This window comes from Bradyrhizobium sp. USDA 3315, assembly GCF_054056795.1.
In genome coordinates this window covers 3,175,045-3,290,387 of the sequence record NZ_JBSRYP010000001.1, presented here as the reverse complement: position 1 = coordinate 3,290,387, position 115,343 = coordinate 3,175,045, and the positions used below count along the sequence as shown (strand labels likewise).

96 protein-coding genes, 1 tRNA gene and 5 pseudogenes (2 of these 102 only partly in view) are annotated in these 115,343 nt (G+C 60.6%); 33 read left to right on the top strand and 69 right to left on the bottom strand.

What is annotated here, in order from left to right:
* The 3 genes from ACVIYL_RS15060 to ACVIYL_RS15050 all read left to right on the top strand — a co-directional run.
* Positions 1–339, top strand: the 3' portion of a protein-coding gene (locus ACVIYL_RS15060; protein WP_456779004.1) for a GreA/GreB family elongation factor. 132 nt of this gene lie to the left of the window's left edge; 339 of the gene's 471 nt are visible here — the last part of the coding sequence; its start codon lies off the left edge, out of view; the stop codon is at positions 337–339.
* 32 nt (positions 340–371) lie between these two features.
* A complete protein-coding gene (locus ACVIYL_RS15055; protein WP_456779003.1) occupies positions 372–941 on the top strand; it encodes a DUF488 domain-containing protein in 570 nt (189 codons plus the stop codon).
* 592 nt (positions 942–1,533) lie between these two features.
* On the top strand, positions 1,534–2,247 hold the full coding sequence (locus tag ACVIYL_RS15050) for a hypothetical protein (RefSeq protein WP_456779002.1): 714 nt from the start codon (positions 1,534–1,536) through the stop codon (positions 2,245–2,247).
* A 72-nt stretch (positions 2,248–2,319) separates the two neighbouring features.
* Here the strand turns inward: ACVIYL_RS15050 and ACVIYL_RS15045 are convergent, their stop codons facing one another.
* Complete coding sequence (locus tag ACVIYL_RS15045; protein ID WP_456779001.1) at positions 2,320–3,168, bottom strand: LysR family transcriptional regulator; 849 nt, start codon at positions 3,166–3,168, stop codon at positions 2,320–2,322.
* A gap of 181 nt (positions 3,169–3,349) precedes the next feature.
* Here ACVIYL_RS15045 and ACVIYL_RS15040 point away from each other — a divergent pair, with 181 nt between their 5' ends.
* Positions 3,350–3,763 carry a c-type cytochrome gene (locus ACVIYL_RS15040; RefSeq protein WP_456779000.1) on the top strand — a complete coding sequence of 138 codons (414 nt, stop codon included), beginning with the start codon at positions 3,350–3,352 and terminating at the stop codon, positions 3,761–3,763.
* A 477-nt stretch (positions 3,764–4,240) separates the two neighbouring features.
* Positions 4,241–4,810 (top strand): hypothetical protein, encoded by a 570-nt coding sequence (locus ACVIYL_RS15035; protein WP_456778999.1) that lies wholly within the window; start codon positions 4,241–4,243, stop codon positions 4,808–4,810.
* A gap of 173 nt (positions 4,811–4,983) precedes the next feature.
* Here ACVIYL_RS15035 and ACVIYL_RS15030 read toward each other — a convergent pair whose 3' ends face one another.
* The 11 genes from ACVIYL_RS15030 to ACVIYL_RS14980 form a co-directional block, all read right to left on the bottom strand.
* On the bottom strand, positions 4,984–5,247 hold the full coding sequence (locus ACVIYL_RS15030) for an addiction module antidote protein (protein ID WP_456778998.1): 264 nt from the start codon (positions 5,245–5,247) through the stop codon (positions 4,984–4,986).
* A gap of 426 nt (positions 5,248–5,673) precedes the next feature.
* Entirely contained in the window at positions 5,674–6,189 is a 516-nt protein-coding gene (locus tag ACVIYL_RS15025; RefSeq protein WP_456778997.1) for a hypothetical protein, read from the bottom strand.
* A gap of 130 nt (positions 6,190–6,319) precedes the next feature.
* A complete protein-coding gene (locus ACVIYL_RS15020) occupies positions 6,320–7,333 on the bottom strand; it encodes a formate dehydrogenase subunit gamma (RefSeq protein WP_456778996.1) in 1,014 nt (337 codons plus the stop codon).
* A gap of 61 nt (positions 7,334–7,394) precedes the next feature.
* A complete protein-coding gene (gene fdh3B, locus ACVIYL_RS15015; protein WP_456778995.1) occupies positions 7,395–7,991 on the bottom strand; it encodes a formate dehydrogenase FDH3 subunit beta in 597 nt (198 codons plus the stop codon).
* A gap of 12 nt (positions 7,992–8,003) precedes the next feature.
* Complete coding sequence (locus ACVIYL_RS15010; protein WP_456778994.1) at positions 8,004–10,922, bottom strand: formate dehydrogenase subunit alpha; 2,919 nt, start codon at positions 10,920–10,922, stop codon at positions 8,004–8,006.
* An 11-nt stretch (positions 10,923–10,933) separates the two neighbouring features.
* The gene (locus tag ACVIYL_RS15005) at positions 10,934–11,134 is read right to left on the bottom strand and encodes a formate dehydrogenase (RefSeq protein ID WP_456778993.1); all 201 of its coding nucleotides are present in this window, start codon (positions 11,132–11,134) and stop codon (positions 10,934–10,936) included.
* 25 nt (positions 11,135–11,159) lie between these two features.
* Positions 11,160–11,972, bottom strand: coding sequence for a TorD/DmsD family molecular chaperone (locus tag ACVIYL_RS15000; protein WP_456778992.1), 813 nt, complete (start codon positions 11,970–11,972; stop codon positions 11,160–11,162).
* Positions 11,973–12,329: 357 nt separating this feature from the next.
* On the bottom strand, positions 12,330–13,088 hold the full coding sequence (locus ACVIYL_RS14995; protein WP_456778991.1) for a DUF3306 domain-containing protein: 759 nt from the start codon (positions 13,086–13,088) through the stop codon (positions 12,330–12,332).
* A complete protein-coding gene (locus tag ACVIYL_RS14990) occupies positions 13,081–13,704 on the bottom strand; it encodes a DUF3305 domain-containing protein (protein ID WP_456778990.1) in 624 nt (207 codons plus the stop codon). Before ACVIYL_RS14990 ends, ACVIYL_RS14995 begins: the two co-directional genes overlap by 8 nt.
* Before the next feature lie 284 nt (positions 13,705–13,988).
* Positions 13,989–14,327 (bottom strand): carboxymuconolactone decarboxylase family protein, encoded by a 339-nt coding sequence (locus tag ACVIYL_RS14985; protein ID WP_289653506.1) that lies wholly within the window; start codon positions 14,325–14,327, stop codon positions 13,989–13,991.
* Positions 14,328–14,455: 128 nt separating this feature from the next.
* Positions 14,456–14,842, bottom strand: coding sequence for a gamma-butyrobetaine hydroxylase-like domain-containing protein (locus ACVIYL_RS14980; protein ID WP_456778989.1), 387 nt, complete (start codon positions 14,840–14,842; stop codon positions 14,456–14,458).
* 147 nt (positions 14,843–14,989) lie between these two features.
* Between ACVIYL_RS14980 and ACVIYL_RS14975 the strand changes: the two genes are divergently transcribed.
* Positions 14,990–15,145, top strand: coding sequence for a hypothetical protein (locus ACVIYL_RS14975; RefSeq protein ID WP_456778988.1), 156 nt, complete (start codon positions 14,990–14,992; stop codon positions 15,143–15,145).
* A 154-nt stretch (positions 15,146–15,299) separates the two neighbouring features.
* Here ACVIYL_RS14975 and ACVIYL_RS14970 read toward each other — a convergent pair whose 3' ends face one another.
* Together ACVIYL_RS14970 and ACVIYL_RS14965 are read right to left on the bottom strand one after the other, a co-directional pair.
* The gene (locus ACVIYL_RS14970; protein ID WP_456778987.1) at positions 15,300–15,863 is read right to left on the bottom strand and encodes a DUF6505 family protein; all 564 of its coding nucleotides are present in this window, start codon (positions 15,861–15,863) and stop codon (positions 15,300–15,302) included.
* Between the two features lie 7 nt (positions 15,864–15,870).
* Positions 15,871–16,626, bottom strand: a complete 756-nt coding sequence (locus ACVIYL_RS14965) for a biotin/lipoate--protein ligase family protein (protein WP_456778986.1) — start codon at positions 16,624–16,626, stop codon at positions 15,871–15,873.
* Between the two features lie 194 nt (positions 16,627–16,820).
* Here ACVIYL_RS14965 and ACVIYL_RS14960 point away from each other — a divergent pair, with 194 nt between their 5' ends.
* Both ACVIYL_RS14960 and ACVIYL_RS14955 read left to right on the top strand, forming a co-directional pair.
* Positions 16,821–18,854, top strand: coding sequence for a 4Fe-4S binding protein (locus ACVIYL_RS14960; protein ID WP_456778985.1), 2,034 nt, complete (start codon positions 16,821–16,823; stop codon positions 18,852–18,854).
* Between the two features lie 102 nt (positions 18,855–18,956).
* Positions 18,957–19,754: pseudogene (locus tag ACVIYL_RS14955) on the top strand (Mrp/NBP35 family ATP-binding protein); the annotation flags it as partial.
* 242 nt (positions 19,755–19,996) lie between these two features.
* On the opposite strand, the gene ACVIYL_RS14950 reads toward ACVIYL_RS14955, so the two are convergent.
* The gene (locus tag ACVIYL_RS14950) at positions 19,997–21,004 is read right to left on the bottom strand and encodes a DUF6352 family protein (RefSeq protein WP_456778984.1); all 1,008 of its coding nucleotides are present in this window, start codon (positions 21,002–21,004) and stop codon (positions 19,997–19,999) included.
* 197 nt (positions 21,005–21,201) lie between these two features.
* Positions 21,202–21,786 carry a uracil-DNA glycosylase family protein gene (locus tag ACVIYL_RS14945; protein ID WP_456778983.1) on the bottom strand — a complete coding sequence of 195 codons (585 nt, stop codon included), beginning with the start codon at positions 21,784–21,786 and terminating at the stop codon, positions 21,202–21,204.
* Positions 21,787–22,473: 687 nt separating this feature from the next.
* Here ACVIYL_RS14945 and ACVIYL_RS14940 point away from each other — a divergent pair.
* The 3 genes from ACVIYL_RS14940 to ACVIYL_RS14930 all read left to right on the top strand — a co-directional run bounded on the left by ACVIYL_RS14940 (position 22,474) and on the right by ACVIYL_RS14930 (position 33,108).
* Positions 22,474–30,861 (top strand): GH36-type glycosyl hydrolase domain-containing protein, encoded by an 8,388-nt coding sequence (locus ACVIYL_RS14940; protein ID WP_456778982.1) that lies wholly within the window; start codon positions 22,474–22,476, stop codon positions 30,859–30,861.
* A gap of 154 nt (positions 30,862–31,015) precedes the next feature.
* On the top strand, positions 31,016–31,849 hold the full coding sequence (locus ACVIYL_RS14935) for a Cof-type HAD-IIB family hydrolase (protein WP_456778981.1): 834 nt from the start codon (positions 31,016–31,018) through the stop codon (positions 31,847–31,849).
* 2 nt (positions 31,850–31,851) lie between these two features.
* On the top strand, positions 31,852–33,108 hold the full coding sequence (locus ACVIYL_RS14930; RefSeq protein ID WP_456778980.1) for an OpgC domain-containing protein: 1,257 nt from the start codon (positions 31,852–31,854) through the stop codon (positions 33,106–33,108).
* 1,153 nt (positions 33,109–34,261) lie between these two features.
* On the opposite strand, the gene ACVIYL_RS14925 is transcribed toward ACVIYL_RS14930, so the two are convergent.
* The 5 genes from ACVIYL_RS14925 to ACVIYL_RS14905 form a co-directional block, all read right to left on the bottom strand.
* Positions 34,262–34,927 carry an SGNH/GDSL hydrolase family protein gene (locus ACVIYL_RS14925; RefSeq protein ID WP_456778979.1) on the bottom strand — a complete coding sequence of 222 codons (666 nt, stop codon included), beginning with the start codon at positions 34,925–34,927 and terminating at the stop codon, positions 34,262–34,264.
* A gap of 11 nt (positions 34,928–34,938) precedes the next feature.
* On the bottom strand, positions 34,939–35,883 hold the full coding sequence (locus ACVIYL_RS14920) for an ABC transporter permease (RefSeq protein ID WP_456778978.1): 945 nt from the start codon (positions 35,881–35,883) through the stop codon (positions 34,939–34,941).
* 2 nt (positions 35,884–35,885) lie between these two features.
* Positions 35,886–36,752: an ABC transporter permease gene (locus ACVIYL_RS14915; protein ID WP_456781829.1), complete on the bottom strand. Its 867-nt coding sequence runs from the start codon at positions 36,750–36,752 to the stop codon at positions 35,886–35,888.
* Positions 36,753–36,843: 91 nt separating this feature from the next.
* Positions 36,844–38,340, bottom strand: a complete 1,497-nt coding sequence (locus ACVIYL_RS14910) for a sugar ABC transporter ATP-binding protein (RefSeq protein ID WP_456778977.1) — start codon at positions 38,338–38,340, stop codon at positions 36,844–36,846.
* Positions 38,341–38,415: 75 nt separating this feature from the next.
* Positions 38,416–39,492, bottom strand: a complete 1,077-nt coding sequence (locus ACVIYL_RS14905; RefSeq protein WP_456778976.1) for a substrate-binding domain-containing protein — start codon at positions 39,490–39,492, stop codon at positions 38,416–38,418.
* 322 nt (positions 39,493–39,814) lie between these two features.
* Here ACVIYL_RS14905 and ACVIYL_RS14900 point away from each other — a divergent pair, with 322 nt between their 5' ends.
* The 3 genes from ACVIYL_RS14900 to ACVIYL_RS14890 are packed head-to-tail and all read left to right on the top strand — an operon-like array spanning position 39,815 to position 42,091.
* A complete protein-coding gene (locus ACVIYL_RS14900; protein WP_456778975.1) occupies positions 39,815–40,480 on the top strand; it encodes an SGNH/GDSL hydrolase family protein in 666 nt (221 codons plus the stop codon).
* Between the two features lie 51 nt (positions 40,481–40,531).
* Positions 40,532–41,617: an ROK family transcriptional regulator gene (locus ACVIYL_RS14895; RefSeq protein ID WP_456781828.1), complete on the top strand. Its 1,086-nt coding sequence runs from the start codon at positions 40,532–40,534 to the stop codon at positions 41,615–41,617.
* A gap of 9 nt (positions 41,618–41,626) precedes the next feature.
* Positions 41,627–42,091: a LysR substrate-binding domain-containing protein gene (locus ACVIYL_RS14890; protein WP_456781827.1), complete on the top strand. Its 465-nt coding sequence runs from the start codon at positions 41,627–41,629 to the stop codon at positions 42,089–42,091.
* A gap of 136 nt (positions 42,092–42,227) precedes the next feature.
* Here the strand turns inward: ACVIYL_RS14890 and ACVIYL_RS14885 are convergent, their stop codons facing one another.
* The 7 genes from ACVIYL_RS14885 to ACVIYL_RS14855 all read right to left on the bottom strand — a co-directional run bounded on the left by ACVIYL_RS14885 (position 42,228) and on the right by ACVIYL_RS14855 (position 47,703).
* The gene (locus ACVIYL_RS14885; RefSeq protein ID WP_456778974.1) at positions 42,228–42,899 is read right to left on the bottom strand and encodes an NrsF family protein; all 672 of its coding nucleotides are present in this window, start codon (positions 42,897–42,899) and stop codon (positions 42,228–42,230) included.
* 3 nt (positions 42,900–42,902) lie between these two features.
* On the bottom strand, positions 42,903–43,421 hold the full coding sequence (locus tag ACVIYL_RS14880) for a sigma-70 family RNA polymerase sigma factor (protein WP_456778973.1): 519 nt from the start codon (positions 43,419–43,421) through the stop codon (positions 42,903–42,905).
* A gap of 46 nt (positions 43,422–43,467) precedes the next feature.
* On the bottom strand, positions 43,468–44,196 hold the full coding sequence (locus ACVIYL_RS14875) for a cytochrome c biogenesis CcdA family protein (RefSeq protein ID WP_456778972.1): 729 nt from the start codon (positions 44,194–44,196) through the stop codon (positions 43,468–43,470).
* A gap of 17 nt (positions 44,197–44,213) precedes the next feature.
* Entirely contained in the window at positions 44,214–44,615 is a 402-nt protein-coding gene (locus tag ACVIYL_RS14870) for a thioredoxin family protein (RefSeq protein WP_456778971.1), read from the bottom strand.
* A 164-nt stretch (positions 44,616–44,779) separates the two neighbouring features.
* Entirely contained in the window at positions 44,780–45,661 is an 882-nt protein-coding gene (locus ACVIYL_RS14865; RefSeq protein ID WP_456778970.1) for an SDR family oxidoreductase, read from the bottom strand.
* Between the two features lie 215 nt (positions 45,662–45,876).
* The gene (locus ACVIYL_RS14860; RefSeq protein ID WP_456778969.1) at positions 45,877–46,338 is read right to left on the bottom strand and encodes a RidA family protein; all 462 of its coding nucleotides are present in this window, start codon (positions 46,336–46,338) and stop codon (positions 45,877–45,879) included.
* 198 nt (positions 46,339–46,536) lie between these two features.
* Entirely contained in the window at positions 46,537–47,703 is a 1,167-nt protein-coding gene (locus ACVIYL_RS14855; RefSeq protein WP_456778968.1) for a multidrug effflux MFS transporter, read from the bottom strand.
* A gap of 152 nt (positions 47,704–47,855) precedes the next feature.
* Between ACVIYL_RS14855 and ACVIYL_RS14850 the strand changes: the two genes are divergently transcribed.
* Positions 47,856–48,728, top strand: a complete 873-nt coding sequence (locus ACVIYL_RS14850) for a LysR family transcriptional regulator (protein WP_456778967.1) — start codon at positions 47,856–47,858, stop codon at positions 48,726–48,728.
* A 599-nt stretch (positions 48,729–49,327) separates the two neighbouring features.
* On the opposite strand, the gene ACVIYL_RS14845 is transcribed toward ACVIYL_RS14850, so the two are convergent.
* From ACVIYL_RS14845 to ACVIYL_RS14815, 7 genes are all read right to left on the bottom strand, one after another.
* Complete coding sequence (locus tag ACVIYL_RS14845; protein WP_456778966.1) at positions 49,328–51,010, bottom strand: recombinase family protein; 1,683 nt, start codon at positions 51,008–51,010, stop codon at positions 49,328–49,330.
* Positions 51,011–51,027: 17 nt separating this feature from the next.
* Entirely contained in the window at positions 51,028–51,270 is a 243-nt protein-coding gene (locus ACVIYL_RS14840; RefSeq protein WP_456778965.1) for a hypothetical protein, read from the bottom strand.
* A gap of 36 nt (positions 51,271–51,306) precedes the next feature.
* A complete protein-coding gene (locus ACVIYL_RS14835; RefSeq protein ID WP_456778964.1) occupies positions 51,307–51,567 on the bottom strand; it encodes a helix-turn-helix domain-containing protein in 261 nt (86 codons plus the stop codon).
* 182 nt (positions 51,568–51,749) lie between these two features.
* Positions 51,750–52,295: a hypothetical protein gene (locus ACVIYL_RS14830; RefSeq protein ID WP_456778963.1), complete on the bottom strand. Its 546-nt coding sequence runs from the start codon at positions 52,293–52,295 to the stop codon at positions 51,750–51,752.
* Positions 52,296–52,562: 267 nt separating this feature from the next.
* Positions 52,563–53,993, bottom strand: coding sequence for a DUF1254 domain-containing protein (locus tag ACVIYL_RS14825; protein ID WP_456778962.1), 1,431 nt, complete (start codon positions 53,991–53,993; stop codon positions 52,563–52,565).
* A gap of 68 nt (positions 53,994–54,061) precedes the next feature.
* A complete protein-coding gene (locus tag ACVIYL_RS14820) occupies positions 54,062–55,753 on the bottom strand; it encodes a hypothetical protein (protein ID WP_456778961.1) in 1,692 nt (563 codons plus the stop codon).
* Positions 55,754–55,870: 117 nt separating this feature from the next.
* Positions 55,871–57,403 (bottom strand): DUF1254 domain-containing protein, encoded by a 1,533-nt coding sequence (locus ACVIYL_RS14815; protein WP_456778960.1) that lies wholly within the window; start codon positions 57,401–57,403, stop codon positions 55,871–55,873.
* Positions 57,404–57,758: 355 nt separating this feature from the next.
* Between ACVIYL_RS14815 and ACVIYL_RS14810 the strand changes: the two genes are divergently transcribed.
* Positions 57,759–58,491 (top strand): IS5 family transposase gene (locus ACVIYL_RS14810; RefSeq protein ID WP_375166802.1). Its coding sequence is split into 2 segments (ribosomal slippage): positions 57,759–58,037 and positions 58,039–58,491, totalling 732 coding nucleotides; the frame shifts between segments, so codons are not numbered across the junction.
* Here ACVIYL_RS14810 and ACVIYL_RS14805 read toward each other — a convergent pair.
* From ACVIYL_RS14805 to traA, 3 genes are all read right to left on the bottom strand, one after another.
* Positions 58,488–58,712, bottom strand: coding sequence for a hypothetical protein (locus tag ACVIYL_RS14805; RefSeq protein WP_456778959.1), 225 nt, complete (start codon positions 58,710–58,712; stop codon positions 58,488–58,490). The two genes, ACVIYL_RS14810 and ACVIYL_RS14805, sit on opposite strands and share 4 nt — an antisense overlap.
* Position 58,713: 1 nt before the next feature.
* Entirely contained in the window at positions 58,714–58,938 is a 225-nt protein-coding gene (locus tag ACVIYL_RS14800; protein WP_310883506.1) for a helix-turn-helix transcriptional regulator, read from the bottom strand.
* Between the two features lie 116 nt (positions 58,939–59,054).
* A complete protein-coding gene (gene traA / locus ACVIYL_RS14795) occupies positions 59,055–62,066 on the bottom strand; it encodes a Ti-type conjugative transfer relaxase TraA (protein ID WP_456778958.1) in 3,012 nt (1,003 codons plus the stop codon).
* A gap of 171 nt (positions 62,067–62,237) precedes the next feature.
* On the opposite strand from traA, the gene ACVIYL_RS14790 reads away from it, so the two are divergent.
* Together ACVIYL_RS14790 and ACVIYL_RS14785 are read left to right on the top strand one after the other, a co-directional pair.
* Positions 62,238–62,564, top strand: a complete 327-nt coding sequence (locus ACVIYL_RS14790) for a conjugal transfer protein TraD (protein WP_310883509.1) — start codon at positions 62,238–62,240, stop codon at positions 62,562–62,564.
* A gap of 1 nt (position 62,565) precedes the next feature.
* Entirely contained in the window at positions 62,566–62,829 is a 264-nt protein-coding gene (locus tag ACVIYL_RS14785) for a conjugal transfer protein TraD (RefSeq protein WP_310883510.1), read from the top strand.
* A gap of 218 nt (positions 62,830–63,047) precedes the next feature.
* Here ACVIYL_RS14785 and ACVIYL_RS14780 read toward each other — a convergent pair whose 3' ends face one another.
* Positions 63,048–63,617, bottom strand: a complete 570-nt coding sequence (locus ACVIYL_RS14780) for an AAA family ATPase (protein WP_456778957.1) — start codon at positions 63,615–63,617, stop codon at positions 63,048–63,050.
* A gap of 35 nt (positions 63,618–63,652) precedes the next feature.
* Here ACVIYL_RS14780 and ACVIYL_RS14775 point away from each other — a divergent pair, with 35 nt between their 5' ends.
* Positions 63,653–63,853, top strand: coding sequence for a hypothetical protein (locus ACVIYL_RS14775; protein WP_310883511.1), 201 nt, complete (start codon positions 63,653–63,655; stop codon positions 63,851–63,853).
* 153 nt (positions 63,854–64,006) lie between these two features.
* Here the strand turns inward: ACVIYL_RS14775 and ACVIYL_RS14770 are convergent, their stop codons facing one another.
* The 5 genes and pseudogenes from ACVIYL_RS14770 to ACVIYL_RS14750 form a co-directional block, all read right to left on the bottom strand.
* Positions 64,007–73,537, bottom strand: coding sequence for a calcium-binding protein (locus ACVIYL_RS14770; RefSeq protein ID WP_456778956.1), 9,531 nt, complete (start codon positions 73,535–73,537; stop codon positions 64,007–64,009).
* Between the two features lie 20 nt (positions 73,538–73,557).
* Positions 73,558–74,001 (bottom strand): hypothetical protein, encoded by a 444-nt coding sequence (locus tag ACVIYL_RS14765; protein WP_310881063.1) that lies wholly within the window; start codon positions 73,999–74,001, stop codon positions 73,558–73,560.
* A gap of 1,386 nt (positions 74,002–75,387) precedes the next feature.
* Positions 75,388–75,732 (bottom strand): annotated as a pseudogene (locus ACVIYL_RS14760) (Y-family DNA polymerase); the annotation flags it as partial.
* Positions 75,733–75,922: 190 nt separating this feature from the next.
* Positions 75,923–76,242: pseudogene (locus tag ACVIYL_RS14755) on the bottom strand (SOS response-associated peptidase family protein); the annotation flags it as partial.
* Positions 76,243–77,049: 807 nt separating this feature from the next.
* Positions 77,050–77,385 (bottom strand): hypothetical protein, encoded by a 336-nt coding sequence (locus tag ACVIYL_RS14750; RefSeq protein ID WP_456778955.1) that lies wholly within the window; start codon positions 77,383–77,385, stop codon positions 77,050–77,052.
* A 356-nt stretch (positions 77,386–77,741) separates the two neighbouring features.
* Here ACVIYL_RS14750 and ACVIYL_RS14745 point away from each other — a divergent pair, with 356 nt between their 5' ends.
* The 3 genes from ACVIYL_RS14745 (at position 77,742) to ACVIYL_RS14735 (ending at position 79,233) form a co-directional block, all read left to right on the top strand.
* Positions 77,742–78,587, top strand: coding sequence for a hypothetical protein (locus tag ACVIYL_RS14745; protein ID WP_456778954.1), 846 nt, complete (start codon positions 77,742–77,744; stop codon positions 78,585–78,587).
* 194 nt (positions 78,588–78,781) lie between these two features.
* Entirely contained in the window at positions 78,782–78,955 is a 174-nt protein-coding gene (locus ACVIYL_RS14740) for a hypothetical protein (RefSeq protein ID WP_310881066.1), read from the top strand.
* Positions 78,919–79,233, top strand: coding sequence for a hypothetical protein (locus ACVIYL_RS14735; RefSeq protein ID WP_456778953.1), 315 nt, complete (start codon positions 78,919–78,921; stop codon positions 79,231–79,233). The genes ACVIYL_RS14740 and ACVIYL_RS14735 overlap by 37 nt, the downstream gene beginning before the upstream one ends.
* A 129-nt stretch (positions 79,234–79,362) precedes the next feature.
* Here ACVIYL_RS14735 and ACVIYL_RS14730 read toward each other — a convergent pair.
* The 12 genes and pseudogenes from ACVIYL_RS14730 to ACVIYL_RS14675 all read right to left on the bottom strand — a co-directional run.
* A pseudogene (locus ACVIYL_RS14730) lies at positions 79,363–80,114 on the bottom strand (SDR family oxidoreductase).
* Between the two features lie 26 nt (positions 80,115–80,140).
* Entirely contained in the window at positions 80,141–80,572 is a 432-nt protein-coding gene (locus ACVIYL_RS14725) for a hypothetical protein (RefSeq protein WP_456778952.1), read from the bottom strand.
* Between the two features lie 460 nt (positions 80,573–81,032).
* The gene (locus ACVIYL_RS14720; RefSeq protein WP_456778951.1) at positions 81,033–81,341 is read right to left on the bottom strand and encodes a UxaA family hydrolase; all 309 of its coding nucleotides are present in this window, start codon (positions 81,339–81,341) and stop codon (positions 81,033–81,035) included.
* On the bottom strand, positions 81,338–81,694 hold the full coding sequence (locus tag ACVIYL_RS14715; protein WP_456778950.1) for a UxaA family hydrolase: 357 nt from the start codon (positions 81,692–81,694) through the stop codon (positions 81,338–81,340). Before ACVIYL_RS14715 ends, ACVIYL_RS14720 begins: the two co-directional genes overlap by 4 nt.
* Before the next feature lie 47 nt (positions 81,695–81,741).
* Positions 81,742–83,064, bottom strand: coding sequence for an MFS transporter (locus tag ACVIYL_RS14710; RefSeq protein ID WP_456778949.1), 1,323 nt, complete (start codon positions 83,062–83,064; stop codon positions 81,742–81,744).
* Between the two features lie 58 nt (positions 83,065–83,122).
* Positions 83,123–84,199: an Ldh family oxidoreductase gene (locus tag ACVIYL_RS14705; RefSeq protein WP_456778948.1), complete on the bottom strand. Its 1,077-nt coding sequence runs from the start codon at positions 84,197–84,199 to the stop codon at positions 83,123–83,125.
* Positions 84,200–84,316: 117 nt separating this feature from the next.
* Positions 84,317–85,429 carry an enolase C-terminal domain-like protein gene (locus ACVIYL_RS14700; RefSeq protein WP_456778947.1) on the bottom strand — a complete coding sequence of 371 codons (1,113 nt, stop codon included), beginning with the start codon at positions 85,427–85,429 and terminating at the stop codon, positions 84,317–84,319.
* Between the two features lie 2 nt (positions 85,430–85,431).
* Entirely contained in the window at positions 85,432–86,022 is a 591-nt protein-coding gene (locus tag ACVIYL_RS14695; protein ID WP_456778946.1) for an RraA family protein, read from the bottom strand.
* Between the two features lie 53 nt (positions 86,023–86,075).
* Positions 86,076–86,405, bottom strand: coding sequence for an L-rhamnose mutarotase (locus ACVIYL_RS14690; RefSeq protein ID WP_456781826.1), 330 nt, complete (start codon positions 86,403–86,405; stop codon positions 86,076–86,078).
* Positions 86,402–86,539 (bottom strand): hypothetical protein, encoded by a 138-nt coding sequence (locus ACVIYL_RS14685; RefSeq protein WP_456781979.1) that lies wholly within the window; start codon positions 86,537–86,539, stop codon positions 86,402–86,404. The genes ACVIYL_RS14690 and ACVIYL_RS14685 overlap by 4 nt, the downstream gene beginning before the upstream one ends.
* Before the next feature lie 16 nt (positions 86,540–86,555).
* Positions 86,556–88,070 carry a porin gene (locus tag ACVIYL_RS14680; protein ID WP_456778945.1) on the bottom strand — a complete coding sequence of 505 codons (1,515 nt, stop codon included), beginning with the start codon at positions 88,068–88,070 and terminating at the stop codon, positions 86,556–86,558.
* 454 nt (positions 88,071–88,524) lie between these two features.
* Positions 88,525–89,187: pseudogene (locus tag ACVIYL_RS14675) on the bottom strand (chloride channel protein); the annotation flags it as partial.
* A 227-nt stretch (positions 89,188–89,414) separates the two neighbouring features.
* Here ACVIYL_RS14675 and ACVIYL_RS14670 point away from each other — a divergent pair.
* Positions 89,415–90,785: a tyrosine-type recombinase/integrase gene (locus ACVIYL_RS14670; RefSeq protein ID WP_456778944.1), complete on the top strand. Its 1,371-nt coding sequence runs from the start codon at positions 89,415–89,417 to the stop codon at positions 90,783–90,785.
* A 479-nt stretch (positions 90,786–91,264) separates the two neighbouring features.
* On the opposite strand, the gene ACVIYL_RS14665 is transcribed toward ACVIYL_RS14670, so the two are convergent.
* The 4 genes from ACVIYL_RS14665 to ACVIYL_RS14650 form a co-directional block, all read right to left on the bottom strand.
* The gene (locus tag ACVIYL_RS14665) at positions 91,265–92,242 is read right to left on the bottom strand and encodes a HEAT repeat domain-containing protein (RefSeq protein ID WP_456778943.1); all 978 of its coding nucleotides are present in this window, start codon (positions 92,240–92,242) and stop codon (positions 91,265–91,267) included.
* Between the two features lie 2 nt (positions 92,243–92,244).
* Positions 92,245–92,478 (bottom strand): 4Fe-4S dicluster domain-containing protein, encoded by a 234-nt coding sequence (locus ACVIYL_RS14660; RefSeq protein ID WP_456778942.1) that lies wholly within the window; start codon positions 92,476–92,478, stop codon positions 92,245–92,247.
* Between the two features lie 33 nt (positions 92,479–92,511).
* Positions 92,512–94,254 (bottom strand): fumarate reductase/succinate dehydrogenase flavoprotein subunit, encoded by a 1,743-nt coding sequence (locus ACVIYL_RS14655; RefSeq protein WP_456778941.1) that lies wholly within the window; start codon positions 94,252–94,254, stop codon positions 92,512–92,514.
* A 105-nt stretch (positions 94,255–94,359) separates the two neighbouring features.
* Positions 94,360–95,133, bottom strand: a complete 774-nt coding sequence (locus ACVIYL_RS14650) for a ferredoxin--NADP reductase (RefSeq protein ID WP_456778940.1) — start codon at positions 95,131–95,133, stop codon at positions 94,360–94,362.
* 220 nt (positions 95,134–95,353) lie between these two features.
* Here ACVIYL_RS14650 and ACVIYL_RS14645 point away from each other — a divergent pair, with 220 nt between their 5' ends.
* The 5 genes from ACVIYL_RS14645 to ACVIYL_RS14625 all read left to right on the top strand — a co-directional run bounded on the left by ACVIYL_RS14645 (position 95,354) and on the right by ACVIYL_RS14625 (position 100,016).
* Positions 95,354–95,659 (top strand): gamma-butyrobetaine hydroxylase-like domain-containing protein, encoded by a 306-nt coding sequence (locus ACVIYL_RS14645; RefSeq protein WP_456778939.1) that lies wholly within the window; start codon positions 95,354–95,356, stop codon positions 95,657–95,659.
* A 207-nt stretch (positions 95,660–95,866) separates the two neighbouring features.
* Positions 95,867–96,643, top strand: a complete 777-nt coding sequence (locus tag ACVIYL_RS14640) for a Crp/Fnr family transcriptional regulator (protein ID WP_456778938.1) — start codon at positions 95,867–95,869, stop codon at positions 96,641–96,643.
* A 180-nt stretch (positions 96,644–96,823) separates the two neighbouring features.
* Entirely contained in the window at positions 96,824–98,245 is a 1,422-nt protein-coding gene (locus tag ACVIYL_RS14635) for an ABC transporter substrate-binding protein (protein ID WP_456778937.1), read from the top strand.
* A 38-nt stretch (positions 98,246–98,283) separates the two neighbouring features.
* Positions 98,284–99,147: an ABC transporter permease gene (locus tag ACVIYL_RS14630; RefSeq protein ID WP_456778936.1), complete on the top strand. Its 864-nt coding sequence runs from the start codon at positions 98,284–98,286 to the stop codon at positions 99,145–99,147.
* Positions 99,144–100,016, top strand: a complete 873-nt coding sequence (locus tag ACVIYL_RS14625; RefSeq protein WP_456778935.1) for an ABC transporter ATP-binding protein — start codon at positions 99,144–99,146, stop codon at positions 100,014–100,016. Before ACVIYL_RS14630 ends, ACVIYL_RS14625 begins: the two co-directional genes overlap by 4 nt.
* Before the next feature lie 186 nt (positions 100,017–100,202).
* Here ACVIYL_RS14625 and ACVIYL_RS14620 read toward each other — a convergent pair whose 3' ends face one another.
* From ACVIYL_RS14620 to ACVIYL_RS14600, 5 genes are all read right to left on the bottom strand, one after another.
* Positions 100,203–101,123, bottom strand: coding sequence for a nucleotidyl transferase AbiEii/AbiGii toxin family protein (locus ACVIYL_RS14620; RefSeq protein ID WP_456778934.1), 921 nt, complete (start codon positions 101,121–101,123; stop codon positions 100,203–100,205).
* On the bottom strand, positions 101,110–101,907 hold the full coding sequence (locus ACVIYL_RS14615) for a type IV toxin-antitoxin system AbiEi family antitoxin domain-containing protein (RefSeq protein ID WP_456778933.1): 798 nt from the start codon (positions 101,905–101,907) through the stop codon (positions 101,110–101,112). Before ACVIYL_RS14615 ends, ACVIYL_RS14620 begins: the two co-directional genes overlap by 14 nt.
* Positions 101,908–102,130: 223 nt before the next feature.
* Positions 102,131–102,207 (bottom strand) — tRNA-His (locus ACVIYL_RS14610).
* Positions 102,208–102,397: 190 nt separating this feature from the next.
* Positions 102,398–102,832: a phasin gene (locus tag ACVIYL_RS14605; protein WP_028336028.1), complete on the bottom strand. Its 435-nt coding sequence runs from the start codon at positions 102,830–102,832 to the stop codon at positions 102,398–102,400.
* 271 nt (positions 102,833–103,103) lie between these two features.
* Positions 103,104–103,502 carry a phasin family protein gene (locus tag ACVIYL_RS14600; protein ID WP_456778932.1) on the bottom strand — a complete coding sequence of 133 codons (399 nt, stop codon included), beginning with the start codon at positions 103,500–103,502 and terminating at the stop codon, positions 103,104–103,106.
* 359 nt (positions 103,503–103,861) lie between these two features.
* On the opposite strand from ACVIYL_RS14600, the gene ACVIYL_RS14595 reads away from it, so the two are divergent.
* Positions 103,862–107,758: a PAS domain-containing protein gene (locus tag ACVIYL_RS14595; protein WP_456778931.1), complete on the top strand. Its 3,897-nt coding sequence runs from the start codon at positions 103,862–103,864 to the stop codon at positions 107,756–107,758.
* Between the two features lie 162 nt (positions 107,759–107,920).
* Positions 107,921–108,748 carry a metallophosphoesterase family protein gene (locus ACVIYL_RS14590; RefSeq protein ID WP_456778930.1) on the top strand — a complete coding sequence of 276 codons (828 nt, stop codon included), beginning with the start codon at positions 107,921–107,923 and terminating at the stop codon, positions 108,746–108,748.
* Here the strand turns inward: ACVIYL_RS14590 and ACVIYL_RS14585 are convergent.
* Positions 108,687–109,172, bottom strand: a complete 486-nt coding sequence (locus tag ACVIYL_RS14585) for a Crp/Fnr family transcriptional regulator (protein ID WP_456778929.1) — start codon at positions 109,170–109,172, stop codon at positions 108,687–108,689. The two genes, ACVIYL_RS14590 and ACVIYL_RS14585, sit on opposite strands and share 62 nt — an antisense overlap.
* Before the next feature lie 131 nt (positions 109,173–109,303).
* Complete coding sequence (locus tag ACVIYL_RS14580; RefSeq protein ID WP_456778928.1) at positions 109,304–110,098, bottom strand: alpha/beta fold hydrolase; 795 nt, start codon at positions 110,096–110,098, stop codon at positions 109,304–109,306.
* 155 nt (positions 110,099–110,253) lie between these two features.
* Between ACVIYL_RS14580 and ACVIYL_RS14575 the strand changes: the two genes are divergently transcribed.
* From ACVIYL_RS14575 to ACVIYL_RS14565, 3 genes are all read left to right on the top strand, one after another.
* Entirely contained in the window at positions 110,254–110,907 is a 654-nt protein-coding gene (locus ACVIYL_RS14575; RefSeq protein ID WP_456778927.1) for a GntR family transcriptional regulator, read from the top strand.
* Complete coding sequence (locus ACVIYL_RS14570; protein ID WP_456778926.1) at positions 110,904–112,433, top strand: aldehyde dehydrogenase; 1,530 nt, start codon at positions 110,904–110,906, stop codon at positions 112,431–112,433. The genes ACVIYL_RS14575 and ACVIYL_RS14570 overlap by 4 nt, the downstream gene beginning before the upstream one ends.
* Positions 112,434–112,511: 78 nt before the next feature.
* Positions 112,512–113,879: an MFS transporter gene (locus ACVIYL_RS14565; protein WP_456778925.1), complete on the top strand. Its 1,368-nt coding sequence runs from the start codon at positions 112,512–112,514 to the stop codon at positions 113,877–113,879.
* A gap of 57 nt (positions 113,880–113,936) precedes the next feature.
* On the opposite strand, the gene ACVIYL_RS14560 is transcribed toward ACVIYL_RS14565, so the two are convergent.
* Together ACVIYL_RS14560 and ACVIYL_RS14555 are read right to left on the bottom strand one after the other, a co-directional pair.
* Positions 113,937–114,917, bottom strand: coding sequence for a carbon-nitrogen hydrolase family protein (locus ACVIYL_RS14560; RefSeq protein ID WP_456778924.1), 981 nt, complete (start codon positions 114,915–114,917; stop codon positions 113,937–113,939).
* A 13-nt stretch (positions 114,918–114,930) separates the two neighbouring features.
* Positions 114,931–115,343 carry the 3' portion of a Tautomerase enzyme gene (locus tag ACVIYL_RS14555; RefSeq protein WP_456778923.1) on the bottom strand. Its footprint extends 115 nt past the window's final position, so 413 of the gene's 528 nt are visible here — the last part of the coding sequence; its start codon lies beyond the right edge, outside the window; the stop codon is at positions 114,931–114,933.

Here is a 115,343-nt window from a genome sequence, read left to right as displayed (position 1 = left end):
CGCGAGGAAATCGAACGCGCGGATATCATGTCAGATGATGTCGCTCCGAACTCGTCGGTTCGAGTCGGTTGTTACGTGAAATTCGTCGACCACGCGGATGCGCGCGTTCGACGAGTTCAACTCGTTTTCCCGGACGCGGCTTGGCGCAAACACTGTATTTCAGTCTTGAGTCCCGTCGGAAGTGCGCTGATCGGCCTCGGACCGGGGCAGTCGATCCGTTGGACGGAGCAAGGTAGAGAGCGAAGCCTCGCGGTTCTTGAAGTGCGCGCAGGCGGGCATGGATCTCAGACGACCCGAGGAGAAACGCGCGCTAAGCGGCAGCTCGCAAACAATTGCTGAGGAGCTCCTTGGTCCGATAACAGGTTTGGGACATGGAACATCGATTTTTTACAATTGGGCACTCGACCCGCTCCATCGGTGAATTCGTGGAGTTGTTAAGGCCGCAAGACGTCAAGCTGGTCGTCGACGTTCGCACCATTCCGCGATCGCGGACCAACCCACAGTACAACGCTGCGAAGCTCGCCAACGCTTTGTCCGATTTTGAGATTGGCTATGAGCACATCGCCGAGCTCGGGGGACTCCGCGGCAGGATGCGGGATGTGCCGGCGGACGTGAATTCTTTCTGGGAAAATCAGAGCTTTCACAATTATGCGGACTACGCCATGAGCGACGAGTTTCGGTCCGGCATGGCCAGGCTGCGCGAACTCGGGCACGGAGCGGTCTCTGCCATAATGTGTGCTGAAGCCGTCTGGTGGCGGTGCCATCGAAGAATAATTACTGACTATCTCATCGCGGCGGGCGAGACAGTATTCCATATTATGGCGACCAATCACCTCGCGCCAGCATCTCTCACTCCAGGGGCTGTACTGACAGCGCGCGGCACGTTGTCCTATCCCGATCGTCTTCCTTCCCAGAGCAAGACAGTTGTAGCAAAGCGATAATTGAATTCGTTTGTGTGGCCCGAAAGCCGAGTCTATCTCCCTTTTAACGGTTCTCTCTCGATCTGGAATTGTCGGTTCGAGAGCGGCAGGAGGCACCATGCCTACCCGACAGACGAACAGGCGTGGAGTTGCATCAGCTATGTGCGCCGAATTGCCGTATTTGGTCTCGGCGATGCTTTTATTTATTGGCCGTCACGCTCCCGTCTACCGGTTTTCTGCTTCCGGCGCGAACACCTCTCCATCGACGAGTTTGAATTGCACTCGCGATCTCGGCCATCGTCGTGCCGGTAGCGTGGTGCTTGTCGTCCGACCGACACGGCCTTGGGACTCAAAGCCAAGTCTCGCCAATGCATCGAGCGGCATCACAAAGGCAACAAACGCCACGTCGCCTGACCCGCAACTCGCACGACCCATTTTCGCGCAAGACGATTTCGCGCCCCTGTTGAGTAACGCATTTTCCAAGCATAAACACTGTACTCAAGCGATAATTTAATTCGTTTGCTAGGTGTTGCCGTTGATGAAATACCAAAATGACGTTGCGGCGCTCGTCACAGACGTGATCACGAAATCGGCGCCGATATAGGAGGACGTGATGTCACAAACCTCAACTTCAATGAAAGTCGCCAATCGTCGAAGCTTCCTTACGCTCGCGGTCGCCACCGCGGCGATCGTTCCGATTTCGGAAAGCGCTCTCGCGCGCGACAGGCAGCATCACAGCAAGACCGCCGCTTCGGAATCCGACACACAGAAGAATGCTGCTCGTGATCAGAAGACGTTTCAAACTGCAGTGGCTCTTCGAGATCTTTGGCTTGGTCACATTTTCTGGGTGCGGAACGTTTCGGTCGCAGCGATCGACAAAAACGATTCGGCGATCAAGGCCGCGGAAAAGCAAGCAGTCGCAAACGCGCAAGCTATCGCCGCCTCGATTGAACCTTTTTATGGCGCACCAGCAAAGGATAAGTTTTTCAAGCTTCTCGCCGGCCACTATGGCGCGGTGAAAGCCTATCTGGTAGCGGCTGTCGCCGGTGATGTTTCTGCCCAGGCAAAGGCAACTCAGTCCCTTACGTCAAACGCCGAAGAGATCTCGACCTTCTTGAGTCAAGCGAATCCCTATTTGCCGAAAGATGCAGTGCAAGGCCTTCTTCTGGCGCATGGCGGCCATCACATCCAGCAAATCCAGCAATTGAGGGATCGCAATTACGACGCCGAGGCCCAGACTTGGGAAGAAATGAAGAAGCATGTCTATCAAATAGCCGACGCGACAGCGGACGCCCTGGCTAAGCAATTCACTAAGAAGTTCTCCTGACGTTCTTGCCGGTTCGCATCCAGCGGCTCATCTTGGCTCGGCGAGCTGTGAGGTATCAAGCCGAGCCGTCGATTATTCGACTTCCGCCTTGGCGACCGCGCGCAACACGGTGAGCGCTGCGCCCAATGCGGCAGCCTCTACGTTCGTTGAGTGCGCGGCATAGACCGGGAACGAGAAGCGGGGCGCGTCGGGGACTAGATGTAGTTTTCCCGATGCTAGATGGCGCTGAACTGCATGCATTCGGAAGTAACCAGAACCACCCTCCAACAGAACATAGTTGAGGGCCAAGGGACCAAGATTGGCCGCCAGGCTGGGGGTCGTATCCGGAAAACTTACCGCATGATGAAGGGCAAAATCCGGTCCCCATTCGACGTGAACGTATCTGGGATCATTTGCGCGATACGTCTTGAGGTCAGTTGTTACCAGAACGAGCTCTTCCTCAATCAGCAGGTCTATCTCCAAACCAGGTCTATGCTGGGGCGCGTACATGATCGCGATATCCACGAGTCCGGCCGCTACGTGCGTAATTAGATCTTGAGGAACGTCGACATGAACGCGAAGCGCTATATCCGGATGCGAATGCCGCATCATCCTGACCCACTCGAGCAGAAGCGGTTGCCACAAGCTGACCTCGCTTCCAATCGTCAAAACTGCGCGGTGTCCTTCAGGTACCGCGACCTGCTGTTTTGCGCGCTGCCACAGTTGTACGAACGTCGGAGCGTAACGAAGGAATTGTTCACCCGCCGGGGTGAGGCTCGCGCCGGCCTTATTGCGAACGAAAAGCGGTCGTCCGAGCTGCTCCTCAAGGAGGCGAACGCGTGCGCTAACCGTCGTTTGCGCGACATGCAAACGGTCGGCGGCTTTGATGAAGCTTCCGGTAGAGACGATTTCTAAAAAAGTCCTGGCAAGCTCGATATCCATGCGTTGATAGCATAATTAATGAGGGCAAATGTCAATGAAATTCGTTTGTCTGCACTGTTGTTCGATGAGAGGCTAATCGCATCATCGGTGACAAGAGAAACTTGGTGCTCAACTCTAGTTCGTCACCGAGGGCGCAGCCAACGCAAAACGAGTTAGCTTCGATAGGTACAGAGAGAAGAAGTTGAATCCGATCTCGATGCTAGTGCTTGCTCTAACCTCGCTCACGGTCGGCCCAGCTCGAGGCCAGGATGCGATCCCTGCTGGGCGCCCTGACGCCGGTGCGACAGTGTTTAAGAAATGCATGGCCTGTCACCAGATAGGTCCTGATGCTCAGAATGGAATTGCGCCGGTGCTAAACGGCGTCGTTAACCGGCCAGCGGGTCAATATCCAAACTATAGCTACTCATCAGCGAACAAAAATTCAGGTTTGGTGTGGGACGAGCGGACATTGTTCGTCTACCTCCGCGCGCCAGCGAAAGTCGTGCCGGGCACAAAGATGATCTTCTCTGGTCTGAAGAGAGATCAGGAAATATCAGACGTGATCGCTTATCTGAAGCAATTCGCTGCGGACGGCACACAATCGAAGTCGAGGTGAGATGGACGGGTGTACGCCGGCCAATTCACCCAAAGGGACGGACGTCCCGAGAAGAGGATGAAAACTGGCTGTCAAACTTGGATAGGCTAAAGTCGGAACTCGCGGAGGTAAAGCGTATGGGTTCGCCGAACGATCGTCCGATGTGTCCGGTCTGCAAGCATAAGATGGCGCTGGCGCGGATTTCGGCTGGCCGGCGGGGGTTTGAGATACGTACGTTCGAATGCTCCACCTGCGATCGGACGGAAAATATCTCGCTCGTCGTGGATCCCATGAGGACGGACGCTGTGGGTTGGTTTGCCAGCGGACTTTCCTGACATAAAGATGATCTTCTCCGATCTGAAGAGATCAGGAAAAAGCGAACGATCGCTCACCTGAAGCAATTCGTTGCCGATGACAAGCGGGTTCGCCGATGAAAGACAGTGGTGAGCATGGACCGATGCGCCTCACCCGTACGGAACACTAACGGAAGAGCTTGCCATGGATGAGAAGCCAGACACTATTCACGAAGCAGTCGGCGTCTTTGGGAGCGCGAATGATCTTCAGGCGGCAATCGACGAACTCCTGAGTTCCGGCTTCCACCGGGCCGATTTGAGTCTGCTCGCCAGTGAAGAGGCGGTGGATGAAAAGCTCGGCGGCGGCTTTGCGAACGTGCGCGCCGTCGGAGACAATCCGGTTGTCCCGCGAACAGCATATGTCTCGCCTGAAGCCATCGGGGACGCTCAAGGCGGCATAGTGGGTGGCCTTGTGTATGCAGGCGCAACCGTTGCTGCAGGCGTAGTCGTCATTTCCGGCGGAACTATCGCTGTAGCCATCGTCGCGGCAACATTCGTCGGCGGGGCGGGAGCCATTGTCGGCGCGCTCCTGGCTAAGTGGCTGGGTGATAACAATGCGCAGTATCTGCAGACGCAAGTCGATCATGGAGGTCTGCTGCTATGGGTGCGAACCAGGAATACCAAAGCCGAAGAACGTGCAACAGACATCCTGAAGAGACATTCGTCACGAGATGTTCACGTGCACACGTTGCCGTCGCAAGCTGCGCGAGTTTAGTTGGAAGTGACGAAGAATTATTATTGTCGGAAGGGGTGTCGCTGGCTTTGTAGCAGCTGAACGCTGCGGCGTGAGAACGTTAGGCTATGCGGATTGTCGTGTTGAATTGTCCTTGGCTCTAAAGGGCCTGTCAGTGTGGATGCGGCTCGTGCACCGACCTCTGATGGCCTTAATCAGTCCGCTTTGGACGGCGCGCGTTTCAGTTTCAGACCCAGCGTCTTTGTCGCCTTGTGAACAGTTTCAATCGTCGGATTGCCGCCCGGGCGGAAGGATTTGTAAATCGCTTCGCGGCTCAGTCCGGTTTCCTTGGCGAACTGGCTGACTCCGCGCGCCTTGGCAATGCCGCCGATCGCGGTGGCTTCTTGTCGCCACCGCAAAGCAGGATGACGATGGTCTTCCCCGGCGCGTAAAGTACACGCGATAGCCTGGGCCGCCAATGCACCGTCGGCCCCTCGGGCTATCCACCCGGCCAGAGGGCACGACATCGGCCGAAATGCACAGAAAGACCTTTTCGAGCGCGGCACTCGTCGGACTGCAGCGAGAGTTCGAAGATCAGGCGTCGAAACTTTAGGTGGGACCGCTAGTACGTAAGCCTGAGCAACACGATAATCCGAAAAATTGCGTGCCGTGGATGGTCACGCTTCAACACGATAATCCGGAAGGCCGAACTTTACAGGCGCTATCGTGATGTTGAGTCGCAACGCTGCCACGCTCGTGGACTACAGGAGTCTGTCGAAGGATTAGCTCGCCGGCAACGCCTCATAACCCTCGCAGATACTCGATCAGATCCTTCTGGTTTGTATCGCTGAGCTTCAGCTTGCCATCCTGGATTGGATTCTTCGGCGGGCGTGCGAGGTTCACGATTAATTTTCGTAATCGATATTCCCAGTGCTGCGATCAACTTTCATCTGTTGGACAAGCGAGTTGTCAACGGTAACAACCTCGGCGGCGATGGTGCCGCCAACCGCATTGATGTTTCCAATTTTTAGCCGCTTGTTGCCGAGACGATCAAGTTGCGCAGTGAGATAGCCGCGCACGTCATTTACGGTTAAATTCATCGTCGGTACTACGTGCGATCCGAACAGCGCACTCATGCCGCCGGTGCTGCCACGCATCATATTGGGACCCATAATCCCAGAGGCCATCATGCTTTGGCCACCTTGCAACATACCGCTCATCATTGGGCACATCATGGCCCCGCCGCCTTGCGTCGTGCCCCGACCCAACATGACTTGATTGGTGTCGCGTTGCACCATGCCGGGGCCCATCATACCCTGATCGGTGCCGCCCATCGTTCCCTGCGCAATAGCCGAACCAGCGGATGCGATCCCAATGCCGAGCACCAGAGATACAGAAATAATTGTGCTTCCAGTGCTCATGGGCGTCACTCCTATCTCCCGTTAGATTGGGCTAACGCCGAACTCGACGAGCATTAGCCAGCTAGTCGAGTAACTCTATTCTGCACATACTTCACGCAAGCCGGCTCAGCGGAATTTCTCGAATTTTCAATCATTCCGCAGGAGTGGCAGCCGGCTGTCGCTGCGTCTCGTTCGGCCCGGCCCGCGCCTTTTCCTCTTCGAGCCATAGATTATGGTGTTCCTTGGCCCAATTGAGATCGACGATGCCGGTCCCCATGGCTTCAAACGCACCTTCCATGCCCATCGTACCGATATAGATGTGTGCGATCATGGCGGCGATGAATAGAACAGCGACGATAGCATGCGTGATTTGAGCGGCCTGCATACTGGCGATGTCTGTGCCATAGAAGGGAAACATCAACACATAGCCACTAACCGCGACGGCAGTGCCGCCGAGAACGACGATCCAATAGATCATCTTCTGCCCGGCGTTGAACCGGTAGGCCGGCGGGTGATCATGACCGACGATGCCGCCGCCCCGCTTCAGCCATTCCACATCGACCCGATTGGGGATATTTCCCGCGATCCACATGACAAATATCAAGAACACACCGATCGTGAACGGGAAGCTCAGATAGTTATGGGCATACTTTGCCAATTGCGACCAGGCTGTAAATGGCTCGTGACCGATGAGAGGCAACAGTAGAGGCTTGCCGAAGGTTATGTTGAGCCCCGAAAGGGCGAGAATGATGAAACAGGTTGCCGTCATCCAATGCACGAACCGTTCGAAGCCGCTGAACCGCACGACGGTGCGACCCGATCGTCCACTTTCGATTTTCACCATGCCGCGCCAGAGATAGAAGACAATGAGCATGGCCAGGATACCGATGATGACGAGGCCACCAATCCAACGGAGCGTCACCTCGTGGAAATGGCGCCAATCACGGCCGACAGGCTGCTCGATCGTGCAGGCCTTCTGATCGGGCACAGTACAGCGACCTGAGATGCGATTCAGCTCCTGGAAGAGCTGACCTTCCTTCACCGCGCTTGCCTGAGGGTTAACCGACGTGGGCTGCTGAGCGCTCGAGGGTTGCGCTCCAAGCGCCATTACGAGAAATGCCAGCGCACCGACGATCACGCGGAATTTGGCGGCAACAATCATCATATCACTTCCTCCTGTGAGGCTCGATTTGAAGCGCAGTCGAGCCTTGACCGCCGCGCTCGGATCAAGATGCGATGGTCTCGTGATACGCGGTCTTCCAGCCCCAGGCGCCGGAGCCGTAGCCGCGTTTCATCACGCGTTCCTTGTAGATCTGCGCGATGATCTCGCCGTCACCAGCGAGCAGCGATTTGGTTGAGCACATCTCCGCGCATAACGGCAGCTTGCCTTCTGCCAGCCGGTTGGCGCCGTATTTCGCATACTCTTCCTTCGAGCCGTCCGCCTCAGGGCCTCCGGCGCAGTAGGTGCACTTGTCCATCTTTCCGCGCGAGCCGAAGTTGCCGACACGGGGATATTGGGGCGCGCCGAACGGACAGGCGTAGAAGCAATAGCCACAGCCGATGCAAAGGTCCTTGGAGTGCAGGACGACGCCATCGGCAGTGGTGATAAAGCAGTTCACCGGGCACACCGCTTGGCAAGGTGCATCCGTACAATGCATGCATGCCATCGAGACCGACCTCTCGCCCGGCTTACCGTCATTGATGGTTACGACGCGTCGGCGGTTGATCCCCCATGGGACATCGTGCTCGTTCTTGCAGGCGGTAACGCAAGCGTTGCACTCGATGCAACGGTCCGCGTCGCAGAGGAATTTCATACGAGCCATGGTATCGCCTCCTTATGCCGCACTGATCTGACACAAACTGACCTTGGGCTCCTGCATGCCGGTTGCGGGGTCGTAGCCGTAAGTCATGATCGTGTTGGCGCTTTCGCCGAGCACTATCGGATCGGAGCCCTGTGGATATTTTGACCGCAGATCCTCGCCGGCGAACCAGCCACCAAAATGGAAGGGCATCCAAGTCACGCCTTTGCCGACACGTTCGGTCACCAGCGCTCTCATCTTCGCCTTGGCGCTGTTCTCAGCTCCTGTGACCCAGACCCAACCGCCATCCTTGATTCCGCGCTCGGCCGCATCCGTCGGGCTGATCTCGATGAACATGTCCTGCTGCAACTCGGCGAGCCACTTGTTGGAGCGGGTCTCCTCGCCGCCGCCTTCGTACTCGACAAGCCGACCCGACGAAACGATCAGCGGGAACGCCCTGGCGATGCCTCTGTCGACCGCACTCTTCTGTACCGAGAAGCCGATATTAGGCAGTCTGAACTGCTTCGCGTCGGGCAACGTCGGATATTGTGCGATCAGATCGACGCGCGGCGAATAAATCGGCTCGCGGTGCACCGGGACTGGATCGGGCAAATTCCAGGCGACCGTCCGCGCCTTGGCGTTGCCGTAGGGCGAACAACCGTGCTTGATCGCGACGCGCTGGATGCCGCCAGAAAGATCCGTCGACCATGACACCGTGTCAATATTACCGGGATTGCCGGCGACTTTTTCAATGGTCGCCATTTCTGCCGCCGTAAGATCCTTGTCCCAGCCCAGTTTCTTGAAAACACCCATCGTGAATTCAGGATAGCCGTCCTTAATCTCCGAACCCGGCAGATATGAACCTTCGGCCAGCAACGTCTGGCCGTTGCGCTCCACTCCAAAGCGCGCACGGAATCCATTTCCGCCGTCCATGACAGCAGCGTCGCTGTTGTAGAGGATGGGGGAGCCAGGATGCCTGAGCTCCGGCGTGCCCCAACATGGCCAGGGCAGACCGTAGAAGTCGCCGCCAACCTCCGGATCGTCCTTGGGCGCGCGCAGCGTCACCAGATCGAACTTGTGCTGGTTCCTCATGTGTGCCTTCAGCCGCTCCGGCGACTGGCCGGTGTAGCCCGTGCTCCAGCTTCCCCGATTCATTTCGCGCAGGACGTCCTCGGGGACCGGACGGTCGCCTTCAACCTTGATGTTCTTGAACATTTGGTCGGCGAAGCCGAGCTTCTTCGCGATTAAGTACAGAACCTGATAATCGTCCTTGGACTCGAAGCTTGGTTTAACGATTGGCTCGCCCCACTGCAGCGAGCGATTGGACGCAACGCGCGAACCGGAGGTTTCGAACTGGGTGCAAATCGGGAGCAGGTACATGTTGTCCTTGCGCCCGGCCGCCACGGCAAGCGAGGCCCAGGTGGTGGGATGCGGATCGGCGACGACCAGCAGATCAAGCTGTGGCAATGCTTTCATTGATTCTGGGATACGCGTGATGCTGTTGCTTGCGTGTCCTTGTACGAACATGCCTCGCACGTTGTCCTTCTGATCGACCTGGTCCCTAGGCAGAAGAACGGCATCAAACCAGCGCGTCAGGGGAATGCCTGCTGTTTCCATCATCTTTTTGGAATCGAAGCGGGAGACCAGATATTCGTAATCGACCTCCCAGACACGACTCCAATGCTTCCATGCACCTTCGCTGAGACCGTAGTAAAACGGGGTCGTGACGGTATCGACACCAATGTCGGTCGCGCCCTGCACATTGTCATGCCCGCGGATGATGTTGGCGCCGGTTCCCGGCTTGCCGACGTTACCCGTCGCCAACAATAACATGCAGCTGGCGCGAACGTTGGCGGTGCCGACCGTGTGATGGGTCTGGCCCATGGACCAAAGCAGGGTTGACGGCTTCTCGGTCGCGAATAATTTGGCGACGCGCTCGAGCTGTGCGCCGGGAACCCCACTGACGCGTTCGACCTCTTCGGGATTCCACTTGTCGATTTCCTTGCGCGCCTCTTCGAAACCGTGAACGCGCTGCTTGATGAACTCCTTGTCCTCCCAGCCATTCTTGAAGATGTGCCACATCATCCCCATCAGCACGGGAATGTCGGTGCCGGGACGAATGCGGACATACTCGTTCGCATGAGCGGCGGTGCGTGTCATTCGCGGATCGATGACGATGAAGTTCGCCTTGTTGAGCTCCTTGCCTTCAAGCATGTGCTGCAGCGAGACAGGGTGCGCCTCCGCCGGGTTGCAGCCCATGAAGACCATGGTCTTGGAGTTGCGGACGTCATTGAAGCTGTTGGTCATCGCACCGTAGCCCCAGGTGTTGGCTACGCCCGTGACGGTGGTCGAATGACAGATACGCGCCTGATGGTCGTTGTTGTTGGTCCCCCAGAACGCTGCAATCTTTCGGAAAAGATAAGCGCCTTCGTTGGAGAACTTCGCCGATCCCATCCAATAGAGTGATTCCGGTCCGGATTTTTGACGGATCTCCAGCATCTTGTTGCCGATCTCATCAATGGCCTGATCCCATTTGATGCGAGTCCACTCACCGTTGACGAGTTTCATCGGATACTTTAGCCGGCGCTCGCTGTGCACCAGCTCACGCACCGAGGCCCCCTTGGCGCAATGCGAGCCCCTATTGATCGGGCTGTCCCAACTTGGCTCCTGGCCGATCCATACGCCATTGGATACTTCCGCAGTAACCGTGCAGCCAACGGCGCAATGCGTACAGATGTTCTTGTGGATGGTGACCGCAGCGCCCTGCGCGGCAGGTGGGCCGGCCTTCGCTTTGCGCACACTCGTGAGCGGCAAGCTTCCGAGGGCGACAAGGCCGCTTGCGGCAAGCCCCGAGCGGCGCAAGAATGCACGACGATCGAGATGCTTGCTTGATTCACCGGCAAAGGCGGCGAGCGAGCCACGGGGCTTTTCGCGTTCGGTCCTCTTGATCAGCACGGTTGCCTCCCTTAACTCGGATAACGATTGACGCGGTAATAGGCCTTCACGTGGTCGCTTTCTTTGTAGCGAGACTTGCGTTTTTCATCGTTGCTCTCGCTGTCCGCTTTCGCCTCCAGAGCAACGGGCGAAGCGGCGGCGACCGCGATTCCCCAGCCAAGCGCGTGAAGGAATCGGCGACGTCCGAGTAAGGTCTTGTCGAATGCTCGCATCACCACGTCCTCCTTCTTCTTCCGATCACGCGGGCAACGTGAACGCTTCCGTCTCGGTCTGCAGGAAGAGCCGACCGAGCGCCCCTACATGACGATAAAACTCAGCCGCCTCGGCCCGTTCCAGATCGGCGAAGAAACGACCGATCCAGGAGGCAAGATGTTTCTCGAAGAACTGTCGCTGGATTCTATCGGTTACAGGGAACTGACCACTGACGATCCCGGCCATGATCTCGCAAAGCGTGGCGGCGTGGTCCTCCGGCTCCGCTTGTCCTTCGACACGTTCGATGCCGTGCGCGCCAAGATCCTCGCGCAATCGAGCCAACGGCCGTTCGTTAAGAAAACCGGTGAGATAGTAGGATCCGTAGGGAAGCAGTTCGCCGCGCCCGACTCCGATGAAAAGGGTGAAGTACTCGCGTGCGATCCGCTCTGCGTCCGCGTTGCCGGCTGCCTGCGCAAGAGCCACATGCGCGAGGCCAAGTGAGGTCGTATCACCACCGAGCTTGGCAATCCGACCGAGCGTCGCTGCATCCGGTGAACGGCTCAACAACATTGCGAGGAGAAAATATTCTTGAGCGCGACTCGTATCGATGTCGTCAATCTCGACGGGATGCTCGCGACGGTGCTCCGGCCACAGGATCTCGCTTTCGAGATCCATCACGGCTTCAACCGACAACGCACGCTTCGGAACATGAGACAAACTCGACACGCGAAGCTGAGATGCTGCAGTCAGATCTGTAAGTCCTGGAACTCCGCCAATTGCGCGAACAGGACCCCGAGATCTCCGGCCGCTTACTTCATTTTCCGCTTTTGCTGCGCCCTTGTGGATATTCACGGCCATCCCGTAGCCTCTCATCAAATCCGCAGGTCCTGCGCCCGTCCGCTGTCGCCTGTGCAGAGTTGCTCGCGTGATGCGCATGCGTAGCAACTCAACGCGTGCGAAGCTCTCACCAAAGGGATGCATGAGACAATTGAATTATATTGGGAATTGACTGCAGTTTCCTTGTTAGACGCAGGATGCAGACCGAAGTCGAATGCCGAGGATGCGATACGAAGCAGCCGGCGCCCGCGCCCACTGCCTCAACCGCGGGGGTGGAGCAATGGCTGTCGAATGCGCTGTAAATGCTTGTGAAGTCTTCGATCCCGGCCCGCTGAGAGCCTCAGATGGCGGGCCTGCCTGCCGCCCTAGACTAGTCGGCTATTTCCACTCGTTTACTCGAGGGAGTGAAGACTCACTCGTTGCCATCTCTCTGATATTTCGTAGCTGCGGCAAAGCGCCGCCATGACCGCGGCGCAAGGTTGGCGAAACGTCTACTGATGTGGTGAATTCAGATTGCGGAGCAACGGGTCTGCCATATTGCGTTACGTCGCCGGCGACGTCGACCTCTTTAAAGTCCGACTGCTGAGCTTTAGCCGAAAGCAGCGCCGCCGATTCCGCGCTGGTTGTTTGATGCTCGACCGGATCGGATACGCCCGCCCCCTTCTGAGAATCATCTGTTGGAGGCGATGTGACGGGCGGATGCAACGCTGCAGCTCTGGTGTCCGGCTCCCCCAAGAGACGGGTCAAAAGTCGCCCGCCTTCCTCCCCGTCGATTGGTCCAAAGCCAGCCATCGCGCCAGGCGCGTTAAAGTCCCACGAGTTCTCCGATAGGCCGACAAAGTCTCGGATAACAGGATCTAACGACCACACGCGACGAAGCGCCGCACGCGCCAAGTCGACAGGCACCCCGGTTTCTAGAAAAGCGCGGATATTGGATTCGGCACCAACCGATTCGATTGCAGGCAGACTCGCAGGATCGAATGGCAATACATTTCCGCTCGGCTCAAGAGGAGCAGGACCGGTTTCAGACGCCGTGCTATTTGAGGTCTCGATCTGCTCCGCTTGCTTGATCTTGTCCGTAGCCGCGTCGTGCTTGCGACGAGACCATCGCACAAGAAAATCCGCGTCGTTACTCATCCCCGCTCCTATGTTGCGGGCCACGCCGTGCCAGCGCTTCCGGATCCGCACGATTGCGCTTGCGCTTCTCGAAGGTCCGCTCGACGTGATGTTCGGCGATAAACGAGGCAACGGCATCTCGGATCGAGACGGGCATCGGTACGGCTTCCACGATACCTTGGCCTGGCTCAGTCAAAGCCTCGCCTTCCGCTGGGTCTGCCGTGACGGCGGCAATTTGATACGGCGGGTCGCCTGCGGTTGAGAGCAAAGCAACCCATACAGAAGGCGCGGCCGAGACGAGATTATCGCGGTAATTTTCAGTTTCTGTGCGGTACAGCTCGATCTCAGCCGCACCAACGTAGAATGTCACGGTCTCTTCTTCGCTCGCCAGCTGCGTCCACGGATCCACGTCCGGGATCCCGCCAAGCACGGCGGTCGGACGCCAGATAAATTCACACCACGGCGAATTTGCCGTGGATCGTTCGACAACGACGCCGATGGGAATCCGTAGGAGCGGCGCCATCATGTTCACACGGCTGTCTCCAGATTTTGGATCGAGCGTTTGATAAACATATTTTGCAATTTCCTGCGTCGCACTTTCAAAGCGTGACCACCGAGATGGGAAAGACCGCTTCATCGCTGTGTTGTCGACTACTACCCTCGCCGCCTTGAATGTCAATCAGTGGAGTCGGCTGGGCTCTTTCCTGAGAGCGAAAGGGCGGGCCATCGGAAGCATTTCGTAACACAGAGTTCGGACGACGGTCTCAGTCCACCATTGTTTTCGCAATCGCAAGGAACCATCCTCTCACCAGAGACGGGTCCTCGGCGCCGCTCGTAGCCATTCAAATTGTCATACCGAAGACTACCCAATCCGCCACGGCGCGTTCATCAGCGCACCAAGTGAGCCGGCTGATCACGCACTCATGCCCGTCCCAGCTTTTTCATTTCCTCAATGGCGAGAACCGAATGGGCGTAGGCCGCTCCAGCTCGCATTTCCGCGGCGACCCAGATTGCCTCCATCAGCTCTTGTTCCGACGCGCCGTGCCGTAGTGCGGCCTTCGTGTGCCCCTTAATGCAATATGGACATTGGGTGACATGGGCCACTGCGACCGCGATGATTTGCTTAACCTTGGCAGGCAGCGCGCCGTCCGCGAAAACTGTCTGGCTGAAGTTTTGAAAAGCCGCCTCGGCGTCGGGTGACAGGTCCTTGCGCTTCTGTGCAAGCTCTCGTGTGCTCGACTGAGATACGATGTCGGGCATGTGTGTCTCCTGTTCTGGAGCTGCGCCGAGACCGACACTCCGGCCCCACCGCTTTGCGCTCTTGTTTATCGGCATATGGGGCGAGACAGCCAATATACCAAGGCGGTGGGAGAACCGCATCCGAACTGTTAACGGACGCCCGGCTTGTCACGATCGAGACCCTTGGCGGCAAGATCATCCAGATACGACTGGAACAGCTGCCCAGCATCGCGCCCGACCTCATGTAAGAATGCCCAGGAAAATATGCCGGTCGTGTGCATGTCATCGAAACCGAGGCGTACCGCATAGTTGCCAACAGGATCAACTGAAAGGATCTCAACATTTCGCTTGCCACCGATCGTCTTGCGCTCGGATTCGGAATGACCTTGGACTTCGGCAGAGGGACTTGTCACGCGGAGCAATTCTGCGGAAAGATCGAAGGATGCTCCATCGTCGAACACAACATTCAGCGTACGACGATCCTTCGCAAGGCGGATTTCGACGGGCCAAGGTGGGTCAGCGTTCGTCTGGCTCATTTCGCGCCTCCAGTAAGGACGGGCGAGGTTTCGCAATCAAAAGGTTCACCAATGCGATGGAAGCAGCCGAGTATGACAATTAGCCTCTCTTGCGTTGCATCCTGCTTACACTACCTTGTTGAAGTATCATCCTCTGGAGGTGGCGTCATGAAGGCTTTTATTGCGGCAGTGATTTGCGCGGCAGCGATCGGAGTTGGCGCGTTCTATGTCCTCCATACCCAACAGGAGACGGTCGACGTCGCATTTTCGACAAGCGGCGCGCGCGTCGGCGACCCAGGACACAATCTCGTCGGGATAAACTAGAAGAAACATCATTCGAGACAAGCTATGGCGCCGACGCTCGATCGGCCGGACGATTTATATTGCTCGCTTGGAATATTCACCGCAGGGCCCTCTTGAGCGGGTTTCGTAGTGAAAACATTGAGATGCGTCAGACCAATGCCATCGACGGTGCTTCTCACGTGCGATCGGCATTAATCAACCCAACAAGGTCGACTTGGTCCGCAGACACGTCTTCGTCTTCGATCTCAAGGAAGGTGAATACACGCGTATGCGCGTGCAGCCGATCGGCTCCCGGCGCCGATTCCCGTGGCTTTAATGTGCGGAACCGCTCGCGCATCTCGCCATTCTCGATGCAGCGTTGCACGGCGAGCAGCGTCTGCGGCGAATGATCGCAGAGCGAAGCCGCAAAGGCGACCTCTTCTTCCGCTGCAACGCGAGCGGTCTGAGGATCGGGCGCGCCGAATTGCGACAGCAAGCGCGCGGCGAGACGCTCAACAGCACCTTGCATGTCCGCTTCGGTCGCCTCGGCTACGATGGCCAGCGTCGACCAACCGAGACTTTCGATACCAAGGAAGCCCGAGCGCAGGGCTACTCGCTGTTTCTGGCCGAGAGCGGTTGGATCGTCGCAATCCCCGAACACGAAAGCTCCCGAGACGGCCCATTCGCCCGGTTCAGCAGCGCGTTCAAACACAAACGTGTCTGACGGATCTAGCCTGATGGTCCGCGGAAGCTTCAGCATCTTCGCCTCAAGCGAGCTTGGGCCCACGAAGGCCCGGATCATACCACGCCGCGCGATCGAGGCCATCGAGAAGGCTGGTCCGATCCGCCGCGCCCACTTCGAACGGTGCGCTAATGAGAAGGTCGCCGTTACGATCGATCCTGCGCAGCTGGCCGGCTTTGCTCTCGGGTAGCCGCGTCAGATAGTTGGAGGCGACAGGATCGAACCCAGATTCGCTCCATTGGTCGAAGCCAATCATCAAATGCCGCGCGAAGCTTCCTACGATTGCATCAGTTTGAACCATTTCGAAGCCTTCCCCCATCAGCGATACGGTACCCAGCATCGCGCCAGGCTCGATGCTGACTAAATCAACTGCGCGCAGCATGACGCCCAGCACAAGCCAGGCCGGCGCGTCGGTCTCGGCGCAGTCTTTGGGCCAGCCGAGACGCACGCCGCCCAGCAGTCCGCCATTGAAGAAAATTGAATCGGGCCACGCAAAGTTGACTTCCCGCTCGGGTGGACAATGCGCCGCGATGGCATCGGCGGTCGCATTCATTCCGACGAATAGCGCACGCCGCGCTGATACCAGTGGCTCGGCGGGTTCCAGTACGACGGCAAGTTCGACGAGGTCGTAGCGCCCGACTGAGACCAGCGTTCCGGCACCAGCTTGCATTGCAATTGCGAGGCCATGAGCAAACGCATCGCCGCTCTCGCGCAACACGACCGGAGTATAACCGGGCGGCAGGTCGAGCGCCCGCTCGGCCTCATTGACTCGCGATATCATGCGACCCATCCTCCTCGGTACCTATTGATCGAAAGTCGCAAACGCTCGCGGCTCCATTGCAAAATGTGAAGTGGGCGTTATCTGGGCAGGTATGATACCGAGGTCAAGCAGACGGCGTCTCGAAATTCCGGTCGCATCGAAGCATGGAAGTCTAGCCATGCCGATTGTAAGGACCGACGGCGCGGGAGGAAACGATGGGTGATACCGCACCTCATCTGATGATCTGCACCTGCGAGAAAACCATGCCGCTGGACGCGCTGGCGATTGGCCGCGCCTGTACGGGGCGGATCACCCAGGCGAACCAGCTCTGCAGGCTCGAAATCGACCGGTTCAAGGCGGCACTCGCTGAGAGCACACCAATTACCGTTGCCTGTACCCAGGAAGCACCCTTGTTTCGGCGGCTTGCGGAAGATCTCGTCCCCTCCTCAGCGCTCACCTTCGTCAACATTCGAGAGGCCGCGGGATGGTCGAAGGATGCAGCCGCGGCTGGTCCGAAAACTGCGGCGTTGATCGCAGCGGCGGCCGAGGATTCGCCGCCCGTCGCGATGGCGACGCTCGAAAGCAACGGCGTCGCCTTGATCTATGGCCGCGACGACGCGGCGATCGAAGTCGGTCGCCGACTTGCCGACCGTCTCAACGTTACGGTGCTTCTGACCGAGCCCGGCGACGTGACCCCTTGCTACTCAAACGAGTTTCCAATCCGGAAGGGCAGCGTACGCTATGGGCGTGGGCATCTCGGCCAGTTCGAACTCACGATCGACGATTATGCATTTCCCGCGCCTTCGTCGCGCCGCCGGCTGGAGTTTGGAGTTCCGCATAATGGCGCGGTCTCGACCTGCGACATCGTACTGGATCTCAGCGGCGGCTCGCCAATGTTTGCCGCCCACGAATTGCGGCCCGGTTATCTGCGAGCCAATCCCCGTGACCGCGCCGCAGTCGAAAAACTGATCGCGGACGCCGGCCATCTGGTCGGCACGTTCGACAAGCCGCGCTTTATCGAGTTGGACGAATCGCTCTGTGCCCATTCGCGCTCCGGAATCACCGGCTGTACGCGTTGTCTTGGCCTCTGTCCGACTGGCGCGATTACGCCAAACGGCAACGCGGTGGAAATCGACCCCGCCATCTGCGCAGGCTGTGGCTCCTGCGCCGCGACCTGCCCGACCGGAGCGGCATCTTATGCGCTGCCGGCCGCAGATGTTCTGATGCGACGGTTGCGCACGCTCGTGCAGACTTACCGCAATTCTGGCGGCATCAATGCCGTCGTGCTCCTACACGATGGCGACCATGGCGCGCCGCTCATCGAAGCACTGGCGCGGTTTGGCGACGGCCTGCCGGCAAATGTACTCCCGGTCCAGGTTAACGAAGTCACGCAGGTCGGGCTCGAGGCAATCGCCGCGTTGTTCGCTTACGGCGCAGCTGGCGTCGCGTTGCTGATCCGTGCAAAGCCCCGTCACGATCCTCTCGGCCTGCGGCAGGTTGTTGAGACCTCGGAAACCGTCATCGCGGCGCTCGGCTTCGGTAGTGGATTGGTTCGAATCATCCAGACCGACGACCCCGATCAACTCCGTGCAACGTTGGATGCAGCGCCAGTTGGCGTTGCAACCCAAAAACCCGCCACCTTCATCCCGCGTGGCGCCAAGCGTGGCCTGCTCGAGACAGTTTTTCGCGAACTGCATCTCGCGGCGCCTGCGCCCGTCGACATCGTGGCACTTGCGCCCGCCGCGCCGTTCGGAGGTGTTTTGCTGAACATCGACAGCTGCACGCTCTGTCACTCCTGTGTGACAGCTTGCCCCTCCGGCGCACTGTTGGATAATCCGGACCGCGCGATGCTGCGTTTCACGGAAAGCATCTGTGTCCAATGCGGGTTGTGTGAAGCGACCTGTCCCGAGGACGCCATCACATTACAACCGCGGCTCGATTTCCAGGCGTGGAAGGCGCCGCAGCGGGTATTGAAGGAAGAGGATCCGTTCCATTGCATCGGATGTGGCAAGCCGTTCGGTACGAAAAGCACAATCGAACGCGTGGTCGCGAAGCTTGAGGAAAAGCACTGGATGTTTACCGGTGCCAATGCACGGCGCATCGACGTGGTGAAGATGTGCGACGACTGCCGCGTAGAGGCCGTCGTCAACGAAAGCTTCGACCCGCATGCGGTGCCGCGCCCGCCGACCGTGAGCACCGAGGATTACTTGCGCCCTCGCGAAGCGGGTAAGGCCGGTCCGATCAAGTAGCCACGAACGCCATCCACCGCGCTCCAGCATGGTAATCAGGAGATTTGTGTGCCCGTTACCCAGACTGAAACGAGGGCGCGCGCGACGTCGAAGAATGCCGGCATTTCGGGTATCAGGCACATCATCGCGGTCGCCTCCGGCAAGGGCGGTGTTGGAAAGTCTACGACGTCGTGCAATCTCGCGCTGGGATTTGCCGCGCTCGGGCTGAAGGTTGGCATTCTCGATGCCGATATTTACGGTCCTTCGCAGCCAAAACTGTTCGGGCTGCGCGGCAAGCCACGGCTGATTGGCGCGCGCACACTGGAGCCGATGGAGCGGTTCGGCGTGAAAGTCATGTCAATCGGCTTTCTGGTCGAGGAAGACCTCGCAATGATCTGGCGCGGGCCGATGGTGATATCAGCCATCACCCAGATGCTGTGCGAAGTCGCATGGGGCGATCTCGACGTGCTCGTCGTCGATCTACCACCGGGCACCGGCGATGCGTCGCTCACCATGGCGCAACAGACACCTCTCGCGGGCGCCGTAATAGTCTCGACGCCGCAGGACATTGCGCTGATCGACACGGCGCGCGGCATCGCCATGTTTCGGAAAGTCAATGTGCCATTGCTCGGCGTGATCGAGAATATGTCGAGTTTTTGCTGCCCCGATTGCGGCCACGTATCGCCGATCTTCGGCCATGGCGGCGCACGGAATGAGGCCGAAAGGATCGGTGCACCGTTCCTCGGCGAGATACCCTTGGACATTCAGATTCGCATGACGTCGGATGACGGGCGCCCGATCGTTGCGACCGAACCGGAGAGCGTCCATGCCAAACTCTATGTCGGTATCGCCCGTCAGGTCTGGTTGGCGCTGTCGACGGGACGAGCAAACAAACCCGCGCCACGTGTCGTCATCGAATGAACTGGCGAGAATTCGACGGCAGTTCTGACCTGAGTGAGGTCCGCGGCACTTTGCAAATCAAATACCCTACCACCTTGCTGCTGCTCAGATGTCGATTTTAGGCAAGGTGGCGTTCGCCGTGGTGGACGGTGTGGTGTGAGGGCACCCGAACATCCTGATTGCAGCGGCCACGCTTCGACGTCCCCGCTTCCACACCGTCCAAGAACGCAATCCGCGCGGTATCCTTCGGCGGGGCGGTTACCTCAACCTACCGGTTTCGAATGTCGGATCGGTAAGCCGATCAACAAATTCTGCGGCTTCATATGAAGCATCTTGTCAGATGTCATCGCCAGGATCAGGTAGACAGGCTCCGATCCGATCTTTTCGACAACCACCGTGGGATCGTTAAACTTCAACTGGTAGAGACCGACGATACCGGCCTCACTTCTCGCGTCAAGGGAGCCGGCATTCCATAAAGTATCGCCAATTTTCGTACCGACTGCATCAAGACCCAAATACCAGTCAAACTTGACGTCGCGCATTTCGGTCAGCGGCTGAATCTCGACGTCGACCGCAAGCATATGTTTGATCCAGCGCGTCATTACTTCACCCAGCTTTGCTAATCCGGGCTGTCCCACAGAAAGGTCGAGAGCCATGTCAAACGCATCGCTACGCTCCCAGTAGATATGCGCTGTATCCTCACCCATGACATCTAACTCTGCTTCGGTTGGCGACTCGAGCATGGCGATCAAGGGGGATACCGGGGCGTTATCGATGCCGGCGATGGTCTCGTCGTCGGCAGCAATCAACGAACCTTCATGCACGGTCAGCCGTTGCGGACGGAATAGCAATTCAGCGGCTCGAAGCACAAACGGATCATCGCAACCGTCAAGCGCGTTGCGTAGGATCAGATGAACCAGCTGGTTTAAAAATATAGGTGGCGTCTTGCCGACGTCACGGCGGACAAGGTCCAGATAAGCATCCTCCAGCGTTCTCCGCTGCACAAGACGATCGCGAAAGGTTATCATGAGACTCCAGTTCTCCCGCGCGTCGGCGTCGATCAGTGCCGCAATTTCTTCGTCTGTGACGCTACGGCGCGGATCTTCGAGCAGTGAAGCATGTAGTGCATGCTCAGCAGGACACGCCTCAACCGGCGGAATCAATTCCGGTCGGGCCAGATAGACCTTCAGAAACTCATCGGTTACTAACAAGCCGCCACCGGCGTCTCTGTCCGTCAAGTGGTGACCGCAAGAAAGCCAAAAATCTTTCATTCAGTCCACCGCCACGAGCGTCGCCATTATATCGACAAGTACGCCTTTGCGCTTAGCAACAAGCCTCACGAATTCAACGATCTTGGCTTGCTGCCACGAAATGCGAAACCCGCTATGAACGCATAGTATTCGCAACTTCCCCTATTACAACGACGTTGGGTGGCACGCACCCGTGTTCCAATCTGAGCGCATGATCGTCAATCCTTGATCGCACGCTGCACAACCCGTCGTAGCCAAGGTATTGTCTCCTCTTCAAACCAGGGTTGTCTTTGCATCCAAATTCCGCTTCGCCAACTCGGATGTGGAAGTGGGAACAACTTCGGACCATATTCGGTAAATGCCTTTACCGTCTCCGTCATCGAACTCTTTCGAGCCGCTCCCAAATAGAGCTTTTGAGCGTATTGACCGACTAGCAGCGTCAATTGAAGATTTGGCAGATGTTCAAGGATGCGTTCGTGCCAGAGAGGTGCGCACTCTGGACGAGGTGGTTTATCACCGCCGGCCGCCGCGGCACCGGGGTAACAAAAGCCAATAGGAACGGTCGCGACTTTTGCCCGGTCATAAAATATCGAACGGTCGACATCCATCCATTCCCTCAGGCGATTGCCGCTGGCATCGTTCCACGGGATACCAGTCTGATGGACCCTGCTGCCTGGTGCCTGACTGATAATCAACAGGCGCGCGCTTTTTGATGCGCGCAGAATCGGCCGCGGGCCGTACGGAAGCTCGGCTTCGCATATCCGACAAGCGCTAATTTCGCGCAAAAGGCGTGACAAGGACATTCGACGAGTACGCGGTTTTGCCATTGGATATGGTGAGACTAAGCTTACCCTGCAAGTACAAATAGCGGACGCCGGCATACAGTCGAACGCAAGATCGGAGCATCGGCATTGTGCTCTGACGAGGCTAGACGTTGCGCCACGAGATTAGGATTACACGCATTCGGCCAAAAGCTGTCCGCTGAACTGTGATCAAGAATGCTAATTTGCGCGCCGGCCGCTGCTCGGTCAAACGATCAGTACTCCGTCCGCAGGACTGACGCGCAATCTCATACATCGGCAAAACTGCATTTAAACGACAATAGAATTCGTTTGTCTAACGTCCCGGCAGGTCGGATCGTCAGGCACGGAAGTTAGGGATGATCAGTCGAGCAATGATCGTTGCCGCTATGTTTAACACGCAGATGCACAGCAGTGTGCCATTGTTTGAGGTTTGGCCAGAGCCGTTGAAGCAATCGTCGGCAACGATCAAGGAATGATCCTGCTCAACTCACGTGCTTGTACCGGCTGTGAAGGGTATCGATGAGACGTTCTACAAGTTTTCTCGGACGCGTGATGCCGAAATCACCTTGGGACGATTCGAACGTTATTAGGGAGGTGATCTTCAGCTCCGAACGATTAGAGAGCCACGCGCGGAGTTTGGCGACAGCCCAAGCCGTCCGGCCACACCGGCAAAAAGGGCGTCCGCTCTTGGATCGACTAGCCGATAACGAAGCCAGTCTATTAGTCTCTTATCAATCCATCTGCGGCGCAGTCGCGGTTGGAGCCGCGATCACCCCAGCAGCGGAATGGTTGATCGACAATTTTCACCAAGTGGAGCGTCAAGTCCGTGAAATTCGTACAGATTTGCCGACCGGTTATTATCGGCAATTGCCCAAACTTGCTGAGGGACCCTTCGCGCGTTACCCGCGGGTGTTCGAAATCGCATGGGCGTATGTGGCTCACACTGACAGCCGTTTCGACGTCGATTCCTGGTGCGGTTTCCTTCGGGCCTACCAAGAAGTTCAATATCTGACGATCGGCGAGCTTTGGGCATCCGCGATCACACTCCGACTTGTTCTGATTGAAAACCTCAGGCGCATCGCCGAGCGCGTCGTTTATAGTAGGAACGAGCGCAGCAAAGCTGACGGATTGGCTGACCGCTTGTTGGGCGTCGATGGGCGCAGCGCCAAGCCGTCGGCGACGATTGAAAAGGAGTTGGAGCGTACGGAGCTGCCCGACGCATTTCTGGTCCAACTCATCCACCGGCTGCGGGATCGAGGTGCGGCCGCTGACTCCCTCCTGACCCACGTAGACAAGTTGTTGGCCCCATGCGGAAGAACCGTGGAAGATGCAATTCGCTATGAGCAAGAGCGACAGGTCGCAGCCAACGCCACCGTCCGCAACATCATCACAAGTATGCGTCACATGTCCGACGTGGATTGGACAGTCATTTTCGAGCGTGTCAACCTCGTGGATAGCGTATTGGCTGACGGCTGCGGCTTTCGGGAAATGGATTTCCCCACCCGCAACATGTATCGGACGGCAATCGAAGAACTTGCCCGCGGTTCTAACCTCAGCGAATTGATGGTTGCGCGCCGTGTGGTTCAGATTGGAATCCAGGCGCTTTCCGAAGTTCCGCAAATCGACGGGCGGCGAGCAGATCCGGGCTATTATCTTTGCGGCGGCGGGCGCGTCGAGTTCGAGGCCGCAATTGGCTTTCGAGCAAGGCCTCAACTCATCTTGGGCCGATTCTACCGCGCGCTCGGCATCGGCGGTTATGTTGGTGCTGGAGCAGCTGTTGCCGTGCTTCTCCTCGCGCTTCCGATCATGGCCCACGCCGAAGCCAACGCTGATTGGATTTTGCTGGGCTTGCTCGGCACGTTGGGTGCCGTTCCAGCATTGGACGCCGCGGTGGCGCTGGTTAATCAGGGTGTCACGCAGCGCTTCGGTGCCACACAGCTGCCTGGCATGGAGCTTCGCGGCGGAGTCCCTGAATCCTTGCGGACTCTCGTGGTCGTGCCCGCGCTATTGACTACGCGCGAAGCGCTCGATCAATTGATTGGACGATTGGAGATTCACTATCTCGCCAGCCAAGTTGGCGATGTCCAATTCGCTTTGTTGTCGGACTGGACCGACGCTCCGAGCGAAACCGCCGAAAGCGATGAGGAGTTGCGCCGGGCAGCCGCGGACGGCATTGCGCGTCTCAATCGTCGGCACGGGCCCGCGCCTGCAGGCGAACGTTTCCTGTTGTTACACCGCCGACGCGTATGGAATGCGAGCCAACGTCGATGGATCGGATGGGAACGCAAGCGCGGCAAGTTGCACGAACTGAATCGACTGCTGCGAGGTGCTTCCGACACAACGTTTCTAACGACCGACGGTCGCCCGCTGCACGTTCCGCAGAACGTTCGCTACGTCATCACGCTTGATGCCGACACCATGCTTCCGCGCGACACCGTCATACGGCTTATCGGCAAGATGGCGCATCCTCTCAACCAGCCGCGCCTCGATATTGCCACCAAACGGGTCGTCGAAGGGCATGCTGTGTTACAACCTCGGGTTACGGCAGCGCTTCCAATAGGCGCGGAGGGGTCTCTGTATCAGCGCACGTTTGCGAGCCTGGGCGGCATTGATCCCTACGCAGCCGCCATTTCCGACGTCTATCAAGATCTGTTCGAGGAGGGTTCTTATACGGGAAAAGGCATCTATGCCGTGGACGCGTTTGAAGCTGCCTTGGCTGACCGAACGCCAGATTCAACGCTGCTGAGTCACGACCTCTTCGAGGGCGTGTTTGCCCGTGCCGGGCTCGCCTCAGACGTCGAAGTCGTTGAGGCGTACCCGGCTCGGTACGACGTTGCTGCTCTTCGCTATCACCGCTGGGCGCGTGGAGACTGGCAATTGTTGCCGTGGATTCTCGGGTGGAGTGTCCTTCTGGGCGAAGGACGGAAGCGATCCGCAATGATGCCTGCCAGCGGCAGATGGAAAATGGTCGACAATCTTCGGCGCACATCTTCCCCAATAACTAGTCTACTCGCCCTTTTTGCTGGTTGGCTTCTACCGTTTGACGCCGCCGTCATCTGGACTCTTTTTATCCTGGGTACGATTGCATTACCCAGCTTTGTGCCGGTTTTGGCCGCAGCAATTGTTCCGCGCCATGCGAGCTTAAGTCTAAGCCATCATTTTCGAAGTGTAATGGCGGATTTTCGCGTCGCTTTTCTGCAATTCATGTTGGTTGTCGCGTTCTTGGCTCATCAGGCGTGGCTGATGAGCGACGCAATTATCCGCACGGTGTGGAGATTGTTCATTTCCCACCATGATCTTCTCGAATGGACGCCGGCCAGCCAAGCCAGCATCGGTCGGAAGCCGACCGTGCTTGCCTACTATCGATGGATGGCAGGCGCGGTCTTTATCGGCGTGGTGACCCCCGTGGCGGCTTGGATCTCCGGTGACCAGACGTGGCTCATCGCGGCGCCGTTTGGCGTTTTGTGGTTCGCTTCTCCGGCAATTGCCTACTGGGTTAGTCTTCCATCGTCGGGTATCGCGAAGCGTTTACCCGGTCCTGAGGACGTCCGTGCTTTGCGGCTAATCGCTCGTCGAACCTGGCGGTTCTTCGAGACCTTTGTTACGACTCATGACCACATGCTTCCGCCCGACAATTTCCAGGAAGATCCATCACCTGTCCTCGCCCATCGCACATCTCCGACCAATCTCGGCCTCTATCTACTGTCGACCGCCAGCGCGCACGACTTCGGGTGGCTCGGTATCGTAGACGCCATCGAGCGACTAGAGGCGACGCTGTCGACGATGGGCACTCTCGCCCGTTTTCGCGGCCATTTCTATAATTGGTACGATACGACTGATCTGCGGCCGCTCGATCCGCAATACGTTTCCACGGTAGATAGTGGCAATCTGGCGGGGCACCTGATCGCGCTCGCCAACGCGTGTGATAGTTGGAGTGTCCTGCCACTGAGCGCGGAAAAGAGACTTGAGGGCGTACGCGACGCGCTCGACCTCGTGCGCGAAGAGGTTGACAAGCTCCGGGACAGCCGACGCACCGAAACTGTCACTTGGCGTCAGTTCGACGAAACATTAGCCTTGGCACTTTCTCAGGTGCGCTCCTCTTTGCTCACGCCGAAGACATTCGCCGAACGGCTCGCAAGACTATCGACGGTCACCGAAACTTTGGCGGACATTACCCGGGCACTTGCTATCGAACGAGAGCATGCGTCCCATTCGGATCTTCTGTTCTGGGTTGAGGCCACCCGCAAGTCAATCGCTAGTCATCATCGGGACATTACGTCCTCGGTGGCAACCGAAACAAGATCGCGTCTCACCGCGATCGGCAACATTTCCAGGAAAATGGCGTTGTCGATGGAGTTCGGCTTCCTGCTCAATACGGAACGAATGCTGCTTTCTATAGGATTCGTGGGTCCGCAGGGAGCGCTAGACGAGAATTGTTACGACCTATTGGCCTCTGAAGCCCGGCTTGCGAGCTACGTGGGCATCGCCAAGGGTGATCTGCCAGCCAGGCATTGGTTTCGCCTCGCTCATGATGTAACTCCGGTGGGCGCCGCCGCTGCGCTTATCTCCTGGTCGGGCTCGATGTTTGAGTATTTGATGCCCTCGCTGGTCATGCGTGCGCCGACGATGAGCGTCCTTGAACAGACGAACCGCGTGATTGTGCGACGTCAGATCGAATACGGCGAGTCACTCGGCACCCCATGGGGAATTTCGGAGTCCGCCTACAACGCCCGTGATCCGGAGTTTACCTATCAATATTCGAACTTCGGAGTTCCAGGGCTCGGCCTGAAACGCGGTTTAGGTCAGAGCGTCGTGGTCACTCCCTATGCGACAGCGCTTGCAGCCATCGTAGATCCAAAAGCAGCTGTGCGAAATTTTGAGCGGTTGGCGTCGGAAGGCGGTCGGGGCCGATTCGGCTGGTTCGAAGCGCTTGATTATACGCCCAGTCGGCTGCCACAAGGACAGTCCGTTGCTGTCATCCGCGCTTTTATGGCGCATCACCAAGGCATGACCATTGTCGCGATCGCCGACGCCTTGATGGAGGGCGCCACGCAATCGCGATTTCACACCGAGCCGATGATCCGCGCCACGGAACTTCTCCTTCAAGAGCCAATGCCCAAGGAAGTTGCGGTGCGCTCGCCCTGGGCCAGCGACGCCACATCGTCAGAAGGAATCCGCAGGCTCGATTCCTCAGCCACTTATCGCCGCGCCTATCCTCATGCGCCGATGCCGGCCACGCAACTGCTATCGAATGGCCGCTACAGCGTTATGCTGACGTCCGCAGGTTCTGGTTACAGCCGCTGGCGGAATTTGGCGGTAACAAGATGGCGAGAGGACAGCGTCTGCGACGACTGGGGATCGTACATTTATATAAGGGACGTCGAGAGTGATCGGGTGTGGTCGGCTGGTCTGCAACCAGTGTGCATCGAGCCAGACCATTACGAGGTAGGATTCAGTGAGGATCGAGCTTCTTTCTCGCGACAAGACGGCGAATTGCACACCACCCTGGATGTCGTCGTTTCTGCGGAAGACGACGCGGAAGTGCGTCGGGTAACCATCTCAAATTCTGGCTCACGAATTTGCGAGCTTGAGGTCACCTCCTACGCGGAAGTCGTCATCGCGCCTCAGGCCGCTGACGCTTCCCATCCGGCGTTTTCCAAGTTGTTTGTGCAGACCGAATACCTTGCAGGTCCAGGCGCCATCTTGGCTACGCGGCGCCGTCGCTCACCCACCGAGCCCGAGGCGTGGGTTGCACACCATTCTGTGGCCGAGGGTGACGGCGTAGGCAGGGCCGAGTTTGAGACCAGCAGGAGCCGATTCCTCGGTCGCGGTCGCGACGTCCGCGGCCCTGCTGCTGTGTTCGACGGACGTCTGCTTTCGGGATCCACCGGAGCGGTTCTCGACCCCATCTTCGCTCTGCGACGCCGTGTGCGCCTCTCGCCCGGTGCTACCGTTCGGATTGCGTTTTGGACCATGGTAGCCGAGTCGCGTGCGAAGGTTCTCGATGTCGTCGACAAGACGAACGACATAAGCGCATTCGATCGCGCCTCCACGCTCGCTTGGACCAAGGCGCAGGTGCAGCTTCATCACCTCGGGATCGACCGGGCCGAGGCGAGCCTGTTTCAGCAGCTGGCCGGGCATCTTGTGTACGCTGCACCGTCCCTTCGTCCGTCATCTGAGACCATTTTGCGTGGTGCTGGAAGTCAGTCAGCGCTCTGGTCGCTGGGCATTTCTGGCGATTTGCCGATCATTCTGTTTCGAATTTCGAACGTCGAAGACATCCGAGTCGCGCGCCAAATGCTTCGAGCTACGGAATATTGGCGCAACCAGCGCCTGGAGGTCGACCTTGTTATCATCAATGAGCGCGCTCCCTCTTACGTTCAGGACTTGCAGACCGAGCTGGAGAACCTCGCGCGGGCCAATCAGGCGAAGCCACGGATTCTAAGGGACGTTGGCCGTGGCCAGATCTTCATCCTGCGCGCGGACATCGTACCAACACATGCAATTGGACTTCTTCAGTCTGTTGCGAGGGTGGTCCTGCGCGCTGAGCGCGGCGGTCTCGCCGAACAACTCAAACACATCGCAGCAGCCGATGGTCCGCTACGTGTCGTCCGGAAGCCCCGCTTTTTTGCTCATCCGCAGCCTGTCGCTATGCCAAGTCGACAACTCGAATACTTTAACGGCCTAGGCGGCTTCGCGAACGACGGTAAGGAGTATGTGACGATATTAGGGCCGGGACAGACAACTCCAGCACCTTGGATCAATGTCATCTCCAATCCTGTCTTTGGATTTCAAATGTCCGCCGAAGGCGCCGGCTTCACCTGGTCGGTCAATAGCCGCGAGCATCAGTTGACATCTTGGTCCAACGATCCTGTGGCCGATCGGCCAAGCGAAGCACTCTACTTGAGGGATGAGGACACTGATGAACTATGGTGTCCCACCGCATCTCCGATCCGAGATGACACGGCCGCTTACGTGGCAACACATGGCTGGGGCTACAACCGCTTCGAGCATGAAGCACATGGCATCGCCTCAGACCTAATGGCTTACGTGCCATGTGCTGATTCCATAAAGATCTCTCGCCTCAAACTCCGCAATACCACCAGTCGCCTACGGCGGCTGTCTGTCACGGCCTATGTGGAATGGACACTCGGCGCTTCCCGCGCCGAATCGGCTCCGTTCATTTCAACCGAGATCGATTCCACTTCTGGTGCGATGTTTGCCCGAAACCGATGGAATGTCGCCTTCGAATCACGCGTCTCGTTTTTCGACATGGGCGGGCGTCAGATGAGTTGGACAGCAGACCGCCGGGAGTTCATCGGACGCAACGGTTGCCTCGCTGACCCAGCAGCTTTGGCTCATGATATGAAGCTCTCGGGCGCCGTTGGCGCGGGTCGCGATCCCTGTGGCGCGCTCCAGACGGCCATCGAGATGGCCCCCGGCGAAGATGTCGAGATTCTCGTACTTCTCGGTGATGCCGCCGACGCCGGCGAGGCAGTGAGGCTAATAGCGCACTATCGGCAAGCCGATCTCGACGCGGTGTTGAACGATGTTCGCGATCACTGGGAGGATGTGCTCGAGACCGTACAGGTCAAGACGCCCGATCGGTCGATGGATATCATGTTGAACGGCTGGCTTCTTTATCAGACGATTGCTTGTCGTATCTGGGCCCGCTCCGGCTTTTATCAGTCGAGTGGAGCATACGGGTTCCGCGACCAACTCCAGGACGGTATGGCGCTTGCTGCGGCCCACCCGACATTATCCAGGGAACATTTAATCCGTGCCGCCGGCCGCCAGTTCGTCGAAGGCGATGTGCAGCACTGGTGGTTGCCGCACTCGGGCCAGGGAGTGCGCACGCGTATCTCTGATGACAAGGCATGGCTCGCCTATGCGGCCGCTCACTATGTCCGGGTTACCGGCGACGTGGAGATACTGGACGAGACCGTCCCCTACCTCGAAGGAACTACGCTGACCGAAAGTGAAGACGATCGCTTCTTCGTGCCTGCGACCTCGGACCGGATCGCTACCCTCTTCGACCATTGCGCCCTTGCGCTTGATAGCAGCCTTGCGTTCGGCCCCCACGGCTTGCCGCTGATGGGCACTGGTGACTGGAACGACGGAATGAATCGCGTTGGTCGCGGAGGCGTGGGGGAGAGCGTCTGGCTGGCCTGGCTGCTCCACGCCACGCTCACAGACTTTGTCGTGCTCGCGGACGCTCGCGGCGATAAGATCCACGCCGGCACCTGGCGCGAACACGCCGCTGCGCTGAAGCAGGCTCTTGAACGGGAGGCATGGGACGGCAATTGGTACCGACGCGCATGGTTCGACGATGGCACCGTCCTCGGCTCGGCCTCGAACGACGAATGCCGGATCGATTCCATCGCCCAGTCCTGGGCGATAATTTCGGGCGTCGCGGATGCCCAGCGCGGGGCTCAGGCAATGGCGGCCGTCGGACACGAGTTAATCGATAATGACGATGGTTTGGCATTGTTGTTCACGCCACCGTTCGACGGCGTCGCCCACGATCCAGGTTATATCAAGGCATATCCGCCCGGTATCCGTGAGAACGGCGGTCAATACACTCATGCCGCCGCCTGGTCGGTAATAGCGCTCGCGCGCCTTGGCGAGGGCGCCAAGGCTGCGGATCTGTTCTGGCAGCTCAATCCGATCAATCACGCGCGAACCCGGGCCGAGTTGCGGCGTTACAAGGTGGAGCCCTACGTAATCGCTGCCGACGTCTACGCCGCCCCCCATCACGTCGGCCATGGGGGTTGGACCTGGTACACAGGCTCTGCCGGCTGGATGCAGCGTGCGGGGCTCGAAAGCATCTTGGGCTTACAGTGTGAAGGATCGTCTCTGCTTATTGATCCTTGTATCCCTAATAGCTGGCCAGGCTTCGAGATAAGGCTTCGACGTCGTTCCGCAAAGCTACACATTAAGGTCGAGAATCCGAAAGGCGTCACACGTGGCATCGCGACAGCCCGGATGGATGGGACTTTGCTAGCCCAGCGTCCTCTACGTCTTGAAATCGCCGATGACCGCCTTACACATGAACTAACAATCACGTTAGGCTGAGGTCCGATCTCGAACGGTCAAGGCGAATTGGAGGACAACGCGAACAACCTCATAATGGAGCCCGCTGCAATATGTTGTTCAAGCAGACCAAACGATTTCTTCTGAGCCAATACGAGCGTTTCGAACTTCACCCTAGGACATCGGAGCAGATGTCGTGAACGGGCGGAGCGACATCCGCCTGCTATTGGCCGACGTAGACGGGACACTGGTTACCCGGGACAAGATGCTCACCGAAGCGACAAAGGCAGCGGCAGCAGAGCTGCATGACAGCGGCATTGCGCTTGCCATCACCAGCGGACGCCCCCCACGCGGCATGAGCATGCTTATCGAACCGCTCAATCTGCAGGGGCCGATTGCTGGCTTCAACGGTGGCGTGTTCGTTAACCCCGACCTCTCCGTCATCGAGAGTCACACAATCGATCGCGCGACTGCGAGGGAGACCCTCGAATTGATGCTCGACCATCATCTTGATGCTTGGATCTACACAGCTGACGACTGGTTCATCCGCGACAAGAACGCTCCGCATGTTGCGCGTGAGACATCGACAGTACAATTCGAGGCGAAAGTCGTGACATTCTTTGGCGACGAACATTTGGCTCGAGCCGTCAAGATAGTTGGTGTCTCCGATGATCTTAAACTGGTCGCCGATTGCGAGGAGGTGGCTCGACGGGCTCTGAGCAAGACGGCAAGCGCGGCCCGCTCTCAGCCCTACTATCTTGATGTGACTCACCCGAAGGCCAACAAGGGATCGGTCGTGACCAGCTTATCAAAGTTTTTTGATATTCGACCTGACCAGATTGCGACGATTGGGGACATGCCGAATGATGTGTTCATGTTTCGCAAGAGTGGCTTTTCGATTGCTATGGGAAATTCCAGCGACGAGGTGAAATCTCAGGCCAGCGCGGTTACGGACAGCAATGAGAGTGAGGGTTTCGCCAACGCTGTGCGGAAGTTCGTTTTGCGGCCAGCCGGCGGCCTCTTGACTTAGCAATGGGCATTCCAGCACGATTACCGCCCCTTGAGGCGACAAGTCGCGCAGGCGAACGCGGTCTTGGTGACGCAGCTGGGACGTCAGCGCGATTCGTCGCCATTTCGCTCCAACCCGCGCAGCGGGATTTGCGCCTAGATTTATTTCGCGGGCTCGCAAACTGGGCGATGTTTCTGGGCCACATTTCGAGCGGCGTGCTCGGTTGGCTGACGCTACGAAAATACGGCTTCAGCGACGGCGCGGACTTATTCGTTTTCATTTCCGGCTATACGTCGGGTATCGTCTATGCCAGGCGAACACGTGAGCGCGGCTTCGTATTCGGAGCGACCCGGGTGATGCGACGCGTATGGCAAATCTATGTCGCCCACGTTTTGTTATTGATGTTCTATCTGGCTTCAATTCATTTCCTATCGCAGACGTTCAATGCTCCGGATTTCATCGACCGATATAACGTTGCCCCCCTGACTAGCGCTCCGGTCGAAGCGTTAGTTCACGGATTGATACTGAAATACAAGCCGGTAAATCTGGACGTGCTGCCGCTTTACGTGATTCTGATGGCCTGCTTTCCACCCGTTCTCTGGCTGATGCTAAGACACCGGAATGCAGTCATGCTCGCCTCCGTGCTGCTTTATCTCGCAACCAGGCAATCTGGATGGAATTTGCCCTCCTACCCCTCCGGAGTATGGTATTTCAACCCACTCGCCTGGCAACTTCTGTTTGTGCTTGGCGCCTGGCTGGCGTTGGGCGGGGTCGATACGCTGCATTTCCTGGTCCGATCCCCGCTGGTAGGTCTGGTCGGCATCCTCTATCTTCTCTTTGCAGCAGTACTGACATTGGCGGCGCTAGTACCGGAACTTCAAGCAATAATTCCACGCGTTCTGTTCGAAGCCTTCAACCCCAACGACAAAACCAACCTGGCTCCCTATCGCGTCTTGCATCTACTGATTCTGATCATCGTCGTGGTGCGATTCGTACCGATCGATGCGCCGAGACTGAAGGCCGCCATCTGGCAGCCGTTGGTGAAATGCGGCCAACAGTCTCTCGAGGTGTTTTGCGTCGGAATCTACCTTTCATTTATCGCCGCCTTTATCCTTGAACGAACCTCCGACGGCGTCGTTGCTCAATTCCTTCTTGGTGCTGGTGGGCTGTCAATCATGACGGCGGTGGCCTATTACAGATCGTGGTCCAAGCGCAGTGACAAGGCGATCCAAGCCGGCTTGCATCACCTCATCGATGGTAAGCGCCCTCCCACCGCCTGACTCGTAGTTTCTACAAGTCACAGATCTCGCGCGAACAATCAGCTACCTTAACGAAGGTTTTGGACCACTTCATGTTCGCGAAGCCGACCGGTGTCCTTGTCGGGAACCCGTAAGGAGGAAGCGACGGTCACTCCTTCCTGGTGCGCAAACATACGCTCCAAGATGGCGACGAGGTTGTGGATCGCTGACCAGGTCGTTCAAGAGAGACGGTTTGTTTCACGGCGCAGATCCTATCCCCAGCGTGTCAGCTTTGCACCTCAAACAGGACGGCACGCCTTTGCGATCTTGAAAAGAAGGGCGTTAGAGGGTTATGGAGTAGACATAGGCGAGGTCGTCGCGAATCTCTCGTTCGACGTTGTCGCGGTTTGAGCTTCGCCCGCCAAGTTCTTCATCGCGAAACCCGTCCTCCGAGCTCACGCTCAGAAGCTACAAGTTTTGTGGTGACGAAGCGTAACGTCGGGTAACTTGCCGGAATAGCCTTTGTCGCGACACTCATTGGCGTTGCTGTCGGTCCGAACGATCGGAAACGAAGGCGAGCACTGCAGCGGCGGAGAGAATGTCAGTCAACTCCCCTGAAAGATAAAGCATTTTCGACCTTCCTGGACCAAAACTACCATTTGAGCTACGGCAGAAAGCCCTGTTTTCTTATTGGAGAGCAGCTTAGCTCGGAGTATGCCATCCCGATAGCGCGCAGAACCCGCCGTTTGCGCGTCCGTCCACTCGCCAGCTAAGGAGTCAAACTGCGTCCCTGCGTTTATCAGAACTTGCGGACGCAAAGGCCGCTCTAGACGGGCGGCCCATTTCCGCGATCTGGGCGTCGCAGTTAGAGATGTTCTGATGGCCTGCAACTATCTTAACTTGCGCTTCCGAGCGGCCGCTTAGGTGTTCTTGGTTACAATGTGTGGCACGCGTACCACGGAAGCACGCGCCGGATAATCTACGGGGCTGCGATTGGACTAATCAGGGCGCGCTGAACTGATACAACGTCAATGGTGCGCGGAAGCATCTCGTCAATTGCCCCCAAACCTTGGTCTTGAGCGTATTGACATCGTCGTCAGCACGCCAAAATCGCGTAAGCGGCAAACTGTTGTTGGGCGAGCCAGGCAGTCGCTGAGCCCGCGAGAAACTCGCCCGACCAGTACGACCCGACGCTCTATCTTGCTGTTGATCCCAATATATCCAGCACCTTTGCGGCGAGTTCATTTCCTAGGTCCAGGTTGTTCGTCGCTGTGAAGTGAATCCCATCGACGCCATCCGTCGATGTCACGCTTCCCGCATCAAGGAATTCCACCTTCATAAAACTGGCGAGCGCCTCGTACTGCGACGCGAGCTGGACCGTTTTTTCATGTGCGCCATTGAACATTCCCTGGAACCAGGGATCAGGCAGGGCTGCAAGCGGAGGCGGTGCCACCACTAGGACTTTCGGCGCGGGATAGACCGTGCCCACCCCGCCGGCCGACATCAGCACCTGGGCCACCAGCTTCGACATGCCGACGGCGATCTCGTACGGCGTGCGATGGTAGTAGCTCTTGGTGTCGTTGGTCCCGAGCATGATGATGACAAGGTCGAGCGGAAGGTGGCTTGCCAGCGCCGATGGAAGATAAGCAGCGCCGTTCAATCTTGGATCGACGGGATCGTCGATCGATGTTGTGCGCGCGCTCAGGCCCTCCTCGACAATCTCGTAGTCGGCGCCCAGCTTGGCCGCCATGACGCCTGTCCAGCGCTGGTGGTAGGGAAAGCGGGTCGTGGGAGACCCTTCCGGGACAGCGACCCATCCCCAGGTCAGGGAATCGCCAAAGCACAAAATACGTCGCGTCATCGCTACCTCACTCAGTTGGATTTAGAACGTATGCCGTAGAAGATCGCGGCGAGCAGGATGATCAGCCCCTGCACGATGAGCTTGCCGGGCTCCTGCACCCCCATCGTAGTCATGACCGCGAACAGAAGCGTGAAGCAGAGGACACCGGCGAACGGTCCCCACACTTCCGCAGGCCGGCCGAACACGACGCCGCCAAGGATCGTCGCAGCGATCGAATTCATGACCAGTTCGGGTCCGAACCTGACACTGCCGACAGCGATCGACGATGTCTGAACGAGCGCGGCCACCGCCGACATCAGCCCGAAGATCGTGTGCGCAACGATCACGGTGCGCTCGACCGGAACGCCGGAGAAATGCGCCGAGACCGGGTTGCTACCGATCGATCTCACGAAGCGTCCGAAGATCGAGGCGCCGAGGAAGCTGCTCATGATTCCGGCCAGCACGACCCAGAAGATCACCGGCGCGGGGATCGTCCAGAGGCGCGCATTGTAGAGATCGCGGAACGAGGTCGGGACGTCGCCCGGCGGCTTGCCGTTGGCGAGATATTCAACCAGCCCGATCAGGACGATGTTGACCGCAAGCGTGACGATGACGGCCGATGCACGCCGCTTGCCGATGAGAAGCCCGTTCAAGAGACCCACGGCCAATCCTACGCCGAGGCAGAGAAAGACGACGGACGCGAACGGCCATCGGTAAAGCAGCCCGGACGACATCAGATAGTTGATGAGCAGGATGATTCCACCGGCCGACAGATCGATCGACCGCGAGGAGATGACGAGCAGCTGGCCCAGCACCACGATTCCGAGCGGCACGACCTGTCGGGCGAAGGTGCCGAGGATCGCGACATTCATCAGGTTCGGCCGCAAAACCCAGAGCGTGGCGAGCAGCGCCACAAAGACCACGTAGGACGGAGGTATCCGCAGCGCGGCGCGGACGAGATGCGAGCGCGGGGACATGTCTACAGGCCGATGTTCTTGCGGGGCTGAAGCGAGATCACGACAAGAAGGATCAGGCCTTTGATGATGGTCTGGATGAATGCCGACACGTTGAGGAGATTCATGCCGTTCGCGATCAGGGCGAGCAGGGCGCAGCCGATGACCGTGCCATGCAGGCTTCCGATGCCGCCGGCGAGCTGCGTTCCGCCCAGCGCCACGGCTGTGATCGAGTCCACCGCATATTGCGTACCGATGTTGGGATCACCGGAGCCGATCCTGCCGGCGAGGAAGATGCCAGCGGCGGCGGCGAAGCAGGCGCTGAGCACATAGGCCGCAAGGATGTTGCGCTGCTCGGAGATTCCGAATGTCCCCGCCGTCTCGCCGCCGCCGATCGCGAACAGGTGCAATCCGAAGCGGGAGCCGTGCACGATCTTCCAGGCGATCGCGCATGCAACGATCGTCCAGATCACCGGCATATAGATGCCGAACAACTGTCCGCTGACCAGGGAGACGATCTCGGGAGCAACGGTGCCCCCGGCAGACGGCCGCACGAACATGGTCACGCCCTGCGTGATCCCCATGATCGAGAGGGTGGCAATGATCGGATGGACCTTAAAACGGGTTACGGAGATGCCGTTGACCAGCCCGACTAGCACGGCCGCCAGCATGGCAGCCGGCATCGTCAGGTAGACGGGCGCATTCAGGGACAGGATTCCCGTCGTCAGGCTGACGACCGAGCCGACGGACAGATCGAGCCCCCTGACCAGGATCACGATCATCTGGCCGATGCTGACCAGGATGAGTGGCGTTGCCTGTGCGACCAGGTTGAGGATGTTCTGCCAGCTCGCGAAGTCGGCTGTCGAGACCGCGAGGGCCGAGCAGCAGGCCATCGCCACGAGCAGCGGAACAGTCCACGACCCGTAGCGCGAGTTCGGGCGAAGCAGAATGAGACCAACCTTTGTCATTTCGACCATCTTCCGCTTAGCGATGAAGTGCAGCTTCGAGGATGGCGTGCTCGGTGGCGTCTTCCGCCGCCATTTCCGCCACCACATGCCGGTCGTGAATGACATAGAGCCGGTCACACAGACCGATCAGCTCAAGCGTTTCCCGCGAGAGGACGATGACCGCGCCACCTGCGTTGGCATAGTGACGGAGCAGCTTGTAGATCTCGGCCTTGGCGCCGACATCGACGCCGCGCGTCGGCTCCTCGATCAGGAGGATGTCTGCCTCGAGCGCCAGATAGCGGCCGAGCAGCACTTTCTGCTGATTGCCGCCCGAGAGCGTGCCGACCGGCATGGTCGGCCTGGCCTTGATCGACATGCTCTTGATCGAGTTCGCGATCACGTCGCGATGGCTACTCGCGGTCTTCAGTTCGAAGTGCCGGCTGTGCAGGCCGATGGTCAGGTTGTGCGCGAGCGACAGGTCAAGGAACAGACCTTCGAGCTTCCTGTCCTCCGGCACGAAGCTCACACCGAGCGCCTGCAGCACGCGGATTCCGTCGTCCTCCGAGAGCGGCAGCGCAAGCTGCGTTCCCCTCACCCGGACGCTGCCCTCATGCGCCGCGTATTGTCCGACCAGCGACCTCACGAGCTCGCGCTGCCCCTGCCCCTCGAGGCCGGCCAGAGCGATGATCTCGCCGCGGTGAAGAACGACCGAGCAAGGCGGCGCGCCCGGCGTCAGGCGAAGCCCGTCGATCGACAGCACGACCTCGGTGTTCCGCTGCGCGGGTCTCGGCGGAAACAGTTCGGCCAGCTCACGGCCGACCATCATCGCGATCAACTGCCGCGGCGTGATCGCCGAGACGGCGACGGTGTCGACGTTCCGTCCGTCCTTCAGGACCGTGATCGTGTCGCAAACCTTGAAGATCTCCTCCATCCGGTGGGATATGTAGACGACGGCCTTCTGCGCCTTCTTGAGCGCGAGGATCTGAGCGTTAAGGACATCGACGTCGGCCGCATTGAGCGCGGCCGTGGGTTCATCGAGGATGACGATATCGGCGCGCGCCGAGATGCCGCGGGCGATCTCGACGAACTGTCGCTCGGAGATCGACAGATTTCCGACCAGCGTGGCGGGATCGAGATTGAGGCCGAGGCCGCGCAGCGTGTCGCGCGCGTTCTGCTCCATCAGCACCTGATCAACTCGTCCGAACCTGGTGAGCGGCTCCTTGCCGAGATACATGTTCTCTGCAATCGAGAGATTGGACAGCAGCGAATGCTCCTGGAATACCGTCGAGACGCCGGCATCAAGCGCCTCGCGCGGCGACGAGAAGCGCACGACCTTGCCGTTCTTCCTGATCACGCCGCTGTCCGGCTGAGCGACGCCAGCCAGGATCTTCATCAGCGTGGATTTGCCCGCTCCGTTCTCGCCCATCAGGGCATGGACGGAGCCGGGCTTAAGTTGGAAGTCGACATTCTCGAGCGCGGCAATGCCGCCGAACGCCTTCGAGACCGACGTCATCTGGACAAGCGTCACCGTCATGGGCGTGAACCGTTGCTCTGGTGAGGGAAGCGCAGCGGCGGCGCACGCATGTCCATGCGCCGGCGCGGCCGTGGCTCAGTGCTTGCCGTAATACTTCTGCAGATCCTGCTCGGTCAGGCTGGTCGGAAACCAGACGTTGGCGGTCAGATCCTTGCGATAGTGCTTCTTGGCCGTTTCGAGGTCCCAGCCCGCTGGCTCATAAATGTAGCGCTTGTGAAGCGACTTGCCTTCCAGCAGCGCGACGGCGGCGCGCAAGCCGGCGGCGCCCTGTTCGGGACCGTATTCCGGTGAGATCGAGGGGAAGCCGAGTTCGATCCACCGCGCGAAGAAGCCGTTGTTGCCTTCGCCGGTGATCGGCGGAATCTTTGCGCCATATTGCTGGAAGACGTCGACGCAGGCGCGCGTCATGTCGGCCCCCGATGACCAGATGCCGTCGACCTGCGGATTGTTCAGATAGAACGTCTCGCACACCTGCTTGCCGACGTCGTACTGCCACTTGCCGGCATCTTCCGCGACGATCTTGATGTCGGTGCCCTTGATCGCTTCCAATAGCCCCTTGTAGCGGTTGATGTCTTCCGGATGCGCGGGAAGTCCTCTCAGGACCCAGATCTTGCCCTTTCCGCCAAGCTGTTTGACGAGAAAGTCCCCCATCACCTTTCCGAAGTGGACACCACCGCCCTGGATGTCGACGGTGTATTTGTCGGTTTCAGTCAGGCCGGTATGCACGATGACCGGAATGCCTGCCGCTACCGCCTTTTCGATGCCGGCATCGGCCGAGGTCGGCGTCAGCGGCGTCACGATGATCGCATCGACCTTCTGCGCGATCAGGTCTTCGATATCAGCGACCTGCTTGGCCTGGCTAATATTGGCATCGAGCAGGATGAATTGGCCGACCCGCTTGTCGAGTTTCGCGGCGGCTTCGGCATCGTGCGCCATCTGGACGGTCCAGGTATTGGCGTTGACGCCGAAATGGCTCATGCCGATCTTCCACGGAGCGTTCTTCTTGAACTGGTTCGCCGCCGTCGCCCGCTCATCGCCGGGGCGCGGCGTAACGCCCTGCATGAGATTGACCTCTTCGGCGTTTGCCGCGCCGGCGCCGAGCCAGATCGCGGCCATCAACCCGAGGCCGAGCGTCCTCAATCCCTGTTGCATCAAATCCTCCCTTCACCGCACGTGATGTGCCGAGTTGTTTTGCTTCCGAGAGGGAGAGCGCGCAGGCCGCCGCGCGCCCGCCGCAGCTCTGCGGCGTACGTGGTTGCAGCACGTAAATGGATGGATCGGCTCTTCTGACGAAGAGCTCGCGCCAACGGCGTCCTTACCTCCCCAAGGCTGGCGATACCGCCAGCGATGCCAAGATGCGCACGCTCGTGCTACCGTGTCAATAATTATTCAGATTGAATGATCAATTACGAACTTGCAGTCTCGGCGCCAGGTGACCAATGATGCGCACGAAAAAGCGCGAGGATTCAGAACGATGCCGGTGCGTTCGGTTCTATGTTTTGGCGACTCCAACACGCACGGCCAGATTCCGGGCCGCGGTCCCCTTGAGCGCTATGACCGGCTCACTAGGTGGCCGGGCGTGCTTCAGGCCGAGCTCGGGCCCGCTTGGTACGTGATCGAAGAAGGGCTGAGCGGACGAACGACCGTTCACGACGATCCGATCGAGGGCGCGCACAAGAACGGGCGGACCTATTTGCGCCCCTGCGTGCAAAGCCACACGGTGCTCGATCTCGTAATCATCATGCTCGGCACCAACGACCTCAAGGTCCGCTTTAACAAGCCGGCCTCGGAGGTCGCGATGGGGATCGGCTGCCTGATCTACGATCTCAGGGAGCTGGCGCCGGGCCCCGGCGGCAGCGTGCCTGAAATCATGATCGTGACCCCTCCTCCGATCCTCGACGATGTGAAGGAATGGAAATCGATCTTCGCCGGCGCCGCGGAGAAGTCGCGGCAGCTGGCACTGGAATTCGAAATCATGGCAGATTCCCTCGGGGTGCATTTCTTCAATGCTGGCGCCGTGTGTCAGTGCGATGAGGCCGACGGCTTTCATCTGAACGCGGATGCGCATCGCGCGCTTGGCACGGCATTGGCGCAGGAGATCGAGGCAATCGGCTGGCCAGCTCTGGAGCGTAAGGGGTGAAGAACCCGCTCGGCGGTTCTTCGGACATGAGGAGCACTCCCTTTGCCTGACATGCGATTTGCGCCCCCGAACCCGCTGCGGATCGCAGACCGGGCGAGCGGCCTCAATGCGCCGACGGTGCGCAGCTATAATGAGCGCCTGGTGCTGTCGCTATTGCTGCAGAACATGGGAATCTCGCGGCTCGAGATCGGCGAGAAGACGGGGCTCTCGGCGCAGACGGTGTCCGTCATCGTGCGCTCGCTCGAACAGGAAGGCCTGGTCTCGAAGGGCGAAGCCCAGCGCGGCCGCGTCGGACCGCCCACGATTCCTTTGTCGCTCAATCCAAAGGGAGCATTCTCGGTCGGCGTCAGCTTCGGCGAGAACGCTGTGAACGTTGCGCTCATCGACTTCGTCGGATCGGTTCAGTATCACGCGGCGCACCCCTACCCGGCCTTGCAGGAGTCGTCCGGCGAACTTGCCGCCAGCATCGAGCAGGGACTTCTGACCCTTTCACCGGCGAACCGCGCCCGCGTTGCCGGAATTGGACTGGCAGTGCCGGACGATGCACATGCAAGCCAGCATGTCAGGCAGCTGCTCGGACGAGATCTTGCGGATGTGCAGGCCGGCATCGAAGCCAAGCTCGGCCTGTCGGTCTACATCCAGAACGACATCACCGCGGCCGCCGGCGGCGAGAGCCTGTTTGGCAGCGCGCGCTCGCTGTCGGATTTCCTGTTCTTCTATCTCGGATCGCACCTGCACAGCCGGCTGATCCTGAACTACCAGATTCACAGCGGAAAGGCCGGCCTCGGCCACGACGTGGGATTGTCGCGGCTGCGGGATGAATTGAAGGTACACCAGCTTTCGCTGGACGACATCGGGGCGGGCGTCTTGTCCGGAGCCGCCGAGGCGCTTTATGCGCGATGGCGGCGCGACTGCTGCCGGCAGATCGCGAGATCGGTGCAGTCGCTGTTGAGCTTCGTGAGCTTCAAATCCGTCGTCATCTTGAGCTACGCGCCGACGGGGGTCGGACAAGACCTGATCGCGGACCTCCGCGATGAATTGCCCGAGGTGGATTTCCTTCTGGGCTCCAATTCGGTCGCACCAAAAGCCGTGGGTGCAGCCAGCCTGCCATATCACTCCCGCTTCATGGTTCAGTAGTCAATGTAGCTGCTCCGTCCGCTGGCCGTAGTTCGGTTCTGCCGTGATCCAGCCCACCCATCTGAGCTCGGACTCACGCCAGTCGGCCATCCCCTAACGGAAAGCGCCGCGGTCGATTTCAGCCGCGTCCTCGACTTTCCATTCGTCGCTGGTCCCAGCCATGGCCTCTTCACCGCGAAGGCCCAACGCCTCGGGCGCCAGATCAAGACCAGGATCAAGATGCGCGACGACGCTCAGGTCTGCCAGCTCGTCTCAGAAGGCGTCGGCATCGGCATCGTGTCACTGTCGAACGCCCGCCGCGCCGCGGGGTCGTGGTCGATCAGGCAGGTGGCGCTGACCGACACCTGGACCGAGCGGCGCATGTTTGCCTGTATTCGCGCAAAGGACTCGCTGTCGCGCCCAGCGAAGCTTTTGTTCGAGCACCTCACAAAAGTCGACGCAGTCGTGGCTCAGGCGTTATCGGATGCTCAGTGAGCAGCGGCATGATTCCGGCTTGCAGGCGAGGTCGTCGACCTGGCCATTGCCATCGTTTGCACCCTGCTTCGCAGGGCGCCGGCACAAAGACAATTCGCGGTGTTACCGCCCGGCCAGCTTCGGAGGTGGACGCATTTCACCGGTCGGACCGGGGGCCGGCCGAGACCGCCATCCTCGTCAGGACACGCCGACCAACGATAGCCTCAATGATGACAATCAGCACTGCCGTTCCAAGATTCCACATCAGGTTCATGATGGTGGCATCGAGGCGATAAAGCAACGACATGGCCGTCGAAGTCATGCCCGCAACGGCCAGTCCGGCTGCCAACGTCACCAGGGCCGGGCGCAGGCGGACGGCGTGACGTAACATCACAAAAATCGATGCCGACAGTGGTAGGCTGACGAGAAGCACCGTGGCGAAGCACTGAAAAGCCGCGCCCATCCGCAGGCTGCCCGCGTCGTAACTGACCCAGTCTGTCAAGCAACCATAGCCAAGGGTCGCCATCCACACCGCAAGCGGCGGCAGCGGAAGCATCAGCCAGGACCGCGAACGGTCGGGCAGGCTTGCCATCAGGCAACTCAAGGCGGCCAGCGCGCCCGTCAGAAAGGAGGCCGTAGTCCCAACGACGAAAGACGGGTTGCGCAGCTGGATTGCGATGTCCGACCGAAAACCATGTTCGACGGCGAGCAGGACCACGACGACAAGTGCGATCAGGAGCCAACAGCCGGCCCGGAAGAGCGGAGGACGAATGACGCGCACTGGCCGCACGGCGTTCGCCAGGCTCTGGATGAGGTCGGTGGTATCCATCTTTTAGTTGCCTCCCTCGCCCAGGAGGCGCCTGAGCGCCTTGATGCCCCGATGGGCAGAAACCTTCAAAGACGCAATCGACATTCCGCTCTGTTCGGCGGCCTCCTTCAATGACCTCTCCTGCAACTTCAAAAGCGTGATGGCCTGGCGCTGGCCCTGCGGAAGTGCCAGTAGGGCGGCGTCCATAGCTCGACCATCCAGTGCCAGCTCACTATGCTGGTCGGGGGCGGCAAAGGCTTCGTGCTCGGTTTCCAACATCACTTCTCCTGCCGCCACGCGCCCCAGAGCGCGCAAGCGATCCGCAACACGATGCCGCGCGATACCAGCCAGCCAGGGCTTGAACGGGCGTGACGGGTCGTATGTGTGCCGAACCTCATGCAGTGTCAGCAGGATATCCTGGACGGTATCTTCGGCATCGCTCGCGTTGCGATGCGCTCGGTTCGCAATCGTTCGCAGATAGGGCGTGATGCCGAGCAACAGGCGGTGATAGGCATTTGTGTCTCCACGTTGCCCCAGCACCATGAGTGCCGTCCACTCCTGCGGGTCCGCCGCACGCAAACCGGACACCTCAAAACCGCGTGGTGAGGTCGGTCAGCCAGGCCGGTGACGCGGCGACAAGCGCGGCTTCCAGTGCGTGATCCGCGCCGGTCAGGATAAGAACTGCAACGGTCACCGCGCTTCCGCCTAGCAAGAGCTTGCCCGCCTTTCCAGCATTCATCATTTTGCCCCGCCAGCGCATCATCGCCGTTCGGGAAAGCGATCCAACGATGAGCAAGGGGACACTCGTTCCCAACCCGAATGCGACCATGACGGCTGCCACGCTTACGAGATCGTGGCCCTGGGCCGCAAGCACCGACGCAGCGCCGAGCGTCGGTCCCACGCAGGGGCTCCAGACGGCGCCCAGCAGAACGCCCACCGCGAACTGCCCCTTGACACCGGTCGGGGTCACGCGGGCGATGAGCCGGCTTCCGGCATTGCTGACGCCGCCGGTTGCTATCGCGAAGCGCTGCTGCAATGCGCCGCTCAGCAGGAGGGCCCCCAGTCCGGCCAAAAGGACGGCGGAAATGTCGCGAAACACATCGCCGTCGAGGCCGATCGCGAAGCCCATCGTGGCAACGAACAACCCGATGCTGGCGAAAGACAGCACAAGACCCGCGACCAATGCGGGGACACCTAAGCGATGCACGGCCAGCGCAGGCCCGAGCACGAGCGGCAGCAGTGGCAGGACGCACGGGGACAGGGTCGAGAGTATGCCCGCGACGAATCCGAACCCGATGCTGGCGAATGGCAAGGTCACGACGATATTCCCTGGGTCTAGTCGTTCGCCTTTTCGAGGAGCGTCTTGATCGAATTGGCATCGGTATCACCGGTTGAGCGCCCCTTTTCGGCGGCACCGTGGAACACGATCAGTGTGCTTTGCTTCTGGGCGTCCATGGCCCGGACAATGTCCTTTTGAGTGTCGAAATCGACGTTGTACACGACCAGATCCTTGAACGCGGCTTCGTTCTCGAGGCTGCTCAGGATCGGCCTCTGCCTGGCGCAATACGGGCACCAGGGGGCGGTGATGTGGACCAGGATCGGCTTGCCCTGATGCTGGGCGGCATCGAACGCCTGCTGCGTGAACGGCACCTCTGTCGCAGCGAAAACGGCGGAGCCGAAACCCGCAGAAAGACCCAGAGCCAACACGGCCACAGCCATCATCCTCGTGAAATGCATCGCAATCTCCTGGCAGCTTATGAAGGTCCCGGCAAATGCTGCCAGACTCGTGATCTAAGGTTCCGATCTATCTGCCAAAAGGTTACAGCGTCGGTGGCCAAATTTCGTGTTGGCACGTAGCCCTCGGCCGCGCAGATGATCTCACGAGACAGCCTCGGCATTTGCTAGCGGCCACCACCGACCGGAACGATCGCACCGGTCACATAAGAAGCGGCGGGCGACATGAGCCAAATGATGGCCGAAGCGACCTCTTCTGCGGTCCCAGCTCTCCCGATCGGAATGCCTTTTGCGAGGCGATCGAGGCGATCAGGCGCTCCAGCCGCCGCATGTAGCCCTGTCTCGATCAGTCCGGCCGCGACCGCATTGACACGAATCCCCTCACCCGCGACTTCCAGCGCCAACCCCACGGTGAGAGTATCGAGTCCGCCCTTACTCGCGGCGTAGTGGATCCACTCGCCCGCTCCGCCGAGTTTCGCCGCGATGGAAGAGACGTTGACAATATTCCCCCCTCTGCCGCCGCGCCGTGTCGAAAGGCGTCGGACGGCTTCCCTTGCGCAAAGGAATGGGCCGGCGACATTGACCGCCAAAACATGGCGCAAGACGTCGTCCCGAAGGTCCTCAAGGCGCGCAAAGCCGCCTGTGACCCCAGCATTGTTGACCAAGCCGGCTAGTGGCACCTCGAGCCTGTCAGCAGCCCCGAACATCCTCAGAACGCCGTCTTCATTGGCGAGATCAGCCTGGATCGAATGCAAGGTGAGGCCCTCGTGCCGCTGCTCTTGCACAAAGGCGTCTGCGGCCTGCGAATCTGTTGAGAAATTGATCAGGACCGGGTGACCAGCTTGCGCGAAAGAGCGCGCCACGACCGCGCCGATGCCGCGCGAACCGCCCGTGACGATAATCAAGCCCTTGCGTGAATCCTCTCTGCTCATTGGGGGAGTGTGGACCAAGGCTCGACGGATTGGCCAATACGACTTGCGTTTTTTTTCAGACGCAGCGCATATGGTCCCGACATGAGACGCAAGCTTCTTCCGTTCGGCGTCGGTCACGACGAGGAACTCGCGAAGCGCTGGCGAGATGTCCTCCTCACGCCAAACAACTGTGAGAGGCGCCATCGGAACAGGCGGCGAGAGCGGAGCGAACGTCACGCCGCGCCGCCGTTGGCCGTAAGCGGCAGCCTGGGGCACAAGCGAGACGCCCACGCCCGTAGTCAGATCGCATTCCAAGTTAAGGGTTACGTGGAGAACTAGTTGAGGACGAGTTGCTACTTGAGTGCCACAACAACCTCAACCTCAACCGCGGCACTTCGGGGCAACTGAGCAACCCCAACACTGGTCCGCGCGTGGGCGCCGCGATCTTTGCCGAACAATTCGAAGATTAGCTGTGACGCACCGTCGGCCACGAAGCTCTGCTGGTTGAAATCGGCAGCGCTATGCACAAAGACTGTCAACTTGAGTATTTGGTCGACTCGATCCAGCGTCCCCAACTCTCCACGGAGGGCAGCCAAGGCGCGAATGAACGCGATCCGAGCTCCTCGCTTGCCCTCCTCTAAAGTTACATCCCGCCCGACTAGGCCCACGACATGGACAAAGTCTCCATCCCGTGGAAGCTGTCCGCTGACATAGGCTACCCGATCGTGGACAACGACCGGCGTGTATGCCGCGCCTGCAGGTGCCGATATTGGCAACTCGATACCGAGATCCTTAAGACGATTCTCAACACTCATCGTATCTCTCGACGTTTGGGCCGAAGCCTTGATAAAGTAGCCAGCGACGTCAGCGCAGCACACAAATGCTGCGCTCGCGCTATCGTGATGGGCGCCCACACAGCCGAGCGCGGAACAACTATCAAGACCGCATACGGATTTTCCCGGCGAGTGCGACCGTTGATTGGCCGCGACCTCGCCTGGCACACAGTTGTTGGACTAGAGTCTTCTGCGCGCCTCGATCCAGTGAGGGATGGTCGCGGTCGCGGCGATGATCGAGAAAAAAAGGACGGCTATTGCCAATACCGCCCTCCCGGTTCCGAAACAGGCGCTCACCCCCAGCGCGGCGAGCGACGCGCTTCCGATCTGGAAAAACCCCACCAGCCCGGACGCGGTGGCGGCATGTTTTGGTTCGCTGGCAATAGCGCCCGAGACAGCCAATGACAGTGACGAGCCGTTCGACAGGCTAACCAGAAACATCGGTGCGACAATGGTGGCGGCGCTCATGACTGGCGAGGCCAAAGTCAACACGAAGGTCAGACCACCGAGACAGAAAAAGCATACACCACCGGTAACAATGCCATCGTAGGACAGGTGCTCGATCAGCCGCTTCGAGACAAAGTTGGCCAGAATAATCCCGCAAGTGAGCGGCAGATAAAGCCACCCGCTGACTGTTTCCGGCAAGCCGAGGCGCTCGAAAAGAAAGGGGGACTGGGTCAAGTACACGAACCAGGCGCAGTAGATCGCGCAGACCACGAGGGCGTAGCGAATAAACGCGCCGTTGCGCAACACGACGGTAAATCCGGCCAAAAAAGCGCCGTCGTGACGCTTCTTCGGACCCGTTTCGTTGAGCAGCATCAAAGTCAGACATAGCGCGATGGCACCAAACACAGCGACAAAGATAAAATCGGTCCGCCAGCCGAATGCGGCCGCAAGGTAGCCACCAATGGCAGGAGCGAGCGCGGGCGACAGCGATACCAGCGGATAGACCACGCTATATACTTTTGCGGAGGCCTTCTTGTCGCATGTGTCGGCGATGACGGCACGACCAATGACCAGCCCCGAAGCCGCGCCAATAGCCTCGACCATGCGCCAGCCTAGGAAACCCGTGAAGCCAACGGCCAAGGCGCAACCGATCGATCCAGCGATGTAAAGAAGGATGCCCGCGACGAGAACGGGCTTGCGGCCCCACCGGTCCGACAGCGGACCATAAGAGAGCTGCGCCGCCGCGAGCGCCATCAGGTAGATCGACACCGTCTGTGGCATTTGCCAACCCGCAATCCCAAGTTGCTGCGCCATCACGGGCATTGCGGGCAAATAGACGTCCGAGGCAATGAGGCCGAAAGCGCTCAGCGCTGCGACGACAAGAACCAGTGTGGGTCGCATGAATAGCTCCTGCGCTCGGACGCGGTTGAATTGCGCCGAAATTGACGAACGGCGTCCGCCGCCGGCAGAGCGGATTGCTAAAGAGGATTGCGACGTGCGAAAATGCATAGAAATGCAGGCAATGGCTGCAAAATCGCATTCTGTCGGTGGACATGAACTGGGACGATGTTCGAATCTTTCTCGCGATTTATCGCGCTGGCACGCTGGTTGGGGCCGGGCTGGCGCTGGGTGTCGACCAAACCACGGTAGGACGACGCCTCGCTGCGCTCGAGAAGTGCCTGGGCTCAACACTCTTCCTGCGCACCAATGCGGGGTACGTGCTGACGGCAAGTGGCGAGGAAGCTTTGCAAGCGGGCGAGGCAATGGAGCGCCTTGCGGTCTCCTTCGAACACCGTAGCGCGGGATCGGATGCGCGCGTGGCGGGCGATGTCCGGGTCACAACCACGGACTCTCTCGCGATCGACTTCGTCATTCCTGCGATCGATCGGGTCCGCATCGACCACCCGGACATCAGAGTCATTCTCACCACGACGACGAAGCTGCTCGATCTCGGTCGAAGGGAAGCGGATATCGCTGTCCGCACCCTGCGCCCGGCACAATCGGATCTGATCGTGCGCAGACTGGCCGAGTGGGAGGTTGGCCTCTACGCATCCCGGAAATATCTCGACGCACGCGGTAGACCTCGACCGGGCTCGGCGTTCGCCGGCCACGACCTGGCGATCTATCAACCCGGCGTCACGAACAGGCAGGGCGCGACGCTCGCAGGCGAGTCCGTCGCGCAAGGGAGGATCGTCGCAGAATTGGATTCTAGCCTGATGCTAGCGAGCGTTATCCGGGCGGGGCTGGCCTTAGGGGAATTACCAACCTATCACGCCAAGCGCGATCCCGATCTTGTTCGGATCTGGTCGATGCGCAAGCGAGCGGCATCCTACGATGTGTGGCTTGTGCTGCATGCTGATCTCGCACGCACGGCTCGCGTGCGCGTCGTCGTCGACGCGATTGCCGCGATGTTCGAGCAAGGCTAAGCAGAAAGTAGCGGTGGTCTCGCAGCTTGGCTTGTGACGGTCGATATTGCCATGCCAACAAACGCGTATGGCGTTCGCGCCGCTGCTCCGCGGCTTACCGGACAGGAGGAACTCAAGCACCGCCCATTCAGCGAACGCGATCGCGGAGGCTCGGAGTTTGGCGTAGAAAATCGTAGGATTGGTAGCGGGGGATCGCTACATTGCTAGACCCACTATTTCGCAGGCCCTGTTTTCTTATTGGCGGGTAGCGTAACTGGGCTGGCGGCGTTTCTATAGCCGGCCAAAAAGCCGTCTTCAGTTCAGGTTGCGATCTAACTGAGGGCTGTTCGTCCCTTTTCGCGTCCGACGTCGAGCGGCTTGAGCTTCGCGCGCCATGTCCTTTGTGCGGAAACCGTCCTCCGACCCCACGTTCTAATGCTACGCTTTGCTTGGCGACTAGGGGAACATCACGGAACTAGCTGCAACAGCCGCTGTTGGTTCGTTCTCACAGCGAACAGCCGGATACAGTGGAGAGGCAGTGCGGCGGAGAGAGTGTCAGTCAATCCCCATTGAAAAACAAAGCATTTTCGACCTTCCGGGGCCCAAACCCACCATTTGAGCTACGGCCATACATGGGGGGGTTTTCGCCAGCCGCAAGGCTCAAATTCAGGACGTGCTGCCACTGCCGGCATAAGACGATTAGTCCGTTGATTTTCTTGGGTATTCGAGAATTCAAGGATACCCATCAATTCGCCGCGTAGCTCGGCGAGGACCTCGCCACGCTTCTTGCCAGGATTGAGCACGATTTCGCCGATGAGCGAGCGCAGCGCCTCGACTGCCTCGCGCCCGCCATCCGGTTCGGCGAGCGCCTCGGTGAACCGGGCCACGTTCCTGCGATAGACGTTGGCAATGTTGGGATGCACATCGGTAATGTTGGCGGGAGCCTGTGACTGGCGCGCTGTGATCTCCGCCTTCTGCCGTTCAAGCTCGTCCATCCGCGCCCTCATCGACGGCTGGTAGAGGCCGTCCTCGATCGCCGCCATTATGCCGGCAACCGCCCGCTCGATCTTCTGGAGCGCACGGTGATCTGTTTCCGCCTGTGCCCGCCGGTCGTGGTTCAAGCGGTTCATCTCCGCGGCATAGGCGCGCACGGCTTCTGCGACCGCCTGAGAAGAGACGAGGCAATCCTTCAAACCCGCCAGCACCCGCGCCTCGATCTTGTCGCGCGTGATGGTGCGGTTATTCGCACAAGTCGCGCGACGATGGTGGTTGAGGCAGCCGTAGCGGTTCGGCGTCAGGATGCCGATCTTGCCGCCGCAGCAGCCGCAGGTGAGAAGGCCGGAAAGGAGGGAAACGGGCCGATTGGCGAGGTGCAGCCGCTTGGCCCTGCCCTCCCGCGTATTGGCCGGGCTGGGACCGAAGAGGGCCGAGATTTGCTGTTGCCGCGCCCGCGCGGCCTGCCACAGTTCATCGTCGACGATCTTGAGATGCGGCACTTCCTTCCTGATCCACTGGCTTTCCGGGTTCGGCCGTGACACGCGCTTGCCGGTCGCCGGGTCCTTGACGAAACGCTGCCTATTCCAGACCAGGACCCCAGCATAGAGTTCGTTGTTGAGGATGCCGGTGCCGCGCGAGACGTGGCCTCGGATACTGGTGTCGCCCCAGGCCCGGCCGAGCGGACCGCGAATGCCGTCCTTGTTTAGTTCGACCGCGATGGCCTTCGGGCTCTTGCCGGCGGCAAAGGCGCGGAAAATGCGCCGAACGATCCTGGCCTCCTCCACGATGATTTCGCGATCGCCCCGGATCGGCTCACCGTTGGCGTCGAGCTTCTTCACGACGTTATAGCCGTAGCAGAGGCCGCCGCCGGCTTTGCCCTTCTCCACCCGGCCGCGCAAACCGCGATGGGTCTTCAGGGCAAGATCCTTGAGGAACAGGGCATTCATGGTGCCCTTGAGGCCAACGTGAAGCTCCGTGATCTCGCCTTCGGCGAGGGTGACGATGGAGACGCCCGCGAAGCGCAGATGCTTGAACAGAGTGGCGACATCCGCCTGGTCTCGAGAAATCCGGTCCAGCGCCTCGCCCAACACGACATCGAACAGACCGCGCTGCGCATCCTGCAACAACAACTGGATGCCGGGCCGCAGGATCATGCTCGCGCCCGAAATGGCGGCGTCGTGATAGGTGCTCGTGACCTTCCATCGCTCGCGCTTTGCGTGCTCTCGGCAGAGTCGGAACTGATCCTCGATCGAGCTTTCGCTCTGATTGTCGGACGAGTAGCGGGCGTAAAGCGCAACGCGGGGCATGGCGGTCTCCGTTCTGTCTAATCCTTGCCGGCCTCGTCCTCCGCATCGTTCGTGGCTTGAGGCCTGTTATCATTGGCGGCGCTGAGCGCCGCGAACTGTTTCCGTGCAATCCGGCATCCGATCAGCCGGGCAATGGTCAGGGTCACCTGCTCCAACTGTTGCCGCGTCTTGTGATCCGCCTCATTCCGTCCGCCATCCGGACCTTGATTGTCGTTAGCCGGTCTGATGTCGTCCGGCTTCGGTTCTGTGTCCTCTGCCATACCGTCGCTCGCTCGATTTGCGGAGTCAAACGGGCATCAAGCAGCCTCAGGATCAGGAAGAGAAGACCAAAAATCCTGCCATCGTACGGGAGCGCGCAAATACTTGCGAACAGCGGTTTTGTCGTAGATGTCGAACGCATCACACGGCCTGCAAAGCCTTCCGCACTGCCTTCGGGCGCGCTCGATCGCGAGAAGATAAGCGCGTGTCGGCCCTTCCGGCTGTCGCGAGCCTTGTTCCCAATGGCACAGCGTATTGACGCTGAATCCGAAGCGACCTGCGAACTCTTCCTGCGTCATGTCTAGGCCCACCCCGGATCGCCTTCACGTCGATCTTGTTCTTCGGCCCTTTGTGGAGCCGAGATGTGGAACGATGGTCGTAGGTCGGAGATATCCGTTCCCACCGCTTTCGTCTGGCGGTGCCTTAGTGGTTCGACCAGGACTTCGTTTCCACATCCCGCTCGTAAGAAGGCGCGCAATCGTTATCGAGGATCAACACCGCGATGCGGAATAGCGAGACCAACGGCCGCACAAATCGCGCGTTCAGTCGAGAGCAGCAGCAGCCGGTAGCCATCCTCATCGTAAAGGGGGTACTGGCCAACTTCGTAACACTCGCGCACATACTTTAACGCCGCGGCCGCTCCTTTGAGGCCTCCCGGCACGATGCCGGCGAGCTGACGCGAGGCCTTCATCTCAGCCCGACCGAGTGCGCCTTCAGCCTCGCAGAGGCCACTTAACTTGGCCTCCAGCTCGGCCCGCCTGCCGCAGGGCGCACGGCGCAGCTCGCGCTCGGCAGCATCCTGCTCGGCGAGCAGGCGCCCCAGTTCCTCAAAGACTCGGCGGTGGCCCTCGATGGCATCAAGGACCGGGTCGGGCGCGGTCGAAACGCCAACACTTTCAGCCCATGAGGGAGTGATGACCCCGGCCAGGATGGCGGCGCTGCCGGTGACGAACTGCCGGCGCCGAATGGCCGGGCCGGCAGGAAAGATTGAACGACTCGTGGTATAGGCAGAATCAGCCTGAGACATGGCTTGCTCCATGTTGAGGGTTAGGCTCGCGCAGGTGTTGCTGCATCTGTGCGGGCCGCTTGCCTGGCCTGTCGCGGCCAGTGCCGCGAATCGAATCACGGCCGATTCGTTACGTCAACGGATATCCGGTTTTCACCCACGGCCAGGCCGTGTACCCATAAACCCGGCGGCGTGATGCGACTAAAGCAATGTCTGCTTTGCCCCTATAGCGACCGACTTCGTGCGGCAGCGCAATATGTCGCGATGGGCAATAACGGAAATCGCATATCAGCTCGCTCTCGTCAGAGGTGGGGCCTTCCATCGGCCATCCAACGCTTCCGGCTTTGGCCAATAGAGACGCATCGCCATGAAGAACGGACCCTTTGGCGCGGGCAGCCAGTTTGATTCCTTGTCTTTGCCCGGCGGTTCCTGTTGGACGTAGATCGTGAGGCCGCCGTCGCTATCGCGCTTCAGGTCGGGCAACATCGGCGAGTTGATCAGATAGCGGTTGAGCGGATTCGCGACCAGGAGGCTCGCCGGCATCTCGTACATCGTGACCGACCAGAAGGAGTTGACCGGCGGCAATTGATCCTTCGCAAAACGAAGGGTGTAGTGCTTCGCGCCGTTCGGCGTGTTGCCCTCCGCATCGACAAAATAGAGCGGATAAATCGCTTCTTCTTTGGAGTTGCCGTAGATGCCGACCACAGTTCCGCCCATGCGACGGAGGTAGTTGTTTCCCAGGGCTTCGCGCGATCCGGTCAGGTCGCCACTGGTCAGTTTGCCGGTATCGATCTCGTTCATTTTGAAGCTGTTGAACGTCTGCCAGGCGTCCACTATCCCGTCTTCGAATGCTTTCCTCTGCTCGGGTGACATCGCGTTCGGTTCGAACGGTTTGCCGGCCTCGATGCCAATCTTTGCAAACCGGGCCATCAACTCTTGTTCGGTCGGATGGATCGCACAGAACTGCAGAACGAAGTTGAGAACTCTAAAAAACTCCAATGAAGTTCGCTGCTGATCTGGCGTCAATGGTTTCACGAAGTCCACATTCGGCGCAGACGCAGCCGGTCGGCCGAGGAAGCTGGAGAGCGGCTGCACCCGGTAGCCAGCTTGGATCTTCTTCACGTTCTCGATGTCGGCCGGATTGAAAAGCTGCGTCCGGTAGAGAATGAACGCAAACTCGGTTTCGGAGCGCAGAACGTCCTTCACGCCCGCCGGCTTCTCTCCCTTCCAACTCGGCCCCGCCAGCAAGTACGATCCTGCATCGTTACCGGTCGCGCGGCTGCCGACATAGGCGAAGTTGAAGGTGTACATGTCGATGAATTGAAGCGAATAGTAGCGGCCCTTTTCGACAGCCGGCACCGTGAACACCAGCGGCTCGGCTCTGAGGTCAGCGCCAACATAGGAATACGGCGTGTCCGAATTGGGGGTCTGAATGGCCTTGTCTTCCGGCGTGTAGACTCGGGCATTGTTGAACAGTTGATTCCACGGCGCCTTGTATTCATGCCCGCTGCGATCCACGAAGTAGGAATGCTGGATGCGGTAGTTGTCGACGAGCGGAAAGCCGAAGATATAGGCGTCTTTTGCGATGGCTTGCGTTTCGGCCGGGCTTGGCGACTGTGCGTGTGCCGGCGCAGTCCCGACGATGCCGGCGCCCATTGCTGCGAGCGTCGTGGCGCCAAGCAGGGCGTCGCGTCGGGTAATCCCCGTATGATCGATCATGACGTCCTCATGGTTCGCGGGAGCGCTGAACAGCCCCGCATACGGGGTTAAGGAGCCACCATGCACGCTTATCCCACCGTGACCCGCTTCAAGGCGAAGAGCCCTCCGATCAGAAGATCGCCGTTTTCGAGTATGGTTGTGATGCCGCCATAGGCGTTCCATTGTCGGCTGTCGTCCGGGAACGGCCAGCGTGCTTTGATTTCGCCCGTATCCCAGTCGAGACCCACGTATTCGTAGCGGCCGTTCGTTTTTGTTGCGGCGTAGACCATGTTAGTGGCCGCGGAGACGACCGGCACCATGACGTCCGAGTTGTCGACCTCCCCGTTGATCCAGGCCTTCTCGAACGACTTCGTTCGCGTGTTCCAGGTGAACTTCTGGGCGCCCATCGGGGCTGGGCGCGTCAGACCGGCAGTCATGGCGTTTTCGTAGATTGTGCCGGGGACGGGCTGCGGGTAGCGGCAGTTGAGCACCATGGTCCCGTAGCCGAGCACGTTAGGCGAAGGCTCGATGGTGACCTTCGAAATGTCGGTGCGAATCTGATCCGCTATGCGCCGCGACTTCGTGCCGGGCTTCTGCTGGAAGCCATCCGGAATCTTGTCGCGCCAGAAGGCGACGACGTGGGTGCCGTCGCGATCTCCGTCGGCAATGATCACGAGCTTGTCGGGGTCGTCACCGAAGCCCATTAGCGTCGGCGTCGTCCCGGAGCCACCGGATTGGGTCAAGGCGCCTGCCGCGACCGCCTCTTCGTGCGTCATAGTGTTGTACTCGGACTGCCATCCTCCGTCGGCTTCGTCGTAAGACAGCTTGGAGCCGGTCCACACGATCTTGAGCATGCGCCTGGAGGTGACGACATAGACACCGGTCTCATCGACGCAGATCCCGTTCTCCACCGCCTCTCCGGCAAACGGGATAATCCCTTTGGTGTTCAGGTCACGGTCAACCAGCAGCATGCCGCCTCGCGCTGCGGCGGCGATGTAGCCGTCGTACGTCATATTCAGAGCCGTGAACGACGTGATGCTCTGTTTCAGCTCCGCCGGAATATCCGCCGTAAAGTCCTTCACCTTCGCGACGCGCAGCGGTGCCTTCGGATCGTTGTCGTCTGTCGTCTTGACAATCTTGAGATCGTAAGCCGCGTAGTTGAAACCGTCCCTGTCGATCAGGTTGTAAACGCCGTAGGGGATCGTTTCGTAGCTGAATCCCAACCCGGCCATCGTTTTGGCCAAGGCGACAATCTTCGACTCGTCCTTGGCACGCGCTGCGGCGTCGGCTTCGGCCAGCACCGCGGCGATGGCCGCCGGCGTGCCCTTTGCGGCCACCGCTTCGAGACCCGGGACCGGAATAGACGACACCAACTGCAGTGAGGTGCCGGTCGCGTTGATCTTTTTGATCTCGGTATCGGTTGCGGCGATGATGATCGTCTCATTGCCCACCTTTTTCACCGTCGGATTGGAGACAAAGACGAGCGGAATCGTCTTCACGTCGGCAGCCGCCAACGGGCGCCCCCTGGCTGGGCCGGCATGCAGAACGGAATCGGTTGCGCCAGGATTAAAGTGGGATTGCGGGTAAACGCTATCGGCGAGCCAGGGATTGCGTTTCGGCATGTTTGGAAGTGCGCTTGCCGACGGTGCGATGCCGACACCGACAGTCGGTGCCTGTGCGCGTGCCGGGGCGCTCCTGACGATGCTCGTGAGGCCGAGAGCTACGAGTGTTGTTGCGCCGAGCAGGGTATCGCGTCGGGTGATTGCATCATGATTGATCATAACGTCCTCCGTTCGGTTGACCCAGCGATCGGGCTTGCCATCATGTCGCTTGCAAGCGCCGCCATCAAAATCGGGCGGATCAGTCAACTCCGTTTTCGCGAATAGGCTTATCCGAGTTCACTGACGGCCAACGGTACCGCTGCCACTGCTAACTTGCGCCTCTTCGAAATCCCCCGGCTTCCAACTGCCGTCGAACGCAGGTCCTTGTGGGCCGTAGATGCGGAAATACGCGAACCAGCCTTTGCCGGGCGTCGTCTGTATCCATCGCCCCTCCTGACCGGCGGGCGCTTGCGGGCCGAAGTACAGATCAACGGATTTCGCGTTGCCGGTTTCCTTCAGTTCGAACAGTGATCTTAGTGCGGCTTTCTTTTGTGCGGTTTGAACTTCGGAGCGGGTGGTTGCGTCGTAAATCGTGACTGACCAAAAAAGATTGCCGGGCACCGGAAGTGGCACCGTCAGCTTGTATGTCTTGCCGCCCTCTACAAAGGCACCGCTCGCGTCGCGATTACCAAGCCAGTAAAGCGAGCCTGCTCCAACCGTACGGCGGAACATCGCGGGCGAAGTCACAATCGCCTGCGCGAACCAGCGGTCACGTGCTTCTAGATCTACTCCGCTCTTGGTCTCGAACTGCGCGCTCCCCGGTACAAGTCCTGCCCATTCCCACTTGCGGTCTGGCCAAGCCAGCCGATCTGGACGGTCACTGTCGAACGCAGACACCAGCAACTGGTCGCGACCCGCTTTCGCAGCGTTTTCGAGGATCACCTTCATTCGGGCGTCCGGTGCGAACGGCTTTCCCTTTTCGATGCCGAGCGCGGCAAGCTCGCCGTACATCGGAAGAAAGATCGGCACCAGAGGTTCGGCATCGATCACTTCATGCAGCTTCTGCCAGTATTGGATGTTGTCCTCCCATCGGAGACAGGTGCCATCAACCGCCTTGTCGGTGACATCGACAATCCTGAGCGGCTTCGGATCGGCGGCGGTCGAGAGCGGGTAAATCTTCAAGCGTCGCAGACCGTCCGTCGCTGCTCTAACGTCGCCTCCTATCGGCAGAGATCGAAAAGCCGCTATGACCTTGAACGAGGTCGAGGTGCCGGTGAAATACCCGGCAGGCACCTGTCCTTTGTAGTCTGGCGGAACGATGAGATGTTTGCCGCCTTTGTCGCCCGCAGGGCCAGGCAACCCCATATCGAGTATCCAGCCCTGATGGTGATTGTCGGCCAATCCTATGAACGGGCCGGGCGGCACTTCGATGACGTAAGGCTCTTCCTTTACGTCGATGACGGCAAGACCGTAAGGTGTGTCGGAGTTGGGAGTGAACATCACATGATGCGGTTCAGTTACTTGTATTATCATGTCCTCATTGTCTTTTATGCCCACCTCTCGAATACCGTTGAAAATGCCCTCCGCTGAAACTGTGGGGTACCAGAAGCGGTAGGCTGTCATGGCGCGCTGGAAGTCCGCGTCGTCACGGGCGCGTTGCGCAGCGTTCTTGGTAGGGAAGCCATGTTCGAATGTGTAAGAAGCTCCGCCAGTTGATGGCGTCGCTTGTTGGGCATTTGCCGGTGGTTCGGATACCAGCGTTGATAAAGCCGCGAGTGCGGTGGCTGCGAGCAATGTATCGCGGCGCGTCAGAGTGGCTTGATTATTCATGCCATCCTCCTTGGTTCGCGAGGAGCGCGCGGACAGCGGCACAGATGACAGTCAATGCCGCGCGGCGCATAAGGCGAACGACCGGGCTGCAAAATTAGCTGGCGCTTGCGAGTGGGCTCAGAGTGATCTGGCTCATTCGCGCGCAAGCGACATCCGATAAAAAATCCACCCCCACTACGTACCGTTGATTTAGATCAATAGACTTCCGGTTAGGGTCATTTTCGACGCATTTGGCAGAGATTGAGGGCTGGTTGATGTCCGCTCCTGTCCGTAAGCGCCGTACCAGGAGCGGGCCAGGAGCGTTGCGTTTGGCCGGACTGCCGTGATTCAAACTCCCGAACTGGGGGCTCGATTCATGCGCTACGAACTCGCCGACCATGAACGGATCGCCATCAAGCCGATGCTGCCGAACAAGCCGCGTGGCCCTCGGGTCAACGACAGACGGGTCCTGAATGGCATCTTCTGGGTCCTCCGATCAGGAGCACCCTGGCGTGATCTGCCGACGGCGTTTGACCCATACACCACTTGCTACAACCGCTTCGTCAGGTGGCGGCGGGCCGGTGTTTGGGTCCGCATCATAGAAGCGCTTGCGACTGCCCATGATGCCGCTGTCCAGATGATCGACACCTCCATTGGTTCGCGTGCATCAGCATGGAGCCTGCATCACAAGGAATCAGCGCCAATCGATGGGACGGTCCCGCGGCGGCTTGACGAGCAAAATCCATGCGGTGGTCGATGGCAATGGTCTGCCGGTACGGCTGGCGCTGAGCCCCGGTGAGGCTCATGACGTTCGGCTCGCCGGAAAACTGCTGTCTCTTCTGAAATCCGGGTCAATGCTGCTTGCCGACCGTGGCTATGACGCGGATTGGATCAGGGAGCTTGCCATGAAGACGGGCGCGTGGGCCAACATCCCGCCGAAAAGCAATCGCAGCGATCCAATCTGCTTTAGCCCCTATCGTGCTCGCAACCAGGTCAAGCGGTTCTTCAACAAGATCAAACAATGCCGTCGGGTGGCGACGCGCTACGAGAGGCTCGCCGCGAACTACCTCGCATTTGTTCGCGTCAATCAGGCTATGGCTGCGCCTTAATAAGTCCGCGTCCTAGTCTTGCCGTTGGCGAGATCGACGATGCAGCCATTGGCTAGACGCACGCCGATAATTACGTCGTCCAATCGGTAGTTATTGTTGTTGCCTCTAAGGCGGTAGCCTGTGTCCTCTACGACACGTACAGCGAACCATTGATTAGGTGCAGTCTGGCCCCAGTATTTGCTGCGTCGCTTGATGCGCGCAACGAGTTGCTGGTCCATCATGTCAGTCTCCGTTTGGGTGAGAGCCGGACAGGCATGTCGGACGCCACGCCGCGGGATCGGCGATCCATCGGTTGATGTCGGATTCCCGCCAGCCTGCGCCGTTGACGCTGATCCTGAGTTGGGCCGGGAATGTGCCTTCGCCGATCTTGCGGTAGATGGTGGATCGGGACAGGCCGGTACGGGCAAGAACGGTTTTCAGGCGGACGATCCGGTCTGGTTCGCGCATGGCTGCGCTGCCTCCTGCTGACTGCTCCTGATCTACACAGAGCAAGCAGTTGCGCGCGCAACAGCGTTTTTCACGGCGTCGTACTGTGGCGTAGAGCCGGCGGAAAATAGGATGGATCAGATTCCGATGCCGCGGCCTCTACCAAGGTCGATGCCGTGGACGAAGGCGAGTTCGAGGCCGAGCCGGCGGCCTGACTCGAACGCGATGCCGAGCTCCCGCTTGCGATTGTCGAGGAGCGATTCCAGTTGCGGATCGCGTTCGAGGCTTCTTGCCATGTCGCCCATCGCCGCACGCGTGGCCCTGTAGCCGGAGAAATCGCCCGCCTGATACTGGCGCAGGCTGGCTTGGTCAAGCCTCTGCCAGTCCTCCACGAAGCGGTCGGCGCGGCGGCTAGGGGCGATGCGCAGTTCGGTCTCGAGCTGGAGCGCGCGGATGGCGCGGTTGACCCGACCGCCAGCCGCCTCGCGGGCAAGCTCCGGGTTCTTCTTGTAGGCGGCTTCAGCATCGTGTGAGCCGTGAGGCCGCACCTCCTCGAAGACCCGGCGGGCCTTTTGTAGTTCTTTCACTTGCTCGGGACTGGCCTCGCCGCCCATCTCCTGCGCCTCGAAGATCGCATCCACGGCGCCGGCATGACGCACGAGCGCGCGGGTACGCACGCGACGCAATTCCTTTTCTGCCTCTTCCGCCACCTTCCTGTCCGGCGCTTCGGTCTCGCGCCGCGCGGCTCCCGTACCGCTCCTGTCCCTTTCCGGCGTTTCCCGCTCTGGCCTCTGCCCACCATCCGGGTGGGGCATATCTGAAGGAGAGCGAAGGCCGTCGAACATGTTGCGTACCTTCTCGGGTACGACGCTGCGCACGATCTCGGCCACGCGCTCGCGGAAGGTGATTCCGCGCAGCTCGGCATAGCTCTGGACCGGATCGGCACGGTCGTAGTCCGAGGCCATGTCCTTGGACCGGTCGCGCGACAGGGTGCGGACAAGCCGGTCCCGACCCGTAAAGTCATCGCGGCCATAATGCAGGTCCACGCCGTCGCGGTGCCGTGACAAGGCGACATAGCTGCCATGGGCGTCCATGCCGGGCGTCGCCAGCACGTGGGCGCGGTCTACCGTCATGCCCTGCGCCTTGTGGATGGTCGCGGCATAGCCGTGGTCGATCTTGTTGTAGTCTTTCAGGTCGAACTTCACGGATCGGCCATCGTCTGTCTGCACGGATATCGATTGCCTGCCGACCTGTTCGATAGTTCCGAGCGTGCCGTTCTTCACGCCAAGACCACGCTCATTCTGCAGGAACATGACGCGATCCCCGCTGGCGAAATTTCTCGCGCCGCGTTCGACGGTCAGGCGGACGTCATCTCCTAGATCGCCGGCGGTCCGCATCCGCTCGCGGGCTGCCTCATTGAGTGCGCGGACTTCATCGTTGGTGTGGGTGAGGATGATCCGGCTCCTATCGGGCGACGCCTGCCGGTCGTGGTTCCAGCGCTCGATCAGATCGCCGCGCGCCTGCCCGCGGGTCTGGGCCTCATGCACCATGCCATGGGAGCGATAGACCTCAAGCGCATGACCGGTTTTGCCACTGGCGAGATCGCGCGTGGCGTCGCGCTGCCAGTCCTCTCGCTGACGGCGCACTTCGCCGATTTCCGCCCCGCCGTGACGCTCATGGATCGAGCGGAACGCCGCGCCGGCCTCGATGGCCTGCAGTTGTTGCGGATCGCCGACCAGCACGACCTTTGCGCCAGCCTCGGCAGCATGGGACAGCACGCGCTCCAACTGGCGCGTCCCGACCATACCCGCCTCGTCGATCACCAGCACATCGCGCGACGTGAGCAGGTCGCGGCCCTGTGCCCAGCCATGCTCCATGCTGGCGATGGTGCGTGACACAATGCCCGATCCGCTTTCGAGATTTTCCGCCGCAATGCCGGACAGCGCCACGCCCCGGACCTCATAGCCCACCGCTTCCCAGGCCTCCCGCGCCACGCCCAGCATCGCGCTCTTGCCGGTGCCGGCGTGGCCGACGACAACGCCGAGATCGCGCCCATCGGTGATATGCGCCAGCGCCTCGGCTTGTTCGCCGGAAAGGACAAGGCCGCGCGCTTCCGCGCGTGCCAAAACGGCCTCGCGGTCCGCGTCCCGCGTCGCATGGCATTCCCGTTCCGCCATGAGTTCGGCCGCGCGGTGCAGGCGCTGTTCGGCCTCAATCATCTCGCGGGTGGTGAAGCGATCCTCGCCGCGACCGTCGTTGCCGAGTTCGACCAGACCAGGTGCGCTACGCATCGCACTCATGACCTCGTTGAACTGGTCGATCCCGTCGCTGTGCCGGTGCGCGAATTTCGCAATGTCGCGGCGTGTGAAGGTCGATTGTTGCCGGGTGATAGCGCCCAACCCAATGGAGGGATCGGCGATGATCTGCGCGCCATTGCTGCGCGCGATCTCGCGGTGCATCTCGGCGCGATCGGCCTCGCTGCCTTCGCCCTCGATGCCGCGGTTCTCAATGCGTTTGGCGGGTGCGCCGATCTGGCTTTGCGGCTCCAGTGCGATACCCTGCGCTTCCAGACTGCGATGGTCGATCCGCGCGTCGATGTCGAGTTCGGCGAGACGCTCATTGGCGATCTCCGCCCAGCGTTCGCGCCAGCGCTCGACCATCTCCGTGCAGTTCCAATCCCGCACCTTTTGGCCAAAGCCGTTCTCGTCCACCGCGCGCATGGTGAGCATGACATGGGCGTGCGGTTTGGGCATGCCGTCCTCGGTCACGTCCCAATGCACGTTGAGATCGGCGATCATGCCCCGCTCGACGAATTCGGCCCGAGCGAAGTCGCGGGCAAGCTCGATCCCCTGAGCCTGTGTCATCTCGCGCGGGATGGCGAACTCCACCTCGCGGGCAAGCTGAGCGTCCTTGCGGATTTCGAAGGCCTCGACATCGTTCCAGAGCCGTTCGCGGTCGCTCCATGCCTCTGGCGCGTTCTCCGGCAGCATCACCTCGGAATGGACGACGCCGCGCTTGCCGGAAAAGTCGTGGCTGCGGTCCAAGCGCTCGTCGCGCAGCCGCGAGCCCGAACGGTAGGCGGCTGACGCCACCGCGCTTGAGCCGGATTTGCGGCCAATGACCTTGACGTGAAGATGATAGATCGCCATCGCGACCAGATCATCTACACGGCGAAGCGTACGTCGGCACGACGTATAAGCGCGCCCTCCCTCGAAAAAATCTCGGAAGGGACCAGCCCGTCCCGGCCAGTCCCGGTGATCCTACAGCATTACGCGGGATGTTGAACTATCATTTCTTCATCAACGCTCCGGGAGATGATGATGCGCAAGCCACGGGACTTCGATGCCGAACTAAAGGCGCTTGGGGACAAGGCGCGCGACCTCAAGAGCCGCAAGGTGCAGCAGCTTGGCGAACTGGTAATCGCCACCGGCGCCGATGCGTTAAGCGTCGCGGAGCTGGCGGGCGCACTGATCGTGCTGGCCGAGACAAAAGAAACCGGAAAGAGGGAGGCATGGGCCAAACGCGGGGCCGCTTTCTTTCAAGGAAGGTCGCGTCGACCTACTCCGGCACCTGACCGTGACGCTAGCGGCGCTCCGGCGCAACCGGGCGGCCCACGACCGTCATCAGGCGGCAAGGGCGCGGGATGATATGCGCGCGTGGCAAGCCGAGCGTCGCAAGCGTACGCGGCACCTCATCGAACTGGGCGGCCTGGTCGTCAAGGCCGGTATCGTGGACCTGACTGGCGACGACCGGGCTACCTTTTTCGGCGCACTACTGTGGATGGCCGACAGGCTCAAAAGCGATCAGGGCGAACATGCGCGAGCGCTGTGGGCCGCAAAAGGGAAGCAGGCATTCGAGGCGGACACCGCAACACACGAGATAAGATCGTTAACGCACGACAATGGCGCGTAACCGCGCGCTTACCGCTTGATGTCTCGCCATCGGGCCTGATAGTCGCAAGCGAAACGCCATTTCTCGCTGTAGCTCAAATGGTGGGTTCGGGCCGTGCTCGTGCGGCGCCCTCCGCGACAAGAGCGCGCCCAGTTCCGCAAGCCCCGTCAACACGAAGTGGCAGTTCAACTTCTACGTCTTCTTTCGCGATCTACGCCACCCTGCAGAACGAACTCTGTTCACTGCCGGCAGCATCCTATACGAGATTTGGCGGCGCAGGATGCAGGCGGCTCAACGCTTCTTGCAGGAATGACTCGGGGCGCTGCGCTTGGCTTGTTCGAACGCCTGCCGCATCGCGACCGCCGTCTGATGGTTGAAGGGCTTCCGACCTCTCCGAGATCCAGCCTGAACGTCGGTCGCCTGAGCGCGGCGACAAGCGTGTCGACCGCATGGGTCTTGCCCGACCCCGGCGATCCATAGAGCAGGATTCCGTTTGGCAGTTGCCCCCTTAGTGCTTGGTACCTGTCAGGGTCTGCGCTCGGCTCTATGACATATTCGCGAAAGAAGGCTTCGAGAGCCGGACGACCAGGCAGCGCGAAGGCTTCGGGCGCGACCGGTTCCGCGAACTCGGAGACTCCGAACGCCTTCAGGAAGAAGGAGATGTCAGCGGGGGAAACCCAAGGATTCGCACCGCGCAGCGATCCGATAACCTTCCATGATTCGGAATGGATGATCCGATTGAAAGCATTTGCCAACCATGCGGGCCTTCGGCTCTGGCTGCTAACCAATCGCAAATCGTTCTGCCACACCTTCGCGCCCGGGAATGGAATTGGGAGATACAAACATGACCGGCTTGGCCGTTATGGAAAATGTGCGCCGCTACCGAGCTATAGCATCACTGTGCCGCCAGACAGCAGCATTCCGACCGGTTCAAAAGTTCTCGTTGCTGACTCAAGCGGAGGATTGGGAGCGACAAGCGGTGGCCGAGCTCGAAGGCTATTTCGATAACCACGTTCATTCGATTTCAAGGCTACCGTCGCAATGAAAGCGATTTTCGGCAGGGCGAACTAGGTCAACATTAGCCATAACGGCAGTCCAGGTACTTCTCCCTACTCACATGACCTTACGTCAAATTCACTATTCCGTTCGGGGCGCCCCCCTCGCCCCTTGACATCGGTTACGGCGCACAAGCCATTGGCTAGACGATGTGGAAATCACCTTGGCTCAGGCTTGCGACGTTCACATTCTTGAGGAGTACGCTGTCGTCGGGATCGATCGTGATCAAGGTGTCACTACCCGACGCGGTCGCGGAAGCCAGAGCCGACGCAGCATCGGCGAAGAGACCGTCGCGAAACTGCAACGCATCCTGACCCGGCGTGAAATCGGTCACGGTGTCCTGTCCCAACCCTGCGCGGAACACGAACGTGTCGTTTCCGGCTCCGCCGGACATCACGTCGTTGCCAGCACCGCCGGCAATGGTGTCGTTCCACGACGAGCCGGAGATCTCGTCATCGCCGGCTGTGCCGCGATACCAAGCGTTCGCATTGATGGTCTGCAAGTCCCACGAACTGCCGTTTGCAAACTCGAACTTCTCGATGCCCCAATTCGCGCTTTGAGAATAGAACTGCTCATCGATGGTGATCGTCTGACCATTTGAATTCGCGGTCGCAACCAGATTGACGCCAACACGGCTCAATGTCAGGTCGTCCGGATTGATGTCCGTGAAGCGAAGAACGTCGACATCGGCGGTTGAGCCGGACTCATCGTTGATATAGTCGTTTCCGTCGCCTCGCGCGTACGCATAGGTGTCGCTTCCGGCACCACTGTTGAAGGTGTCATCACCGAGCCCACCCTGGAACGTATCGTTCCAGCCAGTACCGTTCAGCGTTTCGTTGCCGGCCGTGCCGCGGATCCACCCGGCGGAGTTGATTGCCGCCAGGCCCCAGGTCTCGCCATTTGCGAACTCGATCTTCTCGATGCCCCAGTTCGCGGAGGTCGAGTAATACTGCTCATCGATCGTGACTGTCTGACCATTCGAATTGACGGTCATGACTAGATTCACGCCAACGCGGCTGAACGTTAGATCCGAGGCGTTGAGGTCAGAGAAGTGGACGACGTCGACGTCGGTCGTTGAGCCCGACTCGTCGTTGATGTAATCGTTGCCATCTCCGAGGCGATAGATGTAGGTGTCGCTGCCCGGACCGCTGCTGAAATTGTCGTTGCCTAGGTCACCGAAGAAGATGTCGTTCCCGCTCGATCCGGTCAATTGATCGTTTCCGGCCGTCCCTCGGATCCAGGCATTGGCGATGATTGCCGCGAGGTCCCAGACCGTGCCGTCGGCGAACTCAACCCTTTCAATCCCCCAGTTCGCGGTTTGCGAATAAAACTGGTACTGAACCGTGATGGCCTGTCCCGTTCCATTGATGGCCATGATCAGGCTCGTACCGGAGCGGTTCAGCGTCAGATCCGAGGCGTTGAGATCGGTCAATCGGAGTACATCAATATCCACCGTCGAACCGGAGTCATCGTTGATGGTGTCGCTCCCGTCTCCGCGCCGGTAGATGTAGGTGTCGCTGCCGGCGGTGCCCTTGAGGGTATCGTTGCCGAGGCCGCCGACGAAGGTATCGTTGCCACTCGTTCCATTCAAGGTGTCGCCGGACGACGTGCCGCGGAACCAGGCATTGGCGGTGATCGCCGCGAAATCCCACGACGTGCCGTCCGCAAATTCAATGCGCTCGACGCCGCCACTTGCGTTGAACTCATCCTGAACCGTCACGGTCTGGCCGTTGGCATTGACCGTGGCGATCAGGTACGTACCTGAACGCGAGAAGCTGAGATCCGACGCTTTGAGGTCGGCGAAGCGAAGCACATCGACATCCGGCGTTGACCACGATCCATCGTAGATGGTGTCGTTGCCGTCGCCGAGCCGATAGAGGTAGGTGTCGCTGCCGGCGGCGCCATTCAGATAGTCGTTGCCCAGAAGACCGAAGAAGATTTCGTTGCCCCCGGTCCCGCGCAGCGTGTCATCGCCGGATGTGCCTCGGAACCAGGCATTGGCGGTGATCGCAGCGAAATCCCAGGCTGTGCCATCGGCAAATTCGATACGCTCGACACCGCCACCTGAGTTGAACTCATCCTGAACCGTCACGGTCTGGCCGTTGGCATTGACCGTGACAATCAGGTACGTGCCAGAATGTGTAAAGCTGAGATCCGACGCGTTCAGATCGGTGAAGCGAAGCACATCGATATCCGGCGTCGACCACGATCCGTCGTAGATGGTGTCGTTGCCGTCGCCGAGCCGATAGATGTACGTGTCGCTGCCGGCGATGCCGTTGAGATAGTCGTTACCAAATCCGCCGAGAAAGATTTCGTTGCCGGTGGTGCCACGCAATGTGTCATCGCCGTTGGTGCCGGGAACGAACGAGGCCGCCTCCAGAATCTGGTTGCGGTCCCAGCTCGCTCCGTTCGCGAACACGACCTGCTCAACGCCGCCAGTTCCGTTGAACTGGTCGACGATCTTGAGCACTTCGCTGGTTGCAACGACGGTGATCAACAGGTCACCGCCGCTGCGCCGGAAAGTCACGTCCGTGGACGTCAATCCAATCAGATTGACGACGTCGATCCCGCTATCGGTCGACGTTTCGTAAATCGTGTCGTTGCCCGACCCGGCGCGGTAGAGATAGGTGTCGCCGCCATTGCCGCCACGCAAATCGTCGTTGCCGGCGAGGCCATCGATGACGTCAGCTGCGTCCGTGCCTCTGACGGTCTCACCGAAGGCCGTGCCGGTGATCACCGCCGCCGCGACGATCGCCGCCTTGTCCCAGATGATGCCGTTCGCGAACTGGATGCGGCCGATCCCCCAATCGTCGGTTGCGGTCGTAAACTGCTGCTTGGCGGTGATCGTCTCGCCCGAGCTCCGAACCTTGATCACAAGGTCGTTGTCTCTGCGCATGAACGACAGGTCATCGACATTGAGATCGGTGAAGCGCAGAACGTCGATTTGATCCGGCGCATTGGCGCCTGTGTTGATCGTGTCGTTGCCATCGCCGCGCGAATAGATGATCGTGTCGTTGCCGGCGCTGGCGTTGATCACGTCGTCGCCACCGCCGGGCTGCAGGACATCGTCGCCCGGCGTGCCCACCACCGTGTCGTTGCCAGCCGATCCGAACGTCACGGCGTTATGGATGATCTGCGTCCGGTCCCACACGGTCCCGTCGGCGAAGGCGATCTGCTCCACGCCCGCGGATGACACCCCAAACTGGCCGCACACGGTCGTGGTGTGGCCGGTTGCAAGGATCCTGATGACGAGGTCCGTGCCGCTGCGCAGGACTTGGACATCGTCGATGTCGAGGCCGACAAGTTCGATCCTGTCGGTGCCTTCCTCGCTGCCCTCGACGATGACGTCGTCACCGATGCCCTGACCGATGCGATAGGTATCGCTGCCGCCATAGCCGCTCAACGTCTCGTTGCCGGCACCGGCGATGAAGATATCGGCGCCCTGGCCTCCGGTGAGCGCTTCGACGCCGACGCTGCCGACGATCAGATGATTGTCCAACCGACCCAAAATGTCCGCGCGGGTCCATGTCGTATTGTCGGCGAACTTGATCTCCTCAAGCCCGGCGCCGGGCGCGCTCGACAGTTGATCCTGGAGAACGATGGTCGCGCCGCTCGCGAGCAGCAGCACCACATCGGAATTGCCGAGCGACGAGCGCGCGACGACCACCTGCGACGGAGTGATCCCGGCACCGAGCACGAGCCGGTCGGTGTCGGCCGCCCCGCCAGTGTCGATGATGCGGTCGCGTCCATCGCCGCTGCTATAATGGTATTCGTCGGAGCCGCCGGCGCCAACGAGCCGGTCATTGCCCGCCCCGCCGATCAGGATATCCGCCCCCGAACCGCCGGACAGCACGTCGTCCCCGGCGGTGCCGGTGTAGACCTTGACCTCGTCGAGGATGTTGACTGCGATTGTCGTGGTCAGCGACAGCCCGTCATCGTCCGTGACCTTGATGGCGAGCTGATGCTGGGCACCCCGCTCGTAGTCGATGACAGCGCCGCTCTTGACGCGGATTTCGTTGCCGACGATCTCGAAGAAGTCGTCGTTACCGACAATGCTGAAGCTGTGCGCCCCGATATCGCCGCCATCGACCGCCGACAGCGTCGCAACCACCGTACCTGGGGTGGCATTTTCGCTCACCGATCCGCCCGTCACCGAGACCGCCGTGGGCGCCACGTTATCCAGCCGCCGGAATTCGAAATTGTCGGCCGTCAGGTCGCTCAGGAAAACGTTCTGCAACGTAATACTGTCGCCGCCTGCCAGCGCAATGACGACGTCCGAACCAACCTGGCTCGCCGCGGCGAGAACCGAGGTGTAGCTTGAAAACACCACGCGATCGAACCTGATCAGGTCGTGGTCCGTCCCACTCCCGGCCACGAAATCGGTGATCGTGTCGGAGCCCGAGCCGGCGCCGAAGACAAACACGTCGGCCTCGGTTCCGCCCGTCAGCACGTCGTTACCCGCACCGCCGATCAGCATGTCGGTTCCGAGACCGCCGCTCAGCACATCCGCGCCGTCGCCACCGTCGAGGAGGTCCGCCCCCATGCCGCCGGTCAGATTGTCATCGCCGCTTCCGCCGAGCAGGATGTCGTTGCCGGAGCGGCCATCGAGGGTATCGTTTCCGCCGCCACCGATGATAACGTTGTCGCCGGCGTCAGCCGAGATCTGATCGGAGAACGCGGTGCCGGTGATGTTTTCGACCCGGCCCACCTCGGCGACATCGCGCCACGTCCCGCTCGACAGGTCGCCCTGGTCCCTGGTTCGGACCTCCGCGCCATTGGTCACGAGATCGACCCAGGCGGCAGCGCCAAACCCTGATAGATCCAGCGTATCCGTTCCGACGCCGCCATCCGCTGTTACGAGGTCGCCGGGCGCGCTGATGCTGATGATGAGCCGGTCGTCGCCGAGGCCACCATAGAGCAGGTCGCTGCCGCCGCGACCGTCCAGGGTGTCATTGCCAGCCTCGCCATAAACGTTTTGCGAAGTCGAAGCGCCAATCAGCGTGTCGTTGCCGTTGGTGCCGGCGATAAACGGGCTCATGCTCAAGGCGACGCTGAAGATCGTCTGGCGTCCCCACTGATCACCATTGGCGAACTTGATGGCTTCAAGCCCGCTGCCGGCGGCCTCGCTGAGGCCGTCGATGAACTGGCCGAGCACCGTGATGGTTTCGTTGGTCGACAGGATCTTGACGAGCAGATCGTTGCCCGAGCGGGTCAAAAGCACGTCGGAGGCGTCGATATCCCTGAACAGAAGGATGTCCGTTTCCTGCGACGCAAACACGTTCTTCGACTGCTCGCTGATGACGTCGTTGCCGTCGCCCCGCGAGTAGACGAACGTGTCACTTCCGCTGCCGACATAGTCTCCGGAATAGATCACGTCGTCGCCCTTGCCTGCCTCGACGGTGTCGTCAGACCCGCTGGAGAGTTGGATGACATCCTTGCCATCGGTACCCCTGAACCAGGCCTGCTGGCGGATTTGCTGCCGGTCCCAGACGGTCCCGTCGGCAAACTGGACCCGTTCCATGCCGACACCGGTGGCGGTGACGCCGTCGCGAAACTGGCCAACCAGCGTGATGACATCGCCAGTCGCAAGAACCTTCACCAGCACATCGTCTCCGGAGCGGGAGAATTCGAGATCCGCAACGCCGAGGTCGGTGAATTTCAACGTGTCGACCGACAACGGCCTGAACGCATTGGTGGTGCCATCGTCGATGACATCGCTGCCGTCGCCGCTCCTGTAGATAAAGGTAGTGTTGTTCTGCCCGCCCAACAGGACATCGTTGCCCTTGCCACCGTCAAAGGTGTTGGCGTCGACGCTTGAGTCGCTGAGGATATCGCGGCCATCGGTTCCGCGAATCCAGGCGGCTTCGCGGATCTGCTTTCGATCCCACTCCCCGTCGGCGAAACGGATAAACTCCAGTCCGGCACCGGCGATGTCGCTGTCGGCGCTTCGGCCTACGAAGTGGGAGGCGACCGTGATGATGTCGCCGGTCGCCTTGATGCGAACCAGAAGATCGGAGCCGGAGCGGGAGAGCTCGACATCCGACGAGGCGATATCGGTCAGAACCAGAACGTCGTTGGTGTCGGGCGCATTGACGTTGCTCGTTTCAAAGATGATGTCGTTGCCGTCGCCGACGGCATAAATGTAGGTGTCGTTGCCGGAGGCACCCGCCTGGGTGGCGTAGAGGACGTCGTCGCCGGTTCCGCCGACGAACGTGTTGTTGCCAAGGTTGCCGAAAATGTAGTCCTTGCCGCTGCCGCCGGACAGGTAATCGTCGCCGCTGCCGCCATCGATGAAGTCCATCCCGGGACCGCCATAGATCGCGTCGTTGCCGTTGCCGCCATCGATGACGTCGTTGCCGTAGCCGACATTCTCGTCCATGAAGTCGCCGAACAGGATGTCGTCGCCGCCACCTCCGCTCAGGACGTCCTGATCGCCACCAGCAACGAAGATGTCATTGCCGTCTCCGCCGTTGAGGAAGTTCTTGCCACCACCGTTGAAGGGATTCGGCTGATACTGGCCCGGAATGCCGATCATGCCACCTGGACCGCCATAGGCATACGCAGTCCAGATATCGTTAATCCCGGTTGCGTGCTGTCCGGCGATGTTGCCGCTGTGGCCGAACTCGTCGACGAACATCGACCACACCAAGCCCAGATACTGGATCGAGAAACTCGACACTTCGGGCTTCATGCCGAGATACTCGGCACCGGCGTTGTGCATGATCTGCAGCCGGTCGATGGAACTGCCATCAGCGAACTTGATGACGTCGATGCCATATCCGTAGTCACCGGCGCCGGTGAGCAGATCGGACACACCGGCGAAGAAGCTCTGAACCGTAATTATCTCGCCGGTCGATTTGATGGTCAGGAGCAGCGTCTTGCCCTGATAGGAATAGGAAACGTCATCCGACGTGACGTTCTGTAACCACAGCGTATCGACGTCGGTCGAGCTCGACATTGAATCAGTTATCTGGTCATTACCGTCTCCCTTGTTCCAGACATAGGTGTCGCTACCGGCCCAACCATCAAGAAAATCGTCGCCCTTGCCGCCCTCGATCGTGTCATTCAGGTTGGACGCGGTGATGCTGTCGGAACGATCGGTCCCGCGATACCAGGCGTTCTGCTGGATCTGCGCCCTGTTCCAGGACTCGCCATTGGCGAACTTGATCTCGTCGATACTGGGCGCGTACCTGTTCCAGTCGCTGTCGAACGGAAAGAAATTGGTGAAATCGATATACTCGCCCGTCGCCTTCACGGTTAGAACGAGATGCCAGCCAACCCGCGCAAGCTGGATGTCGTTCGAATTGAGGTCGGTCAGAACCAGCCTGTCATGCTCAGTGAGCGAGTTGAATGAATCCGTGACGACATCATACCCATCGCCCTTGCCGTAAAGGATCGTATCATTGCCGCCGCTGATCTGGATGGAATCGTCGCCGCGCCCGCCGTAGATGACATCGTCGGATGGCGAATCGTTGATCTGATTGTCGTGACCATCGCCCTGATACGTGCTGGCACCCTTGATCTGCTCTCGGCTCCACTCCGTGCCGTCGGCGAAGCGCAGAACTTCGATGCCCCACCCCGAAAAGAAGCCCTCGACAGTCATCGACTTGCCCGTCTCGGTCACCTTGATCAGGAGGTTGTCGCCGATGCGTACGAAGCTGAGGTCAGCAGAGTTGAGATCGGTTAGCACCAGCTTGTCGCTGTCTGCCGCAGACCCGTAGTCCTTGATCCACAAATTTCCGTCGTGTTTTGCGTAGACGTAAATGTCACTGCCGTCGCGACCGTCGAGGACGTCGCCACCTCCGCCTCCGATAAAGACGTCCTGGCCAGTAGCACCATTAATGCCTTCCGCCTCCAGCGTTCCAAACAGGGCAGTGCCGTCCACGATATGGGTCGCAATGCTCCGAATGGTGTCGTCAGTTATGTTCGCCAAGTATGGCGTCACCGCCGCTGCATACGCCCCCCGGTCGCCTTCAAATGCGAAGTAGACCATCCCGTTTAGGCCGCTGAGAGCCTTGGTGAGATACGAGGTCTCCTGGCCGGCATCAAAGGAGGAAAGACGCACAATGAGATCAACGACCATTCCGACGTTACCAGGTGTATCCGGCAACGGATCCCCTGGCGCATGAACGCCCATATCAAGAAGGCTATAGTAAAAGTAGGGGTTATCGAGCGCGGCGGACAAGTCGCTGGTACCACGCACATACGTGCTGGCAGCTACCTGCCCAAGGAAAAGAGTCTCGTAGACCTCGAACAGCGCTTGATACGCGCCCTCAAGTATGTCGCCTACGCGACCTGACGGCGGCGACGTCGTTGCCTCTTCTCCGAACTCCAGCCAACGATAACCTTCGCCGTAGAATTTCTCCAGGAAGGCCAAATGACGGGCATCGACGTATGGCCCGCGACTGCTTGAGTCAACATTATCCACTCCAGCCCAGCGCAGTAGTATCGCTTCGAATGCGACACGCATCTCGGCGCTGCTCATATTCGCCGCGCCGTCCGTAAGAGCAGTCCAATCTGAGAAAAACTCCCCATCGTTGGTTAGCTTATATGCGGTATTGTTGATCAACCCGGAGCCGGGAAGCTGTGGCAGATTAAGGACACCATCTGCCGGAACGAAGTCCGGCGTGTTGTCTGGTGCGGAGTCTTTTGGGTCTGTTTGAAAATAAACGGACTGCGCGGGACCTGTTGTCCCGTCGTCGCGGACAAACACAGCTTCATATCCGAGCCCATGCCCAGCGTTCGTGCCGGTGAGCTTATCTCGCTGCAGGGAAATCGACGTTATGCCGGCGCTCGATAGGGATTGCAGTTCGCCGGCATCCGACACTCCGTCCTGGTTCAGATCCCGCCACACTCGGAGCTTGCCAAAATCCGCATCCTGCGCGTCGATCTTTCCGTCCTGATTTGTATCCAGCTTCTCGAGGATCGCAAATCCGTCTTGGATTGTAGAGCCGAATAGCTCCAAGCCATTGTCGATCGTTCCATTGTCATTGGCATCGATCGCGAGTATGCCGTCGTTTGCAGAGACCCACCCTGTCCTTTCCGAAAAGCCGTCACCACCAAAATCGAAATGGACCGCAGAGCCGGCGAGGGTCGACAGCTGGATGCCGTCGCCATCGAGATCAAGCACAATCGGATCATGCAACGCACGGTGAAACGGGTTCGCTACAAAGCGATCCCAGCCAGACCCGATAGCGTTAAAGAAGTCCTTAAGGCTCTCTGGATCGAACAACTGTCCGGCAATGCCAAAAGCGAGCGCCGCAGGCACTATGCCGCCTGCAGCAAAGAAACAGCCGGCAATCAACACTTGCATGAACAGCTTCGCACAGGCGTCGGTAAGAGCCTTATGAGTATCGAAATTCGGATTTGCGTCGTAAGCGTTATAGAGGCGACCAATATTTAGTATCGAAAGACCGAAATCGAGGGCTAAGCCGGCTGCCGCAAAACGCGGCATGAACACTTCAATCTCCGCAGCAGTGGCGCCACCGGCGGCCCATGCACCAAATTCAGTAATAGCCCCCGTACCTGTCAATCCAGCATTGAGAAAGTTACCGAGAGCTACGGTGCTGCTGAGAATGTCCCCCTTATTGCCCAACTCAACAGCCTGCTTCAGGTTGTCAAATAGTTGGAAAGCGGTATTTTCGAAGTTTAGAAACACTGTAGAGCTGGGCATTTGCTGGGCCTGCTTCTTAATTATTTGATTCGTTTACGTGACGTGTTGAACAACAACGACACGATCCCCAGCTCGACGTAGACAGCAAGATAGCTCGCCATCGAGACCGAGATCAGAACCGATTTGTAAGCCTGCCAAAACGCTGTTGGCGTAGACGCCGTCGTTATAGAGAAGGCGAAAATAACGAGCAGGAAGATGCCTAAGCTCATAGCTATCAAAGCAATGCGCTGCCCCACCGTTAGCGTCAGGTTCAATGTCGGCACAAAGTATCTCAGAGCGGCAACATGAAAGACCAGCATTACCGCCAGCGCTCCCGAGAGAGCCGTGGTTGCATCACCAACGAGGAACGACAGCGCAGTCCAAGATCCGGCAGCGGCGATCAAGTATATCAACAGTAACGATCGCATTTCCGAGCGGTACTTCTCGTTAAGCTCCCGAAAGACGTACATTGCCTTCACGCCCATAGTTACTCCACTTGGTACACTCGATATTCTTCATTCTTCCGACCCGAGCACGCTGAAGTCAGCTGCTTGTAGCCTTAGAGTGCAGGCTCGCCAGCCAAGCAGCCCCCCGTTGGCGTCCAACGAAGAACGGACGAGTTGGGCGAGTCGACGCTCGGCACGATTGATCGGCAGCTTCGTTTCGCATCGATGATTCGAGTGCGCTCAGCAGAGATGCCCGGCACGAGGTGCAGCGCTGCGATGCACTTCTGTGTCCGCGCGATTCTCCATCCGCCCCTCTCTCGCTCAAATGCGAAATCAACTCCACAATGTAGTTGATAAAAGACGCGTCCATACGTTGCAAGCCACTCCTCAAGCCGCGAGATGACGCATGCGACTCGTTTGCGGCAAGTCTCGGTAGAGACTGCTGAGCATCGCAGCTCAAAAAACGCTACTGATTCGAGGCAGATGGTGCACGGGTATGATCAAGCTCTCTCACCGGAAATTTCAAACCAGCCCAGCACTGCGACAGTTCAGCGCATGCCGACATCTCCCAGCCGCTGGGTCACATTTCGATCCGTTGAGGGAAGGACGCTATTTTTTCGAGTCGTCGACTCGAATTGAACCGGAACGGTGATCAAGCTTTAAAGGCTTTGCGCTATAAGAGCCGGCGCTTCTCCGTACATAGAGGTAATGCCGTTGACATTCATAAGAGCGAAGGTTCCGGTCTCGATTTTGCTTGCGACCATTGGCTTTGTCGTTTTTGGACTGCTCGATCTACTGACTGAAAGGCTTTTCAGTCAGTTCATTTCTGGCTCCCTGTTACCCACATTTCTATCGGCTCTCTTGGGAGGACTCATAGGGTATGCGCTCGGCTGGCGTATTGTTAGAAAGTATGGACTGCCGCTCAGCGCAACACCGTACGACGTAGACGCAGCCTCCTACGCAAGGAAAGAAAACATCTCATAATGGCATTATCGCCATGATGGTGACGGTTTCCATGAAGCAAGGGATCAACAAGATTCTGAGAAGCCTCCGGGGCAGACCCAACTAGCCGTGTGTGGGCTGCTTCGCTGAGTTACAGCGGTATCACGTATCTCGGGGTATCTCAGACGGCCTTGGCGCAGCTAAGCCGTGCAATTTGACTTTCATTGTAACTCTTTTGACGCGCCGATTGGCGACTCCGGTCTAATCGCCATCGTCCTTTATACCTATGGCGTGCGCACTTGGCGAACGCGTATTCACTTCGCATCGGTCCCGGCAGCCGGTTACGACGCGATTGTGCGTATTGCTGACAGCCGTTACCGCCGCGCGACGATAAGAGAAAGCGCCGCTGATCTCCTACGGGATTGGCATCACTGCGCGCGCTCTGAAGTCACCTGCTGATTTATCGATATTTTCTGACAGCGGGAGTGATAGCGGCTCGATGATCGCGGTATGCTCGCCGAATATCCCGCGGATTTGAAGACTTATCGCCTTGTACACCTCGAAGCGCGGCTTCACGAAAACGAGGTCTGGACATTGCCGCCTGGCTGTCTCGGAAGGCATCGCCGACCGCACCCCGAACTTGCGGGCTTCATAGCTCGCGGCGGCTACCACGCCGCGCTCGGCCGAGCCTCCGACCGCAACCGGCCTTCCGCGCAGTTCCGGATTGTCCCGCTGCTCGACGGACGCATAGAAGGCGTCCATATCGATATGGATGATTTTGCGCTGGCAAGCCGCAGTGGCGTCATGATCCGGATCGGATGGTGGCATCGCCGCAGGATACGAAATCCGGATCCACAAGTCTGCAGGTCGAAGCATGAATGTCGCGTGGGCATAAACGCGCGCCGCGGCAGCGAGGGGTTCCTGGCGATTTGCCGGCCATCTAAGGACGTGGCGCCGCTTCAGGACCCGATTCCGTCGACGACAGCGATCCCCGGTCAACCCGCTGCGAGGAAAAGTGCTAGGAGTCCGCTCGCGGGTCTTTCTTTTCGCCGGTTGCTACGATCTTCAGAGCGCCGTCAGGAAGCGCTGCAGCGCCTTCGCCTCCTCCCACGGCGCGCGCATCCAGGTGTCATATTCCTCGGTCGTCGTCAGGATCACCGGCATCGCCTGCGGGTGGACGCGCTTCACCTCGGCGTTCGGATCGCAGGTTAGGAAGCCGAAGAGATCCGCGGTGACTTCGCGCTCCTTCGCCTTGCGCACGCTGGTCCAGTTCGTCGACAAGCCGCCAAACGCCAGCGGCCGGCTCACGTCGGGCGCAAACCACACCGGCACTTTCTTGAATGGATTGGAGACGCCTGGTGCGTGTCCGTGTCGACGGCGGCGGGACAGGTTGGCATACATGCGCGCATTCTGATCGATGCCGGCGGACGCGCGGCCCCGATTGCGCGACGCCTCGGTGCACAGCACATCAGGCATGACCATCTCTCCTGCGGTTGAATCCACGGGCAGTCGTTCGGCGGCAACGGCCTAACCATAGAGGCCGTCGAAGACGGATGGTGGTACAGCGCGCCGCTGCCCGAGAACCGCCGCGTTATCGCGTTCCACACCGATGCGAACCTGACGAGCACTGGAATCGCGCGCAATCGCGACGCAATGTTTCGTTACATGACATCCACCAGGCATCTTCGTGAACTGCTGGCCTCAGTGAAGTTCGCACCGTATAAGCACTCCGGTTTCACAGCAGCGCATAGCGCGCACCTCACTCGCTGCACTGGCGAGTGGTGGCTCGCAGCCCGCGACGCCGCTCTCAGCTTCGATCCACTGTCATCGCCAGGGTTACTCAACGCATTATATACGGTGCTTGCTGCCGCGGAGACTGCGGAACACTACCTATCGAACGTACCCAACGTATTGTCGGACTACGAGCGAACGATCGCCGATATTCGACACGCTTACACCGAGCGGCTTGCCTCCTGGTACGGCTCGGAGACGCGGTGGCGAGACCGCTCATTCTGGCGCTGCCGCGTTAAGGCCGCCGATGACACCATAGGTGTTCCGGCAGACAACGTGGGCACCTCCGGCGGCCGCCAATAACGCAAGCTTTCTCGTCCCGGGCCACGCGGTCTCCGAGAAAGGCGGGTCCTGTCAGCGATTGTTTCCAGCGTTGCTGCTGCTGAGCCTGATCTCTTCGACGTCCTCGGCGGTCGGCTTGGATTTCGAAGGATACTTCTTGCGGATGCGTCGGGCCATCTCACCGATCCTATCCTCGCGCGACACGGCGGCGTCGATCAGAAGAGCCGTCGCACGTCGGATGTCCGAAGGAGACTTGATACCCGTGATCCAATTCGGCTCCGCCGTGGCAGGATCGACACCATCGAGCATCCGTTCGAGGAAGCCCGGCTCGAACTGGCGAATCGCATGGAAAAAGAGATGGGCGTCACGCCAGGAACTCGGATGCGAGTTTGAGAGCTTTTGCGACACGGGAGAGACGAGCGGCTCCAGGACGGAGAGAACGAGGTCCGGCCGAGACTCAACAAGCAGCAACAGAATGATAGCGCCGGATTCTCGCCGCACGAGACAAGCGAGCTCGATGCGACCCCCCACATGGGCGGTAGGACGATCTACACTTTCACACCGCCAGCAGATAATCCGGAAGTCCCTTAGGGCGCCTCCACTAAGGAGCTCAACGCGCACGTCCTTACTCGCATGGCTTAAGGCGGGCTTCCTGCGTTCTTCGGCGGGAGATTTTCCCAACACTGATGCTGTATTACTCACAGGTTGCAGTGCGCAAGGGACGCTCGCATGCTATATCGATACCGAATCCGGCAGGAGAATGCATGGCCGACACTGAAGTCGAAGACGACGATGATTCCGGGCAACTACCGCCGGTCCAAACCCTGTTTACCGAAGACGGATTGTATCGCGAACGGCATCTGGAAGGTGATTGGTCGTACGTAAAGCGGCTAATCGGCGGTCCTGATCTGCAATTCGACGCGCACTGCGTCTATTGCAAAGAGAGAAGCACGTTCAAAGAGCGTGTGACGAGAGGCGCAGGATCTGGCAGAAGCCCGCCCGACGATAAAACGTACCTCAATGATCGGATGTTTTCGCTGACGTTTTATTGCCAGCGTAATGAGAAGCATTCGTACTTCTACATCTTCGAGGTCAAAAGGCAGACCCTCCAAAAGATCGGGCAATCACCATCCGTTGCCGAGCTGGCTTTCCCGCAGCTTGATGCCTACGAACCCATTCTGGATCGGGCTTACCTGAAGGAACTGAAGATCGCATTGGGCCTGTTCTCGCACGATGTTGGCGCCGGTTCTTTCGTCTACTTGCGGCGGGTATTCGAAAAGCTCATCCATGATGAAGCCGACGCAGCTCGTGCCGCCGGAGAAGCTCTTGCCGGCTTCGATGGAATGCCGCTCGATCAAAAAATTGAAGCCCTTCAACATCGGTTGCCGCCTGCATTGGTGAAATACAAACTTGCCTATGGCGTGCTGAGCGCGGGCGTTCACACGCTCGATGAAAAGACTTGCAAACGATATTTTCCAGTCCTGCAGGAAATCATTATGGTCATTCTGGACGAACACTTGGCCGCACGAAGCAAGCGCCTAGCTTTGGAGCGATTGGACGCTGCATTCAACAAGGTTCACGCCGAGGTCAAGACGAAGGCGAAGAAGTAGCCATAGTTTCCCCGACTAAGCGATTTCAATGATTGTCCTCGCGCGCTAGGGCGGGAACGTTCCGCCAACGCGACAGCACACTTAATAGGTGCCTCCCTTACCTTCTTTTGCGTGAGCATGGCGCGATCACGCGATTTTTGGAGCAGCTCGGAAAGGGCATAGCGTGCCACGGAACGGGAGATAGGGAGGATAGGATGGCAGAACCGGACAAGGTCAAAGCGGAAGAAATTAAGCAACGCCAGACGCTGCTCTTCGAAGCTTTCGGTCATGACGGGATCTACGGCGGACGAACCTTCGGCCCGGTCTTTGAAGCGGAGAAAAAGATCGGGGGGTGTTCAATGACACCTACTACGGCGCGCGCATCCTGACGGAGTGCTTTCTCGATTTCTTCGGACAGACGCTGCTGGAGCAAATCGAACTCAACAACAAGATAGGCTGGCCACAGGCGGAGCAGAACTATGCCACCTGCGTCCTGATGTATCTAACGATGTTCCGCAGCGTGCGGGCGTCAAATGTCGTCGCCAGCCACGCATATCCTTCACTCTCGATGAACCCCAACGATAGCGTTGCGCGCAGCCGAACCTGGACCGTCGCGATCCCTGATTCCCGGAATCCGCCCCGGCGGTTAGACCGGGACGGTGAGTGAGTTATGACAGAAGTGGTTGCGGGGACATGCAACCATCTCAAATTGCTCTTCGAAGCAGTGGCTTGAGCAACCACTGTTAGCCAATGATGACAGTGCGCGTCGATTCTTCTGATCATGCAGCACCCTCCCTCATATCGTCACGCCGCCATCGACGAGCAGCGATTGGCCAGTAACGAAGCGCGATTCATCCGAGAGCAGATGGACGACGAGTGGCGAGATATCCTCGACACACGCGAGGCGACCCATCGGTTGGCGGGCAATGAAGCTCCTTTCCGCCTGCACGGGATCGTCGGCCCCTGCAATCCGTCCGCGCAGCGAGGGCGTGTCGACAGTGCCGGGACAGATAGCGTTGCACCGCAAACCTTGCTTCACATAATCGGCGGCGATCGCCTTGGTCAGCCCGATGACAGCGGCCTTGGTTGCGCCATAGGCGAAACGGTTGGAAAACCCTTTGAGGGACGAGGCCATCGAGGACATATTGACGATAGCGGCTCCGCCGATTTTCTCGGAGCGCGCAAGCATACCGGGCAGGAAAGCCCGAATCGTGCGGTACAAGCTCTTGACGTTCAAGTCGAAGCTGAAGTCCAATTCGCCTCGCTGCAGCCGAGAATCGTGCCCTCATACACGTAGCCGGCGCAGTTGAAGAGGCCGTCGAGCTCTTCCTGGCTCCAAGCGAATTCCGCCACCGCCGCACTACTCAGCACATCAAGCTGGTGAACCGCGATGCGGCTGTCTTGCGCCGCAAGGCTCGATAGCGCTTCGGTGTTGATGTCGGTGCCAATGACATGCGTGCCTTCGACGGCGCATGCGAGCGCACTGGCGCGTCCGATCTCCTGCGCCGCCGCTGTAATGAGACAAGTCTTACCTGCCAGTCTGGCCATGTTGTTTCCTCTGCTCTTGGCGGATCTCAGACCGACAGGCAGGCCGGGCCGATCGGCTCGAAACTCTTGTAGGTGAGGATGAACTCGGTGTGGCCGAGCTCTTCCGACTGGGTTGCACGACCAGCGGCGACGTCGAGCACGAGTTTGTAGATCTCGTCACCGATGTCGGCCAACGTCGCCCCCTCCTCGATGATACGTCCGGCATTGACATCCATGTCGTCTTCAAGCCGGCGATAGGTTTCAGGGTTTGCACAGATCTTAGTGACCGGCGAAATGGCCGAGCCGACCACCGAGCCGCGGCCGGTGACGAACATCGAGATGTGCGCGCCGGAGGCGGTCATCTCGACGATTTCGGCGTTGTCGGAAATATTTGGGAAGCCGAAGCGCACGTCGCCGTCCGGCACGACGTCCATCAAATAGAGCCCGCCACGCGGCGGTATATCGCCCGGCTTGATCAACCCTGAAATGCGCGAGGACCCCGACTTGGCATACGCGCCCATCGACTTTTTCTTCGATCGTGGTGAGCCCGCCCTCCGCATTGCCGGCGGCAAAGCTGCCGTACCCGAGCGTCGCGTAATAACGCGCAGCCTTCACGACAGAGGCACGGATTTCGGCGCCGAGCTCCGGCGTCACAGCACGCTCGGCCATGATCCTCCTCGCAACCGATCAGTTCGCCAGTTTCCTCGAAGATGCAGATGGCGTTGTCAGCGAGAGTCTATCGAAAGCCAGACCCGCGGCGGGGTTGCCCGTGATGCCGGACGTGCCATCGACCCACCGCAGATAGTACCGACGATCAGGTCATCGACGGACATCGGCACGGTTTCCGCTTTTGCCAGCGCCTCAATCTGAGTGCTGACCCACTCCTGCCCACGCTTGATCGACGACCGCGTGCCGCCATCGCGCTGGATGACGATGGTCTCAACCGGGCGGCCGCTCTGCTCGATTTTTTTCGAGTAGAAAGCGGTTAAAGCTTTCGCAGCCGAGCGAAACCAAAAGCACGGCGCCGACATTCGGATGCGTGCAAAGCCGTTCCATCATGCACTGGGCATAGTCGTTGGGATAACAGCCCGAAAAACCGATCACCTGCGCGCCGTCTTCGCGGCGCGGCCAGACGATTTCGCGGACAACATGGTTGGCGCATTCAACCAAATAGGCGACCGCGACATAGTTGCGGATGCCCTTGCGGCCGTCGGATCGCAGGTAACTTGGCCAGCTGCGCTTGCTCACCGCGTCGCCCCTGACGTCTCGGTCAGCGCGTGGGTCGGCGTGTAATCGCTCTTCACGTTGTGGACGTGAACATGTTCGCCGCGCGCAATGTGTGCCGTCGCCGAACCGATCGGCACACCGCATTTGACGATCCTTTCGCCTAGCCCGATGTCGCAGCGGGCGATCTTGTGGCCAAGCGAGATCGTGATCGCGAGCGTTACCGCCGCGCCATCGACAACTATGGTCTCCCCTGCAGCGACCTTTCCGCGTGCGACCAGCACATTGTCGGCGCTGGAAAGCAGCAGGAGCCGCGAGTCGCTCTGTTCAGGCTTGGCGTTCGCGCGCCCACCCCCGTCATTAGGAACAAGCCTCAATCGACCCTCCCTTTCGATCGTGGATCTGCATGACCCTTGCACCCGCGTCAGTCGCTGCCTCGCTCGTAGGACCGCGACCGAATGGCGATAACCGAAACGACGGTGATCGCGCAGCAAGCCATCAGATAGGCAACGACCCACGTCGGCTTGCCATTGCCGGCGGCCACGAGCGCCGATGCCACGAACGGTGTCGGACCGGCGATCAGGAGAGCATTCAGTTCACGCGCCAGCGCGATGCCAGAGAAACGGTAGCGGGTCGGGAACAGGTTGGCGAGGAACGCGCCCTGCGCGCTGGCAAGCCCGCTATAGCCGATGCCGAAGCCGATGCTCAGAGCCAGCGTCGCCAGCACCACATTCTTCGTGCCGAGTATCGCGAACATTGGGAACGCGTACAACATTGTGAAAACGCCGCCGAAGAGATAGACTCGCGCATGGCCGACGCGGTCGGCGAGCGCACCAACAGGCGGCGTCAGCACGATGCCGGTCAGCGTCGCGATGATAACAGCCGTCAGCGCGTCCGTCCGGGCCATGCCCAGCGTGTTGGTCATGTAGCTCAGGCTGAACGCGCTGAGGATATACGCGTTCGCGTTGTGCCCAGTGATCGAAAGGAAGCCGCACACGACCTCTCGCGGGCTATTGCGGATAAGTTCGCCGACTGGCACCCGCGCTTCGCGGCGGTGGGCGGCGGCACGCTCCATCGCCTCGACATATTCAGGCGTCTCGTCGAGGTTCTGGCGAATGTAGAGCGCGACGCCAATGAGGAGTGCCGAGACGAGGAACGGCACGCGCCACGCCCAGCCGAACAGGGTTTCTTCAGGCAGATAAGCAACAAGAAGGAAGAGCAGCGTCGCAAACATGATGCCGACGACAGTCGCCGACGACAGATAGGCAGTGAAATGCGCCTTGCGATGAGCGGGGACGTATTCGGAGACGAGCGTCACGGCTCCCGCATATTCCGCACCAGCGCCGAAACCCTGCAGCAGGCGACAAATGACCAAGAGGACGGGAGCTAACACCCCAATCTGAGCATAGGTTGGCAAGAGACCCATCGCGACGGTGGACAGGCCCATCAGCGAGACCGTGAAGATGAGCGCGGGCTTACGCCCGAAGCGATCGCCGAAATGCGAAATCAGGATGCCGCCGAGCGGCCGGCTGAAGAAGCCGGCGGCGAACGTCGCAAACGCCGCCAGCACTCCCGCCGAGGCGGAGAACTGCGGGAAGAACAGTTTGTTGATGAACAAGCCCGACGCGGCGCCGTAAAGCGCATAGTCGAACCACTCGATAATCGTGCCGATGGTCGCCGCAGTCACGGCGCGTCTGATGTTGGCGCGCTCGGCGGGCGCCTTGTCTACCGCGATGGACATCGTCATGGGTGTTTCCTCAAATATGTTTTTCTTTGGATCGATCGGGTCTTGCTCGGCACCGGTCTCAAGGAATCGGATCCGGCATCGGCACCTCGAAGCGCCTCGCGCATTCCACTTTTTCAGCGATGATGCTGGCTGACAGACGGACGCAGTCCCGAAGCTGCCACTCCCGCCGCGCAAGGGCGTGAGCGCCTGGCAGTTCGACACGTTCGAAGCCTTGCCGCGTCTGAGATGCGTGGCACATGCCGGCAAGCGCCGCTACTTGACGCCGGAAAGCGTCGGCCCCTCCGAATGCGGCGAGGTCGATGACGAGGATGAAAACCGCCGCACTCCAGCCGTCGGTTGCGTCAGCACGTCCCCGCCCGCTAAGGCAGCCCGTCAGCAGTTCTACGATGAGACCGAGGGAATAGCCCTTGTGGCCGGCCTCCAGACCGCCGAGAGGCAGAACCGTACCCGGCGGGATAGCTGCCATGATGTTGGGATCAGTCGAGGGTTGGCCTTGGCTATCCATCAAAAAGGGGTGCGGCAGTTGCTCACCGCGCTGCCGATAGGCGGCGATCGCGCCGTTCGTCAACAGCGCGGTGGACATGTCGACCATCACCGGTCCATTGGTGGCGGGCGCGCCGAACGCCATCGGGTTCGACGTCAGAACTGGCGTTACCCCACCGAACGGCGCGACGCTGCTATGGCCGGGATCGGTCAGTGTCAGAAGCATCATGTAGCCGGCGTCAACTGCCGGCCTCAGATAGGCGCCGAGGCAGGCGGTATGGTGGCTGCGCTGGATGGCGATCGCCCCCATCCCGAACCGGGCCGCCCGCGACATTGCTTCTTGCGTCGCGCGCCGCAACAGCCAGGGCCCGGGAAGCTTGTGCCCATCCCAAGTCAGGCAGGCGCCGAAGTCATGGACGATTTCGGGTTCGCCCACAACAGACATGTCATCACTCTCAATCTCGCGCAGATAGAGAGGCAGGAGCGCCAGCCCATGGGTCGATTTTCCGAAGCAGTCGCCCTCGACCAGTACCGAGGTAATATCGGCCGCCCGGTCACGAGCAAGCCCGGCACGCTCGAGCAAAGCACTGGCGCAGGCTTCAAGGGCGCTTGCGCGGTAGCTTGCACCAGCAGCTTCGGGATCCGCGCTCATAATTTGACCGCGTGTCTTTTCGGGCAGAACGCAAGGATAGAGAAGGTCATGAACGTCTTCCCCAGTGTTGTTTGTGATTGTCAGACTCGAAAAGATTTCTCCCTCCGAGCCTCCGCCTCAGAGCTGCGCGACAGTGGCATTGTCGATCAAATCCCAATCAAGCTCGGCGCCGAGGCCTGGCTTTTCCGGCAATGTTGCGATGCCGCCTTCGACCGGCAGCGGAGACGCCAGCCCGAACTCGAATTTTTCGCGGGGGCAAAGCAGCTCAAAATAGCTGCAGTTCTTCACGGCTGCGCAGAGGTGAAGATTGACGAGTTCAAGCGGCTGGAAGATGGCCGAATGAATCTCGCAATTCATGTGGAAGCTTTCGGCAAGATGCGCGGTCTTCAGGACGCCGGTCACCCCACCGGCCCAGCTGACATCGGCGCGAACCGCATCGACGACGCGACCAGCGACACATTCGGCCACACTGTAGGGATGTTTGGCTAATACTTCAGTGCCAATGACCGGAATGTCGAGCGCCCGCGACAACTCGCGCAACGCAGAGAAGTTTTCATCCGGGATAGGTTCTTCGAGCCAGCGATAGTCAAGTCGTTCAAGAGCTCGCCCATAGCGTATCGCTTCGTCGAGCGTCATGAAGGCGACCGGGTCGCTCATCAACGTGAATTCGGCCCCTACCGCCGCGCGCACGGCGGCATGGATTTCAATATCCTCGCCGACGGACCGGCCCGGCGGATGCAGCTTGTACGCCGCATAGCCGCCAGCCTTGGCCGCAACCGCCTCGGCGACATAGTCGTTCGCGGTTTTCAGGAACATCGAACTCAAGTAAGTCGGTACCTCCGTCCGGCAGCCGCCAATGTAGCGATGCAGCGGTTGTTCGGCGGCTTCAGCGCCCAGCAGCCAAAGACAAACATCGGCCGGCCCGTAGGAATAGATCGGCAGATGGTTCCAGAAGCGGTCAACTTTCCGGAACTCGTGCCAGAGCGCCTCGCGGTCGAGCGCATTACGGCCAATCAGAAGTGGTTTCAATGCGGCCGCCGCAAGCTCGCCTGAGCCACGTGCAGAGCGGCCGGCAAAGCCGAACATCGAAGCCGAGAGCCCCTCTTCCGTCGTCAGTGTGTAGACGACGAATTCAAACCCATCTCGAATGCTGGTGCCGAGCAGCGTATCCTCAGCAAGGGACACCTCGCGGTGATGACAACAGCGTATGTCGACCGTGGCGATCCGCATGGTCAGAACTTGCCGTATGTCAGATAGGCCTCTCGCGGGTCCATCCCGTCGAGGATCGCCTTGCGCACCTTGTTTTCGGTGTTCATCGCGACGGCGGCCTCGTCGGTAACTGCCCCGACGAGTTCTTGCGGGACGCGGATGACGCCGTCACGGTCGCCGATCAGATAGTCGCCGGGCCGGATCAGCACGTCGCCGATGGTAATGGGCACGTCGAAGCCGCGCGGGAGCCAGCGGCCGACAACGTCGCGAGGCGTATGCCGGCGCCGCCAGCACTGGAAACCGATCTTGAGGATGAAGTTCACGTCGCGGATATTGCCGTCGATCACACAGCCGAGCACCCCCTTCTTCTGCAACGTTTCGGCCGACAATTCGCCCATTTGGGCAATGACGCGGTCGTTCGGCTGGCACACCCAGATGTGGCCGGGTTTAGCCTTGGACAATAGACCGGTCCATTCAAGCAAGGTCTGGTGCGCTTCGGCGCGATCGTCGACGTGGCCCTCGATGGTGAAGACCGGCCCGCACAGCACCTTTTCCGGAACGAGCGGCGTGATCTCCGGCGGCAGCGTGAAGTCGGCGAGGCCCCTGCCGCGCATGACGTCATGCACGACGCCAGTGTAGCAGCGCGACAAACGCTTCGGTCAGCGATTCAGTCATGGTGCAATACCTCTTCCATCGTCGACCAATGCTCTCCCCCCGCGCGGCTCACGAGCGGCACCTGCATCGGGTCCGCAAGCGCCCACCATGCGCGGGTCCTTGGGTCGGCCGCCATCCGCGCGCTGTCGCCGGCAAAATCCTGGCCGTGATATTTCCAGTAGCCGAACAACAGGTTCTCCGGCATGCGCAGGAAGATCGTGCAGTTGCGGATGTTGTATTCGGAGACCCTGGCCAGGATCTCTGACCAGGCGGCCCCATGCAGCCGCTTGTACTCGGCGATACGCTCCGGTTTGATGCCGATCGCCGTCCTCATGCGCTTCAGGGCGCGCTCCGGACGTCGTAGCTTGCGCCGTCGACGCGCATCGCACCGATCGTGTCCCAGTCCCAATCGATGCCGAGACCCGGCGCGTCGGACGCAGCCGCCAGCGGATGAGCCGCACCGCCTTTGGCGTACAACTAGTTTGTCAGAGCCTCACCAGGTGCGTTGAGCGCGGATCAGCAGCGTCAGAGCGTTCTGATCCTTAAGCTCATACACGGCGCCGGGCTTCGCGATAGCCGACTGCAGAGGCAGGGTCACCTTGCTTCCGCTCGCATACTTCTGGTCGAGCATGCTGTAAGCGAGGTCGGCCGAGAAGGTCAGGTTCTTGACAGGTGTCCAGCGCGTGATCACACCGACTACCCCGTAGTTGAAATCGGGGTTGCAACCGGCAACGCCGCTCGAGAGCGCTAGGCCTGCAACGAAGGCGCCGCAGATGTAGCCTTTAGCTGTGCCGTTATACCGGACAGCGGCCCAAGCACCATAGATACCCGTGTTCCAGTACGGATTCCAGTTGTGCGTATAGCCGCCCTGGACGCCGTAGGTCGTGGTCAGTTGCTGGCCGGAGCCAGCCACAAACACGGAGTCAGACAGACCTGCAAGGCCAACGCTCTGGTAAGCCCCCGCCAAACCGGTGCCGCCGTACATCGCGTATGTGGTCGTCATCAGGTCCTGGAAGTTGTAACGGCTCGCACCGTTCGTATACACGCCAGACATGTTGATCGTGTCACCCGCGCCGGTGGGCAGATTCTTGATCGACAAGGCCAACTGAGCGGCCCAGCCCCACTTGTCGTCCGGATGGCCAGTCGTTTCGTCGGCGCCGTAGTAGGCGGCATGGTTGTCATGCGCGGCGACCGACGCCTGGAAGAGACCCCAAGCTTGATCAACGCGAACCATGGCGACAAGGTCAGGAGACCACGCGCCTCCGATGTCGTTCGCGCCGTAAGCTCCGGTCGCAAGTCCGGCGACCGTTGCACCGCTCACGTTCCAGATGTTGGTCGTATTATACTGAACTTGGTCCTGCGCGGAGATCGCAGCCGTGATGCCCTGGCCGAATTCAGCCGTGTAGCTGAACTGGTTCACACCAGTAACCGAGCCGCCAGCACCGGGCAGACCGTCGAAGTTATTGGCCGGATAGTTGACCCAAGGCGAGGAGAACTGCGAGACCGCCTTGCCCACTGTGAAACCAGCGAACTGGATAAACGCGTAGTAGACACCGAGCGTACCACCAGCGACACCAGCTCCGCTGTAGGCGGTCGAGCCATTCACAGCCGTTGTGCCGGTACCTGCATAGCCGCCCGACGTCCAAGTCAAGGCCCCATCGAAGAAGGTTCGGAGCACGCCGTATTCGGTCGCGGTGCGCGTATCGATGTTCAGGTCTTCACGGGCCTTGGTGGTATAGTAATTGCGGAGGCGGTTTTGCGCACCAGCGACACCAGTATTGGTAGTGTCGTGCAATGCGTTTGTATTCAATCCAACCTCGGCTCGCACATAACCACCGAGCTTGATGCAAGTATCGGTGCCGGGGATGTAGTAAAATCCAGCTCCGTACAAGGAGCAAATCTTCACGTACTCGACGGCCATCGCCTTCACGGGAAGATCGGCTGCCTGCGCGCTGGCGCCCACAAACATGACCGCAAAACCGAGGACAAGACACTTTGTTAGTTTCATCGATGAACCTCCAAGCAAGAAAACATCGTTTCCGTCCTTCAAAGATCGGGACTGCACCCGTTAGGGCCGCAGCAACGCGGAGGGCCGCGACACAGCGTGATTTAATACAGCGTGGGGAGCGCCATCCCGGACAAATCGGGGTCGATCCGACCAATTTGTGGTCGATCAATATCGTCGACGTATTTCGCAAGGAAAGAGCCGCAAGCCTGAGGAAATCGTGACTGGTTTCGCGCAAAGGATCGGGGGACACCACATAGCGAGGGACAGGTTCGCAGCGCCTGCCAGCCCGAGATCGAGAAACTCTGTGGTGGTCAGGAGCGAAGAGCCGGCCGTTGCCTGCGAAGCCAGAAGCCACTCGGCAAGCTGATCTGAGCACCGAGGCAAGTCCAGGACCAGTTACGAGGCTTTCCTACTCGGCTTGCTGCCGGTCCGGTGGTCCCCTTGCTAAAACTGTTCACACTGCCCCGAGCACGCCGCCGGTTGCTCGGTCGATCTCTTCGAGATAGCGACGGCGCGCGAGCGACTCGGGCAAATAGCCGATCACCTTTCGGCTGTCGGCGGATTCGACCACGGCCAGAAGATCCGCCTCCGCCTTGTCGAACACGGCCATCGCGGTCTTCACGTTCATCTCGGGCAGCAGCACGTCGTCGAAATAGCGCGCGAGCTCCACCACCTGGATGTCGTCCGCGATGGTATCGAGCTCAACGGAATAAAGTTCTGGAAGCAGCACCAGTCCGCAATATTCGTCGGCGTCGTTGACGACCACGATCGCCTGCAGCGAGCTCAAGGGGAACTCGTCGCGGCAGGCCGCGATGGTCGAGGTCGATGGCGCCTTGGCGACGTCGCTACGCATCATCCGCTCCACCGACAGGTTGCGCAGCCAGCCGACGTCGTTGGCACTTCGGATGGTCTCCCCGCGCAGGTGCAGGCGCCAGGTCGAGAACGAATGGCCGAAACTGAAGCGGACGCAGATGCTGGTGACGATGCAGCCAGCCAGCACAACGGCGGTGACGTCGACGCTGCGTGTCAACTCCAGCACCAGGAACGACATCGTCAGCGGACCGCCGACGATGGCGACGCCGAGCGTCGCCATGCCTGTGAGCATGCCGGCCAGGGGCACCAACTAGGCTGTTCAAGCCAGTTCGAAATCGTCCGCAACCGTCCGCACAGTGCTCAGAAGCCCTTGAAAAATAGGCCTTTCTGCGTACATCCGCGTTCGTCACCGTTTGTTCTTATCCGATCCCAGCCGGCCGGTTTGCTGGTATTTTTGCTGGTATCGTGCTGGTATCGGGAGAACAAACGTTCACGGCGACTTTCGCTATTCCGAACGAAGGAATTGAGCAGATGGCCGGCAAGAACGATGGCGCGTGCGCCAATCCTAAGCAGATCAGGACCGACGTCGACTGCCGCGCAGCCCGACCGAAATTCAACAAGGGCGCGTGGAGTCCCGCCAAGATTTCCGACGTGACCGGTGGCTGGCTCTATCTCCTCGTAACGCCGGACGTGAGCAGGCCAGGTAACGCTGCCTCCAAGCTCTGGCGGATGGACTACCGGTTCCACGGCCGCCAGAAAACCTACTCCATCGGCCCCTACGGCAACGGCAAGGATGGCACCTTCTCGCTCGCCGACGCGCGGCACGAGCGCGATAAGGCCAAGGACCTGCTCAAGGAAGGCAAAGACCCGAGCATCGAGAAGCAGCTCGACAAGCATAGGCAGGCCGCCGCCCGGCCTTTCGGGCAATGGGCCGATGAGTGGCTCGCGAAGAAGAAGGTGGAGAAAGTCAAACGCGGCAGGATCGTCGCGGTGCGCGACTCCAAGACGATCGAGGTACTTGAGCTGCGCGTCGGCTACGTCAAGGCGCGCTTCGGCAAGCTCAGCAGGCAGGACATCAAGCGTCCGGACGTGCTCGCGTTCATGCGTTCATACGAAGCCGAGGGAAAGCTGGAAACCCGTGACCGCGTGCGCAGCATCTGTGAGCAAATCTGCAACTATGCCGACGTCGAAGGCGACGGCTACAATCCATTCCGCAACCTGAATGGGCAGATGATTGCCAACATTTCGACGCCGCGTCCCGGCGTCACTGAACCGCGTGACGTGACGCGCGTCTTCAAGCTCATCACCGCACCGTGGACGAGAGCCAGGTTTGGGGACGTTGTTGGCCTTGCGTTGCGCTTCGATGCGCTAACCATCCCCCGCCCCGGCATGGTCAATGAAATGGAGTGGAGCGAGGTCGATTGGGACGCCAAACGTTGGACTGTTCCAGCCACCAAAATGAAGACTGGTTGGGATCACGTCGTGCCTTTGTCACGGCAGGCGCTCGCAGTCCTGCGCAGCGTCCAGAAGCTCACCGGCAATCGGCGGTACGTATTTTCCTGCTCGAGGGACACGCCGCTATCAAACAACACGCTGAACAAGCGCTTGCGGCTGCTTGGCATTGACACCAAGACTGATCATTGTGCCCACGGATTCCGGACCACCTTCTCGACCCTGTCACACCACGAAGAGATCAAGGACGCCAAGGCATGGGATGGCGATGTCGTCGAGCTGCAGCTCGCGCATCTAGATAACTCTACTGTGGAAGGTCTGTACAAAAAGCACGGACCGCTCGCGCTGATCGGCTCGCGCACGAAGCTGATGCAGCATTGGGCTGATCGGGTCGACCACTGGCTCGATCCCAAGAAGGTGATGCCGATCAAGGGAGGCGCGCCTGCTTGAGTCACCCAAAGGCGCCCCTTCCGGGATCGCCTCCGCCGATATTGAAAGAATCGGTGGGAGTGCGCGACCACCAATACCGACACTCCCTTCAGGTTAAGATCTCACCGTCCTTCGTCTGACGTAAAGCAGCTTGACCGCGCACCATGTTCTTCACGGCGAAATCCGTCCTCAGACCCAGTTCGAGAGCTACGCTTTGCCCGGCGACTAGAGGAATTCCCACGGAACTAGTTGCAACAGCCGCTGTCGCGCTATTCATTGAATCGCTGTCACAGCGGACAACCGGATACAGTGGAGCAGCAGGTGCGACGGAGAGAATGGAATCCTAACCCCGCTCTCCGCCCCGGCGTCCCAACGCTTCGATTGGGCTCTCTGGATGCTCCGCGCCCGGCGCGGAAGAGCAGACAGTACGAACGCTGTTCCGCGCACTGCCTCAACCAATTGAGCGCAGTCGCTCTCATTCGCAGGATTCGCGTGCTAGCCTACGAATTCGCCCTTGCCCTCTTCGCCACGATCTGTTGGAGCGCCCAGCGCGCGTTCTTTCGCACATCGGGATCCGGGTCGTCGGCAACGACCGCCAGGAACGCCTCGCCATCGGGATGAGCGATCTCGCCTAACGCCGCGGCCGCTTCCTTGCGCAGATTCGCCTGCTCGTGATTGATGCAATTTCCTACCGGGCGCACAGCACGCTCGATCTTCATTTTGCCGAGGCTACGGACCGCCTTGAGCCGCACCTGCCAGAACGCGTCCGAAAGCGACGCGATCAACGGGTCCGCGGCCAGCGCGCCATTGGCGTTGAGCCCGAGTGTCTCGGCCGCCATCTCGCGCACCATCCAGTCGTCGTCCTTGAGCGCACGCGTGATCGTTTCCGCCGCCGGCTTCATCTGCGAGAATGCAAGCGCGCTCACTGCCGCGCGCCGCACATGCGCGTCGGGATCGTGGATCAGCGACGTCAGCGCCGGGATCGATTCCTCGAGCTTCAGGAAGCCGATGACACCGATCGCCTGCACGCGCACGGCGGCATCCAGGTCCTGCAGCGCCTCCAGCGCCGGTTTCAGCGTGTCCTTGCGGCGCAGCTCCTTCAAGGCGCGCAGCGCACCCATGCGGACGAAGGCGTGGGCATGCCTGACCAGCGGCAACATGACATCCGCACAGGCCGGATCCTTGAACTCGGCCATGCTGTCCGCCGCGGCCGACGCCACGATGCGCTCGGGGTCGACGAGCAATCGCGTCAGCGCTGCCGCGGCCTCCGGCCCGTCGAACTCCCCGAGCGCCATCGCGACCTGCTGTCGCACACCGGCATCGGGATCGGACACCATGTTGGCGAGATGGCCGACCGCCGCGGGATCGCCCGAATGGCCAAGTGCGATGATGGCGACGCGCCGTTCCGCGGGATCCGCGGCCTGCAACCGCTCATCGGCGTCCTCAAGATCGTCGTAGGATTCGAACGGGCTCGACATACTCACCTCAACAGGTAGGGAATGTTGACAGTCACGGCACCGGTCGGACAATCAGCCTCGCAGGGCATGCAGTACCAGCACTCGTCATAGGCCATATAGGCCTTGCCAGTCATTTCGCTGATGCGCAGGACGTCGAGCGGGCAGACGTCGACGCACACCGTGCAGCCCTTGTCCGCGATGCATTTGGCGTCGTCGACCACCACCGGGACCGACGTGTGATATGAAGCGAGGGGCATCGTCCAATCTCCTGTTCGCTGTTCGGCTGGCATTCACGCGCTGGCGCGGATGCGCTGCTTGTCGTAGAGATCCTTCTCGTCGTCGGCGATCGGCACGACATAGGGCTCCACGGCGCGCTTCGCACTCGTCATCCTGCCATTCTGCTTCGACAGCAGCGTGTGGCAGAACCAGTTCTCGTTGTCCTTTTCCGGGAAGTCGGTGCGCCAGTGGTAGAGGCCCCAGCGGCTCTCCTCGCGGAACAGCGAGGCGTGCGCCGCCATGTCGGCGCAATCCATGATCGACTGCACTTCGAGCGCGCGGAGCAGTTCATGCGCATTGCGCGCAATCATGCGCTCCTGCATGTCCTCGCGGACTTCGGCGAGCCGACGCATACCGAGCTCGTATTTGCGCGTGACCTTCGGTGGCTGCAGGTAATCGTTCACCAGACGGCGGGTCTTGTACTCGACCTGGTTCGGCGGAATGCCGTCCTCGCGGCGAGTCGGCGCCAGCACACGCTCCCGCTCCAGCGCTACGTCTGCGGCATCGAAATCAGCGAAATCATGGCTCTCGGCGAACTCCATTGCGTCGGTGCCGGCGACCGATCCGTTGGTGAAGGCGCCCAGCATGTAATTGTGCGGCACGCTGGCCATGTCGCCGGCGGCGTAGAGGCCCGGCACCGTCGTTCGCGCATTGTCGTCGACGAAGACGCCGGAGGCGCTGTGGCCGGAGCAGAGACCGATCTCGGAGATGTGCATCTCGATCGACTCTTGCCGATAGTCGATCCCTCGGCCCTGCTGGAACAGGCCGCGTGTCGGCCGCTCCACCTTGTGCAAGGTCGATTCGATCTCCCCGATCGTTTTCTCGTGAAGATGCTTGAGCTGGAGGAACACCGGGCCTTTGCCCGAAAGCAGCTCATTATAGAACTCGAGCATCATCTGGCCCGACCAGTAGTCGCATTCGATGAAACGCGAGCCCTCGTTGTTGGCGGTGAAGGCGCCGAACGGGCCGGCGACATAGGCACAGGCGGGGCCGTTGTAGTCCTTGATCAGGGGATTGATCTGGTAGCATTCTAGGTTCGCGAGCGCCGCGCCGGCGTGGTAGGCCATCGCGTAGCCGTCGCCAGAATTGGCGGCGTTCTCGTAGGTGCCGAACATGTAGCCCGAGGTCGGAAGTCCGAGCCGGCCGGCTGCGCCCATGCACAGGATCACCGCCTTGGCCTTGATCACCAGGATCTCGGCGGTGCGCGTATTGACGCTGATCGCGCCCGCGACGCGTCCATCGGCGGACTTCAGCAATCGTGTCGCCATGTAGCGGTTCGAAATCAGGATGCGGGCGCGGCGAAGCTGGCGATACAGCGCCTTCTTCACGGTCTCACCGTTCGGCATCGGCAGGACATAGGTGCCGATATGGTGCACCTTCTTGACGGCGAAGTCGCCGTTCTCGTTCTTCAGGAAGCGGATGCCGAAGCTGTCGAGCTCCTCGACGATCTTGTAGCAGTTCTGCGCGTATTTATAGACCGCCTTCTGATCGACGATGCCGTCATTGGCGATCGTGATCTCCTTGGTGTACTGCTCGGGCGTCGCATAACCGGGGATGACGGCGTTGTTGAGTCCATCCATGCCCATCGAGATCGCGCCCGAGCGCTTGACGTTGGCCTTCTCGAGCAGCACGACATCGGCCTTCGGATTCTTGAGCTTCGCCTTGAGTGCCGCCATCGGACCGGCCGTGCCGCCGCCGATCACCAGCACATCGCAGGAAACCTCCGAAAGTCCGTCGACGATCTGATCTAGTGCCATCGCTTGCTCCTGGTTCGGCGGCGCGATCGGCGCCTTTGCGTGAGATTTGTTCAGGTGATCCGTCGGCGATAGCAATTAGTTGTCGCCGGCAGACAATTTCTGCCGCTACCGCTCGACGAAGGCCTTCTCGATCACGAGGTGGCCGGGCCTGCTATGATTACCCTCGGCGAAGCCGCGTGCGGTGAACATCGCGTGCAGCTCTTCGAGCATGCCCGGACTGCCGCAGAGCATGATGCGGTCGGTCTCAACGTCGAGCGCCGGCTGCCCGATATCGTCGAACAACTGGTTCGAGGCGATCAGGTCGGTGATGCGACCGCGATTCCGGAACGGCTCGCGGGTGACCGTCGGATAATAGACGAGCTTGTCCCCGATCAGATCGCCAAGGAATTCGTGGCTGCGCAGGCCCTCGACGAGTTGCTCGCCATAGGCCAGCTCCGAGACCTGGCGGCAGCCGTGCGCGAGCACGATGGTCTCATAGGTTTCGTAGACGTCGGGATCCTTGATCAGGCTCGCGAACGGTGCGAGCCCGGTGCCGGTCGAAAGCAGCAGGAGCCGCTTGCCGGGGATGAGATTACCGGTGATCAAAGTGCCTGTCGCCTTGCGGCCGACCAGGATGATGTCGCCTTCCTTGATCTTCTGCAGCCGCGAGGTCAACGGACCGTCCGGCACCTTGATGCTGAAGAACTCGAGCGCCTCCTCGTGGTTGGCGCTCGCCAGGCTGTAGGCCCGCATCAGGGGCCGGCCATCGACCTCGAGCCCGATCATCGCAAACTGGCCGTTCTGGAAGCGAAAGCTTGGATCGCGCGTTGCGGTGAAGCTGAACAGAGATTCGGTCCAGTGCTTGACCGAGATGACCGTCTCCTTCTGAAAAGCGCTCAATGCGTCCTCCTTGCGTGCCCGATGCCAGGCAAGGTTTCCGAGAGCGGCAATTCCCGCAACGACGAAGCTCGGTTCTCGGTCGATTAGTTTCACATTTGGCGATCGATGACTGGCGAACGGGCAGCGCGTTTTGCGAGGAGCGCGACCTCGAAGCTGATCCGGCAATTAGTTGCTATCGCGATCGCCGCATCGATGTCAGGAAAGACGGTGGAGAATCGTCATGACCATGACCGCATTGGTGGCACCGACAGTGACCGACTACGAGGCCAGCGCCGATCTGGCGACGCTCGTCATCCGTACCGCGCACGACGACGAAATCAGGCTCGCCGCCGAGCAGCTCAGGCTGTCCTGCAAATGCGCTCATTGCACCCGCGCCCGCTTCGATGGCCGCTTCCCCGAGCGATTTCCCGGCATCGCGATCACCGAGATCGGCGATTTGGGCTACGGGCTCAACATCTCGTTCTCCGACGGGCACAACCGCGGCATCTATCCAAAAATTTATCTGCTGAGCCTGGCGGGACACTAGCCAATCTCCCGTTCTATCCCGGGCACCGATCGGTGGGCGCCAATTCCATAAATCCCCCGTTCTCAGTGATGAATTTCCGGACCGGCGCGTCTAGCGCGATCTCGATATGACGCAGGCGTCGGCGCCCGCCCTTCCCCCATTGCCAACCCGCTCTGGCACGGACATTGCTCCTGTTTAGAACGGGTTGAACAATCTGGAGGCGGCTCGATGTTGCTGCAGGCGGCCAATGCGGTTCGCGGAACCAATCCCGCAAAAATCCGGCCCGCAGGCAGCTCCTCGCTGCTGCTCACCGAGAACCAGCAATGGATCGGCGGGCCGCCGCCGCTCATGGACAAGCTCACGCCGCGCGAGCGGGAATTGGTGCTGAAACAAGGGCGCCGCAAGGTGCTCAATCGCGGTCAGACCCTGTTCAGCCAGGGCGGCAAGCACGACGGCATCTGGCTGATCGAGAGCGGTCGTATCCGTGTTTTCTACACATCGCCGCTGGGGCGCGAGATCACCCTTGCTTACTGGCATGTCGGAAATTTCGTCGGCGGGCCCGAAGTGTTCGAGGGCACCGTGCATCAATGGTCCGGCGTCGCATCCAGCAATTGCAGCGTCGTACATCTTCCGGGCAAGGAACTGCGGTCGCTGGCCGCCGAGATCCCGAACCTCGCCATCGGCCTCATCGAGGGCCTCACATTCAAGGGCAAATGCTATTCGGCGCTGGCCCAGATGCTCGGAACGCGCTCAATCACCCAGCGCCTGGCGCATCTGCTGCTGCACCTCGTCGATCTCTATGGCGTGGAGGACGCCGATGGCACGGTGATTGCGGCGGCATTCACCCATGCCGACATCGCCCACATGGTCGGCGCCACCCGACAGTGGGTGACGATCAGCCTAAAGCGCATGCAGGAAAAGGGGATCGTGGTCACCAAACGCTCGCAGGTCGTGGTCTGCCGGCGCGAGATTCTGGAGGAGATGCGGGGCCAGGCTTCCGATTGAGGGGTGTCCGATTGAGGCTGATGCACATGCAATTGGCTCTCGGCCGCCAAACTGCACAAGGACTAAGCAATCGGCATTTCCGGGCAACTAATCGACCGCGGCGGTGAATCCGGATTTGCTCCGGTTGGGCCCTCACCCAATCATGGCCGCCACAGCACATCCAACCGAAAGAGGATGAGAATGGTCCGCCATCTTCCCACGCTCTCGCTTGCGATATCGGTGACGTCGCTGGCGCTTCTGCTCGCGCAGCCGGCAGCGGCGGAAACGGTGACGATCGGCATCGGCACGCAGGACACGACCACCAACACGGCCACGGCAGGCACCGTCATCCGGCAACTTCATCTGCTGGAGAAATACCTGCCGACCGACGGCAAATACGCCAACGTCAAGTTCGAGCTGGAGTGGCAGAATTTCACCTCCGGTCCGCCCGTCACCAATGCGATGATGGCGAACAAGCTACAGATCGGCATGATGGGCGACTATCCGCTGATCGTGAACGGCTTCACCTTCGAGAACAATCCCGAGAGCAAGAGCAGGCTAATAGCGATCGCCGCCTACAGCCTCTCCGGCTCCGGCAACGGCATCGTCGTCCACAAGGACTCGCCGTACTACGACCTCGCCGATCTCAAGGGCAAGCTCATCAGCGTGCCGTTCGGCTCTGCAGCGCACGGCATGGTGCTGAAGGCGATGCAGGACCGCGGCTATCCATCCGATTTCTTCCAGCTCGTGAGCCAGAGCCCGGAGGTCGGATCGACCAATCTTCAGGAAAAGAAGATCGACGCGCATGCCGACTTCGTGCCGTTCGCCGAGCTGCTGCCGTTCCGCGGCTTCGCGCGCAAGATCTTCGACGGCGTCGAGACCAGCCTGCCGACCTTTCACGGCATCGTCGTACGCACCGACTTCGCCGAGAAGTATCCCGAGGTGGTCGTCGCGTACGTGAAGGCATTGATTGCCGCCAATCAATGGCTGCGCGACGATCCCAAGCGCGCCGCGGAGAAGATCCAGGAATGGACCGGCATCAACAAGGAGGTGGTCTATATTTTTCTCGGACCGGGGGGCAACATGACCACCGATCCCACCATCAAGCCGGCGCTGATCGACGCCGCCGCCACCGACGTCACGGTACTTCAGAAGCTCGGGCGGATGAAGGAATTCGATCCGAAGAAGTGGGCCGATGATTCCTACCTCCGCAAGGCCTATGCCGAGTTGAAGCTCGACTATGACGCGCAACTCGCGAGCACCGGGAATTACGAGATTTCAGGCCAAGACAGCTTCTGCAAGAAGCCGATCGCCGATCCACGGAAGGCCGGCGAGATCTGGGTCGACGATGCCGGCATCCTGCCGTTTGCGGACGCGGCCTGCACGCTCGGCGCCTACGCCGACTTCAAGGCCAAGGGCAAGAAGATCGACGTCGCCTACGTCTTCGACACCACCCGCGGCATCAAGCTGTTCGCCGATCAGGCGTTCTACGCCGTCGGCGACGGCGAGGTGGCGCCGTTTCTCCTGAAGAAGGACGCGGAATCCTACGCGGCGAAGATCGGCGGCAAGGTTCTCGGCTTCGACGACGCGGTGAAATCGGCGGTCACTGGAGGCAAGACGTGAGCAGCAGTCCAGCCGTCCTGCGGCGTGAGGAGGACGCCATGCCGTCAACCGCAGCCGTCACCGAGACCGTGTCCGCCAAGACGCCCAGCCCCGCACCGTCGTTCGGTACGCTCGCGCGGCGCTGGTATCGGCTCAATCGGGATCGGCTGCGCGCCGTCGCGATCGGCGCGCTTTCACTCGTCGCGTTCCTGGTGCTCTGGCATCTGCTCACGACTTATCGCGTCGTCTTCTTCGTGCGTTTCGTCAATGTGCCGACACCTCTCGCGGTCTATGCAAGCTTCACCAAGGCGATCCACGATCCCAAATTCCTGCTGCACCTGCTCTTGAGCTGCCGCCGCATCTTCATCGGCTTCTCGCTCGCCGCCCTTGTCGGCGTGCCGCTGGGACTGATCATGGGCCGCTTCAAGCTGGTGCATGAGGTGGTGTTCCCGGTCGCCGAGGTGCTACGGCCGATTCCGGCAATCGCCTGGGTGCCGATGGCGATCATGCTGTGGCCGACCAACGAGCAGAGCATCGTGTTCATCACCTTCCTCGGCTCCTTCTTTCCGATCCTGGTCAACACGCTGCACGGCATGTCGCTGGTCGATCCCGTGTTGGTGCGCGCTGCGCAATGTCTCGGCGCCCGTGAGCGCTCGATCTTCCGCGAGGTGTACTTCCCCGCCTCGCTTCCGCATATTTTCACCGGGCTCACCGTCGGCATGGGCGTGGCATGGGTGTCCCTGATCGCCGCCGAGATGATCTCCGGACAATACGGCATCGGCTACTTTACTTGGGAGGCCTATTCGCTGGTCCAGTACCCGGACATCGCGCTCGGCATGATCGCGATCGGCGTACTCGGACTGGGATCGAGCCTGCTGATCCGGGGCGCCGGTCAGTTGGTCATGCCATGGAGCTCGAAATGAACCACGTCCGCGCCAGCGCGCCGCAAGGCCATATCGAGGTCAATAACTTCTCGCTCAGCTACGAAAGCATCGATGGTGCCGTGCAGGCCGTCACGGACACGCGGATCCATGTCAATCCCGGCGAGTTCGTCTCGATCGTCGGTCCTTCGGGCTGCGGAAAATCGACGCTGCTCAACGCGGTCGCGGGCTTCCTCAAGCCGACCACCGGCGTGGTCACCGTCGACGGTGAGCCGGTGAACGGCCCAAGCGCCGAGCGTGGCATGGTGTTCCAGCAATATTCGCTGTTTCCGTGGAAGACCGTGCGGGAGAATGTCGAGTTCGGCCTGAAGATGCGCGGCATGCCGCGCTCGCAGCGCGAGCGTGCAGCACGCACGCTGCTCGGGCTCGCGGGGCTCGAGGCATTTGAGAAGCACTATCCGGAGCGGCTTTCCGGCGGCATGAAGCAGCGGGTCGGCATCGTTCGCGCGCTGGCCACGGGACCGAAGGTGCTGCTGCTCGACGAACCCTTTGGTGCACTGGACGCGCAGACCCGCGTCATCATGCAACAAATCCTCACCAACATGTGGCAACGGCTGAAGATCTCGGTGCTGTTCGTGACCCACGATATAGACGAGGCGATTTTCCTGTCCGACCGCGTCTACTGCATGACCGCGCGTCCCGGCTCGATCAAGGCGGAAATCACGATCCCGCTCGAACGCCCGCGGCAGCAGTCGATGATGATGTCGTCGGAATTTCTGGCCCTGCGCCGAGGGTTGATGTCCCTTATCCGCGAAGAAAGCCTGAAGGCGATGGGCGGAGAGATCAATGACCTCGGCATGCAGGGATTGACAATCGAGCTGCAAGGGCAATCGCTCGCTTCGGTACTCTAATGGCCATGCGATCCCATCACGCTTCAAACGTTTCCTTCGCCTGCCGAGGCATGCGCAGGTGTGTAGTTGCGGGTAACTTGCCCCTAACAACCAAGTCATTGATGTTACTGGTATTCAGCAAGGACGCGCAGTCGCCCTTGCGAATGCCTTTTTTATTTCGCCCGGAGGCCTCGTGGCGAGGTGGATTCAGACATTGCGCAAGACATGCTCGAGCCGCGCGACCAGCTTCGTCCTTTGCTCGACAGGAAGCCTGTCCAGATTTATCTGCTTCCAGCGCACCGCCGGCAAGTCCGCCGCACCGGGAACGCCGAGCAAGCTCCAATCTGGCTTGTCACGCTTGAATTCTACCAGGAAATCTTTGTGAGCTTGCGGCATTTTTCCCGCGAGTTCGGCGATCAGCGTCTCTCGGGTTTCGAGCAATTCGTCCAGCGTCACATCATGAGCCGTCATGCCCTCGAAGCCGTGTGTGAATTCGTGTTGGATGTCCTTGCGGCGAGGAACGACGACCTCGGAAATCGGCCTGTCATGGCTGATGAGGTAGACGATGAACGCCTTGCGGAGGTCGTCCGTGAGGCCTTCGTTAGCGAGAAGATCGCGGACATCGAAGAGGTCGCGCGGATGCTGCCGGTCGAGCGCCGCGACGAGCTTACCGGCGTATAGATCGGCAAACGAAACAACTTTCATCTGCGCGAACCCAAATGTTTCTTCGACGCTCGGCGACACATCGCGGAGCTCGGATTCGAAAACGCTGCCCCTGATCACGGGTGAGACCTCGATCTTGATCTGAGCGTCGCCTTTCTGGGCAGTCAGCTTGGTCACGATCTTCTCGCGGGCGTTGACGACCTCCGTCACCTTCGCGCCGGGCAATCCTTTCCTGATAGCCGACGCCGTGCGCTTCATCGCCGCATCGATCGCAGCAAGGGATTGGGGACGCGGAGCCACCGGCAGATAGGTCAGGTCGATATCGACCGACAGGCGCGGCATATCGCGGTGGAAGAGATTGATGGCAGTACCCCCCTTAAGCGCAAAATCGGGCTCAGCCGCGACGAACGGCATCGTCTCGATCAACAAAGCCACTTGATGCCGATATTTTTCAGACAGGGGCATCGAGGTCGTCGGGGATGGTTATGAGATATTTGGTATCGAGTTTGCCGCCCTTGACGAGCATGCGCTTTCCCGTGCCGAGATTAACTTTCGCCTTGTCGATCTGTTTGAGCCAGGCGTGCTGATGCCGATCCGCGAACCAGAAGAACAATCGTTTGACCTTGACGCTTTTGCAGTCGTTCAGAAGCGTTTGCAGCCGCCGAGGACTGAGGTTCCTCAAGCCTTCCGCCAGTGCATCGACCTGATGGAAGCTTTCGTGGCGGGGCAATTCGTCGAGCAGTTCGAGAAACGCACGTTCGGGCGTCGATACCGTGAGAGGCCAGTTGAGTGATCCCGGCAGTTCTCGCGTTGCGCCCGACTTTGGTCCCAGCGCGCTCGCGTGCATTTTGAACAGGCTTTGCGCGCGGTGAACGCGGAATTTCTGTTTAAGTTTGAGTTTGCCGAGCCAGCCGGGAGCGGGGCTCGTTCCGTATAGGTGTACGATCGAAGGACCCGTCTGGCTCAAATAGTGGCCGAGGCCTTGCGCTTCTAAAGCGGTACGTCCACCGACAACGAGGTCGGAGCCGAGCAGTCGCTGCAGTGAAACGACAACGCTTTGCCACGAGAGTTCGCCAAGCGGACGCTTAAAGGTTCCCCGAGCAGGCTGAACAAGCCATCCGGCCGATGCATATTGGCTGCGCAGGCTGGTGGAATATCCATGGCGCTCCATCCAGGCGGCGTCGACCAAGAGTCCTTGCGGAAGGGTCCTTTCGAGGTGGTTTAGCTTTCTCTCCGTTTGCTTAGCCATACTAAGTAAATTAGCTTATTTTCAAACCCCGCTCAAGGTTTGAAATCTACCAAATTTGCGCAGTCAAGCTAAGTAACAATACATAAATGTAAACTCCTCGGGAACCACTTGGCGAACGATACAACGGCGAGCGCCCGTTCGCTGCTTTCGGCGTCGTGGTAGCTACGTGGTAGCTACGGCGACAATCCAACCTAAAAAAATCTACCTAAGTGTTTGATTTTTCTGGTACAGTTGGGTGGGCTCGAACCACCGACCTCCTGTTCCACAGACAGGCGCTCTAACCAACTGAGCTACAACTGCATCCTGACGCGCGACCCGCTCAGACGGGGCGGCGATTTCGGGCGGAAACTAGGTGCAACGCCGCGCTTTGGCAAGGCCGTAACGCGCCGATTTCCGCTGTTATGTCGGGCCGCTTGACGGGCCCCTGGCCAGCAAAAAGGCCCGGACCGCTTCGGCCCGGGCCTTTCGCTGGTCTCCCAAACGGCGGCGATCAGGCGGCCGGCTTGTAGAACTTCGAGGCGCTGGCCTTGATCGGCTCGGCGGTCTCGCTGGCGACCTTCTGGCCGAGCTCGGCCAGTTCCTTGGCCTGCGCGGTGTAGGTCTCGAACTGCTTGCGGGCGTGCGACGTCCACAGCTCGACCGCTTCGGTCGGCGACTTCACGCTGAACAGCTCCTGGGCGAAGTCGAGCGAGGAGGTGGTGTTGGCCTTGAAGAACTCGATCAGCTTGGCCGAATACTCGCTGGCGCCCTTGCTCACCGAGGTGAACACGGCCTCGACCGTCGAGTTGTGGGTCTCGGCAGCGTCCTTGAACTTGGCGTAGCTATCGCGGGCCTGCAGAACGCCCTTCTCGGCGAACGCGCGCATCTGCTCGGGAACTTCAAACGGAATGATCGAGGCGGAAAACGGATCGGACGGGTTGGTCATACGTGTAATCCTTCGCAACGGGTGAGTAGATGTGACCATTGCGGACGTCCCGGAGCCCATCAGGCCGGGAGCGCTGAAATGGATCACGCTGCCTTGATTCACGGGAGTGCCCTTCGTCGGGCGCGCCTAATAAACACCCATATCATGTCAATTTTGTGCAACGCAACGTAAGATCGCGTGCGACGCCACATTTTTTATCTGACGGAACAAAAGATTACCGCGGCCGACCGAGGCTGAACGCGCCGGGGTCGGCCGCGGCCAATGCGCCTCGTCAGTTCTTCGGCTTGACCGCGTCCATCGCGGCCCGGCTGACGGCCTGGCCCATCTCGCTGGCCTGCTCGGCGAGCGAGCGCATCTGGCCCTGCACATATTCGCTGTGCAGCCGCATGACGTCGCTGAGGTCCTTGGCCTTGAGCAGCGCCTCGGCGTAGTCCAGCGACGACTGCACGTTCTTTTCGGCATAGGTCAGCGCCTTGGCCGAAAGATCCTTGGCGCCGGCGCGCATCGTGGCGTTGCGCTCCTCGATCTTGCCGGCGGTGTCCTTGGCGTTGGTCACGAATTGCTCGAACGCCTTGCGCGCCTGCTCAAAACTCGCCTCCGCCATCGACCGCATATCCTTGGGAATCTCGAACTTGGGGATCTCGAAATGGTCACGCCCGTTGTCGCTCATGGTCGCTCTCCCTCGCTTGCTGATCGGCCCGCCGCTTGGCCCTGCGGGCCCAGGGCAAGATAGACGGCAGAATATATATATCGTGGCACTGCAATCGCAGGTGTGACGCGGCGCCACCTGGTTCCGCATCGCGCGGCTCGCAGCAACCTCTCTTTAGCCCGACAACGCCAAACGGCTGTGGATCGTTCAGCCGAGTTAACGTTATTCCGGCTTAAGGCTGGGCAGTTTCGCTGCGGACATGGACCTGCCGTTCCCCAGTTGCGATACTAACCTTCTGTTAAGGCTGTCGTCCTGCGGCTGCCGGGCCTTCGGCCGAGCTTAAGGAAGAAAGCCAAACCCATGCGGTCAAATCTTGCGTGATGAGTGACGCGGAATTCCAGATCCAGGCGCTCGGCGATGTCAGGCTGGCGGATCATGCGACGGGCGCCCTGCCGGCATGGCTGTGGGCGGCCGACGGCGCGCGAATTCTCTGGGCCAATCCGGTCGGCGCGCAGGTATTCGGTGCCGCCAACGGCGCAGAGCTGGCGAAGCGCGGCTTCGGCCCGGCCGATCCGCACCGCCGCCAGGTCGCGCGGCTCGGCCACAGCCTGAACGCCAATGGCGCGGTCCGCCTGGAGCGGCTGCGCGGCTTCGGCGCTGCGCCCGGCATGCTCGCGACCTGCGGCTGCGCCCGGATCGACCTGCCGGACGGCAGCCACGGCATCCTGATGACGGCGCTCAATGCGACCGGCCGCGGCATGCCGCTCGCGGAACGCCTGCAGCGGCTGCTGCAGGGCTTGCCGCGTCCGGCCGCCGCCTTCACCAGCAACGGACTGCTGGTCGCAACCAATGAGGCGGCGCGTACGCTGCCCGGCCTGCACGACCTCACCGAAGCCGGTCTCGATGCCGCACGCGACGAAGCGCTGGCGCAGGGCCGCGCGGCGGCGAGCGTTGCGATCGGCCGCGTCGTGCTGCAGCGGATCGGCCGCGCCGCCGATCGCGCGCTGGTCGCGTTGATCAAGCCGGCGCCGCATCTCGCCGCAAAGCCGGCGGCGCCGATCGTGCCCGAGCCAGTTGAGCCGGAGACGCCGGCGCGCGAAGCACAGGCTCCCCCAGCGCCAGCGCAGCAAGAGGCCGTGGCCGTGGAGCCGCCGCCAGCACCTGCGGTTGTCGAACAAGCCGTTGCGCATGACGAAGCGCCCGCGACGGCCTGCGCAGCGCCGATCGCCTTCACACTGTTCGACGCGCTGGATCCGCAGTTGGAAGAGCGCGTCACAATCGAGCCGCTCGTCAGCGCGGCCAAATCCGAACCTGAGAATGCTGCTCCATCTGCCGCGGCAGAAGAGGCGGCGCACATAGAGGCGTCCGTCGAGACCGCAGCTCTCGACACCACGCAAGACGAACCACCTGCCGCCGAGGAACCTCTGTCGGAAGCACTGATCGAAGTGCCGGACGGCGCGCAGATCGAAGAGCCTACGCCTCTTGCCCCGCCACTTGCGTCGGCAGAACTCACGCATTCAGAGCCGACGCCCGTCGAGACCGCACCTCTCGACACCACGCCCGACGAAAGCCCCGCCGTCGAGGAGCCGCTGTCGGAAGCGTTGATCGAAGTGCCCACGGAGACGCACGCCGAAGAGTCCGTGCCTGATCTCGCAGAGACGGCCAACGCGCCGGAAACATCAGCGCCGCCGGCCGATCCCGCCCCCTCGCCCTATGCGATCGCGGATGCGCCCACGCCTGCGCCCGTCACCGAGCCGGAGCCCGCGACATTGGCGCCGGTGCCACCACCATCCTGGCTCGACGAGCCGTTGCCGGTGCGGCGGCATCCGCTGCGCTTCATGTGGCAGATGGACCATGAGGCCCGCTTCTCGCTCGGCTCCGATGAATTCACCCGCCTGATCGGCCTGCACACCGCGGCGGGCTTCGGCCGGCTGTGGAGCGACATCGCCGAGAGCTTTGGCCTCGATCCCGAGGGCCGCGTCATGCAGGCGTTCGCCAGCCACGACACCTGGAGCGGCATCACGCTGCACTGGCCGGCCGACGGTGGCGGCCGGCTGCCGGTCGAACTGTCCGGCCTGCCGGTGTTCGATCGTGCCAGGAATTTCGCCGGCTACCGCGGCTTTGGTGTGTGTCGCGACCTCGACGGGCTTGCGCGACTCGCCGCATTGCGCCGCTATGAGTTCTTCAGCGGCACGCTCGCGCCGCAATCGCTGTCGGCCGATGTCGCGCCGGCGCCGCGCACCGCCGCGCCGCCCGGGCCCGCCGCGCCACAGGACAATCCTCCGCCGCACGCGGAGCCGCCGCCCGACACGACCGCCATAGCACCACCCGAGGAATTGACCGAGCCGACAGCCGCAGAGACTTCACACCGAGCCGATCCGGATCACGCCGTGGAAACGCACGAGGAAACGCACGAAGTGCGTCATGACCCGCCACCGAATGTGGTGCCGTTCCGTCCCGCCGGCGACACCCGGCCGCCGTCGCTGACGCCGGTCGAGAACAACGCCTTCAACGAGCTCGCCCGTCAATTGTCGGCGCGGCTCGAGAACGAGGCCGGCCTCGCCGCGACGACGGACGACAGCGTGCCGGCCGAGCCGGTCGCCGAAGCGCCGCCCGCAAGCGAACCGCCGCAGCAAGCAGAGGCGCCAGCGCAAGAGGCGGTCGCGCAGCTGGAGACGGCGGCGGAAACACCAAAGGCCGGCTGGCTGGCTGCGGCGGAGCCGGCGCCGCGCGCAGATTCCCGCCGCGACCGCGCGCTGCTCGATCTGTTGCCGGTCGGCATCCTGATCTACCGGCTCGACCGCCTGCTCTATGCCAACCACGCCTTCCTCTCGCGCATGGGCCATGACAGCCTGCACGCGCTGGAAGCCGCCGGCGGCCTCGACGCGCTCTTTGTCGAGCCCGGCGTCTCGCAGGCGAGCAGCACGTCGGGCACCGGCACGCCGGTGACGATCTCCGCGAACCAGAGCACCGAGGACGGCGGGCAGTCGGTGTCCGCCGAGGCGCGGCTGCACACCATCACCTGGGACGACGATTCCGCGCTGGCGCTGATCTTCTCGCGCACGCTGGACGAGGATGCCGCGATCGCCGCCGCGCTCTCCGAACCCGAGCCGGAGCCTGCGGCCGCCGCCGAGCCGCTGCTTGCGCCGGCTGAGCCGCAAGCCGGCCAGGCCGACGCCGAAGAGCTCGGCGCGATCCTCGACACCGCCGCCGAAGGCATCATCATGTTCGATGCCGACGGCAACATCCATTCCTGCAACCGCAGCGCCGAGGCACTGTTCGGCTATGACGGCGACGAGTTCGTCACCCGCAAGCTCGCCGATCTGTTCGCGCCGGAAAGCCAGCACGGCATCGTCGACTATCTCGCCAGCCTGAAATCCGCCGGCGTCGCCAGCCTGCTCGACCATGGCCGCGAGACGCTCGGCCGCGTCCGCCAGGGCGGCATCATCCCGCTGTCGGTGACGATGGGCCGCACCCGCGCCGATGGACCGAACTTCTTCGCGGTGTTCCGTGATCTCTCGCAAACGAAAAAGAGCGAGGGCGAATTGCGCGAGGCGCGGCGGCTCGCCGAACGCGCCGCCAACGCCAAGTCCGACATGCTGGCGCGGATCAGCCACGAGCTGCGCACGCCGCTCAACGCCATCATCGGCTTTGCCGAGGTGATGATCGGCGAGCGCTTCGGCGCGCTCGGCAACGAGCGCTATGTCGAATACATGAAGGACATCCGCGCCTCCGGCGAGCGGGTGATCGCGATCGTCAACGATTTGCTCGATCTGTCGCGGATCGAGACCGGCAAGCTCGACCTCGCCTTCGCCAGCCAGAACCTCAACGAAATGGTGGAGAGCTGCGTCGCAGTGATGCAGCCGCAGGCCAACCGCGAGCGCATCATCATCCGCACCTCGCTCGCCCACACGCTGCCGCCTGTGGTCGCTGACGCCCGCGCGTTGCGCCAGATCACGCTGAACCTGATCGGCAACTCGATCCATCTCGCCAATGCCGGCGGCCAGGTGATCGTCTCGACCGCGCTGTCGGATTTCGGCGAGGTGATGCTGCGCGTGCGCGACACCGGGCAGAGTCTCAACGACAACGAGGTCGCCGCGGCGCTGGAGCCGTTCCGCGCCCCGACGCCTTCAGATCAGGCCGGCTCCGGCGGCGTCAGCCTGTCGCTGACCAAGGCGCTGGTCGAAGCCAATCGCGCCAAATTCCAGATCCGGACCGGCGGCCGCACCGGCACGCTGATCGAGGTGACCTTCGCTCACGCCGCAGCGCGGGCGTGAGCCGCGATCCGCCCTTCGCGCTGTTGCCGGCCGATTCCAGGACACTGCGAACATCTGTCGCGTCGGATCCGCGCGGCGCGGCATAGATCTTGCTGCGATTTGGCTTGTTTGAAATCATTGCCGTGCGGCCCCGCCCGTTTTCCGGGCATTCGGATTTCACCGATGCGCTGTCTTGTCGTCGCCGATCTGCATTACTCATTGCCACAGTTCGACTGGCTGCTGGCGGCGGCACCGCAATTCGATCTCGTGATCTTCGCCGGCGATGCGCTCAACCTCGGCTCGGCGGTCGATTTCCGCGCCCAGATCGTCGTCGTCACGAAATACCTGTTGCGGCTCGCCGATCTCACGCGGGTGATCTTCTGCTCGGGCAATCACGACCTCGACGAGCGCAACCCGGAGGGCGAGAAGATCGCGCGCTGGGTCGCCGGCATCAGGGAGTTCGGCGTCGCCTGCGACGGCGACAACCTGACGATCGGCGACACGCTGTTCACGGTGTGCCCGTGGTGGGACGGCCCGCTGGTCAAGGCGCGGATCGACGAGCAGCTTCGCGCGGCAGCCGCGGTGCCGCACCGCCGCTGGGTCTGGGTCCATCACGCCCCGCCGGCGGATTCGCCGACCAGCTGGGGCGGCAAGCGCTTCTTCGGCGACGCCGAGCTGCTCGGCTGGATCGAGCGCCACCATCCGGCGATGGTGATCTCGGGCCATGTGCATCAGTCGCCGTTCATCCAGAGCGGCTCGTGGTTCGACCGGATCGGAGCGAGCTGGGTGTTCAACACCGGCCTGCAGCCCGGCCGGCCTCCGGTCTACATCGTGCTCGATCTCGCGCAGGACAAGGCGTTCTGGCTCGCCGCCGGCGATGCGCAGATGATCGACCTCAAGGCGCCGCTGTCGCGGCCGGCGGCTCCCGTGCGCGATGCGCCGGACTGGCTCATATCCTTGGATCGGATTGCCGATCCGAGCCTGGCGCGACCTGCATCGGCGGCAGGTTGATCATGCTCTGCAGCACCTCGCCGACCATCGCCAGATGGGTGCCGTGATCGGCATATTGATGCATCAGGTCGGCAAGATAGGTCGTGGCGACATGAAGCCGTTGCGCCAGCAGCTGCGCGATCAGCAGCGCCACCGCCGGCTGCTCGCGCAGGAACGACGCCGCATCGTCGAACTCGTACAGGACGCAATCAGCGGCCGTGCGCACCTTGGCGCTGTGCGCCCGGTCGAGCAGCACACTCATCTCGCCGAACACCGCGCCGGGCTCGTCGATCACAGCCACCAGGCTGTCGCCCTTGACGACTTCCACCTTGCCGTCGAGCAGCACGAACAGATGACCGGTCTTGCCGCCCTCCTCGATGAAATCCGTGCCCGCCGGCAAGCTGCGCCTGCGACCGCCGGTGCAGTGATCAAGGATCGCTCGCATGTTTCATCTCCGTCTCTAGTCAGACTAGGCAGAGATGCTGTCGCGTCAAACGGCATTAGCTGGGCGTTGTGCCCAAATTGTCGGCACGCCGCCGCGTGACCCGCGGCGCGATCCAGCCGTTTGTGCGTGCCTCAGGCGGGCGCGTTATGCTTGATCGCCAGGAAATCGCCGATCGTATCGAGGAACAGTTTTGGCGATTGCAGTTGCGGGACATGCGCACATCCCGGAATGACCCTCAGCTTGGCTCTCGGCAGGCCGCCTGCCAATTCGTATGACATCGGCGGCGGCGTCGCCTCGTCATATTCGCCGACCACGACGAGTGTCGGTACGGTCACGCTGCGTAGTTCGGCACGAAGATCGAGGCTCGCCAGCGCGTCACAGGCCGCGCAGAACACGTTGAGATCGGTGAGCAGGAATGCGTCGCGGCGATCCTGCATCAGCGCGGGATGCTGTGCCTGGAAATCCGGTGCGAACAGCCGGCGCATTGCAATGTCGGTGATCGCGGCGAGCCCCTTCTCGCGTGAAACCCTGGCCATGTTGCGAAACGCCTCGCGGCCCGGCTCGGAGAACGCCGCACCGCTGTCGGCGAGGATCAGCCGGCTCGCGATCGCCGGGTGGCGGATCGCCATCTGCAGCGCGACGAACCCGCCATAACCATTGCCGAGCACGATGGCCGGCGTGCCATCAGCCGCGTCATGCACCGCGTCCGCCATCCGGTCGGCAATCGCGGCAAGGCCACCCTCAACCGCGCTCGACCGACCAAATCCCGGCAGTTCCGGCACGATGGTCCGAAACGACCGGGCAAGTTCCGGCACGATCGCATCGAAGCTCGCGCGATCCGACAGCAGCGAGTGAAACAGGACCAGCGGCGGCCCTTCGCCCGACTGGGCTGCGTTGACTGTGCGGTTGGCCAAAAGCCTGTCCATCGTCGCTCTCTTTCAAATTGCGCCCGAAATTCGCGCATCGGGGCTCCAAAGCGCCCCTGCGGACGATTGATAAATCAAATCACCCGGATTTCAAGGATTTCAGCTTGACGTGATATTTCACAATCTGCATTTTGCTGGGCAGGAGATCCAATAAGATGATCCTTCTTCGCGAGAATATCTACGAAAGCCTGCGATCTGATATTTTATCGTGTCAGCTTGCTCCCGGTGATGAAATACGAGAGCAGGATCTGGCGGAGCGTTACGCCGTCAGCCGCCAGCCGGTCCGGGACGCCCTGCTGCGGCTCGAGCGCGAGCACCTCGTGACGGTGCAGCCCCGCCAGGGCTACCGGGTCAATCCGATCTCGCTGTCCGACGCCCGCGATCTGCTGCGCTTCCGCCTTGCGCTCGAACCGGCCTGCGTCGCCGAAGCAATCGAAAGCGCGCCCGACAGCATCCTGAAATCACTCGATGAATTCCGCCGCTTCTCCGGCAGCCATGAGGATTTCATCACCTACAATCGCGGGTTCCACTCGGCGCTGGCGCACGCATCGGGCAACCGCCGCATGGCGACCACGCTCTGCGACCTGATCGGCCAGGCCGATCGGCTGGTGCGCGTCAGCGTCTCCAATCTGAAGGGCCACGACCCGGCGAAGCTCGTCGCCGAGCATGTCGCATTGATCGACGCCATGCAGCAGCGCGAGGCACGCACCGCGGCCCGCATCATCAAGGCTCACATCGCGGCAACCGAAAAGCGCGTGCTGCCGGCACTCAAGCGCAACGCCGTCATCGTCGAAGAGAGGTCATCATGAACATTCCGTCGAAGCCCGCGACGATCGACGTCGAGATCCACGGCAACTTCATCGACGGACGCGAGGTCGAGGCCGGAGACGGCGAGATGCTCGACGTCCGCAATCCCGCGACCGGCGACGTCATCGCCCGGATTCCGAATTCGACCGCCGCGGATATCGACCGCGCGATGAGGAGCGCGCGCGCTGCATTCGAAGGCAAGGCGTGGGGCGGGATGGACACGAGGGCGCGCGCCCGGCTCGTCAACAGGCTCGCCGACGCGTTCGAGGCCAATCTCGACACGCTGTACCGGCTGGAGACGTTGAACAACGGCCGTCCCGTCAACGAAACCCGCGCGCAGCTGTCGCGCCTGCCGGATTTCTTCCGCTACTTCGCCGGACTGGCGCTGTCGCGCCGTGATTCCGTCATCCCGGTCGAAGGCGCGTACCTGAACTACACCCTGCGCACGCCGATCGGAATCGTCGCCAACTGCACGCCCTTCAATCACCCGCTCATGATCCTGTGCAAGTCGCTTGCCGTCGTGCTGGCGACCGGGTGCGTCACCGTGGTCAAGCCATCGGAATACACGCCGCTGACGACACTGAAGCTCGCCCAGATCTTCAGCGAGGCCGGACTGCCTCCCGGCGTCTTCAACATCGTGCTTGGCCTCGGCCAGAGCGCCGGCAAGATGCTCGCTGAGCATGGCGACATCAACAAGCTTGTGCTGACCGGCGGGACCGAAGCCGGCCGCATCGCGGGCAGTGCCGCAGCGAAGGTGTTCGCGCACCAGACCATGGAGCTCGGCGGCAAGACGCCGGTGATGATATTCGACGATTTCGACGTCGACCGCGCCGTCAACTATGCCGCGTTCGGGGCCTTCATCGGCGCCGGCCAAACCTGCGTTTGCGCGTCGCGCCATATCGTGCAGGCCTCGATCTACGATGAGTTCGTCGAAAAGCTGCAGGCCAAGACCCGCGCCATCCGCATTGGCGATCCGTTCGATCCGAACACACAACTTGGGCCGGTGATCTCGGCACGCCAGCGCGACCGCGTTCTCAGCTATGCGCGCTACGGTCATGAAGACGGCGCGCGGCTGCTCACCGGCGGCGTGGCCGCAAAGGTCGCGGGCCACGACAACGGTTATTTCGTCGAACCGACCGTGTTCGCCGACGTCAAATCCGACATGCGGATCTTCCAGGAGGAGGTATTCGGTCCCTTCACCTCGGTGACCCCCTTCAAGGACGAGGCCGACGCGCTCCGGCTCGCCAACGACTCTCCCTTTGGCCTCGCCGCCGCCATTCGCACCCGCGACGTCGCGCGCGCGCATCGCGTGGCCGCGGCGGTCAAGGCCGGGATCGTCTGGATCAACGACCACCACCGGCTCGATCCGGCCTCGCCCTGGGGCGGCGTTGACGATTCCGGCATCGGCCGGGAATGCGGCACTGAGAGCTTCGACGACCATTTCAACACCAAGAGCGTGATGGTCGCGACCCACGAACAGCCGTTCGATTGGTACCGCGACACGGCCAGCCAGCGCCGGTTGAACTAGCCGCAGTCGAGCAAAGCGGCAAATCGCCCACAGATGGCGGGCCGCATCACCGAGGAAACAGTCAAGGGGAGAGCGCATATGTCGACATCGGTCAATGCCGGGAGCCGCCTCGATCGGCTACCGATCGGACCATTCCATCGCCGGATCATGATCCTGATCGGGATCGGAATGTTCTTCGACGGCTTCGACATCTATATCGCCGGCACCGTGCTCGGCGTGACGCTGAAAACCGGATTCTCGACGCTCGCCCAAAACGCCGCGTTCATCTCCGCAACCTTCGTCGGCATGATGCTCGGATCTTTCGGCACCGGCTTCCTCGGCGACCGTTACGGACGGCGTTTCACCTACCAGTTCAATCTGCTGCTGTTCGGCATCGCGTCCCTGGCGGCGGCGTTTGCGCCAAACATGGCCTTTCTGATTGCCTGCCGTTTCGTGATGGGCGTCGGTCTCGGCGCCGAAAATGTTGTCGGCTATTCCACCATGACCGAGTTCGTGCCGGCCCGGAGCCGCGGCAAGTGGCTCGGCTTCACCGCCGTCTGCGTCGTGACCGGCCTGCCCATCGCGCTGCTGGTCGCATCGGTCGTCGTCCCGCAATTCGGCTGGCGCGCGATGTTCGTGCTGGGCGGCGTCGGCGCCTTGATCGTCTGGTACCTGCGCAAGTCGCTGCCGGAGTCGCCGCGCTGGCTGGAGGCGGTGGGACGCACCACCGAGGCCGAGGCGCTGATGCAGGCGATCGAGAAGGAAGCTTCCCAGGGCCAACCCTTGCCGGCCCCCGCGGCTGCAACACCGGCACCGGTGTCGCCCGATCTCGCCACGCTGTTCACCGCGCCGCTGCTCTCCCGCATGATCGTCGGCGCGGTATGCCTGATTACCATCAATACGCTGCTCTACGGTTTCGTGACCTGGCTGCCGGTGTTCTTCATCAAGCAGGGCCTGTCCGTCGCGACCTCGTTCGGCTACTCGCTGCTGATGGCGCTTGGCGCGCCGATCGGCTCGGCGATCGGCGCCCTGACCGCCGACCGCTGGGGCCGCAAGCCCACGATCATCGGCGCATCGCTGATATCGATCATCCTCGGCGTCATCTATCCGATGATCTCGGATCCGTTCCTGCTGCCGGCCGTCGGCTTCGCGCTGACCGTGCCGATCTATGTCCTGGTCGCGCTGTTGTTCGGCATCTATATTCCCGAACTGTTCCCGACCGAGGTGCGGCTGCGGGCATCCGGCATAGTCAACACACTCGGTCGAGGTGCCACCATCGTGACACCATTCCTGGTCGTGATGCTGTTCGAAGCGCGCGGCGTCGCCGGCGTGATGGCCCTGATGATCGGACTGCTCATCGTGCAGATCATCACCGTATGGGCGCTCGGCATCGAGCCGCGGCACCGCAGCCTCGAGGAGCTCAAGGGCGAGGAATCACCATCCGCAATTCCGCAGGAAGCTTCGTGAGGCGGAGCGACCTTTCTCGCGACAAGCTTGACGGCGCGGGCTACCCGCGCCGTCGCGTCACTCCCACATCTCCGGCGTGACACGCCCGGCGAAGCCGCAGTCGATGACCCGCTCCTGCGGATTGCGATCCACGATCAGCCGCAGTAGGTCGGGGCGCGAATAATGGCCGCCGATATCGCACAGCGCCTTGGCGGCGAGCACGGCCTCCCGCGAGCCGTCCGCGATCAGGATGGTCTCGCCCTGCGCCGGACCGGCGATGACCTCGCCGCGCGGATCGATGATGACGCTGTCACCGCTGTACTCGATCGTCGATAGTTCGCGGTAACGTTCCGGCGTGATTTCGTGCGAGCGCATGCCGCCGACCGCGATGACGTAGCAGCCGGCTTGCGAGACGAACGCTCGCGACAGCAACAACTGCCGCGGCCAGAGCGGCGGCGACGGTGGCGCCACCGCGGGCTCCCGCCCCGGCCACGCCGCGACGTGGATCTGCGTTCCCTGCGCGGCCAGCGCATAGCCGGGCAGCATCGTGTTGTGCTCCCAGCAATTGAGGCCGCTGATCCGGCCATAGGGCCGCTCATGCACGCGCAGGCCCGCCGCGTCGCCATCGGCCCACACCGAGCGCTCGTTGAAGGTGGGCTTCAGCTTGCGATGGCGGCCGAGCAGCCGTCCCTCGCGGCCGATGAACAGCAGCGTGCAGTAGACCGTGCCCTTGGTCACGGCATCACGTTCGGCGACGCCGATCACGACATCGATGCCGGCGGCCTCGGCGGCGGCGCAGAGCCGATCGGTCGCGGGCGAGGGAATCTCGACCGCGTTGTCGAGATATTCGGCCATCGCGCGAAACGTGTTCGGCCCGGTCGGCGCGTGACAGAAGAAGGGATAGCCGGGCAGCCAGGTCTCGCCGAAGGCGGCGATCGTCGCGCCCATGGCGCCGGCCTCGCCGATCAGGCGGCAGGCTTTCTCCAGCGAGGCGTCGCGATCGAATGGCACCGCGGCGGCCTGGATCGCCGCGAGCCTGAAATGCGTGTCGGATGTCATGGCTGTGCCCGCGTCAGTCGACGCCCTTGCGGGCGGCGTCGAGCGCGCCCGCAAGCAACTCCAGCGCCTTGACGCGCCGCCGTCGCGCCAGACGCGCCTCGCCGACCTTGCGCTCGTGCTCGCCGGCGATGAAGGCCTGGATGTCCGGCAGCGGACGAATGACGCCGCGGCTGCCCCACTGGCCGTCGGGGATCTCGGTCGGAAACACCCAGACCTGCGGCGCCACGTCCTCGAACGAACCGCCGGCGGCGCACACCACCGCGTCGGTGACGTCCTTCACCAAGGCCGCGCGCGAGGCTTCGGTGTACTGCCCCTCGGGGACCGTCGGGACGATGCGAAATCGTGGCGATGGCGATGGCCGGCCCGCCACATAAACGGCGGCCGGCCGATGCAGGAAGACAACGGTGACGCCTTGCGCAACCTTGT

Coding starts and splice junctions, on each gene's coding strand:
- ACVIYL_RS15055 (WP_456779003.1), top strand. CDS start 372: ATGGAACATCGATTTTTTACAATTGGGCACTCGACCCGCTCCATCGGT.
- ACVIYL_RS15050 (WP_456779002.1), top strand. CDS start 1,534: ATGTCACAAACCTCAACTTCAATGAAAGTCGCCAATCGTCGAAGCTTC.
- ACVIYL_RS15045 (WP_456779001.1), bottom strand. CDS start 3,168: ATGGATATCGAGCTTGCCAGGACTTTTTTAGAAATCGTCTCTACCGGA.
- ACVIYL_RS15035 (WP_456778999.1), top strand. CDS start 4,241: ATGGATGAGAAGCCAGACACTATTCACGAAGCAGTCGGCGTCTTTGGG.
- ACVIYL_RS15025 (WP_456778997.1), bottom strand. CDS start 6,189: ATGAGCACTGGAAGCACAATTATTTCTGTATCTCTGGTGCTCGGCATT.
- ACVIYL_RS15020 (WP_456778996.1), bottom strand. CDS start 7,333: ATGATGATTGTTGCCGCCAAATTCCGCGTGATCGTCGGTGCGCTGGCA.
- fdh3B (WP_456778995.1), bottom strand. CDS start 7,991: ATGGCTCGTATGAAATTCCTCTGCGACGCGGACCGTTGCATCGAGTGC.
- ACVIYL_RS15005 (WP_456778993.1), bottom strand. CDS start 11,134: ATGCGAGCATTCGACAAGACCTTACTCGGACGTCGCCGATTCCTTCAC.
- ACVIYL_RS15000 (WP_456778992.1), bottom strand. CDS start 11,972: ATGGCCGTGAATATCCACAAGGGCGCAGCAAAAGCGGAAAATGAAGTA.
- ACVIYL_RS14995 (WP_456778991.1), bottom strand. CDS start 13,088: ATGAGTAACGACGCGGATTTTCTTGTGCGATGGTCTCGTCGCAAGCAC.
- ACVIYL_RS14990 (WP_456778990.1), bottom strand. CDS start 13,704: ATGAAGCGGTCTTTCCCATCTCGGTGGTCACGCTTTGAAAGTGCGACG.
- ACVIYL_RS14985 (WP_289653506.1), bottom strand. CDS start 14,327: ATGCCCGACATCGTATCTCAGTCGAGCACACGAGAGCTTGCACAGAAG.
- ACVIYL_RS14980 (WP_456778989.1), bottom strand. CDS start 14,842: ATGAGCCAGACGAACGCTGACCCACCTTGGCCCGTCGAAATCCGCCTT.
- ACVIYL_RS14975 (WP_456778988.1), top strand. CDS start 14,990: ATGAAGGCTTTTATTGCGGCAGTGATTTGCGCGGCAGCGATCGGAGTT.
- ACVIYL_RS14970 (WP_456778987.1), bottom strand. CDS start 15,863: ATGCTGAAGCTTCCGCGGACCATCAGGCTAGATCCGTCAGACACGTTT.
- ACVIYL_RS14965 (WP_456778986.1), bottom strand. CDS start 16,626: ATGATATCGCGAGTCAATGAGGCCGAGCGGGCGCTCGACCTGCCGCCC.
- ACVIYL_RS14960 (WP_456778985.1), top strand. CDS start 16,821: ATGGGTGATACCGCACCTCATCTGATGATCTGCACCTGCGAGAAAACC.
- ACVIYL_RS14950 (WP_456778984.1), bottom strand. CDS start 21,004: ATGAAAGATTTTTGGCTTTCTTGCGGTCACCACTTGACGGACAGAGAC.
- ACVIYL_RS14945 (WP_456778983.1), bottom strand. CDS start 21,786: ATGTCCTTGTCACGCCTTTTGCGCGAAATTAGCGCTTGTCGGATATGC.
- ACVIYL_RS14930 (WP_456778980.1), top strand. CDS start 31,852: ATGGGCATTCCAGCACGATTACCGCCCCTTGAGGCGACAAGTCGCGCA.
- ACVIYL_RS14925 (WP_456778979.1), bottom strand. CDS start 34,927: ATGACGCGACGTATTTTGTGCTTTGGCGATTCCCTGACCTGGGGATGG.
- ACVIYL_RS14920 (WP_456778978.1), bottom strand. CDS start 35,883: ATGTCCCCGCGCTCGCATCTCGTCCGCGCCGCGCTGCGGATACCTCCG.
- ACVIYL_RS14915 (WP_456781829.1), bottom strand. CDS start 36,752: ATGGCCTGCTGCTCGGCCCTCGCGGTCTCGACAGCCGACTTCGCGAGC.
- ACVIYL_RS14910 (WP_456778977.1), bottom strand. CDS start 38,340: ATGACGGTGACGCTTGTCCAGATGACGTCGGTCTCGAAGGCGTTCGGC.
- ACVIYL_RS14905 (WP_456778976.1), bottom strand. CDS start 39,492: ATGCAACAGGGATTGAGGACGCTCGGCCTCGGGTTGATGGCCGCGATC.
- ACVIYL_RS14900 (WP_456778975.1), top strand. CDS start 39,815: ATGCCGGTGCGTTCGGTTCTATGTTTTGGCGACTCCAACACGCACGGC.
- ACVIYL_RS14895 (WP_456781828.1), top strand. CDS start 40,532: ATGCGATTTGCGCCCCCGAACCCGCTGCGGATCGCAGACCGGGCGAGC.
- ACVIYL_RS14885 (WP_456778974.1), bottom strand. CDS start 42,899: ATGGATACCACCGACCTCATCCAGAGCCTGGCGAACGCCGTGCGGCCA.
- ACVIYL_RS14880 (WP_456778973.1), bottom strand. CDS start 43,421: ATGGTGCTGGGGCAACGTGGAGACACAAATGCCTATCACCGCCTGTTG.
- ACVIYL_RS14870 (WP_456778971.1), bottom strand. CDS start 44,615: ATGCATTTCACGAGGATGATGGCTGTGGCCGTGTTGGCTCTGGGTCTT.
- ACVIYL_RS14860 (WP_456778969.1), bottom strand. CDS start 46,338: ATGAGTGTTGAGAATCGTCTTAAGGATCTCGGTATCGAGTTGCCAATA.
- ACVIYL_RS14855 (WP_456778968.1), bottom strand. CDS start 47,703: ATGCGACCCACACTGGTTCTTGTCGTCGCAGCGCTGAGCGCTTTCGGC.
- ACVIYL_RS14850 (WP_456778967.1), top strand. CDS start 47,856: ATGAACTGGGACGATGTTCGAATCTTTCTCGCGATTTATCGCGCTGGC.
- ACVIYL_RS14845 (WP_456778966.1), bottom strand. CDS start 51,010: ATGCCCCGCGTTGCGCTTTACGCCCGCTACTCGTCCGACAATCAGAGC.
- ACVIYL_RS14840 (WP_456778965.1), bottom strand. CDS start 51,270: ATGGCAGAGGACACAGAACCGAAGCCGGACGACATCAGACCGGCTAAC.
- ACVIYL_RS14835 (WP_456778964.1), bottom strand. CDS start 51,567: ATGACGCAGGAAGAGTTCGCAGGTCGCTTCGGATTCAGCGTCAATACG.
- ACVIYL_RS14830 (WP_456778963.1), bottom strand. CDS start 52,295: ATGTCTCAGGCTGATTCTGCCTATACCACGAGTCGTTCAATCTTTCCT.
- ACVIYL_RS14825 (WP_456778962.1), bottom strand. CDS start 53,993: ATGATCGATCATACGGGGATTACCCGACGCGACGCCCTGCTTGGCGCC.
- ACVIYL_RS14820 (WP_456778961.1), bottom strand. CDS start 55,753: ATGATCAATCATGATGCAATCACCCGACGCGATACCCTGCTCGGCGCA.
- ACVIYL_RS14815 (WP_456778960.1), bottom strand. CDS start 57,403: ATGAATAATCAAGCCACTCTGACGCGCCGCGATACATTGCTCGCAGCC.
- ACVIYL_RS14805 (WP_456778959.1), bottom strand. CDS start 58,712: ATGATGGACCAGCAACTCGTTGCGCGCATCAAGCGACGCAGCAAATAC.
- ACVIYL_RS14800 (WP_310883506.1), bottom strand. CDS start 58,938: ATGCGCGAACCAGACCGGATCGTCCGCCTGAAAACCGTTCTTGCCCGT.
- traA (WP_456778958.1), bottom strand. CDS start 62,066: ATGGCGATCTATCATCTTCACGTCAAGGTCATTGGCCGCAAATCCGGC.
- ACVIYL_RS14790 (WP_310883509.1), top strand. CDS start 62,238: ATGCGCAAGCCACGGGACTTCGATGCCGAACTAAAGGCGCTTGGGGAC.
- ACVIYL_RS14785 (WP_310883510.1), top strand. CDS start 62,566: ATGCGCGCGTGGCAAGCCGAGCGTCGCAAGCGTACGCGGCACCTCATC.
- ACVIYL_RS14775 (WP_310883511.1), top strand. CDS start 63,653: ATGACCGGCTTGGCCGTTATGGAAAATGTGCGCCGCTACCGAGCTATA.
- ACVIYL_RS14770 (WP_456778956.1), bottom strand. CDS start 73,537: ATGCCCAGCTCTACAGTGTTTCTAAACTTCGAAAATACCGCTTTCCAA.
- ACVIYL_RS14765 (WP_310881063.1), bottom strand. CDS start 74,001: ATGGGCGTGAAGGCAATGTACGTCTTTCGGGAGCTTAACGAGAAGTAC.
- ACVIYL_RS14745 (WP_456778954.1), top strand. CDS start 77,742: ATGGCCGACACTGAAGTCGAAGACGACGATGATTCCGGGCAACTACCG.
- ACVIYL_RS14740 (WP_310881066.1), top strand. CDS start 78,782: ATGGCAGAACCGGACAAGGTCAAAGCGGAAGAAATTAAGCAACGCCAG.
- ACVIYL_RS14710 (WP_456778949.1), bottom strand. CDS start 83,064: ATGACGATGTCCATCGCGGTAGACAAGGCGCCCGCCGAGCGCGCCAAC.
- ACVIYL_RS14705 (WP_456778948.1), bottom strand. CDS start 84,199: ATGAGCGCGGATCCCGAAGCTGCTGGTGCAAGCTACCGCGCAAGCGCC.
- ACVIYL_RS14700 (WP_456778947.1), bottom strand. CDS start 85,429: ATGCGGATCGCCACGGTCGACATACGCTGTTGTCATCACCGCGAGGTG.
- ACVIYL_RS14695 (WP_456778946.1), bottom strand. CDS start 86,022: ATGCGCGGCAGGGGCCTCGCCGACTTCACGCTGCCGCCGGAGATCACG.
- ACVIYL_RS14680 (WP_456778945.1), bottom strand. CDS start 88,070: ATGAAACTAACAAAGTGTCTTGTCCTCGGTTTTGCGGTCATGTTTGTG.
- ACVIYL_RS14670 (WP_456778944.1), top strand. CDS start 89,415: ATGGCCGGCAAGAACGATGGCGCGTGCGCCAATCCTAAGCAGATCAGG.
- ACVIYL_RS14665 (WP_456778943.1), bottom strand. CDS start 92,242: ATGTCGAGCCCGTTCGAATCCTACGACGATCTTGAGGACGCCGATGAG.
- ACVIYL_RS14660 (WP_456778942.1), bottom strand. CDS start 92,478: ATGCCCCTCGCTTCATATCACACGTCGGTCCCGGTGGTGGTCGACGAC.
- ACVIYL_RS14655 (WP_456778941.1), bottom strand. CDS start 94,254: ATGGCACTAGATCAGATCGTCGACGGACTTTCGGAGGTTTCCTGCGAT.
- ACVIYL_RS14645 (WP_456778939.1), top strand. CDS start 95,354: ATGACCATGACCGCATTGGTGGCACCGACAGTGACCGACTACGAGGCC.
- ACVIYL_RS14640 (WP_456778938.1), top strand. CDS start 95,867: ATGTTGCTGCAGGCGGCCAATGCGGTTCGCGGAACCAATCCCGCAAAA.
- ACVIYL_RS14635 (WP_456778937.1), top strand. CDS start 96,824: ATGGTCCGCCATCTTCCCACGCTCTCGCTTGCGATATCGGTGACGTCG.
- ACVIYL_RS14630 (WP_456778936.1), top strand. CDS start 98,284: ATGCCGTCAACCGCAGCCGTCACCGAGACCGTGTCCGCCAAGACGCCC.
- ACVIYL_RS14625 (WP_456778935.1), top strand. CDS start 99,144: ATGAACCACGTCCGCGCCAGCGCGCCGCAAGGCCATATCGAGGTCAAT.
- ACVIYL_RS14620 (WP_456778934.1), bottom strand. CDS start 101,123: ATGCCCCTGTCTGAAAAATATCGGCATCAAGTGGCTTTGTTGATCGAG.
- ACVIYL_RS14615 (WP_456778933.1), bottom strand. CDS start 101,907: ATGGCTAAGCAAACGGAGAGAAAGCTAAACCACCTCGAAAGGACCCTT.
- ACVIYL_RS14605 (WP_028336028.1), bottom strand. CDS start 102,832: ATGACCAACCCGTCCGATCCGTTTTCCGCCTCGATCATTCCGTTTGAA.
- ACVIYL_RS14600 (WP_456778932.1), bottom strand. CDS start 103,502: ATGAGCGACAACGGGCGTGACCATTTCGAGATCCCCAAGTTCGAGATT.
- ACVIYL_RS14595 (WP_456778931.1), top strand. CDS start 103,862: ATGAGTGACGCGGAATTCCAGATCCAGGCGCTCGGCGATGTCAGGCTG.
- ACVIYL_RS14590 (WP_456778930.1), top strand. CDS start 107,921: ATGCGCTGTCTTGTCGTCGCCGATCTGCATTACTCATTGCCACAGTTC.
- ACVIYL_RS14585 (WP_456778929.1), bottom strand. CDS start 109,172: ATGCGAGCGATCCTTGATCACTGCACCGGCGGTCGCAGGCGCAGCTTG.
- ACVIYL_RS14580 (WP_456778928.1), bottom strand. CDS start 110,098: ATGGACAGGCTTTTGGCCAACCGCACAGTCAACGCAGCCCAGTCGGGC.
- ACVIYL_RS14575 (WP_456778927.1), top strand. CDS start 110,254: ATGATCCTTCTTCGCGAGAATATCTACGAAAGCCTGCGATCTGATATT.
- ACVIYL_RS14570 (WP_456778926.1), top strand. CDS start 110,904: ATGAACATTCCGTCGAAGCCCGCGACGATCGACGTCGAGATCCACGGC.
- ACVIYL_RS14565 (WP_456778925.1), top strand. CDS start 112,512: ATGTCGACATCGGTCAATGCCGGGAGCCGCCTCGATCGGCTACCGATC.
- ACVIYL_RS14560 (WP_456778924.1), bottom strand. CDS start 114,917: ATGACATCCGACACGCATTTCAGGCTCGCGGCGATCCAGGCCGCCGCG.